Annotated in this window: 97 protein-coding genes and 4 tRNA genes (1 of these 101 only partly in view); 51 read left to right on the top strand and 50 right to left on the bottom strand. The window is 72.6% G+C overall.

Going from position 1 to position 114,780, the window contains the following annotated elements:
- The 3 genes from AB0C87_RS12325 to AB0C87_RS12315 all read right to left on the bottom strand — a co-directional run.
- Nucleotides 1-135: the start of a S1 family peptidase gene (locus tag AB0C87_RS12325; protein ID WP_345180971.1), read on the bottom strand. It extends 1,134 nt beyond the left edge of the window; only the first 135 of its 1,269 coding nucleotides appear in the window; it begins with the start codon at nt 133-135; the stop codon falls past the left edge of the window.
- Between the two features lie 181 nt (nt 136-316).
- A complete protein-coding gene (locus AB0C87_RS12320) occupies nt 317-985 on the bottom strand; it encodes a GntR family transcriptional regulator (protein ID WP_345180969.1) in 669 nt (222 codons plus the stop codon).
- A gap of 106 nt (nt 986-1,091) precedes the next feature.
- Nucleotides 1,092-2,021: a LysR substrate-binding domain-containing protein gene (locus tag AB0C87_RS12315; RefSeq protein ID WP_353835358.1), complete on the bottom strand. Its 930-nt coding sequence runs from the start codon at nt 2,019-2,021 to the stop codon at nt 1,092-1,094.
- A gap of 274 nt (nt 2,022-2,295) precedes the next feature.
- On the opposite strand from AB0C87_RS12315, the gene AB0C87_RS12310 reads away from it, so the two are divergent.
- On the top strand, nt 2,296-3,102 hold the full coding sequence (locus tag AB0C87_RS12310) for an ATP-binding protein (protein ID WP_345180964.1): 807 nt from the start codon (nt 2,296-2,298) through the stop codon (nt 3,100-3,102).
- Between the two features lie 31 nt (nt 3,103-3,133).
- On the opposite strand, the gene AB0C87_RS12305 is transcribed toward AB0C87_RS12310, so the two are convergent.
- The 6 genes from AB0C87_RS12305 to gcvPA are packed head-to-tail and all read right to left on the bottom strand — an operon-like array spanning nt 3,134 to nt 9,323.
- Nucleotides 3,134-3,802, bottom strand: a complete 669-nt coding sequence (locus AB0C87_RS12305) for a GntR family transcriptional regulator (protein ID WP_345180962.1) — start codon at nt 3,800-3,802, stop codon at nt 3,134-3,136.
- Nucleotides 3,799-4,443, bottom strand: coding sequence for a GntR family transcriptional regulator (locus AB0C87_RS12300; RefSeq protein WP_345180960.1), 645 nt, complete (start codon nt 4,441-4,443; stop codon nt 3,799-3,801). The genes AB0C87_RS12305 and AB0C87_RS12300 overlap by 4 nt, the downstream gene beginning before the upstream one ends.
- Nucleotides 4,444-4,494: 51 nt before the next feature.
- Nucleotides 4,495-5,253, bottom strand: a complete 759-nt coding sequence (locus AB0C87_RS12295) for an SDR family oxidoreductase (RefSeq protein ID WP_360355037.1) — start codon at nt 5,251-5,253, stop codon at nt 4,495-4,497.
- A 14-nt stretch (nt 5,254-5,267) separates the two neighbouring features.
- Nucleotides 5,268-6,374: an NAD(+)/NADH kinase gene (locus AB0C87_RS12290; RefSeq protein WP_360577406.1), complete on the bottom strand. Its 1,107-nt coding sequence runs from the start codon at nt 6,372-6,374 to the stop codon at nt 5,268-5,270.
- A 7-nt stretch (nt 6,375-6,381) separates the two neighbouring features.
- Complete coding sequence (gcvPB, locus tag AB0C87_RS12285; protein WP_345180953.1) at nt 6,382-7,962, bottom strand: aminomethyl-transferring glycine dehydrogenase subunit GcvPB; 1,581 nt, start codon at nt 7,960-7,962, stop codon at nt 6,382-6,384.
- Entirely contained in the window at nt 7,959-9,323 is a 1,365-nt protein-coding gene (gene gcvPA, locus AB0C87_RS12280) for an aminomethyl-transferring glycine dehydrogenase subunit GcvPA (RefSeq protein ID WP_345180952.1), read from the bottom strand. Before gcvPA ends, gcvPB begins: the two co-directional genes overlap by 4 nt.
- 98 nt (nt 9,324-9,421) lie before the next feature.
- On the opposite strand from gcvPA, the gene AB0C87_RS12275 reads away from it, so the two are divergent.
- The 5 genes from AB0C87_RS12275 to AB0C87_RS12255 are packed head-to-tail and all read left to right on the top strand — an operon-like array spanning nt 9,422 to nt 16,724.
- On the top strand, nt 9,422-10,771 hold the full coding sequence (locus tag AB0C87_RS12275) for a sugar ABC transporter substrate-binding protein (protein WP_345180949.1): 1,350 nt from the start codon (nt 9,422-9,424) through the stop codon (nt 10,769-10,771).
- Between the two features lie 16 nt (nt 10,772-10,787).
- A complete protein-coding gene (locus tag AB0C87_RS12270) occupies nt 10,788-11,726 on the top strand; it encodes a sugar ABC transporter permease (RefSeq protein ID WP_345180947.1) in 939 nt (312 codons plus the stop codon).
- Nucleotides 11,723-12,568, top strand: a complete 846-nt coding sequence (locus AB0C87_RS12265; RefSeq protein ID WP_360577403.1) for a carbohydrate ABC transporter permease — start codon at nt 11,723-11,725, stop codon at nt 12,566-12,568. Before AB0C87_RS12270 ends, AB0C87_RS12265 begins: the two co-directional genes overlap by 4 nt.
- Nucleotides 12,565-14,568: a beta-galactosidase gene (locus AB0C87_RS12260; protein ID WP_345180944.1), complete on the top strand. Its 2,004-nt coding sequence runs from the start codon at nt 12,565-12,567 to the stop codon at nt 14,566-14,568. The genes AB0C87_RS12265 and AB0C87_RS12260 overlap by 4 nt, the downstream gene beginning before the upstream one ends.
- A gap of 2 nt (nt 14,569-14,570) precedes the next feature.
- Entirely contained in the window at nt 14,571-16,724 is a 2,154-nt protein-coding gene (locus AB0C87_RS12255) for a trehalase family glycosidase (protein ID WP_360577401.1), read from the top strand.
- Nucleotides 16,725-16,772: 48 nt separating this feature from the next.
- Here the strand turns inward: AB0C87_RS12255 and AB0C87_RS12250 are convergent, their stop codons facing one another.
- The 10 genes from AB0C87_RS12250 to AB0C87_RS12205 form a co-directional block, all read right to left on the bottom strand.
- A complete protein-coding gene (locus tag AB0C87_RS12250; protein WP_360577400.1) occupies nt 16,773-17,561 on the bottom strand; it encodes a formylglycine-generating enzyme family protein in 789 nt (262 codons plus the stop codon).
- Nucleotides 17,562-17,768: 207 nt separating this feature from the next.
- Nucleotides 17,769-19,772, bottom strand: coding sequence for a family 20 glycosylhydrolase (locus tag AB0C87_RS12245; protein ID WP_360577398.1), 2,004 nt, complete (start codon nt 19,770-19,772; stop codon nt 17,769-17,771).
- Between the two features lie 57 nt (nt 19,773-19,829).
- Entirely contained in the window at nt 19,830-20,810 is a 981-nt protein-coding gene (locus AB0C87_RS12240; RefSeq protein WP_360577396.1) for an aliphatic sulfonate ABC transporter substrate-binding protein, read from the bottom strand.
- Nucleotides 20,807-21,583: an ABC transporter ATP-binding protein gene (locus AB0C87_RS12235; RefSeq protein ID WP_345180935.1), complete on the bottom strand. Its 777-nt coding sequence runs from the start codon at nt 21,581-21,583 to the stop codon at nt 20,807-20,809. Before AB0C87_RS12235 ends, AB0C87_RS12240 begins: the two co-directional genes overlap by 4 nt.
- Entirely contained in the window at nt 21,580-22,350 is a 771-nt protein-coding gene (locus AB0C87_RS12230; protein WP_360577394.1) for an ABC transporter permease, read from the bottom strand. Before AB0C87_RS12230 ends, AB0C87_RS12235 begins: the two co-directional genes overlap by 4 nt.
- Nucleotides 22,350-23,819: a sulfatase-like hydrolase/transferase gene (locus AB0C87_RS12225; protein ID WP_360577392.1), complete on the bottom strand. Its 1,470-nt coding sequence runs from the start codon at nt 23,817-23,819 to the stop codon at nt 22,350-22,352. The genes AB0C87_RS12230 and AB0C87_RS12225 overlap by 1 nt, the downstream gene beginning before the upstream one ends.
- 74 nt (nt 23,820-23,893) lie before the next feature.
- The gene (locus AB0C87_RS12220) at nt 23,894-25,060 is read right to left on the bottom strand and encodes an ROK family protein (protein ID WP_353832524.1); all 1,167 of its coding nucleotides are present in this window, start codon (nt 25,058-25,060) and stop codon (nt 23,894-23,896) included.
- Between the two features lie 112 nt (nt 25,061-25,172).
- On the bottom strand, nt 25,173-25,976 hold the full coding sequence (locus AB0C87_RS12215) for a class I SAM-dependent methyltransferase (protein ID WP_360577391.1): 804 nt from the start codon (nt 25,974-25,976) through the stop codon (nt 25,173-25,175).
- A gap of 34 nt (nt 25,977-26,010) precedes the next feature.
- Entirely contained in the window at nt 26,011-26,748 is a 738-nt protein-coding gene (locus AB0C87_RS12210; protein ID WP_360577389.1) for a glucose 1-dehydrogenase, read from the bottom strand.
- A gap of 11 nt (nt 26,749-26,759) precedes the next feature.
- Complete coding sequence (locus AB0C87_RS12205; protein WP_345180924.1) at nt 26,760-27,860, bottom strand: dihydrodipicolinate reductase; 1,101 nt, start codon at nt 27,858-27,860, stop codon at nt 26,760-26,762.
- A gap of 323 nt (nt 27,861-28,183) precedes the next feature.
- Here AB0C87_RS12205 and AB0C87_RS12200 point away from each other — a divergent pair, with 323 nt between their 5' ends.
- Nucleotides 28,184-29,446, top strand: coding sequence for a hypothetical protein (locus tag AB0C87_RS12200; RefSeq protein WP_345180921.1), 1,263 nt, complete (start codon nt 28,184-28,186; stop codon nt 29,444-29,446).
- Here AB0C87_RS12200 and AB0C87_RS12195 read toward each other — a convergent pair.
- The 3 genes from AB0C87_RS12195 to AB0C87_RS12185 are packed head-to-tail and all read right to left on the bottom strand — an operon-like array spanning nt 29,433 to nt 32,678.
- Nucleotides 29,433-30,047: a TetR/AcrR family transcriptional regulator gene (locus tag AB0C87_RS12195; RefSeq protein WP_345180920.1), complete on the bottom strand. Its 615-nt coding sequence runs from the start codon at nt 30,045-30,047 to the stop codon at nt 29,433-29,435. The genes AB0C87_RS12200 and AB0C87_RS12195 overlap by 14 nt on opposite strands.
- 5 nt (nt 30,048-30,052) lie before the next feature.
- Nucleotides 30,053-31,177, bottom strand: coding sequence for a hypothetical protein (locus AB0C87_RS12190; RefSeq protein ID WP_360577386.1), 1,125 nt, complete (start codon nt 31,175-31,177; stop codon nt 30,053-30,055).
- Nucleotides 31,178-31,193: 16 nt separating this feature from the next.
- On the bottom strand, nt 31,194-32,678 hold the full coding sequence (locus AB0C87_RS12185; RefSeq protein ID WP_360577384.1) for a hypothetical protein: 1,485 nt from the start codon (nt 32,676-32,678) through the stop codon (nt 31,194-31,196).
- A gap of 299 nt (nt 32,679-32,977) precedes the next feature.
- Between AB0C87_RS12185 and AB0C87_RS12180 the strand changes: the two genes are divergently transcribed.
- On the top strand, nt 32,978-33,406 hold the full coding sequence (locus tag AB0C87_RS12180) for a hypothetical protein (protein WP_353832517.1): 429 nt from the start codon (nt 32,978-32,980) through the stop codon (nt 33,404-33,406).
- A 60-nt stretch (nt 33,407-33,466) separates the two neighbouring features.
- Here AB0C87_RS12180 and AB0C87_RS12175 read toward each other — a convergent pair whose 3' ends face one another.
- Nucleotides 33,467-33,847, bottom strand: a complete 381-nt coding sequence (locus tag AB0C87_RS12175) for a hypothetical protein (protein ID WP_353832516.1) — start codon at nt 33,845-33,847, stop codon at nt 33,467-33,469.
- A 181-nt stretch (nt 33,848-34,028) separates the two neighbouring features.
- Here AB0C87_RS12175 and AB0C87_RS12170 point away from each other — a divergent pair, with 181 nt between their 5' ends.
- Entirely contained in the window at nt 34,029-35,960 is a 1,932-nt protein-coding gene (locus tag AB0C87_RS12170) for an amino acid transporter (protein WP_345180910.1), read from the top strand.
- Nucleotides 35,961-35,976: 16 nt separating this feature from the next.
- Here AB0C87_RS12170 and AB0C87_RS12165 read toward each other — a convergent pair whose 3' ends face one another.
- Nucleotides 35,977-36,321 (bottom strand): hypothetical protein, encoded by a 345-nt coding sequence (locus AB0C87_RS12165; protein ID WP_360577382.1) that lies wholly within the window; start codon nt 36,319-36,321, stop codon nt 35,977-35,979.
- 45 nt (nt 36,322-36,366) lie between these two features.
- Here AB0C87_RS12165 and AB0C87_RS12160 point away from each other — a divergent pair, with 45 nt between their 5' ends.
- Nucleotides 36,367-36,867 (top strand): NUDIX hydrolase, encoded by a 501-nt coding sequence (locus AB0C87_RS12160; RefSeq protein ID WP_360577380.1) that lies wholly within the window; start codon nt 36,367-36,369, stop codon nt 36,865-36,867.
- A gap of 50 nt (nt 36,868-36,917) precedes the next feature.
- Here AB0C87_RS12160 and AB0C87_RS12155 read toward each other — a convergent pair whose 3' ends face one another.
- From AB0C87_RS12155 to AB0C87_RS12145, 3 genes are all read right to left on the bottom strand, one after another.
- A complete protein-coding gene (locus tag AB0C87_RS12155; protein ID WP_360577378.1) occupies nt 36,918-39,086 on the bottom strand; it encodes a serine/threonine-protein kinase in 2,169 nt (722 codons plus the stop codon).
- Nucleotides 39,083-41,164, bottom strand: a complete 2,082-nt coding sequence (locus AB0C87_RS12150) for a PQQ-binding-like beta-propeller repeat protein (protein WP_360577377.1) — start codon at nt 41,162-41,164, stop codon at nt 39,083-39,085. Before AB0C87_RS12150 ends, AB0C87_RS12155 begins: the two co-directional genes overlap by 4 nt.
- A 531-nt stretch (nt 41,165-41,695) precedes the next feature.
- Nucleotides 41,696-41,769: transfer RNA gene (locus tag AB0C87_RS12145), tRNA-Pro, on the bottom strand.
- Nucleotides 41,770-41,909: 140 nt separating this feature from the next.
- Between AB0C87_RS12145 and AB0C87_RS12140 the strand changes: the two genes are divergently transcribed.
- A tRNA-Gly gene (locus tag AB0C87_RS12140) sits at nt 41,910-41,983 on the top strand.
- A gap of 350 nt (nt 41,984-42,333) precedes the next feature.
- Here the strand turns inward: AB0C87_RS12140 and AB0C87_RS12135 are convergent.
- A complete protein-coding gene (locus AB0C87_RS12135; RefSeq protein ID WP_360577375.1) occupies nt 42,334-42,819 on the bottom strand; it encodes a MerR family transcriptional regulator in 486 nt (161 codons plus the stop codon).
- A gap of 9 nt (nt 42,820-42,828) precedes the next feature.
- A complete protein-coding gene (locus AB0C87_RS12130; protein WP_353832495.1) occupies nt 42,829-43,704 on the bottom strand; it encodes an SDR family NAD(P)-dependent oxidoreductase in 876 nt (291 codons plus the stop codon).
- Nucleotides 43,705-44,960: 1,256 nt separating this feature from the next.
- Here AB0C87_RS12130 and AB0C87_RS12125 point away from each other — a divergent pair.
- Nucleotides 44,961-45,386 (top strand): VOC family protein, encoded by a 426-nt coding sequence (locus AB0C87_RS12125; RefSeq protein WP_353832494.1) that lies wholly within the window; start codon nt 44,961-44,963, stop codon nt 45,384-45,386.
- Between the two features lie 96 nt (nt 45,387-45,482).
- Here the strand turns inward: AB0C87_RS12125 and alaS are convergent, their stop codons facing one another.
- Together alaS and AB0C87_RS12115 are read right to left on the bottom strand one after the other, a co-directional pair.
- Complete coding sequence (alaS, locus tag AB0C87_RS12120; protein ID WP_360577372.1) at nt 45,483-48,110, bottom strand: alanine--tRNA ligase; 2,628 nt, start codon at nt 48,108-48,110, stop codon at nt 45,483-45,485.
- Nucleotides 48,111-48,239: 129 nt separating this feature from the next.
- Complete coding sequence (locus AB0C87_RS12115) at nt 48,240-48,620, bottom strand: helix-turn-helix domain-containing protein (RefSeq protein WP_345180896.1); 381 nt, start codon at nt 48,618-48,620, stop codon at nt 48,240-48,242.
- 123 nt (nt 48,621-48,743) lie between these two features.
- Between AB0C87_RS12115 and AB0C87_RS12110 the strand changes: the two genes are divergently transcribed.
- On the top strand, nt 48,744-49,322 hold the full coding sequence (locus tag AB0C87_RS12110; RefSeq protein WP_360577370.1) for a YceI family protein: 579 nt from the start codon (nt 48,744-48,746) through the stop codon (nt 49,320-49,322).
- A 26-nt stretch (nt 49,323-49,348) separates the two neighbouring features.
- Here the strand turns inward: AB0C87_RS12110 and AB0C87_RS12105 are convergent, their stop codons facing one another.
- Entirely contained in the window at nt 49,349-50,032 is a 684-nt protein-coding gene (locus AB0C87_RS12105) for an HAD-IA family hydrolase (RefSeq protein ID WP_353832492.1), read from the bottom strand.
- A 92-nt stretch (nt 50,033-50,124) separates the two neighbouring features.
- Entirely contained in the window at nt 50,125-50,718 is a 594-nt protein-coding gene (locus AB0C87_RS12100) for a TetR family transcriptional regulator (protein ID WP_360577368.1), read from the bottom strand.
- Between the two features lie 82 nt (nt 50,719-50,800).
- Here AB0C87_RS12100 and AB0C87_RS12095 point away from each other — a divergent pair, with 82 nt between their 5' ends.
- The gene (locus AB0C87_RS12095; RefSeq protein ID WP_360577366.1) at nt 50,801-51,598 is read left to right on the top strand and encodes an SDR family oxidoreductase; all 798 of its coding nucleotides are present in this window, start codon (nt 50,801-50,803) and stop codon (nt 51,596-51,598) included.
- 94 nt (nt 51,599-51,692) lie between these two features.
- Here the strand turns inward: AB0C87_RS12095 and AB0C87_RS12090 are convergent, their stop codons facing one another.
- Nucleotides 51,693-53,528 carry a glycosyl hydrolase family 18 protein gene (locus AB0C87_RS12090; RefSeq protein ID WP_360577364.1) on the bottom strand — a complete coding sequence of 612 codons (1,836 nt, stop codon included), beginning with the start codon at nt 53,526-53,528 and terminating at the stop codon, nt 51,693-51,695.
- A gap of 192 nt (nt 53,529-53,720) precedes the next feature.
- Nucleotides 53,721-54,206, bottom strand: a complete 486-nt coding sequence (locus AB0C87_RS12085; RefSeq protein WP_345180884.1) for a MarR family winged helix-turn-helix transcriptional regulator — start codon at nt 54,204-54,206, stop codon at nt 53,721-53,723.
- Nucleotides 54,207-54,267: 61 nt separating this feature from the next.
- Here AB0C87_RS12085 and AB0C87_RS12080 point away from each other — a divergent pair, with 61 nt between their 5' ends.
- Complete coding sequence (locus tag AB0C87_RS12080) at nt 54,268-54,684, top strand: cupin domain-containing protein (protein ID WP_353832488.1); 417 nt, start codon at nt 54,268-54,270, stop codon at nt 54,682-54,684.
- 16 nt (nt 54,685-54,700) lie between these two features.
- Here AB0C87_RS12080 and AB0C87_RS12075 read toward each other — a convergent pair whose 3' ends face one another.
- Both AB0C87_RS12075 and AB0C87_RS12070 read right to left on the bottom strand, forming a co-directional pair.
- Entirely contained in the window at nt 54,701-55,345 is a 645-nt protein-coding gene (locus tag AB0C87_RS12075; protein ID WP_345180881.1) for a response regulator transcription factor, read from the bottom strand.
- The gene (locus AB0C87_RS12070; protein WP_345180879.1) at nt 55,297-56,583 is read right to left on the bottom strand and encodes a sensor domain-containing protein; all 1,287 of its coding nucleotides are present in this window, start codon (nt 56,581-56,583) and stop codon (nt 55,297-55,299) included. Before AB0C87_RS12070 ends, AB0C87_RS12075 begins: the two co-directional genes overlap by 49 nt.
- A gap of 195 nt (nt 56,584-56,778) precedes the next feature.
- Here AB0C87_RS12070 and AB0C87_RS12065 point away from each other — a divergent pair, with 195 nt between their 5' ends.
- Nucleotides 56,779-59,364, top strand: coding sequence for a Tex-like N-terminal domain-containing protein (locus AB0C87_RS12065; RefSeq protein ID WP_360577362.1), 2,586 nt, complete (start codon nt 56,779-56,781; stop codon nt 59,362-59,364).
- A 51-nt stretch (nt 59,365-59,415) separates the two neighbouring features.
- Here the strand turns inward: AB0C87_RS12065 and AB0C87_RS12060 are convergent, their stop codons facing one another.
- Entirely contained in the window at nt 59,416-60,567 is a 1,152-nt protein-coding gene (locus tag AB0C87_RS12060; protein ID WP_345180875.1) for an EamA family transporter, read from the bottom strand.
- Between the two features lie 294 nt (nt 60,568-60,861).
- Between AB0C87_RS12060 and tig the strand changes: the two genes are divergently transcribed.
- The 4 genes from tig (at nt 60,862) to clpX (ending at nt 65,404) form a co-directional block, all read left to right on the top strand.
- Complete coding sequence (gene tig / locus AB0C87_RS12055) at nt 60,862-62,349, top strand: trigger factor (RefSeq protein ID WP_353832485.1); 1,488 nt, start codon at nt 60,862-60,864, stop codon at nt 62,347-62,349.
- 250 nt (nt 62,350-62,599) lie between these two features.
- Nucleotides 62,600-63,232, top strand: coding sequence for an ATP-dependent Clp protease proteolytic subunit (locus AB0C87_RS12050; RefSeq protein WP_345181000.1), 633 nt, complete (start codon nt 62,600-62,602; stop codon nt 63,230-63,232).
- A gap of 61 nt (nt 63,233-63,293) precedes the next feature.
- Nucleotides 63,294-63,956, top strand: coding sequence for an ATP-dependent Clp protease proteolytic subunit (locus tag AB0C87_RS12045; RefSeq protein WP_360577578.1), 663 nt, complete (start codon nt 63,294-63,296; stop codon nt 63,954-63,956).
- A 173-nt stretch (nt 63,957-64,129) separates the two neighbouring features.
- Nucleotides 64,130-65,404, top strand: coding sequence for an ATP-dependent Clp protease ATP-binding subunit ClpX (clpX, locus tag AB0C87_RS12040; protein ID WP_149261596.1), 1,275 nt, complete (start codon nt 64,130-64,132; stop codon nt 65,402-65,404).
- A 71-nt stretch (nt 65,405-65,475) separates the two neighbouring features.
- On the opposite strand, the gene AB0C87_RS12035 is transcribed toward clpX, so the two are convergent.
- Together AB0C87_RS12035 and AB0C87_RS12030 are read right to left on the bottom strand one after the other, a co-directional pair.
- The gene (locus AB0C87_RS12035) at nt 65,476-66,069 is read right to left on the bottom strand and encodes a WHG domain-containing protein (RefSeq protein ID WP_360577359.1); all 594 of its coding nucleotides are present in this window, start codon (nt 66,067-66,069) and stop codon (nt 65,476-65,478) included.
- Nucleotides 66,070-66,112: 43 nt separating this feature from the next.
- Nucleotides 66,113-66,637 (bottom strand): MFS transporter, encoded by a 525-nt coding sequence (locus tag AB0C87_RS12030; RefSeq protein ID WP_360577358.1) that lies wholly within the window; start codon nt 66,635-66,637, stop codon nt 66,113-66,115.
- Between the two features lie 433 nt (nt 66,638-67,070).
- Between AB0C87_RS12030 and AB0C87_RS12025 the strand changes: the two genes are divergently transcribed.
- A complete protein-coding gene (locus tag AB0C87_RS12025) occupies nt 67,071-68,234 on the top strand; it encodes a GDSL-type esterase/lipase family protein (protein ID WP_360577356.1) in 1,164 nt (387 codons plus the stop codon).
- A gap of 36 nt (nt 68,235-68,270) precedes the next feature.
- Here AB0C87_RS12025 and AB0C87_RS12020 read toward each other — a convergent pair whose 3' ends face one another.
- Nucleotides 68,271-69,395: a class II histone deacetylase gene (locus AB0C87_RS12020; protein WP_360577354.1), complete on the bottom strand. Its 1,125-nt coding sequence runs from the start codon at nt 69,393-69,395 to the stop codon at nt 68,271-68,273.
- 289 nt (nt 69,396-69,684) lie between these two features.
- Here AB0C87_RS12020 and AB0C87_RS12015 point away from each other — a divergent pair, with 289 nt between their 5' ends.
- Nucleotides 69,685-70,713, top strand: a complete 1,029-nt coding sequence (locus AB0C87_RS12015; RefSeq protein WP_360577352.1) for a LuxR C-terminal-related transcriptional regulator — start codon at nt 69,685-69,687, stop codon at nt 70,711-70,713.
- A gap of 26 nt (nt 70,714-70,739) precedes the next feature.
- On the opposite strand, the gene AB0C87_RS12010 is transcribed toward AB0C87_RS12015, so the two are convergent.
- Both AB0C87_RS12010 and AB0C87_RS12005 read right to left on the bottom strand, forming a co-directional pair.
- Complete coding sequence (locus AB0C87_RS12010) at nt 70,740-71,393, bottom strand: response regulator transcription factor (protein WP_179836648.1); 654 nt, start codon at nt 71,391-71,393, stop codon at nt 70,740-70,742.
- The gene (locus tag AB0C87_RS12005; protein ID WP_345180858.1) at nt 71,390-72,190 is read right to left on the bottom strand and encodes a sensor histidine kinase; all 801 of its coding nucleotides are present in this window, start codon (nt 72,188-72,190) and stop codon (nt 71,390-71,392) included. The genes AB0C87_RS12010 and AB0C87_RS12005 overlap by 4 nt, the downstream gene beginning before the upstream one ends.
- A 384-nt stretch (nt 72,191-72,574) precedes the next feature.
- Between AB0C87_RS12005 and AB0C87_RS12000 the strand changes: the two genes are divergently transcribed.
- Nucleotides 72,575-75,196, top strand: coding sequence for a valine--tRNA ligase (locus AB0C87_RS12000; RefSeq protein WP_360577350.1), 2,622 nt, complete (start codon nt 72,575-72,577; stop codon nt 75,194-75,196).
- A gap of 135 nt (nt 75,197-75,331) precedes the next feature.
- Nucleotides 75,332-76,276: a hypothetical protein gene (locus tag AB0C87_RS11995; protein ID WP_360577348.1), complete on the top strand. Its 945-nt coding sequence runs from the start codon at nt 75,332-75,334 to the stop codon at nt 76,274-76,276.
- On the opposite strand, the gene AB0C87_RS11990 is transcribed toward AB0C87_RS11995, so the two are convergent.
- Nucleotides 76,248-77,450, bottom strand: coding sequence for a hypothetical protein (locus AB0C87_RS11990; RefSeq protein ID WP_360577346.1), 1,203 nt, complete (start codon nt 77,448-77,450; stop codon nt 76,248-76,250). The genes AB0C87_RS11995 and AB0C87_RS11990 overlap by 29 nt on opposite strands.
- Nucleotides 77,451-77,557: 107 nt before the next feature.
- Between AB0C87_RS11990 and AB0C87_RS11985 the strand changes: the two genes are divergently transcribed.
- From AB0C87_RS11985 to AB0C87_RS11900, 18 genes are all read left to right on the top strand, one after another.
- On the top strand, nt 77,558-78,928 hold the full coding sequence (locus AB0C87_RS11985; RefSeq protein ID WP_360577576.1) for a folylpolyglutamate synthase/dihydrofolate synthase family protein: 1,371 nt from the start codon (nt 77,558-77,560) through the stop codon (nt 78,926-78,928).
- Between the two features lie 5 nt (nt 78,929-78,933).
- Entirely contained in the window at nt 78,934-79,278 is a 345-nt protein-coding gene (locus AB0C87_RS11980; protein ID WP_345180850.1) for a DUF4233 domain-containing protein, read from the top strand.
- A 124-nt stretch (nt 79,279-79,402) separates the two neighbouring features.
- Nucleotides 79,403-80,905 (top strand): hypothetical protein, encoded by a 1,503-nt coding sequence (locus AB0C87_RS11975; RefSeq protein ID WP_360577344.1) that lies wholly within the window; start codon nt 79,403-79,405, stop codon nt 80,903-80,905.
- Between the two features lie 45 nt (nt 80,906-80,950).
- Nucleotides 80,951-81,358 (top strand): nucleoside-diphosphate kinase, encoded by a 408-nt coding sequence (gene ndk, locus AB0C87_RS11970; protein ID WP_345180845.1) that lies wholly within the window; start codon nt 80,951-80,953, stop codon nt 81,356-81,358.
- A gap of 820 nt (nt 81,359-82,178) precedes the next feature.
- Nucleotides 82,179-83,213 carry a rod shape-determining protein gene (locus tag AB0C87_RS11965; RefSeq protein WP_185026548.1) on the top strand — a complete coding sequence of 345 codons (1,035 nt, stop codon included), beginning with the start codon at nt 82,179-82,181 and terminating at the stop codon, nt 83,211-83,213.
- A gap of 142 nt (nt 83,214-83,355) precedes the next feature.
- A complete protein-coding gene (gene mreC / locus AB0C87_RS11960) occupies nt 83,356-84,345 on the top strand; it encodes a rod shape-determining protein MreC (RefSeq protein WP_345180843.1) in 990 nt (329 codons plus the stop codon).
- Nucleotide 84,346: 1 nt separating this feature from the next.
- Nucleotides 84,347-84,946 (top strand): rod shape-determining protein MreD, encoded by a 600-nt coding sequence (mreD, locus tag AB0C87_RS11955; RefSeq protein WP_345180841.1) that lies wholly within the window; start codon nt 84,347-84,349, stop codon nt 84,944-84,946.
- The gene (gene mrdA, locus AB0C87_RS11950; RefSeq protein ID WP_345180839.1) at nt 84,943-87,015 is read left to right on the top strand and encodes a penicillin-binding protein 2; all 2,073 of its coding nucleotides are present in this window, start codon (nt 84,943-84,945) and stop codon (nt 87,013-87,015) included. Before mreD ends, mrdA begins: the two co-directional genes overlap by 4 nt.
- Nucleotides 87,012-88,196: a rod shape-determining protein RodA gene (gene rodA, locus AB0C87_RS11945; protein ID WP_345180836.1), complete on the top strand. Its 1,185-nt coding sequence runs from the start codon at nt 87,012-87,014 to the stop codon at nt 88,194-88,196. Before mrdA ends, rodA begins: the two co-directional genes overlap by 4 nt.
- 60 nt (nt 88,197-88,256) lie before the next feature.
- Nucleotides 88,257-90,179 carry a TIGR03960 family B12-binding radical SAM protein gene (locus tag AB0C87_RS11940; protein ID WP_345180834.1) on the top strand — a complete coding sequence of 641 codons (1,923 nt, stop codon included), beginning with the start codon at nt 88,257-88,259 and terminating at the stop codon, nt 90,177-90,179.
- A 149-nt stretch (nt 90,180-90,328) separates the two neighbouring features.
- Nucleotides 90,329-91,186 (top strand): TIGR03936 family radical SAM-associated protein, encoded by an 858-nt coding sequence (locus AB0C87_RS11935; RefSeq protein WP_360577342.1) that lies wholly within the window; start codon nt 90,329-90,331, stop codon nt 91,184-91,186.
- Nucleotides 91,187-91,389: 203 nt separating this feature from the next.
- Nucleotides 91,390-94,494 carry an Rne/Rng family ribonuclease gene (locus AB0C87_RS11930; RefSeq protein ID WP_360577340.1) on the top strand — a complete coding sequence of 1,035 codons (3,105 nt, stop codon included), beginning with the start codon at nt 91,390-91,392 and terminating at the stop codon, nt 94,492-94,494.
- Between the two features lie 289 nt (nt 94,495-94,783).
- Nucleotides 94,784-95,101: a 50S ribosomal protein L21 gene (rplU, locus tag AB0C87_RS11925; RefSeq protein ID WP_179836635.1), complete on the top strand. Its 318-nt coding sequence runs from the start codon at nt 94,784-94,786 to the stop codon at nt 95,099-95,101.
- A gap of 14 nt (nt 95,102-95,115) precedes the next feature.
- Nucleotides 95,116-95,373 carry a 50S ribosomal protein L27 gene (gene rpmA / locus AB0C87_RS11920; protein WP_067640985.1) on the top strand — a complete coding sequence of 86 codons (258 nt, stop codon included), beginning with the start codon at nt 95,116-95,118 and terminating at the stop codon, nt 95,371-95,373.
- Between the two features lie 95 nt (nt 95,374-95,468).
- Nucleotides 95,469-96,866: a GTPase ObgE gene (gene obgE, locus AB0C87_RS11915; RefSeq protein WP_345180825.1), complete on the top strand. Its 1,398-nt coding sequence runs from the start codon at nt 95,469-95,471 to the stop codon at nt 96,864-96,866.
- Nucleotides 96,867-96,929: 63 nt separating this feature from the next.
- A complete protein-coding gene (gene proB, locus AB0C87_RS11910) occupies nt 96,930-98,036 on the top strand; it encodes a glutamate 5-kinase (RefSeq protein ID WP_345180823.1) in 1,107 nt (368 codons plus the stop codon).
- 13 nt (nt 98,037-98,049) lie between these two features.
- Nucleotides 98,050-99,309 carry a glutamate-5-semialdehyde dehydrogenase gene (locus AB0C87_RS11905; RefSeq protein WP_345180821.1) on the top strand — a complete coding sequence of 420 codons (1,260 nt, stop codon included), beginning with the start codon at nt 98,050-98,052 and terminating at the stop codon, nt 99,307-99,309.
- Nucleotides 99,310-99,373: 64 nt separating this feature from the next.
- Nucleotides 99,374-101,128: a TIGR03767 family metallophosphoesterase gene (locus AB0C87_RS11900; RefSeq protein ID WP_360577339.1), complete on the top strand. Its 1,755-nt coding sequence runs from the start codon at nt 99,374-99,376 to the stop codon at nt 101,126-101,128.
- 52 nt (nt 101,129-101,180) lie between these two features.
- Here the strand turns inward: AB0C87_RS11900 and AB0C87_RS11895 are convergent, their stop codons facing one another.
- A complete protein-coding gene (locus tag AB0C87_RS11895) occupies nt 101,181-102,215 on the bottom strand; it encodes a M48 family metalloprotease (RefSeq protein ID WP_353835076.1) in 1,035 nt (344 codons plus the stop codon).
- A gap of 91 nt (nt 102,216-102,306) precedes the next feature.
- Between AB0C87_RS11895 and AB0C87_RS11890 the strand changes: the two genes are divergently transcribed.
- From AB0C87_RS11890 to AB0C87_RS11855, 8 genes are all read left to right on the top strand, one after another.
- On the top strand, nt 102,307-103,593 hold the full coding sequence (locus AB0C87_RS11890) for a phenylacetate--CoA ligase (RefSeq protein ID WP_345180814.1): 1,287 nt from the start codon (nt 102,307-102,309) through the stop codon (nt 103,591-103,593).
- Between the two features lie 52 nt (nt 103,594-103,645).
- Nucleotides 103,646-104,245, top strand: coding sequence for a nicotinate-nucleotide adenylyltransferase (gene nadD, locus AB0C87_RS11885; protein WP_345180812.1), 600 nt, complete (start codon nt 103,646-103,648; stop codon nt 104,243-104,245).
- 144 nt (nt 104,246-104,389) lie between these two features.
- Complete coding sequence (gene rsfS, locus AB0C87_RS11880; RefSeq protein WP_345180809.1) at nt 104,390-104,803, top strand: ribosome silencing factor; 414 nt, start codon at nt 104,390-104,392, stop codon at nt 104,801-104,803.
- Nucleotides 104,796-105,458 carry a histidine phosphatase family protein gene (locus tag AB0C87_RS11875; protein WP_345180807.1) on the top strand — a complete coding sequence of 221 codons (663 nt, stop codon included), beginning with the start codon at nt 104,796-104,798 and terminating at the stop codon, nt 105,456-105,458. The genes rsfS and AB0C87_RS11875 overlap by 8 nt, the downstream gene beginning before the upstream one ends.
- Before the next feature lie 75 nt (nt 105,459-105,533).
- Nucleotides 105,534-105,606: transfer RNA gene (locus AB0C87_RS11870), tRNA-Ala, on the top strand.
- Between the two features lie 474 nt (nt 105,607-106,080).
- Nucleotides 106,081-106,272: a hypothetical protein gene (locus tag AB0C87_RS11865; protein WP_345180804.1), complete on the top strand. Its 192-nt coding sequence runs from the start codon at nt 106,081-106,083 to the stop codon at nt 106,270-106,272.
- 113 nt (nt 106,273-106,385) lie between these two features.
- Complete coding sequence (locus tag AB0C87_RS11860) at nt 106,386-106,781, top strand: hypothetical protein (protein ID WP_345180802.1); 396 nt, start codon at nt 106,386-106,388, stop codon at nt 106,779-106,781.
- 84 nt (nt 106,782-106,865) lie between these two features.
- Nucleotides 106,866-106,938, top strand: a tRNA-Ala gene (locus AB0C87_RS11855).
- Between the two features lie 47 nt (nt 106,939-106,985).
- Here AB0C87_RS11855 and AB0C87_RS11850 read toward each other — a convergent pair.
- The 3 genes from AB0C87_RS11850 to AB0C87_RS11840 are packed head-to-tail and all read right to left on the bottom strand — an operon-like array spanning nt 106,986 to nt 108,960.
- A complete protein-coding gene (locus AB0C87_RS11850) occupies nt 106,986-108,086 on the bottom strand; it encodes a Vms1/Ankzf1 family peptidyl-tRNA hydrolase (protein ID WP_360577336.1) in 1,101 nt (366 codons plus the stop codon).
- A 48-nt stretch (nt 108,087-108,134) separates the two neighbouring features.
- On the bottom strand, nt 108,135-108,644 hold the full coding sequence (locus AB0C87_RS11845) for a DUF1360 domain-containing protein (protein WP_345180798.1): 510 nt from the start codon (nt 108,642-108,644) through the stop codon (nt 108,135-108,137).
- A 58-nt stretch (nt 108,645-108,702) separates the two neighbouring features.
- Nucleotides 108,703-108,960 carry a Rho termination factor gene (locus AB0C87_RS11840; protein WP_360577335.1) on the bottom strand — a complete coding sequence of 86 codons (258 nt, stop codon included), beginning with the start codon at nt 108,958-108,960 and terminating at the stop codon, nt 108,703-108,705.
- Between the two features lie 67 nt (nt 108,961-109,027).
- On the opposite strand from AB0C87_RS11840, the gene AB0C87_RS11835 reads away from it, so the two are divergent.
- On the top strand, nt 109,028-112,246 hold the full coding sequence (locus AB0C87_RS11835) for a BTAD domain-containing putative transcriptional regulator (protein ID WP_360577333.1): 3,219 nt from the start codon (nt 109,028-109,030) through the stop codon (nt 112,244-112,246).
- A 100-nt stretch (nt 112,247-112,346) separates the two neighbouring features.
- Here AB0C87_RS11835 and AB0C87_RS11830 read toward each other — a convergent pair whose 3' ends face one another.
- On the bottom strand, nt 112,347-113,168 hold the full coding sequence (locus AB0C87_RS11830) for an ABC transporter permease (protein WP_345180789.1): 822 nt from the start codon (nt 113,166-113,168) through the stop codon (nt 112,347-112,349).
- A 1-nt stretch (nt 113,169) separates the two neighbouring features.
- Nucleotides 113,170-114,141 carry an ATP-binding cassette domain-containing protein gene (locus tag AB0C87_RS11825; protein ID WP_360577331.1) on the bottom strand — a complete coding sequence of 324 codons (972 nt, stop codon included), beginning with the start codon at nt 114,139-114,141 and terminating at the stop codon, nt 113,170-113,172.
- Nucleotides 114,142-114,780: the final 639 nt, after the last annotated feature.

Below are 114,780 nucleotides of genomic sequence, written 5' to 3'. Positions count from 1 at the left end.
GTGGGGGGAGGTGGCGGGGGGCGCGCCACGGCCACCGGGGGCGTCGGCGTGTGCCGGCGCCGCCGGTGATGCCGCGGTCAGGGCGGCGGCCACGGCGACGGCCGCGGCGGCCCTTCTGCGATTCGGGCGGACCATACGGGAGCCTCCTTCGCGGACGGGGGTGCCGCGGCGTCCGGCCGCGGCGTCCGCAATGCAATGTGAAATTGCACTGTAAAATGTGAAACAGCACTTGCCAAGGGCCGTGTCTCCGGCGTCAGCCCAGCTCCGAGCGGTTATGGCCGGATCCGGTCAGAGGGAGTGCGGGCGGAGGCCGCCCTCAGCGGTGGTCGCCCCGCACGTGGTCGAGGTGGCGCGTCATGAGCTCCCGCGCCTTCTCGGCGTCGCCGGCGACGAGCGCGTCCAGCAGCCCGAGGTGCTCCTCCGCCGACGCCACCAGCGTCTCGGCCGGGGCGGGACGGGCGAGGCCGTGCATCTGCGAGCGGCCCCGGAGGTCGAGGACCGTCCGGACGAGCGTCCGGTTGCCGGTGAGTTCGAGCAGCTCGGCGTGGAAGCGGTGGTCGGCGTCGAGGAAGCCGACCGGGTCGCCTTCCCGGGCCGCCGCGAGCGCCTCCTCGGCGAGGGCCCGCAGGCGCGGACGGGTCGCCTCGGGAACGGCGCCGGCCAGCCGCGCGACGGCGGGGACCTCGACCAGCTCCCTGAGCTCGGTGAGTTCGGCGAGGTCGCGGGCCGACGGCCGCACGACCCGGAAGCCCCGGTTGCGCACGGCCTCGAACAGGCCGTCCCGCACCAGGTCGATCATGGCTTCGCGGACCGGCGTGGGGGAGATCCCGAACTCGTCCGCGAGGGTGGGGGCGGAGTACACGACGCCCGACCGCAGCGTGCCCGTCGCCAGCGCCTTGCGCAGCGCCTCGGCCACCTGGCCGCGCAGGCTGCTCTGGCCGCCGAGGTCAGGCAGCCCGACCAGGGCATCGGCCACCGGATCCATTGGCCCTCCTCACCCACGATCAGAATACCGCCACGTGGGCGGCCCGGAGGCCCGGCGAGACAAGATCACGAAGGCGGGCCGCGCGGGCACGGTCACGGGAGCGCGGTCACAGCAGCGGGTGCACCTGGGGGTGGGCGCGCCACCACGCCTCGAAGGTCGGATGGCTGGCGGTGTGCTCCAGGTAGGCGGCCGCCAGCCCCCGGTAGAGGGCCGCGGCCTCCTCCTCTCCCAGGCGGTCCCGCCGCCAGGCGACGATGAGCCTGGCGACCTGCGGTTCCCCGGCGAGGGGCCGCACGACCGTCCCGGGGTGCGGCGGCCAGGACGGGTCCACCATCCGGACGCCGTGCCCCGCCGCGACCAGCGGGCACGCCGCCCCGCTCGGCGCCTCGTAGCGCACGATGGGCTCGAAGCCGGCGGCACGGCAGGAGGCCCGCAGGGAGGACAGCGAGCCGTCGTCGGCGCCCGGCGGGGCGATCCACGCCTCGTCCCGCAGGTCGGACAGGTCGATCTCGTCCCTGCCGGCGAGCGGATGGTCCGCGGAGAGGGTGACGAAGATCGGGTAGCGGGGCACCAGGGTGCGGCTGACCACGGGAGCCGCGATCGGGACGTCGAAGCCCTCCATGAGCCCGATCAGCGCGGCGTCCAGATGGCCGCGCGCGAGGGCGTCGCCCAGCAGGGCGGAGGAGGGCTCGATGCGCAGCGAGACCTCGCGGCCGGGAAGGGCCTCGCCCACCCGCGCGACGATGCTCCCGACGCAGGCGAGGTGGACGCATCCGAGGCCGAGGGTCTCCTGCGGGCTCCGCGGTCCGCGCAGGTCGCCGAACAGCGTGTCCATCTCGGACAGGATCGTCCGCGCCCGGCTGATGACCTGGCCGCCGAGCGGCGTCGGCTCCAGACCGGACCGGCTGCGGGTGAACAGCGCTCCGCCGACGATCTCCTCGACCCGGCGGAGCTGGTTCGACATTGCGGGCTGGGACATTCCCATCCGGGCCGCCGCCCGGGTGACGCTCCCTGTCTCCGCCATCGCGCACACCATGCGAAGGTGACTGATGTCGAGATCCATAGCTGGAAATTATGCATCAGCCGATGACCCGCGACTCGGACCGACCGCAATAATTCCGGTACTCCTCCACACAGGTGGGCGATCACGGCGCCGGCGGCACCTCACCCTCGGTCTCCCGGCCGTGATCGCGCGTATGGAAGAAGGGAGATCCCGTCTCGCCGGCCCCCAGGTTGAGAGCCCTTCTCACCCTTTTTCTCTCCTGGGGGCCGGACGCGCCGCCGACAACTCTCGTGGAAAGCGATCGCTCATGCCGGATAATCCGCAGACGGTGGAGATGGCGGGGTCGAAACTGGCCGACGGCGCGTTTCCGGCCTGGTCCTTACCGCCCGGGCCGGCGGCGGCGGCGTTCGCGCGCTCCCTCGCCCGGTCGGTGTTCGCGGAGCTCGGCATGCCCGCGGACGACGCGCAGACGATCATCTCGGAGCTCGCCACCAACGCCGTCGTGCACGGCGATCGGGACCGCGCCGAGGTGTGGGCGTATCTCAGCCGCCGCCCCTCTCCCCATCTCACCCTCAAGGTGTTCGACGCCGCGCCCTGGCGGGGCGCCGGCGCTGCCGGCCCGGCGGACGCCGCCGCGCCGACCGCCGGGGAGCCCGCCGCCGACGCCTGCGGCGGCCGCGGGCTGATGCTGGTGAACGCGCTGACCGAGGAGGCCGGGGGCTGCTGGGGCGTCCATCCCACCCGCCGCAGGCTCGGCCCGGACCCGGTGTCGGGCAAGGCCGTCTACTTCACGGTCCCGCTGCCGGAGGCGTCCGCGGCCGCCCTGCCCCCTCCGGCGCCGGGCCCGGTGCCCGAAAGGCTGCGCGAGCTCGCCGCCGCGCGCGGGCTGCCGGCCCGCGTCTCGCTCGGTGCCGAGGCCACGGTGGTGCACTTCGGGGCGGGGCTGTGGGTCTGGGTGAAGGACGGGGCGCTGCTGTTCGAGCTGCCGGGACGGGGCGTCGTCCGGCACCCGCCGTCGGACGCGGTCGAGGTCGTCGAGCAGATGGTCCGGCTGAGCGAGGAGGGCGCGGCCCGCGCCCCCGCCCCGCGCGCGCCGTCGTGGGACCTGTGCTGACCGGCGGTCCGGTGCCGGGCGGCGCCCCGCCTCACCGGCCCTCGGGCCGGTCCGCCCAGATCCCCCGGACGTGCCGGAGGTGGTGGCGCATCAGCGCCTCGGCGCCCCGCGCGTCGCCGTTCGCCACCGCCTCGATCAGGTCCTCGTGCTCGCGGGCGGACGGTTCGAGCTCGCCCCGCTCCGCCAGCCGCGGCACCCCGTAGAGGCGGGACTTGTAGCGCAGCTCGCTCACCAGCCGGACGAGCTGGGCGTTGCCGCCGAGCCCGAGCAGCGCGAGGTGGAAGCGGTGGTCGGCGTCGATGTAGGCGACGACGTCCCGCCGCCCGGCCGCCGTGACGATCTCCTCGGCCAGCGGCTTCAGCGCGCGGACCTGCGCGGCCATGCCGGCCCGCGCGAGCCGCACGGCGGCGGGGATCTCGATCAAGGAGCGGACGTCGGTGATCTCGTCCAGCTCGTCGTCGGACAGCTCGGGGACCCGGAAGCCCTTGTTGCGGACGACCTCGACCAGCCCCTCCCGGGCCAGGTCGATCATGGCCTCCCGGACGGGGGTCGGGGACACGCCGAACCGCTCGGCGATGGCCGGCGCGGAGTACACGACGCCCGAGCGCATCCCACCGCTGACGATCGACGCGCGCAGCGCGTGCGCGATCTGGACCCGCACGCTCTTGCGCGGGCCGAGCGAGGGCAGGTTCGGCATCATCGCTCCGTGAGGCGCGAGAGGATCCGGGCCTTCCCGCTCTGCCAGTTGGCCTTCAGGGCCTCGACGGCCCCCTCGACGTCCGCGTCGACCAGGCGTTCGGCGATCCGCTCGTGCTCCTCGGCCGAGCGCTCCAGCACCTCCCAGTCGCCGACCACGACGCGCTCGTAGCGGTGCATGGTGAGCTTCAGCGAGGTGATGAGGTCCATCAGCCGCTCGTTGGGGCAGCCGGACAGCAGGAGATCGTGCCAGGCGTCGTCGTAGCGCTCTATCACGGCGTGCTCCGCCTCGGGGACGGAGAACGCGCGGGCCTCCTCCAGGAGGCGCGGGGCGACCGCGCGCAGGAACTCGGGGTCGGTCGACTCCAGCGCCAGGGACTCCAGCGCGGCGACGATCGTGGTGAGGTCGTCGAACTCCTTCGCGCTCATCGGGGCGAACCGGAACCCCTTGCCGCGCTCGCTGACGATGATGCCCTCGCGCTCCAGCCCGATGAGCGCCTCGCGGAGCGGGGTGCGGCTGACGCCGAGGTCCGCGGCCAGCACCATCTCGTTGATCGCCTGTTCGGGGTCGAACTCCCCCTTGCCCAGCCGGTCGAGGATCTCGTCCTTGATCTGTTCGCGCAGGGGGCGGCGGTCGATCGGCATGCTGTGGTCTTCCTCTCCTGGTGGATCGGACGGTCGGGCCGTGACCGGCGGTCAGGCCGTCCCGGCGCCGTCGACCGGGATGACGGCCCCGCTGACGAACGCGGCCGCGTCGCCGGCGAGGAACGCCACCATCGCCGCGATGTCGGCGGGCCGGCCGATCCGGCCGAGGGGGCGGTCCGCCGCGTCGGCGTAGAACGCCTCCGCCGATTCGCCGAGCTGGCGGGCCTCCTCGGCGAGCATGCCGGTGTCGGTGTCGCCGGGGCACACGCAGTTGACCCGGATGTTCTGCGGCCCGTGGTCGATCGCCATGGCCCGGGTCATGTTCACCACGGCGCCCTTCGAAGCGCAGTAGGACACGGCCCGCGCGCCGCCCTGGATGCCCCAGCCCGAGCCGGTGTTGATGATACTGCCGCCCCCGGCGGCGGCCATCAACGGTATCGCCGCCCGGCTCATCAACAGGATCGATTTGACGTTGACGGCCATCACCAGGTCCCAGTCGTCCTCGGCGATCTCCAGGACGGTGGAGCGGCGGATGACGCCGGCGTTGTTGAACAGGACGTCCACGCCGCCGAAGGCGTCCCGCGCGGCGGCGACGATCCGCGCGCAGTCGGCCGCGGAGGAGACGTCCCCGCGCACGAAGGCGGCCCGGCCGCCCGCGGCCTCGATCGCCTTCGCGGCCTCCGCTCCGGCCTCGTCGACGTCGGCCAGGACGACCGCGGCGCCGAGCTCCGCCATCAGCTCGGCGGAGGCCCGCCCGATGCCGCCCGCGGCCCCGGTGACCACGGCGGTCTTGCCTTCGAGTGAGTTCACGTTCGGTCTCCCTTTCATCGGACGGGGTACATGGCGAACCGGCCGTGCCCGGTCAGCACGGGCAGGTGGCCTCGCAGGGAGGCGTCGAGGTCCTCGTCGCCGGTGTCGACCAGCAGCGGGCGGCCGCCGAGCGAGGCGAGCTTGGCCTCGGTCGCCGCCGCGGCGAGCCGGTCGCGGCCGGCGGCGCGCAGCACGGCGGGGGAGATCTGCTGGTTGCCCCTGCCGAAGAGGAAACCCTGCCCGCCGATCGGAGTCACGGCTATCCACGCGGGCGTCGCGCCCGCCAGCGCCTCCAGTTCGGCGGCGGCGGCGTCAGCCGCGACGACCGTCCCGTCGCCCGCCAGCACGTTGACGCCCATGAGGGGGACGTCGGCGCCGAGGGCGGCCGCGACGGCGCGCATCGTCGTGCCGGGCCCGAGCACCAGCAGGCCGGACGGCCCGGCGCGCTCCGCGAGCCCGGCGGCGATGCCGGCGACCGACGACGGATCCGCGACCGTGCCGCCCACCTTCCGCTGCTGCACGCGCACCGGGATGTCGGGCACCCGCACGTGGCCGTACAGGCGGGCGGAGACGCGGCCGTCCCGGACGGCGTCCTCGTCCAGGTCCATCACCTCGGCGTCCCGGATCCGCACGCCGCCGGCGGCCATCAGGGCGGCCGCCTCCCCGGCGGCGCGGGGCGTGGCCCCGAACACCGCCGAGTGCATCTTCACGCCGGTGGGCACGCCGAGCACGGGGACCGAGGACCCGACCGCGTCCAGCACGTCGCGGGCCGTCCCGTCGCCGCCGGCGAACAGCAGCAGGTCGACGTGCGGCGCGAGCGCGGCCGCGGCGCGCACGGTGTCGGCCGCCGTGGTGGGCTCGCCGGGCCGGTACCGGACGTCGGGGACCAGCCCGGCGCGCAGGACGGCGCCCTCGCCCATGGACCCGCCCGCGGTCGCCACCGCGAACGGGACGCCGAGCCGGGAGCGCAGTTCCGCCAGCGCGGTCGCGGCGCGCTCCGGCGCGCGCGGCGTCGCGCCCAGCGCCCGCGCCCTCTCCTGGACGCCGGCGCCGTCGCTGCCCTTGAGCCCGACCCGGCCGCCGAGCCCGGCGACGGGGTTCACCACGAGCCCGATCCTCATCGCGGCCTCATTCCCCGAGGATCTTCCGGCGGTACGCGCGCCAGGTGACGGCCCAGGTGGCCGGGTCGTCCAGGACGTCCTGGCGGGCGCGGTGCACGGTGGAGCGGTGCGGCGCGGTCCGGACGGTCTCCGGGTCGTCGTAGGCCTCGCGGGCCACCTCGGCGAGGATGGCGGCGTACTCGTCCAGCTCGGCCCTGGAGTAGGACTCGGTCGGCTCCAGCGTCATCGGCTCGGGGACGACGTAGGGGTGGTGGCTCGTCCAGTAGTGGGTGCCGAAGTCGGCCGCGCGGATGCCGATGTCCTCGCTGTGCACGCCGGTCTCCTCGGCGAGCCGCTCCCAGCTGTAGCGGACCTGCTCGACCCGGGGCCGTCCCGGCGCGTACGGCACCGACGCCCCGCGGATCTGGAGCACCTTCGCCATCAGGTAGTTGTTGTTGAGGACGGCCACCTCCGCGGCCTCGCGCAGCCCCGCGCCGCCCAGTGACATGATCCAGGCGTAGGCGCGCACCAGGTTCGGCACGACGCCGTAGAACGGACGGATCTTCCCGATCGACTCGGGCCGGTCGTCGTCCAGGCGGTAGCGGGTGCCGTCGAACTCGACCGTCGGCGTCGGCAGGTAGGGGGCGAGCTCCGCGGTCACGCCGCAGGCGCCCGCGGCGGGCCCGCCGCAGGCGTGCGGCGTGGAGAACGTCTTGTGCAGGTTGAAGTGGCACAGGTCGAACCCGGTGTCGCGGGCGCGGGTGATGCCGAGGATGCCGTTGGCGTTCGCCTGGTCGTAGGCGCACAGTCCGCCGGCCTCGTGCACGATCCGGACGAACTCCTCGATCCGCGGGTTGAACAGCCCGGTGTCCTCGGGGTTGGTGATGAGCAGGGCCGCGGTGCGGGGACCGACGGCCTGCCGGAGCGCCTCGATGTCGGGGTAGCCGTCGGCGTCCGGGTACAGGGTGATGACCTTGAACCCGGCCGTCTTCGCGCACGCCGCGTTGGACGGGTGCGAGAAGATCGTGGTGATGACCTCGTCGCGGGTCTCGGCCTCCCCGCGCGCCGCGAAGTAGGCGCGGATCATCGCGACGTTGGTGTAGATCGCGGCGGAGCCGGCGCCCGGCTGGAGGGTGAACCGGTCCATGCCGGAGACCTCCCGCAGCAGCCCCTCCAGCCGGTACATGATCTCCAGCACGCCCTGCACCGTCCGCTCGTCCTGCAGCGGGTGCAGCCCGGCCACCTTCGGGTCGCGGACGAACCGGTCGTTGACCTTGGGGCTGTACTTCATGGTGCAGGTGCCCTGGCCGACGTCGACGTTGAAGTCGGCGCCGAGGTTCTCCTGGGACAGCCGCAGGTAGTGCCGCAGCACCTGCGGCTGCGACAGCTCCGGAAGCGCGGGCGGCGCGGCGCGGCGCAGCCCGTCCGGGAGGACGACGTCCGCGGGCGCCTCCGGGAGCGGGGGCAGCACGCCGCGCTCGCCGGGGGAGCCCAGCTCGAACAGCAGCGGCTCGTCCCACCGGGCCTGGTGGAACCGGCGCAGCGGGGGCTTCGGGCCGATCTTCGCGTCGGCGGGGGAGAGGGGGGAGGGGGTCGGGCCCGTCTTCACTTGGCGATCTCCTGGAGGGTCTCGGCCAGCCGGTCGATGTCGTCCTTGGTGTGGATCTCGGTGACGCAGTACAGGGCGTCGGTCCCGGACAGGACCCTGCCGCCGAAGATCCCGTGCTCCAGCAGCGCCTCGCCGATCTCGGCGGCGGTCCGCGAGCCGGTGAAGCGGAGCGTGAAGTCGGCGAAGTGGGGGGCGTCCGCGTAGGGGGTCTCCACGCCGGGCACCCCGGCCAGCCGGTCCAGCGCGTACCGGGTGTTCGCCAGGATCGTCTCGGCGACCTCGCGCATGCCCTGCGGTCCCATCAGGGCCAGGTAGACCCCGGCGGCGATGCCGTTCAGCGCGGCGGCCGTGCCCACCCACTCCTTGCCCTCCTCGCGGAGGGCGAAGGAGGTGCGCTCGTAGGCGACGTCACCGAAGCCGTACTCGCCCTCGACGCTGGTGGGCGCGAGGCCGAACAGCCGGGAGGGGAACTCGCCCACGTAGAGTTCCTCGTCCCGCGTCGCGACGAAGCCGCCGTTCATCCCGCCGTAGCTCATGGGCAGGCCGAGCGGCTGGATGTCGCCGCAGACGATGTCGGCGCCGTACGCGGCGGGCGGGGTCACCGCTCCCAGCGAGATCGGGTTGCAGCCCACGACGTACTGGGCCCCGGCCTCGTGCGCGATCTCGGCCAGCGACGGGAGGGCGGGGTCGAGGATCCCGGACGCCGAGGGCGCCTCGGCGAACACCGCCGCGACGTCCCCCGCCGCCAGCTCCGCCCGCACCGCGGCCGGGTCGGCCAGGCCGGTGGCGGGGTCCACCGGCACGAGGACCACGTCGTGGTCGGGACGGACATAGTCCTCGATCTTCGACAGCTTGTCGGGGGCGACGGCCGTCACCAGCAGCAGCCGGCGGCGGCCGGTGATCCGTCCCGCCATGCGCAGCGCGGTGGACGCGGCCTGGAAGCCGTCGTACACCGGCACGCTCACGACGTCCATCTCCAGCAGTTCGCCCATCAGCGACTGGTACTCCCAGAGCGCCTGGAAGCGGCCGTGGTCCTCGTACGGCTCGCCCGCGTAGGCGGTGAGGAACTCGCTCCGGTTGACCACCTCGTCGACGACCGCGGGCACGTGGTGGTGGTAGCAGCCGGCGCCGAGGAAGCTGAGCGCCTCCTGGGCGCTGGTGTTGCGCGCCAGCAGCCCGCCGACGTGCCGGACCAGCTCGGCCTCGGAGCGCATCGGCGGGGGCAGGTCCAGCGGCCGGTCCAGCCGGATGCGGCCGGGCACGTCCGCGTAGAAGTCCTCGACGCTCCGCGCGCCGATCGCCGCCAGCATCTCCCGTTTCACCTCGGGCACCGAGTTCGGGATGTAGGGGTGCGCGTTCATCTCGCTCTCCTTCACATTCCTTGCCTCACCCTCTTGACGAGAACACAGGATGCAGTGTGCTGTATACAGCATTATCCCGAATCCCTTGGGGAGGCAAGATGGCGACCAACCCCGGACGGGCGGCCATCGGACGCCGGACCGTCCTGACCGCCGGAGTCGCCGGAGCCGTCTCGGCGCTGCTCGGAACGAGCGGGTGCGCCACCGGAGGCGGCGCCGGGAAGGCGGGGCCGGCGCTCAGCGCCGGCGCCCAGGCCAAGATCGAAGGAAAGATCTCCGTCTGGTCGTGGGACGTCGCGGCGAAGGCGCTCAAGCGGCTCGCCCCGGCCTTCGAGCAGCGCCATCCCGGGACGAGCGTCGACGTCGTCGACATCGGCTACGACAACGCCTACGACAAGATCACCGTGGGGATGAAGGCGGGGAAGGGCCTGCCCGACGTCCTCACCGTCGAGGGCACCCGGCTCCCCGGCTACATCGGCGCCTTCCCCGGCGGGCTGTACGACCTGACCCCGCTCGCCGGCGCGCACCGGGCCGAGTTCGCCCGCGCCGCCTGGAAGGACGTCACCGACGAGCGCGGCAAGGTCTTCGCCCTGCCCTGGGACGGCGGGCCCTGCGCCCTCTACTACCGCGCCGACATGTTCGAGAAGGCCGGCGTCGACCCGGCGGGCATCGCCACGTGGGACGACTACGTCCGCGCCGGGGAGCGGATCAAGGCGGCGACCGGCAAGAAGCTCCTCGTCATGGACCCGCAGGAGGACAGCATGTTCCCGATGCTGCTCCAGCAGCAGGGGCAGGGCTACGTGCGCGGCGGCAGGATCGCCGTCTCGGACCCGCGGGCCGTCCGCGCCGCGGCGCTGCTCAAGACGCTCGCCGACAAGGACCTCGTCGCCTTCGAGAAGGGCTGGGACGGCCTCGTCTCGGCGACCAAGGCGGGCAAGGTCGCCACCACCCCGTACGCCGTGTGGTGGTCGGGAACCCTCACCGACGAGATGCCCGAGCTCAAGGGGAAGTTCGGCGTCGTCCCCCTCCCGGCGTTCGACCAGGGCGGGGTGCGGACGTCCAACGACGGAGGGTCCACCCTCGCCGTCAGCGGCCACAGCGCGAACGCGCGGGCGGCGTGGGCGTTCATCGAGTTCGCCCTCGCGGACGGCGCCAACCAGGTGTCCATGCTGAAGAACGAGGGCCTGTTCCCCGCCTACCTGCCCGCGCTCAAGGACCCGTTCGTGACCGCGCCGCAGCCCTACTACGGCGGCCGGCCCGTCTTCGCGACCTTCGCCGACCTCGCGGACAAGGTGCCCCCGATCGAGATCTCCAAGGACGGACCGAAGGCGAGGGACGTCGTCAACCGCACCGTCTCCGGCATCGTGCTGCACGGCGACGACCCGGCGAAGGCCCTGGACTCGGCGGCCAAGCAGATCGCCGCCGCGACCGGCCGGTCGATCGCCGAGTGACGCCGTGGTCGTCGACGTGACGAAACGGAAACCCGCGCAGAGCGGACCCGCCCGCGCGGCCCGGCCGGACGCGCCGCCCCGGTGGCGGGAGCGCTGGCGCCGCCGGACCACGCCGTGGACGTTCGCGGGCCCGGCGGCGGCGCTGCTGGCGCTCTTCTTCGCCTATCCGCTGCTGGCCGGCCTCTACCAGAGCTTCACCGCCGACCGCGACGGCGTGACGACCTGGGTCGGGCTGGCCCAGTACCGCCGGATGGCGGCGGACCCCGTGTTCTGGGCCGCGCTGCGCAACACCGGGCTGATCCTCGCCGTCCAGGTCCCGGTCATGATCGGGCTGGCGCTGCTGCTGGCGTTCGGGCTGAACCAGTCCTGGCTGCGGCTGCGCTCGGGCTTCCGCATCGCCTACTTCCTGCCCGCCGTCACGATGCTGGTCGCCTACTCGGTGGTGTTCCGCGTCCTGCTCAAGACCGACGGCGGCCTGGTGAACCAGATGCTCGGCGCGGTGGGCCTGCCCGCGGTCGACTGGCTGAACGGCCCCGGCTGGGCGCGGCTGGCGCTGATCGGCTCGATCACCTGGCGGTGGACGGGCTACAACGCGGTCATCCTGCTGGCCGGGCTCCAGTCGATCGCCCGGGAGCAGTACGAGGCGGCGGCCATCGACGGCGCCGGGCCCCTCACCACGTTCGTCCGGGTGGTCATGCCGCAGCTGCGTCCCGTCATCCTGTTCTGCTCGGTGACCTCGACGATCGGAACGCTCCAGCTCTTCGACGAGAACTACGTCCTGACCGGCGGCGGACCGGGCAACGCCACGACCACGCCCGTCCTCTACCTCTACAAGGTGGGCTTCGAGCAGCTCGACTTCGGCTACGCGGCCGCCCTGTCCTGGGTCGTCGTCGCGGTCATCGGGCTGATCTCCTACGCCCAGTTCCGCTTCTTCGGGAAGGAGAGGTCGCGGTGATCCCGGCCGCCGAGGGAAGGGGCCGCCCCCGCGCGGGCCGCGCGCTCGCCCTGCTGCTGCTCCTGGCGGGCGCGCTGATCAGCGCGGCGCCGTTCTACTGGATGGTGGTCGCCTCCACCCGCGACGACTCCGAGCTGTTCGCGTCCCCGCCGCCGTTCCTCCCGGGCGGGCGGTTCCTGCACAACCTGGTGGAACTGGAGCACACGATCGGCTTCGGCCGCGTCATGCTCAACAGCGCGGGCGTCGCCGTCGTCTACACGGTGCTCAGCTCGCTGATCTCCGCCATGTGCGGGTACGCGCTGGCCAAGTACCGGTTCCGGGGACGGCGGCTGCTGCTCGGCGCCGTCCTGGCGACCATGATGATCCCGTTCCAGGTGCTGCTCGTCCCGCTGTTCCAGATGATGGCGAGCCTCGGATGGGTCGACACCTACCAGGCGGTCATCCTGCCGTTCCTGGCCAACTCGTTCGGCATCTTCCTCATGCGCCAGGCGTTCCTCGCCTTCCCGGACGAGCTGATCGAGTCGGCCCGCATGGACGGCGCGGGCGACCTGCGCATCTTCTACCGGATCGTCCTCCCGGTGGTCCGGCCCCAGTTCGGCGCGCTGGTCATCTTCACCTTCATGACGCAGTGGAACGCCTTCCTGTGGCCGCTGCTGATGCTGAACACCGAGGACAAGTACACCGCGCCGGTCGCGCTGTACACGCTCATCGGGCAGAGCCACGTCGACTACTCCGGGCTGATCCTCGGCTCCTTCCTGGCGACGCTCCCCCTGATGTTGATCTTCTTTCTGTTCCAGAAGCAGTTCGTGTCCGGTCTGTTGGGAGGGGCGGTCAAGGGATGATTCGGGTGCCGGGGCTGCTCTACGGCGGGGACTACAACCCCGAGCAGTGGCCCGAGGAGGTCTGGGCGGAGGACGCCCGGCTGATGAACGAGGCCGGGGTCAACCTGGTGACGGTCGGCGTGTTCTCGTGGGCGCGGCTGCAACCGGGCCCGGACTCCTGGGACTTCGGGTGGCTCGACCGGCTGCTCGACCTGCTCGCCGGGCACGGGATCGCCGCCGACCTCGCCACCGCCACCGCGTCGCCGCCCGCCTGGCTGGTGCGCCGCCACCCGGAGATCCTGCCCGTCACGGCGGACGGCGTCCGGCTGGAGTTCGGTTCCCGCCAGCACTACTGCCCGTCCTCCCCGGTCTACCGGGAATCGGCGACGCGGCTGGCCCGCATGATCGCCCAGCGCTACCGGGCCCATCCGGCGGTCGTGCTGTGGCACGTCCACAACGAGTACGGCGACCACGTGACCGAGTGCTTCTGCGCCGCGTCGGCGGCGGACTTCCGGTCCTGGCTGCGGGAGAGGTACGGCGACGTCGCGGAGCTGAACCGCGCCTGGGCGACGGACTTCTGGTCGCAGCGCTACGGCCGGTGGGAGGAGATCGAGCCGCCGCGCACCGCGCCCGGACCGGTGAACCCGACCCAGACGCTCGACTGGCGCCGGTTCTGCTCCGACGCCCTGCTCGGCTGCTACCTGGCGGAGAAGGCCGTCCTGGACGAGGACGGCGGGGGCCTCCCGGTGACGACGAACTTCATGTCGATGTTCAAGCCGCTGGACTACTGGAAGTGGGCGGCGCACGAGGACGTCGTGTCCGACGACGCCTACCCCGACCCGGCCGACCCGGCGGCGCACGTCAACGCCGCGATGAACTTCGACCTGATGCGCTCGCTCAAGGGCGGCCGGCCGTGGCTGCTCATGGAGCAGGCGCCGTCGGCGGTGAGCTGGCGCCCGGTCAACGTGCCGAAGCCGCCCGCGCTGGGACGGCTGTGGTCCTTCCAGGCGGTGGCGCGCGGCGCGGACGGCGTGCTGCACTTCCAGTGGCGGGCGTCGCGCGCGGGGGCGGAGAAGTTCCACAGCGCGCTCCTCCCGCATCGCGGCACCGGCTCGCCGCAGTGGGACCGGACGGTGCGCATCGGGCGCGAGCTCGCCCGGCTCGCCGAGGTCGCCGGCACCCGCACCACGGCCGATGTCGCGATCGTCCTGGACTGGGACTCCTGGTGGGCGCTGGAACTCGACGACCACCCCTCGTCCCGGCTCCGGCTCCAGGAGCTCGTGCTGTCCTGGTACGGCGCGGCGCACGCCCGCAACGCGGCCGTCGACTTCGTCCCCCGCGGCGCGGACCTGGCGCCGTACCGGCTCGTGCTGCTGCCCAACCTCTACATGGCGAGCGATGAGACGGCCGCCTGGCTCGGCTCGTACGTCGCGGACGGCGGCCGGCTGGTCTGCGGCTTCTTCAGCGGCATCGTCGACGAGCACGACCACGTGCATCTCGGCGGCTATCCGGCGCCGCTGCGGGACGTGCTCGGAGTCGTCGTCGACGAGTTCTGGCCCGTCCCGGACGACGCGTCCGTCGAGGTGGCGTTCGGCGACCGCACGGTCCCGGCGACGCTGTGGAGCGAATGGCTGGAGACCGCCGGGGCCGAGACCGCGGCCGCGTACGGGTCCGGGGCGCTCGCCGGCCGCCCGGCCGTCACCCGCAACGCGCACGGCGCCGGGCGGGCCTGGTACGTGAGCTGCCACCTGGGCGACGGCATCGGGATCGTGCTGGACGAGGCGTTCGCCGACGCGGGCGTCCGCCCGGTGCACGCCGTCCCGGACGGGGTCGAGGCCACCCGCCGCGACGGGCCCGCCGCGTCCTACCTCTTCCTGCTCAACCATCGCGACGCCGAGACGGACGTGCCCGTCCCGGACGGCGTCGACCTCCTGTCCGGCGCCGCCGTGCGGGACACGCTGCGGCTGCCCCCGCTCGGGGCGGCGGTGCTCAGGACGACCCACCCCCACCCCGAAAGGTGATCATGCGACGACCGCTCCACGCCCTGGCCGGGCTGACGCTCGGCTCCGCCCTCCTCGTCACCGTCGTGCCGGCGTCCTCCGCGGCCGAGCGGAGGACGGGGCCGGAGGGCTACGCCGACGTGCTCGACCTGCACGGCGTCCCGTCCAACGCGCTGCCCGCCGAGGTCAACGAGGTCAACGTCTTCAGCGACCGCGGCGCGTGGCACGCCTACGCCCTGCCGCGGCCGGGGGACAAGGACGCGTACGGCGGGTTCTCCGGGCCGCTCTACATCGCCCAGGAGTACCCGTGGTGGCTGAGCAAGGCGTTCAGCCGGATCCGGCTGCGCGCGGACGGCCGGGACCTCGACCTCGGCGCCGCCGGCGCGCCCCGGCTCACCGCCCTCCCCGGGATGCTGCGCCAGGTCTACGACCTGCCGGGACTGCGGCTCACCCTCGAACTGCGCTTCGCCTCCGGGCACAGCGCGCTCGTCCGCGCCTCCATCGCCAACACCGGAAACGGCCCCCGGACGGTGGAGGTCGGCTGGAGCGGTTCGCTCCTGCGCCCGGACGACGAGCCGATGAGAAGCGCGCCGTCCCTGCACGCCACGGCGCGCGGCGTCGCGGTCGGCTTCGCCCGCGTCCGCGAGCAGTGGGACTACCTCACCGACGGGACCGAACGGTTCGAGGTGACCCACGCCGACCCCGTCCGCACCACCGTCGCCGGCGACTCCTACCGGACCGACCTGGCGCGCCCGCTGACCCTCGCGCCGCGCGGCTCGTCCGCGCTGACCTGGACCGAGACCTACACCTTCACCGCCGCCGAACGCGAGCGGGAGGCCGCGGCCGTCCGCGACCTGCTGCGCCGCCCCGGCAAGGCGATCGGCGACACCGACGCCCGCTGGCGCCGGTACGTCGCCGCCGTCACCGCCGACGTGCCCGCGGGACGGCGGCGGCTCGCGGTCAAGGCGCTCGAAACCCTCGTCACGAACTGGCGCGGCCCGGCCGGGAGGCTCGACCACGGCGGCATCACGCCGTCCATCTCCTACAAGTGGTTCACCGGCGGCTTCTGGGCCTGGGACACCTGGAAGCAGGCGGTCGGCGTGGCGGGCTTCGACCCGGCGCTCGCCCAGTCGCAGATCAGGTCGATGTTCGACCACCAGATCACCGCGGGTTCGCGTGACCGGCCGCAGGACGCCGGGATGATCCCCGACTGCCTCTTCTACAACGACCCCGCCCGCGGCGGCGGCAACTGGAACGAGCGCAACACCAAGCCGCCGCTGGCCGCCTGGGCGGTCTGGGAGACCTACCGGCGCAGCGGCGACGTCCGGTTCCTGCGCGAGATGTACCCGAAGCTGGTCGCCTACCACGACTGGTGGTACCGCACCCGGGACCACGACCACGACGGCCTCGCCGAGTACGGCGCGACCGTCGACCCGGCCAACGACACCCCGGAGGCCCGGCGGCAGGCCGCCGCCTGGGAGAGCGGCATGGACAACGCCCCGCGCTTCGACGCCGCGCTCGGCACCACCGCCGTCGAGAACCGGGACGCCGCCGGACGGGTCGTGGGCTACTCGCTGAACCAGGAGTCCGTCGACCTCAACTCCTACCTCGCCGCCGAGAAGGGCTACCTCGCGGCGATCGCGGAGCGCCTCGGCGACCGGGCGGCGTCCCGCCGCCTGACCGCCCAGGCGCGGACGCTCACCGCCGCGATCCGCACGGCGATGTACGACCCGGCGACCGGCTACTTCTACGACACCGACCTCGCGACGGGGCGGCGCCTCACCGACCGGGGCCGCGGCATCGAGGGGGCGATCCCGCTCTGGGCGGGCGTGGCGACCGGGCCCCAGGCGGCCGCCGTCCGCGGCAGGCTGACCGACCCGGAGGAGTTCGCCACCCCGATGCCGTTCGCGACGGTGGCGAAGAGCTCGCCGTACTTCGCCCCGGAGAAGTACTGGCGCGGCCCCGTCTGGCTCGACCAGGCGTACTTCTCCCTGGAGGGCCTGCGGAGGTACGGCTACCGCGCCGACGCGTCCGCCCTCGCCGACCGCCTGCGCGGCTCGGCGTCCGGCCTGCTCGGAGACGCGCCGATCATGGAGAACTACAACCCCCTGACGGGCGCCCCGCTGAACTCGACCAACTTCAGCTGGTCCGCCGCGTTGCTGCTGGCCCTGGACTGACGCCCGAGCGTCGCCGGCGCCCGGACGGCCCGGGTCGCGCGGGGCCGTTCAGGCGTCGGCGGCGCAGCGGAAACCGGTGTTGCCGGTGGTGGAGTCGGGTGTGTTGGAGGTGCGGGCGGCGACGCGGTAGCGGTTGCAGTAGGAGTCGTGGCAGAGGTACGAGCCGCCGCGCATGGCGCGGGTGTCGCCGTCCCGGGTGAAGGCGTCGGCGCACCATTCCCAGACGTTGCCGACGGTGTTGTAGAGCCCGTAGGCGTTGGGACGGTAGGCGTCGGCGGCGACGGTCCCGGGACGCCCCTCGTGCTGGTCGGGGAACCGGCCGCGCCAGATGTTGCACCGGTCCTGGCCGCGCGGGCGCAGTTCGTCGCCCCACGGGTAGGTGGCCTGATCGAGGCCGCCGCGCGCGGCGTACTCCCATTCGGCTTCGGTGGGGAGGCGCTTGCCCGCCCACGCGGCGTAGGCGGCGGCGTCGTTCCAGGAGACGTGGACGACAGGGTGTTTCCGGCGCTGCCGGACGTGGCTGCCCGGGCCTTCGGGGCGGTTCCAGGCGGCGCCCTCGATGCCGCGCCACCAGGGCGTCCCGGCCGGTGACGGAGCCGTGCGCGCCACGGCCGGGGGCAGAAGGCCCTGGAAGACGTAGGACCACCCGAAGCCCTCGGCCTCGGTCCGGTACCCGGTCTCCTTGACGAACTGGGAGAACTCGGCGTTGGTGACCGCGTGCGGGTCGATGCGGAACGGCTCCACGCGGACGTCGCGGACCGGCCCTTCGCCGTCCCGGGGGTTGGCGTGGACGTCCTCGTTGCCCATGCGGAAGGTGCCGCCGGGCAGCACGATCATGCGGTTGAGGCGCGGAGCGGCGCGAGGGGGCACGGCGGGCCGGGGGAGCCGCGCGGGCTGGGAGAGCCGCGCGGGCTGAGAGAGCTGTGCCGGCTGAGAGAGCTGTGCCGCCCGGCGTGAGGCGGCGCAGCAGGCGGGCATGTCGGCTGAGGTCATGGCTTCCGATGGAGGTGTGCGGGGGACGGGTCCGTCCCCCGCACACCCGGTTCAGGAGACGGTCAGGGTCAGCGGCGCTTCTACGGGCGCCTGGCCGGTCGGCCGGAGGGTGAGGGTGGCCGTGTAGGTGCCGGGGGCTGAGAACGTCCGGTTCGAGACGGCGGTGAACGCGGCGTTGCCGCGCATGTCCGGAATGCTGGCCGCACGGGACGTGGTGAGCGTGACGTCCTCCTGGACGCCGTCGCTCCAGGTGACGGTGCCGGTGAGGGCGCCGGCGGCGGGAGCGGTGACCGTCCAGGCGGCACCGGCGGGCGAGCCCGCCGGGACGGTCCTGTCGGAGCCGAGGGCGGCCGTCCGCCAGGGGACGCCCGCGGTCGGGAAGAAGTTGACGCCCTGGAGCGTCAGGCGTCCGCCGACCATGGCGAGGCGTCCGGTGAAGCCGGTGTAGTCACGCTGGGACTGCGGCGTCCAGCCGACCTCGGCGGTGGCGACCAGGCGCGGGTAGCTGTAGTACTGCGCCTGCGGGAGGCGCCGGATGAACTCGCCCCACAGGGCCGACTCCACTCCGAGGACGTCGCTCTCGGACGTGCCGGGGATGAAGGTTCCGGGGTCCCACCCGTAGTGCCGGTCCAGGCCGCACGGTCCGCCGCAGGCCCACGTGCCGCCCAGGGGCTGCCGGGAGTCCTGCTTCTGCGGGACGTAGGTGTTGGAGGCAGGGGAGAGGATCAGTTTGGCGCCCCTGCCCGTGACGGCGCCGGCCACGGCGGCCTTGTCGCCCGCCCAGTACTGGACGACCGCGTTGCCTCGCGGGAGCGCGGTCCGGGCGGTCTCGTTCCAGCCGACGACCGTCTTGCCCAGCCCGTCGACCTGGCCGGTGAAGGCGTCGACCATCGCCCGGTAGTCGGCGCCGCTCGTGCTGTGCGACTCGTCCCCGCCGATGTGCAGGTAGGGGCCGGGCGTCATGGCCGCGAGCTGGGTGAGGACCTGCTTGGTGAACTCGTAGGTGACCGGGTTGGCGGCGTCGAACGACGAGTACCCGACGTCGGGGGTGCCGTTGGCGGGGACGGTCGTCTCTCCCGGCTTCAGGGCCGGCTTGGATCCGGCGCTGTTGAGCTGCGGGATCGCGTGCAGGGCGGCGTTGGTGTGGCCCGGCATGTCGATCTCCGGGACGACGGTCATCCCGCTCGCCCCCGCGTACCGGACGATCTCGGCGTAGTCGGCCTTGGTGTAGAAGCCGGTGACGCCGGGTTCGGTGCCCATCTGCTGGCCGCTGGAGTTGCGGGTCATCGCGGTCGAACCCGAAACCGAGGTCAGCCTGCCGTAGTCGATCCCGGAGGGGTTCACCGCGGGGGCGTCCATCGCGATCCGCCAGCCCTGGTCGTCGCTCAGGTGCAGGTGCAGGCGGTTGATCTTGAACTGCGCGGCGGCGTCGATGTACTTCCTGACCTCGTCCACCGGGTAGAAGCTGCGGGCGACGTCGAGCATCATGCCGCGGTGCGCGAACCGCGGATAGTCGGTGATCTCGACGTGCGGCACCGTCCAGGCGGCGCGGGCCTTCGCGGGCGACTCGACCCACTGGGGGAAGAGCTGCCGGAGGGTCTGCACGCCGTTGAGGGCTCCGTTGGCGGTGGACGCCTCGATGACGACCTGCGCCGGGTTCGCGGTGAGGTCGTAGCCCTCCGGGCGGCCCGCGGGGCCGAGCCCGGGGCCGACCTTGACGACGATCGGGTTCCGGCCGGACCTCGCGGGCACGACCGGCAGCCGGTAACCGGTGGACGGCCGCAGCACCTTCGCCAGGTAGGCGGCGGGCGCCGCGGCCCCGCCGCCGACCGCCGCGATGGAGGTCGCCGGATCGAGCCGGTAGCCGGGGCCGTCGCTCGCTTCGACGGACACCGGCTTCGGCACCAGCCCGAGCGGGCCGGCGGCGGGACGGTCCCCGGCCGCGCCGGCCCGCGCGGGCGCGGCGGCGAGCGGGGACAGGGCGGCGGTGAGGACGGCCGCGAGCGAGGCGGCGACCGTGCGGCGGCGGGACAGGGGGACGCGTTGACGGGGCATGGGGGTGTGCCTCCTCAGGGGCGGCCCGGCCGGCCGGACGCCGGCCGGGTCCGGGGGTTACTTGCTGCCGGCGTTCGTGTAGAGGCTCGCGGTGTAGTAGGCGGCCGGGTCGGGGGAGGAGGGCAGCTTGCCCATTGCGACGAAGATGTCGGACAGGCCCTTGTACCAGCCGTTCACCGTCCCGTCCCCGGTCAGCCGGGTCAGCTCCGCCGAGCTGAAGGTCCTGGTGACGGCGGACGCGCCCTTGAACTGCGCGGGCGGCACCTTGACGAACGCGGCCGCCGTCGTCTCGGCCTCGGCCGTGTGGCCGTCCACCCAGTCGTTGGCCTGCTGGAGCACCTTGATGACCTTGCGGACGGTCGCCGGATCGTCCTTCACGACCTGGTTGCGGGCGACGAAGGAGCTCGGGAACGACATCGCCGGGAAGAAGTCGGCGTTCTTGGACAGCTCGACCAGCCCGGGAGTGCGCTTCTTGATGGTGTCGATGAGCGGGTACCAGATCGCGGCGGCGTCCACCTTGCCGGAGGAGAAGGCGGTGACCACCGTGCTCGGGTCCATCGGCACGCGCTTCACGTCCTTCGGGGTCATCCCCGCCTTCTTCAGCGCGAGCTGGAGGAGCATGTCGCCCGACGTCCCCTCGGGCACGGCGACCTTCTTGCCCCGGAGCCCGGCGACGCTCGTGATCCCCGACTCCGGGGTGGCGATGATCCGGTCGGCCTGGCCGAGCATGTTCACCGCGATGATCTTGGCCTTGCCGGACGCGGGCATCCAGGTGGCGCCCGGCCCGATGTAGCCGTAGTCGAGGTCGCCGGCGCCGAGCGCCTGAATCTGGAGCGGGCCGTTGGTGAAGACCTTCAGCCGGGGCTTGAGCCCGGCCTTCTCCCACAGGCCGAGCTTGTCGGCCGCGGCGAGGGTGGCCGCGCCCGAGAAGTCGGCGATGTAGCCGAACTTCACGGTCGTCTCGCCGTCGTGCTCGCCGCCGCAGGCGGCCGGCGGCAGCAGGAGGAGCGACGCGGCCAGCAGGCGCAGAGATCTCATGGTGCTGTCCCTTCGGGGGTCGGGGCGGGGGGCTGGTGGTAGACGGCCGTCCAGACCTCGCGGCGGAGCTCGTCGAACTCCGGCGACAGGCGGATCTCCTCGGTGCGGGGATAGGGCAGCCCGACGTCGACGACCTTGTGGATCCGGCCGGGGCGCGCGGCCATGACGACCACCCGCCCGGCCAGGTACACGGCCTCGTCCACGTCGTGGGTGATGAACATGACGGTGCGGCGCTCGCGGGTCCAGGTGTCGAGGAGCCCGTCCTGGAGCTGGACGCGGGTCAGCGCGTCCAGCGCGCCGAACGGCTCGTCCATCAGCAGCACCGACGGGTCGACGGCGTAGGCGCGGGCGATGGCGCACCGCTGCTTCATCCCGCCGGACAGGGTCTTCGGGAGCGCGTCGGCGAAGTCGGCCAGGCCGACCAGGTCGAGGTAGTGCTCGGCGGTCGCGCGGCGCTCCTTCTTCGACACTCCGGCGATCTTCAGCCCGAACTCGACGTTCTTGCGCGCGCTCATCCAGGGGAACAGCGCGTACTGCTGGAAGATGACGCCGCGCTCGGGGCCGGGGCCCGCGACCCGGGCGCCGTCCACCTCGACGGTCCCGGCGTCCGGTGCGAGCAGCCCGGCGGCGAGGTTCAGCAGGGTGCTCTTGCCGCAGCCGGACGGCCCGACGACGGTGACGAACTCGCCGTCGGCGATGTCCAGCGAGACGCGGTCCAGGGCGGTGAACGAGGCGAACCGGTGGGTGACGTCCCGGAAAGAGATCTTGGTCATCGGCGCTCCTGCCATCCGGTGAGCCGCCGCTCGGCGAGCAGCAGCAGGCGGTCCATCGCGAGCCCGGTGAGCCCGATCACGATCAGCGACACGAAGATGGTCGGGAGCTCGTAGTAGAGCTGCGCCTGCTGCATCCGGTAGCCGAGCCCGCCCTGCGAGGCGATCAGCTCGGCCGCCACGACCGTGGCCCAGGACGCCCCGAGCCCGATCCGCATGCCGACCAGGATGAACGGGGTCGAGGCCGGCACCACCACGTCGGTGAACAGGGTCCGGTCGCCGGCGCCGAGCACCCGCGCCGCGTTGATCAGCGTCCGGTCGACCGAGACCACGCCCTGGTAGGTCGACACGACGCAGGACAGGAACGCGGCCAGGAAGATCACGAAGACCTTCGGGGTCTCGTCGATGCCCATCAGCACCACCGCCAGCGGGATGATCGCCAGCGGCGGGATCATGCGGAAGAACTGGAGCCACGGCTCGAACAGCCCGCGCACCACCGGGTACCAGCCCATCGCGAACCCGACCGGGACCGAGAGCACGACGCCGAGGACGAAGCCGAGCAGCACCCGGCGCAGGCTGGCGAGCAGGTCGTCGAACAGCGTGCCGTCCCCGACCAGCTCCCCGGCGCGGCGCGCCACCGGGAGCGGGCCGGGGAACCCGTCGATCCCGCTCCTGGACAGCCCGACCCAGACCGCGAGGCCCAGCGCGGCCGAGGCGAGGGTCAGCGAGGCGGAGCGCAGGCGCCCCCGCCCCCGGCCGGCGGCGGCCATCACGCGACCTCGTCCGCGACGCCGTCGACGTCGGGCGCCCGACCGGCGCCGATGTCGGCCATGTAGCTCATCCAGGTGTAGGCGGGGTCGCCCCGGCGCAGCAGTTCCCTGTAGAGCCGGCCGGTCATGTCCCGCCGCACGTCCGCGTAGGCGGGCGCCGGGTACACGTTCCGCAGCTCGTGGGGGTCGTCCTCCAGGTCGTACAGCTCGTGGACGCTCTCGGGGTTGAACACGAGCTTGTGGCGGCGGTCGCGGATCATCCGCTGCGAGTAGGGGAAGTGGTGGCCGTGGAACTCGGCGACCACCTCGGGGCGCGGGTCGTCCTCCCCGCGGATGAGCGGCAGCAGGCTCCGGCCGTCGCAGGGGTCGCCTGGCGGCAGCCCGGCCAGGTCCAGGATCGTCGGGTGCAGGTCGATCAGCGTGGCGAACTCGTCGACCGCGCGGACGGGCGCGCCCGGCACCCGGATGATCCCGGGGATGCGGTAGATGTCCTCGTACATCGCCGGGCCCTTGTCGTTGAGCCGGTGCGCGCCGGTGAACTCGCCGTGGTCGGCGGTGAACACGACCGCCGTGTCGTCCCACAGGCCGCGCTCGCGGAGCCGGTCGAGGATCCGCCCGGCCTGCTCGTCGATCATCGTGACGTAGCCCCAGTAGACGGCGATCAGCTTGCGCCAGGCGTCGGCGTCGAAGTGGTCGGCCGACCAGTACTCGGCGTAGCGGCGCTGGACGTCGGGCTTGCCGGCGAACGTCTCGGCCATGGACGCGGGCAGCGGCACGTCCGCCGGGTCGTACAGGTCGTAGTAGGCGTCCGGGAGCAGATAGGGCAGGTGGGGGCCGTACCAGCTGCACGTCAGCGCGAACGGCCGCCCGTCGTCGGCGTACCGGTCGATCAGCTCGATCGTCCGGTCGGCGAGGAACCGCTCGACGGTCGCCTCGGCGGGCTGCTCCAGCCGCCCGGCGATCAGGTGGCCGCGCCCGGAGTCGTTGGGGGCCTTGCCGAAGACCGCGTCGCGCACCTTGAACGGCGGGTGCCCGTTGCCCTTGAGCCAGGCCTGGTAGGACGGGTGGTGGAACGGGTTCAGCGCCCCGGGCAGGTGCTCGCCGTCCATGCCGTAGTACTCGGGGCCGCGCTCGCGGCCGATGTGCCACTTGCCGACGTGGCCCACGTTGTAGCCCGCGCCCAGCAGCGGCCGGACGAGGGTGGGGAAGTCGTCGTCCACCTCGTCCTTGGCGCCGCCGTTGCGCTCGGGATTGACGAGCAGGCCGTGGCGGAACGGATGGGTGCCGGTGAACAGGGAGGCGCGGGCGGGGGTGCAGATCGCGGTCGGCGTGTAGAACCGGTCGAACCTGGTGCCCTCGGCCGCCAGCCCGTCCAGCGCGGGGGTGCGCACGACCGGGTTGCCGTAGCAGCCCAGCGTGTCGACCCGGTGCTGGTCGGTCATGAGGATCAGGACGTTGCGAGGGGGCACGGGACTCCGTTCATTAATTCCTGAGGGTTGACAGAAATAGGCGCTTTGTTGCGGGAGCGCAGGTCGGGCCGGGTCTACGGGTCCGCGGGCAGCGGGCCGGGCGGGAGGGGGTCCTGCTCCTTGAGGACCAGGGCGATCGCGCCCATCGCCGAAGCGGCGGGCCCGAGGTCGGCCGGGACGACGTCGAGCGCGCGCGGCTTGCCCGGCAGGGCGAGCTCGCCGATCGCCGACCTGATCGGATCGAGCACCAGGCCGCCGAGCGTGGCGAGGTCCCCGCCGACGACGACGCGCCGGGGGTCGAGCTGGGCCACGGTGCCCGCCAGGACCGTCCCCAGCGTGCGGGCCGCCTCGACGACCACCGCGGTCACCGCGGGCGTCCGGGACCGCGCGGCCTCCAGCAGGTCGTCGGTGCCCGTCAGCCGGACGCCCCGCGACGCGGCGGCCTCCAGCAGCGCCGGCACGCCGATCCGCCCCTCCAGGCAGCCGCGTCCGCCGCAGTGGCACCGCGGTCCCGCAGGATCGACCGAGACGTGGCCGACCTCGCCGGACGCCCCGTGCCCCCCGCGCAGCAGGCGCCCGCCGGAGATGAAGCCGCCCCCGACGCCGAACGCCCACCGCACGTAGACCACGTCGTCGGCCGAGCGCGCGGCGCCCCACGTCTGCTCGGCCAGTGCGGCGAGGCGAGCGTTGTTGTCCACCTCGACGCGGGTGCCGAAGGCGGCCTCCAGCCGTTCGGCGGCCCGCCGCCGGCGGGCGGGGCCGTCCATCGCCCCGACCAGGCCGATCCCGATGGCCTCCAGCGCGCGCAGCCCGATGCCGCGGTCGTCGCAGACCTTGCGGACCAGCGCGATGGCGAGGTCTGCCTGCTCGCTCTCGTCCGCGTCCGGCGCCGAGTCGTCCACCGCGGTGGCGACGACCTGCCGGGCGATGTTGGCGATCGCGACCCGGATCCGCCGCCGGCCGAGATCCACGCCGATCAGCAGCCCGGCGTCGGGGTTGAGGGAGACGCGGGTCGCCGGCCGCCCCCGGCCGCGGGGCCGGCCGTCGTCCTCGGCCCCCGACTCGATCACCGCGCCGCGCTCCATGAGCTCGGAGATGATGGCGAACAGCGTCGTGCGTGACAGGCCGGTGCGCTCGGTGAGCCGCGTCCGGCTCATCGGCCCCTCGCCGCGCAGCGCCGCCAGAACGGCGCCCTCATGGGCCTGCCGGAGCCGTTGCAGCGCGTCAGCCCGCTTCTCCATGCCGGGAAGCATGAACGATGCACCCGATTAATGTCAATGCTCCGGACGAAAACCTCCGTGTCGACGGCACCCGCATCCGGGCGGGCGTCGCCGGCCCCGGCCGGCCGCCCGTTCAGGGCCGGCGCGCGGTGATGATCCAGGCGCGCGAATCGAACCGGACACCGTCGCCGTCGAGGTGAGCTGAGAGCGTCTCGCGCAGGCGGGCGACCGCACGCGCCGAGGCGTCGGGGCCCAGCCGCCGGAGCGCCTCGCTCGTGGAGGTGAAACCGCGGACCCAGCCGAGGGCGGCGTCCACGTCCGGCCCGTAGTAGACGGGTTCGTGGACGTCGGTGAAGGCGATGTCGGCGAAGCCCGCAGCGCTGAGAATCCGCTCGGCGGTCTCCGGGTCGCCGAGAGAGAACGCGTCCGGTCCGGAGGGAGCGGCGGCCTCCGCTTGCCCGGCCCCGGCGAGGGCCTGGCGGATGGCGACCTCCCATTCGTTGCGTTCGGCGGGCTGCCACACCATCATCACCAGGCGCCCGGCCGGCCGCAGCCCCCGCCCGACGTTGGCGAACGCCGCGACCGGGTCGTCGAAGAACATCGTGCCGAACCTGCTGATCGCCAGGTCGAAGCGCTCGGGCGGGAAGGGGTGGACCTGCGCGTCGGCGCGCTCGAAGGAGACGTTGCCGACGCCCTCGGCCCGCGCCAGCTCCCGGGCGCGCTCGATGGCGGGCGCGGAGACGTCGACCCCGAACGCGCTGCCCGCCCGGGCCGCGCGCGCGGCCTGCCGGGTCGTGTGCCCGGAACCGCATCCGATGTCGAGGACGTGGTCGTCGTGCCGGACGGCGGCCGCCCGGCGCAGGATCCGGTCGTGCAGCCGCAGTTCGGCGTCGTAGTCGGTGGGGCCCGTCCCGTGGTCCTTCGCGGAGTTTCGCACGGCAGTCTCCTTACCACGGCCGGACCGGCCGCGGTCAGCCCTTGTGGGGGATCTGCTGCACGGTCCCTCCGTCGATGACGAACTCGGCTCCGGTGGCGAAGGACGACTCGTCGCTGGCGAGGAAGACGACGAAGGAGGCGACGTCCTCCGGCAGGCCGGGGCGTCCGAGGGGGATCGGGACCATGTCGTCCGGGATGCCTTCGGTGAGCGGCGTCCGGATCAGGCCGGGGTGCAGCGAGTTGACCCGGACGCCGTGCGGGGCGAGCTCCACGGCGACCGACTTGGTCAGGCCCCGCAGCCCCCACTTCGAGGCCACGTAGCCGTGCGCCCAGGAGGTGCCGCGCAGGCCCTCGATGGAGGAGTTGTTGATGATCGACCCGCCTCCGGCGGCGATCAGCGCGTCGGCGGCCGCGCGGATGCCGAGGAACGGGCCGGTGAGGTTGACGTCGATGATCTGCCGCCACTTCTCCGGCCTGAACCGGTTGACGGCCGCGCCGTTGGCGATCCCCGCGTTGTTGAACAGCACGTTCAGCGCGCCGAACTCGGCGACGGTGGTCGCGACGGCCGCCGCCCAGTCGTCCTCGCTGGTCACGTCGAGGTGCACGTAGCGTCCCGCGTCGCCCAGCTCGTCCGCGACCGCCCTGCCCTCGTCGTCGAGGACGTCGCCGATGACGACCCTGGCGCCCTCGGCGGCCAGGGCCCAGGCGCTCGCCGCGCCGATGCCGCGGGCCCCGCCGCTGATCAGAGCGGTCTTCCCGTCCACACGTCCCATGGTCGCCGTCCCTATCTGCCGGTGCCCCGGTCGGTCAGCGCCGCGGCGAAGACGCCGCGGGCGGTGGTGAAAGGCAGGTCGAGCGGCGTCCGCAGCCCCGGCGGCGCCGCGACGACGTCGGGGATCGCGTTGACGATCCGCCCGGCGCCCGCGGCGATCGCGGCGTAGTTGTGGTCCCCCCTGGCGCTGGTCGGGCAGACGTCGACGCGGTAGGAGGGCTCCCCGACGATCTCGACCCGGTAGGAGCCGCCGTCCTGCGCCGGCTGCGGCCAGTCCGGCCGCAGGTCGCCGCGCAGCCGGGTCGTGTGGTCGATGACGAGGACCTCCCTGCCGCCGGCGACGCCGCTGATCTGGAACCGGACGGCCGCCATCCCGCCGGCCGGGATGTGCCCGGCGGCCACGTCGAACGCCTCCGGCGCCGGCTCCTGCTCGAACCACTCGGTGATCTCGTCGAGCTCGAAGCCGAACCCCCGGGCCAGCATCCGGAGGCTGACGCCCCACGACGCGGCCAGCATCCCCGGGCGCAGGATCTTCGGCAGGTCCCCGACGGGTCGTCCGAAGCCCATGAAGTCGAACATGACCGGACCGCCGTCGTAGGTCGCGTAGTCGGCGATCTCCGAGCAGCGCACCTGCTCCACCCGCTGGCAGGTGCTCGCGATCGCGAAGGGCAGCAGGTCGTTCACCCAGCCGGGGTCCACTCCGGTGGTGAAGAGGCTCGTCCCGCCCGCCCGGCAGGCGTCCTCGACGGGACGGATCATGCGTTCCGGCAGCAGCCCCCAGGGGTAGATCAGCGGCACCGGAGAGGAGGCGACCACGTTGCTGCCCGCGGCGAGGATCGTCCCGATGTCGGCGAGGGCGCCGGGCAGCCGGGTCTCGCCGATCGCGCAGTAGACGGTGCAGTCGGGCCGCGCGGCGAGCGCCGCCTCCAGGTCCGCGGTGGCCGCGACCCCGGTGACCACGTCGAGCCCGGCGAGCTCGCCGGCGTCGCGCCCGACCTTCGCGGGGTTCGAGACGACCAGTCCGGCCAGCTCGAAGCGGGGGTCCTCGATCAGCTGCCCCAGGGCGATGCGGCCGACGTTGCCGGTGGCCACGTGCAGGACGCGGAGGGCCATGGTGCTCCTCGACGGGAGGGGACGGTCGATAGAACGCGTTACCGGGCGCCGTGGGGACGGACGCTTCCGGCGTTCACCGCGCCGCGCCGGTCAGCTGCTGGACACATGTCCAGCATAGGTCGAGGCTCGATCTCGTCGCAATGCCCGGCGGATGCAGCGGGCATCCGGACAGGTGTCCGGACAGGCTTCCAGTTTCATTGGAACACGTTCTACTATGGTGCCGGGCGCTCCGGAGCCGCGCCCGGCGTGGGACCGCGGCGCCGGCACCTCCCCGCCGCCTCGGTCGCAGGTGGACGGGACCGCCGAGGCAAGGAGAACCGCAGATGGCCGACCCGCCGGCGACGCCTCCGAGCCGGTACGCGGGCCTGACCCGCGGAGAGCTCGCGGTCGTCGTGCCGGAGCTGCTCCTGATCGGGCAGCTCATCGACCGCTCCGGGATGGCGTGGTGCATCTCCGCGTTCGGCAGGGAGGAGATGGCGCGGATCGCGATCGAGGAGTGGGCGGCGTCGAGCCCGATCTACACCAGGCGGATGCAGCGAGCCCTGGGCTACGCCCCCGAGGTGCCGGGCGAGGGCGACGTCCCGACCATCTTCAAGGGCCTCCAGCTCGACATCGGCGCCCCGCCGCAGTTCATGGACTTCCGCTACACCGTCCACGACCGGTGGCACGGCGAGTTCCACCTCGACCACTGCGGCGCCCTGATGGACGTGGAGCCGATGGGCGACGACTACGTCCGCTCCATGTGCCACGACATCGAGGACCCCACCTTCGACGCCACCGCGGTCGCGACCAACCCCAAGGCCCAGGTGCGGCCGATCCACCGGCCGCCGCGCCGTCCCGCCGACCGGCACCCCCACTGCGCGTGGACGGTGGTCATCGACGAGTCCCACCCCGACGCCGAGGGCATCCCCCTGCTCGCCGACAACGAGCGCTCCCGCGCCGCGACCCTCGAACTCGCACCGATCGACCCGTCCGACGACGGGCTCGCCGACTACTCCGGGCCCCTGCTCTCCGACCTCGACTTCGCCGCCTTCTCCCGCTCCGCGCTGGCACGGATCGCCGACGAGGTCTGCCTCCAGATGCACCTGCTCAACCGGGCCTTCACCCTCTCCGTGGCCCGGCGGGCCGCCGACGCCGGCGAACTGCTCCGCATCCGCCGCAAGCAGCTCGTCGGCATCGCCGGCGTCGCCGCCGAGCGGCTCGCCCGCGCCCTGGACCCGCCGCGCGACGCGGAGGGAGCGGCCCGCCTTCTCGCGGTGCACCCCCTCCTCAACCCCTCGGCCTACGTCGACGCCGGCATCGAGGGCGCGAACATCGTCGTCCGCCCGTCTCCCGCGCATGAGGACGGCGCCTGGATCTCCCTCTGCGGACCCGGATGGACGACCGCGCTCCAGGCCGTCGTCCGCGCCGTGGACCCCCGCCTCGACGTCGAGGCGCACGGTTCCGGCGACGGGGAATGGCGGCTGACCGTCGTCCGCCGCGACGACCCGGCCCCGGAGCCCGACGAGGTGGCCGTCGTCCGCTTCAGCACCGGCGCCGCCTTCGCCTTCCGACCGCGGCGCTCCCTGCCGATCACCCCTGTGTGACGGCGCCGGCGCGCAGGGCGGGGGCCAGCCACCGGTGCAGGACGGCGCGGACCTGCGCCTCGTCCCTCGGCGGCTCGCTCGGGTGCTGCAGCAGCGAGGTCAGCAGGCGCATGACGATCTCGGCGAGGCCGTCGAGCTCGTCCTCGCCGACACCGGCGGCCGCCCAGTCGACGGGGAAGCGCTGCAGCATCTCGGCGCCGTAGGCGATGGCGTCGGCGGTGGTGGCCCCGCGGCCGAAGGCGGCGGAGTCGTCGAGCTGGAGCAGCAGGCTCAGCCGCGGCTCGTTCGGGATGGTCCGCACACAGAAGATCATGCCCTCGACCACGGCCTCGGCCGGGTCGCCGATGCCCTGGAGGTGGGCGATCATCCGGTCGACGAACGACTCGGCGCCCTGGGCCGCGACCTCGCCGATGATGTCGCTGATGCGGCCGAAGTGGCGGTAGACGGTCTGGCGGGTCACCCCGAGCTCGTTCGCGACGTCGGACAGCGTCGTCTTCGCGACGCCGTGCCTGTCGATGCAGCGGACGGTCGCGTCGACGATGCGCTGCCGGGCCTCGGCCTCCGACGCGGGAGGCCGGCCTCCCCAGCCGTGGTGCCCCATGGGCCTCAGGATCGCACAGGTCCCGCCGCCCCCCGTGCCACGCTCGCGCGGAGCGCGGCCGCGATGATCCCGGCGGCGGCGACCGAGCACAGCGCGGCGTACCAGAGGCTGCCGATCGGCGTGCCCTGTTCGGTGACGCCGCCGGACGAGGCGAGGTACGCGGGCAGCGCGATGAGCCAGAAGACGACGTGGACGCCGAGGTACAGCACCGGATAGGTCCTCGCGAACAGCGGCGACACCGCCGGGACGGCCGTCCCGGCGCGCCGCGCCCGCCAGGCGTCGGCGAGCAGGAGGAGGCCGGCGACCCAGACCGCGGCGAGCTCGGCGCCGAGGATCGCCCGCTGGACCCCGAGGCGGCCCTCGAAGGCGCCGCTGGGGGCGCTCACGACGATCATCGCCAGGGGCGTCACGGCCCCGGCGACCAGCGTGCGCCGACCGATCCGCGGGCCGGTGAGGGCGCCGCGGCCGTCCCGTCCACCGGTCAGGCGGACGACGAGGTAGGTCATGGCCCCGAAGGAGACCGAGGCGAAGAGCAGCATGCTGTTCATCGGCACCGAGGCGAGCGCCGGCTGGTTGATCTTCTCGTTCGCCTCGTTCCACGCCCACCACCTCAGCTGCGGGCCGAGCTGGTCGAAGACCTCGTAGAAGACCTGGCACGCGAACGCGACCGCCACCGAGCCGGCCAGCGGCCCGCGCCGTGCGAAGACGCCGAGCACCCGGACGAGCTCGTAGGCGAGCTGCGAGATCGCGGGATAGAACGCCACGATGTACAGCGGCAGCCGGTCGTACATGAACTGCACGGTGAACACGTTGTGGGAGAAGATGAACCCGACGTGGTCCTGCAGACCGAACCAGCCGGGAAAGTACAGCGGCGGCTCGATCACGGCCAGGTAGACGACCGAGGCGAACCACAGCGAGATGTTGACCGGATCGCCGTCGCGCCGCCACCGCCGCCACGCGTGCACCAGGGCGAACACCGCGCCGCCGACGATGAGCAGTTCGAGCACGGCCATGGTGCCGTCGGCCAGGTCGAACGGGTTGCGGAAGCTCACCACGGCATCGGCGCCGTGGCAGGAGAAACCGAGTTCCCCGGCGACGCGCTCGGCCGCCGGATCGCAGGTGGGACCCATGAGCCGCCTCCCGGCGTCAGGTGCCGACAAGGTCGTCGCCGCGGGCCGGGGAGGCGCCGCGGGGGCCGGTGTAACCGGTGAAGTCGATGCCGGGCGGATCCCTCCGGTCGTCGAACCCGTGGGGCACGACGGTGCGGCCGAGCCGTTTCCGCAGCTCGTAGCGCACGACGCCGAACCAGAACCGCGGATCGGCGGCCATCTGCCGGAGCGACCTGTCGAGGTTGAACACCTGCGCGAACGTCCGCTCGACGTAGGCGTCCTCGCGGCTCGCGGCGGTGATGGCGTTGAAGACGGGCCAGCTCAGGCGCGCGGTGAGCCTGCGGCGCCAGGCGGCGGCGACCTCGGTCCCGGTCGCGAAGTCGTACGCCTGGTCACGGGCCATCGCCAGCATCCAGGGCACCTGGAGCGACCTCCTCTGCCCGCGCAGGAACTCGCGCATGAACGCGAGGTCGACGGCGTCGCGCCTGCGCAGCACCTCGTCGAGGATGAGAGCGGAACGGGCGGCGGAGCTCATCCCCTGGGCGTAGAAGGGGTTGAAGGCGCAGATCGAGTCACCGACGCACACCAGCCCGATCGGGGGCGTCCTGAGCAGGTCGTACCGGCGCCACTTGTTACCGGTCGAACGGGTCAGATGCACCCCGGAGGTCGGAGTGCAGGCACGGGCCGCCTGCGCGAACACCGGTGTCCGCACACGGTCCAGCGCGTCCTCGAACGCCTCCACCCTGCGCGGCATCTCGATGCCCCACGACCCCATGCACACGATGGCGCGCTCGCCCTCGATGGGGAAGAAGTTGCTGAGGAACTCGTGCTCGGCAGGGTGGTCGCCGCCGTCCTGGGTCGGGGTGATGACCAGGTGCTTCCACCACCACGTCTCCGGACGCCGCCCCGCCGGGGGCAGGTCGTACCAGCGCGAGGTGTAGGTGACCTTGGCGTCGAGCGTCTTCTCCGGAGGCGCGGGCCACCCGGCGGCGCCGAGCCAGTCCACGACCGAGGAGCCGCGACCGAGCGCGTCGACGACCAGGTCGGCGGCCAGATGACCGTCGCCGTACTCGACCCCCACGACGCGACCGCCCGCGGAGCGGAGCCCGGTGACGGTCACGCCCTCGCGGATCTCGATGGCCGGCAGCTCGCGGACCTTGTCGCGCAGGACCCGCTCGATCAGCACACGGGAGCTGTACACCATCGTCATCGAGCCGGACTTGCGCGGCGCCCAGCCGTCGTTCTCGCAGTAGGCCGCGTCCATCGACGGCATGAGGTGCATCCCGCCCGCCGCGATGAGCGCCTCCTCGAACCCGGGGAAGATCTCTCCGATCGCCCGCCGGCCGGAGTTGAGAAGGAAGTGCGGGTGCTTGCTCTGCGGGACGCCCCGCCGGTGCTCGGCCTCCGGCGGCAGCCGGTCCCGCTCCAGCACGACCACCCTCGCGAAGTGCCGGGCGAGCACCCCCGCGGCGCACAGCCCCGCCACACTCCCGCCGAGCACCACGGCCGTCCCGCGCGGCATCCCGCCACCACCCATCCATTCATACACACAACGAGTGAATGTATGATTAACCCAGGCCGAGCCGCCGCGCAAGGGCGAGGCCCTGACGAACCAGCCCCCGCCAGCCGCTGCTACCCCCTCCGGCGCCGCACTGCCCCCGAGGCGTGCAGGTAGCCATAAAAATGGAAATCTGCACCCTAAGGCTGATAAAAACACCATTCGGCGGCCGAGAGAGAATCTACTGGTTCGTAATGTCCGGCCTACTGAAATGATCTCCTCTGGCGGGTGAAACTGGTGCTCGCAAACAGAAGGAGGGGTGTATGCGAAAAACCGCTTGTCTCGTCATGGCGGTCGTCGCGTCAGGGGTGCTGACGGCGGCTCCGTCCGCCGAGGCCGCCCGCCGCGAGAACGTCACCAAGACCTTCGACGTCACCTTCGCGAAGCAGTGGGACTCCAAGAGGTTCTCCCAGAACGCGGGCACTGACACCTTCAAGTGGCAGTGCCTCGGCGTCCCCGGCGAGCCCTACTACTTCGAGATCTACAAGTACGACACCATCGTCAGCCCGCCGAGAAGGGTCCTCGACAAGGACTACAAGTGCAAGATAAAGGACGACGAGGGGAAACCGCTCATCATCACCGAGAGCGTGCAACTCGAATACGGCGTCTACACGCTCCGGTTCAGTAAGCCGCCGGGCCCCGACGGCATCCATGTCAAGGGCACGGGCACCTACCCGAAGCAGACCGACTGATCACCGCATTCCGGCGGTACGCCGCGTCCCGGCGTGCCGCCGGGACGCGGCGGCGTTCCCTCAGGCCGGTGCGCCGGCGCTGAAGGGCGGCTCGGGAGGGTCGGCGCCTTCGCCGCCGCCCGCGACCCTCACCTCCCAGGAGGGCTCCGCCGCATCGTCGAGGTGGAGCCACACGTACACGGCGGGGTAGGGCTTGCCCACCGGATCGAGAGGCGGGTCGGTGGCGGCGGAGGCGAGGCGCTGGGCCAAGATGCCGGCGTATCTCGTGGCGAACTGCTGACGGAGGCCGACCTGCACCACGGTCGTCGCCCGGTCGCCCTGCCAGACGGTGAGTTGGTCGCCGGTCACCCCGATGCTGGTGATGGTGTCCGAACGGATGAGGTGGATGTCTTCGGTCACCAGCCAGACCACTGGAGAACTCGTGAACGCGTCAGGCTCCATAGCAGCGGAGCCTAGAGGCGCTCCACGCATCCGAAAAGGTGTGCGGCGCTCCGATACGCGTGCGGACACGTGGCTCCCGGCCCCGTGACGAGCGGTGTGGCCGCTCTCCTGTGCGGCACTAGCGCGGATGTCCCCTTTCGCCAGTATTGTGTGCGGGCTCGCGACTCGACCTGGGGGCCGGATGGGAACGTCAGCAGAGCCGGAGGCGGACTCGGGGGTGCGGCGCTGGCTGCTCCAGGGGCTGCACCGCCCGGGGCACAAGCCGGGGCCGCACAAGAAGCAGCCGCACCACGAGGACGCGCCGCACAAGCAGCACGCCTGGTGGCAGGTCATGTGCCTGACCGGCGTCGACTATTTCTCCACGCTGGGCTACCAGCCGGGCATCGCCGCCCTGGCGGCCGGGGCGCTGAGCCCGATCGCCACCCTGCTGCTGGTGGCGCTGACCCTGTTCGGGGCGCTGCCCGTCTACCGGTCGGTGGCGGGGCAGAGCCCGCACGGGCTGGGGTCGCTGTCGATGCTGGAGCGGCTGCTGCCCGGCTGGCGCGGCAAGCTCCTGGTGCTGTTCCTGCTCGGCTTCGTCGCCACCGCGTTCATCGTGACGATCACGCTGTCGGCCGCCGACGCCACCGCCCACCTCCTGCACAACCCGTTCGCCCCGGACGCGGTCGCGGGCTGGCAGATCCCGGTCACGCTGGTGCTGATCGCGGCGCTGGGCGCGGTCTTCATGGTCGGGTTCAGCGAGGCGATCTCGATCGCGGTCGTCCTGGTCGCGGTGTACCTGGTGCTGAACGTCGTGGTGGTGGGGACGGCCCTGGTCGAGGTGGCGTCCGACCCGGGGCTGGTCACCGACTGGAGGCACGCGCTGACCGCCGACCACTCCAACCCGATGGTGATGGTCGCCGTCGCGCTGTTCGTGATGCCCAAGCTCGCCCTCGGGCTGTCCGGGTTCGAGACCGGCGTGGCCGTGATGCCACTGGTCAAGGGCGACCTGGACCGGCGGATCCAGGGCGCGCGCAAGCTGCTGACCACGGCCGCGGTCATCATGAGCGTCTTCCTGATCACCTCCAGCTTCGCCACCAGCGTGCTGATCCCCGAGAAGGAGTTCGAGGAGGGCGGGAAGGCCAACGGCCGGGCGCTGGCCTACCTCGCGCACGAGCACCTCGGGGAGTGGTTCGGCAGCGCCTACGACCTCAGCACGGTCGCGATCCTGTGGTTCGCCGGCGCCTCCGCCATGGCCGGGCTGATCAACATCGTCCCCCGCTACCTGCCGCGCTACGGGATGGCCCCCGACTGGACCCGCGCCACCCGCCCGATGGTCCTGATCTTCACTCTCGTCTCGTTCGCCATCACCCTGCTGTTCGGAGCGCAGGTCGAGGCGCAGGGCGGCGCCTACGCCACCGGCGTCCTCGCGCTGATCCTGTCCGCCGCGGTCGCCGCGACGCTGGCGTCCTGGAAGCGCGGACGCCGCCGCGCCTCCGCCGCCTTCGGCGCCGTCACCCTGGTCTTCACCTACGCCACCGTCGCCAACATCATCGAACGCCCCGACGGCCTGGTGATCGCCGTCGTGTTCTGCGTCGCGATCGTCGTCACCTCGCTGATCTCCCGCGCCACACGCTCCACCGAACTGCGCATCACCGACGTCGAGTTCGACGAGAAGGCCCGCGAGCTGCTCGACCGGTCAGGCGAACTGCGGATCATCGCCAACGAGCCCGACGAACGCGACCGCCAGGAGTACCTGGACAAGGCGCGGGAAGCCTGGGAACTGCACCGGCTCCGCGCCGAGGAGGGGCTGCTGTTCCTCGAACTCACCGTCTCGGACGCGTCGGAGTTCGAGTCCACCGTGCGCGTCACCGGCGAGGAGCGGCACGGCTACCGCGTCCTGAGCACCGAGGGCCCGAGCATCCCCAACGCGATCGCGGCGATCCTGCTCCACATCCAGCACGAGACGGGCAAGCAGCCGCACGTCTACTTCCACTGGGCCGAGGGCAACCCGATCGGCGCCCTGCTCCGCTACCTGGTGTTCGGCGGCGGCGACGTCCCACCCATGACCCGCGAGATCCTCCGCCAGGCCGAACCCGACATCGAACGCCGCCCCATCGTCCACGTCGGCTGACGTCTGGGCCCCGTGGCTATCGCCAGAGGTAGTCATAGCGGGCCGGCGCCGGAGCGACCTGGACTCGCCCGTCCCTGACCTGCCATTCGATCTGGTGCCCCTCCTCGTGGAAGACGAGGAAGAGCCCGCAGACCCGGTCGCCGTCCGCGTCGGCGGCGGGGAGGGCCGCGATCTGCCGGACCTGGTCGAGAACATCGTCGGAACCGGAGGAGCGAACCGCGCGGGCGTAGCACGCCGCGTCGAGCCAGCCGCCTTCCGGAAACACCCACCCCGCAGGGTCCCCGTGGCGGATGATGCGCTCGGCCTCAGTCCTCTGCCCGTGAAACTCCAGCCACCCGCGTATATAGACCCAAGCGCTCATACCGCCATGATGCCGAGGACACCTCCATGAGCAGATCGGAGTCCCGTGAGCTGGTTGCCTCCCGAGGAGTACGTCCGGACGCTTCCGAACGCCACCATGTACGCCGCCCTGTACTTCACCGACGTCGACGGTGATCCCCTCCTCCTGCGCTCAGCGCTGGGCGTGGAGACCTGGCAGTTCCCCGGCGGCAACGTCGAGCACGGCGACCCCACTCCGTTCGCCACGGCCGTCCGGGAGTGCAGGGAGGAAACCGGCATCGAGTTCGACGGACCGCCCGTCCTCCTTCTGACGCACTTCCTCCCACCCCACCCGGGATGGCCCTGCGCGAAGATCGGGTTCGTCTTCGACGGCGGAACGCTCACGGACGCCGAACTCGGCCAGATCGTCCTGGACCCGTCCGAGCACACCGAGTGTCTCGTGCAACCGCTCGGCGCATGGAAGGCGACGATGAGCCCGCGCTCGTTCGCCCGCGTCGCCGCCGTCCACGAGGCCAGAAGCAGTAGATCCGCGAAGCTCCTCTGCGAACCCCACCCGACGGCCCCGTAACTCCGCTCGAACGATCTGGCCACTCGGCCTGGTGTTGGCTCCGCTTCGTCTCAAGGAAGGCGGAAGGCCAGGAGGGTTTTGTCCTGGGCGGCCACCAGGGTGCGGTCGCGGGTGGCGAGCGCCCATTGCCTGGTCGGGGAGGGGGTGGAGACGGGGTGGTTCCAGACGAGTTCGCCCGTCTCGGCGTCCCAGCCGTAGAGCCCCGCGCCCGTGGCTCCGGCCACCCCGGTGCAGATCATTCCGCCGGCGGCGACCAGCGGGGCGGTGCGGGCCGCGGGCGTGTCGACGGACCAGACCCGGCGGCCCGTGCGGGCGTCGAGCGCGATGAGCCGCGGGTTGTCGAGGATATAGGCGTGCTTCCCGCTGACCAGGAGGCTTCGTTCCTGCCCGCCGGGTGAGGTCGGTGTGTAGGTCCACAGCTCCCGGCCGGTGGACGCGTCCAGGGCGTACAAGGTCGGGCTGCCGGTGTAGACCGTCCCGGCCGCGACGGTGAAGTCCTGCGAGAGCTGCCTTTCGTCGTGGGGCTCCGCCGCGGCCTTGGGAAGCTCGACGGCCCAGAGACCGCGGCCCGTGTCGGCGGCCCGCGCCTCGAGCCTGACCCCCGACGGGTTGCGGAAGATCAGGTTCCCGCCGCCCTCGGGGACGGAGGTCAGGCCGCCCTCCGGATCGGCCCAGCGGACCGCGCCCGTCGCGGTGTCGAGCCCGACGAGCAGGCTGTCGGCCCCGCGGGGGGTGCCGATCGCGACGAGGGTGTGGTTCGTGATGCCGTAGAGGAGGCTGAAGAAGGTCTCGGAGGGCCACTCGTAGGCCCAGAGCCGGCTGCCGGTGGCGGCGTCCACGCCGAAGACCGTCCGGTCCCGGCCGGTGATGACGAGTTTCCCGTCGTCCGGCCCCAGCAGCTCGGGGTAGTCGTTGCCGGCGGCCACGTCGCTGCTCCACCTGACCCGGTGAGACTCGTCCATGGCGATCAGCCGGTCCTCCTCGTCCGGGATCCCATAGATCATGCTGGGTCCGGTGACGGCGACGGAGAACCTGCTGGACCACAGCTGTCGCCCGGTGTCGAGCGAGTGCCAGCGGTACACCGGCCCCTCGTCGTGGGGGACGACCGTCCGGGAGAGGACCTCGACGGCGAAGCGCCGGTCGCTGAGGTCGCCGATCGTCGTCCGCCACAGCGGCTTCGGCGGGGCGGGCCTCCGCCCGGCCCCGCCGTCGGCCGCGGCCAGTGCCGCGGCCGTCCCCCCGCCGACGACGGCGAGTCCCGCGGCGGCGGCGCCTCCGAGCAGCAGCCGCCGGCGGGTGCGGGCCTTGGCGATCTCGCGCAGATCCAGGAGGAGCGTGTCCTCCCGCTGCCGCAGCTCCTCGCCGAGGGAGCCAGGAAGCCAGCCGGGGGCCACCGGCTCGGCCGCCAGAAGCGACGGCAGCAGTTCGGTGGGCGGGCGCTCACCGGGGTCGCGGCTCAGGCAGGCGGCCACCATCCGCTCCAGGGACGCCGGGACGCCGTTCAGATCGGGCGCCTCGTGCAAGGTCCGGTGGATGATCGCGGGCAGCTCGTCCCTGCCGAAAGGGGGACGGCCGGTGGCGGCGAAGGCCAGCACGGCCCCGAAGGCGAACACGTCGGCGGCCGCGGTGAGCGTCCCGCCGCGGATCTGCTCGGGGGACATGTACCCGGGGGAGCCGATGATCTGCCCCTCGGAGGTGAGCGCCCGCGTGGACCCGCGGGACGCGTCATGGTCGGCGGCCCTGCTGATGCCGAAGTCGATGACCCGGGGCCCGTCCTTGGCCAGCAGGATGTTGGCCGGTTTGAGGTCGCGGTGCAGCAGCCCCGCCGCGTGGATCGCGATCAGCGCCTCGCCCAGCCCGGCGCCGAGCGTGCGCAGCAGCGGCTCGGGCATCGGCCCGTACCGGTCGACCGTCTCCTTCAGGCTGAGGCCGTTGACGTACGCGGTCGCCAGCCATGGGACGGCCCCGTCCGGCTCGGCCTCGACCACCGGGCTGGTGAACGCGCCGCTGACCCGCTGGGCTGCCGCGACCTCCGCCCGGAACCTCGCCCGGAACGCCGGATCCCCGGCGAGCTCCGGCCGCACCACCTTGATCGCCACCGCCCGTCCGGCCGGGGACGCGGCCAGGTACACCCGTCCCATGCCGCCCTCGCCCAGCCGCCGCAGCACCCGGTACCCGCCGATGCGGGCGGGGTCTTCGGGCCCTGGCCGGGCCGTCACGAGGCCGCCCGGAAGCAGAGCAGCCGCTCATGATCGGTCGCGAGGACCGACGAGCCGGACACGGCGACGTCCCATTTCCCGGCGCGGGGGACGTCGCCCCAGTGCGCCCACAGCCCCCGGCCGGAGGCCGTGGCGGCGAAGACGCCGCCTTCGAACGCGACCGCGAGGACGTCGCCCGACGCCGCGTCGTGCCCCGACTCGGCGACGAACTTCTCAGGACCGGCCAGGGACCACGCGGGGGCCCCCGTCGCGCGGTCGTGAGCGTGCAGGTCGTCACCCCGGAAGATCACCTTGCCGGCCGCGGGCAGGACGGAGGGGAACTCCGCGCCGGCGGTCCGCGACCACACGCTCTTCCCACCGGCCGTGTCGACCGCCTGGAGCGTATCGGCGAAGTTTCCGAACACCCTGCCGCCGGATACGGCGATGCCCTGGGTCAGCCACTCACCCTCGTCTTTGGACCAGTCGACGGTCCAGCGCCTGCGGCCGGTGGCGAGGTCGACGGCGAAGAGCGTGTGCTTCACATTGAGGTACAGGCCGTTCCGGTCGGCCGCGCCGGAGGCGTCCGAGTCGGCGAGAGGGAACCGCCAGCGGGCCTTGCCGCCGGCGAGGTCGACGGCCCACACGACAGGGACGCCCTCGTCCGAGTACGTCCCCGACTGCAGCAGGGCCGCGCCGTCGACCACGCCGAAGACGGAGCGGGGAAACGCGCCCTCGGGCATCGGCAGATGCGTCGCCTCACCCGATGCCGCGTCGACCAGGCTGATCGTCGACTTCCCGTCGAGACCGCCGCCGTTCGGAAGGACGAACGTCGACCCGTGGACCGCGCAGCCGGCGAACATGCTGACGTCCGCCGTCCACAGCCGCCGCCCGGACGCGGCGTCCACCCCGTATGCCGCGTCTTCGCCGCCCCACAGCACGACACCGCCCGCGACCAGCACGTGCGATTTGTCTGACCCGACGGGCGCGGGCGGGACGAAGGTCCACGCCGGCGCGGGCGCCGAGGCGATGGCGGTCCCGCGAGGCGCGGGCTTCGCGGGCTTGGACTTCCCGCCCGCCAGCGCCCAGCCCGCCGTCCCCGCGCCGATGCCGGTCACGGCGACCGCCGCCCCGGCGGCCAGCCCCAGCACGCGCCGCCGCCGCAGGCCGTCGGGGACCGTCTCCTCGATCCTCGGCAGCGGCGGCGGCAGCGTCACGGGCCCGGACGCGACCCGGTTCGCCTCGGCCTCCCTGGCCGCCAGTTCCCGTCGCAGGGCGGGGGAGAGGAGCGCAGAAGGATCGGCGGGGGTCAGCGCCGCGAGGACGTCCGCGAGTGGAGGCCGCCGGGCCGGTTCCTTGGCCAGGCAGGCGGCCACGGTGCTCCGCAGCGACGCGGGCAGCCCGTCCAGACGGGGCTCGCCGTACAGGATCTCGTAGAGCAGCGCGCCCGGGTCGCCCTCCCCGAACGGCCGGGCTCCCGTGGCCGCGTAGACCAGCACGCCCCCCAGCGCGAACACGTCCGCCGCGGCCCCCGCGTCCTTGGCGCCGGCGACTTGCTCGGGCGCCAGGTACGCCAGCGTGCCGATCATGCCGCCGGTACGGGTGATCTGCGTGGCGTCGACGACCTTGGCGATCCCGAAGTCGATGATCCTGGGCCCGTCCTCGGCCAGCAGGATGTTGCCGGGCTTGAGATCGCGGTGCACCAGCCCCGCCCTGTGAACGGCCCGCAGCGCCTCGGCGAGCCCCGCGCCCAGCGCGCGGACGGCCGACTCGGGCAGCGCCCCGCCGTCCTCGACGGCCTCCTTCAGCGTGGGCGCGGGGACGAAGGCGGCGGCGAACCACGGCTGCGGCGCGTCGGCGTCGGCGTCCAGCACGGGAGCCGTGTACAGCCCGCTGACCTTGCCCGCCGCGCCGATCTCACGCCGGAACCGCTCCCGGAACCCCGGGTCGTCGGCGGCGTCCGGCCGGATGAGCTTGAGGGCCGCCAGCCGCCCACCCGGCGACCGGGCAAGATAGACGACCCCCATCCCACCGGCACCGAGCCGGGCGAGAACCCGGTACCCGCCGACCCCAACGGGATCCCCCGCCTGGAGTGGCCCCATCCCGCCCCCACCTCGACAGAACAAACGTGTCTGTAAGAATATCGGATCGGCCTAACCCCAGGGCGTGCCCCAGCCCCCGGTCGAGGTCCCTCTAACGGGAGCGCCCGCTGTCGGCCGGATCGACTTCGAGCTGTGTGCGGACGTCGAGTTCATCGCAGAACGCATGATCGCTGCATCACCCGACGATGCTCACGGCGTCTGGGGCAGTGACCTGGAAGCGCAGATAGACCCGCGTGTGGCTGGCACTGACCAACCTCTGGTCGACTGTTGCGTGGGCCGAGACGTCCGTCTTCAACACCACCACAGACGCACTCAAAGCCGGGTGACCCTGACGGCACCACCCCCGTGGCAGCCGGTTGGACTGACACCAGCAAACACGTCACCCCACACGGCCCAGACGCGCGCCGCCCCAGACCCCGAACGGGACCGTTGCTCGGGTGGTGGGCCCACTGGGGCCTGCTCCTGCGCTCGGGCTTCCAGCGCATCCGGAACAAGACGAAGGTGGACGTCGACCTTCCTACCTGATCTCGGTCGGGCTGGCGGGATTTGAACCCACGACCCCTGGCACCCAAAGCCAGTGCGCTACCAAACTGCGCTACAGCCCGCACACCACCGCCGAACGCGATGACGCGAGAAGTGTAGTCCCGATCGGCCCCCGCCCGCTCCGCCCCCGGCACGTCCACCCCGAAGACCCTGTACGCTACGGGATGGCGATCGAGGCCCACCCGGGCCCGGAGATCGCCTAGCGGGCGTAGCTCAATGGTAGAGCCCCAGTCTTCCAAACTGGCTACGCGGGTTCGATTCCCGTCGCCCGCTCCACCATTTCCGCAGGTCAGAGCCCTATAGGGTGATCTTGACCGCCCTTCCGAAGATCATTTGTCACCCATTTGTCACTGGGATCTGGCACCGTCCCTGACGGAGATCAGCACGGTGACGGATCTTGCGTCCTCGACGTGGAAGGTCCGGCTCCCGGACGTGTCTCCAACCCTCCAGGCGTAGCTGGGCCTTCGGTACGTCCGGGTCGATGATTTGCCGGGTCCGCGAGTGGGGCCGTTGGCGTCGATCGTGGCGGCTGGGTCGAGCTGATGTTTTCGCCTGAGTGATGAGGACGAGGTGACCGTGCTGACTGGGCGCGGTGGTCCCGTTCGGCGTGGTTCTGTGCCGAGGGGTCAGGTCTTCTCCATGGACGTGGGGCTGGTGTGGCCGCCGTAGGTGGCGATCTTGTATTCGGTCGCCGCCAGGGAAAGGGTGAGCTCCTTGAGTTGGCGGCGGATCGTGTCGCGGTGTTCGAGGAGCAGGTCGAGGCGCTCGGGGACGGTGTCGTCGCCCTCGTCGGCCAGCCGCATGTAGTGCTGGAGGTCGCGCATGGCCATCCCGGACAGGCGCATGCGGGTCAGGAACACCAGTCTCCGGACCGCCGCCGCGTCGTAGCTGCGGTGGCCGCTGGCGTCGCGGGCCACCTCGACCAGCCCGATCCGCTCGTAGTAGCGCAGCGTGTGCGGCGACATGTCGAGCAGGTCGGCGACCTCCGTGATGGTCATGGGGTCGGTGGCGGCGCCGACGTCGACGAGGCGGTGGATCACCTCGACCGACATCGGGCCGTCGACCTCGTCGAGGGCGGCGAGCGCCCTCGACATCAGATCGTCCGTGGCCATGGCCACACTCTAGATCGGCCGGGCGGATGCGGCGGCGCCGGGGAAGTCGGCGGCACGCGCGGTAGGGGCCCAGCGTTCGAGCTCCTCCAGGTTCTGCCGGTAGGACCTTCCGATGCGCTCGACCGCCTCACGCCCGAGCGGAAGGCGCAGCGGCAACTCGTCACCGGCGACCAGGTCCACGATGATCTCCGCCGCCCGTACCGGATCGCCCTCCTGAACCCCGTCGGCGCCCGCCATGTCGTTGCGGACGGCCCCCAGGAGCCCGGTGTACGCGGCGCTGGCGTCGGCGACCCCGAGCACGTCGGGCGCGTTGAACGAGGTGCGGAACCGGCTCGGCTCGACGATCATCACCCGGACCCCGAACGGCGCGACCTCTCCGGCCAGCGCCTCCGACCAGCCTTCGAGCGCGAACTTGCCGGCCGAGTACGCGCCGACGCCAGGGAAGGAGATGCGCCCGCCCTGGCTGCTCATCTGCACGATCGTGCCCGACCCCTGCTCGCGGAAGTGCGGCAGGACGGCCCGCACGAGCGCCGCCGGCCCCAGAAGGTGCAGTTCCAAAGACGCGCGGAGCTCCTCGTCGCCGACCTCCTCGGCCGCGCCGACGACCCCGCGGCCGGCGTTGTTCACCAGCACGTCCACCCGCCCGAACCGGTCGACCGCCGCCCGTACGACGTCCCCGGCGCGCCCGGTGTCACGCACGTCGAGCTCGGCGACCAGCACCTGGTCGCGGTGGGCGTCCGCGAGGTCGGCCACCGACCCGGGCCGCCGCACGGCCAGCACCACGTTGTCGCCCCGCCCGATCGCGCACTCGGCGATGGCACGGCCGAAGCCCGCCGACGCGCCGGTGATGATCCATGTCCGCTGAGTGCCTGGTTGAGATGTCATGCCGGTGACGCTAGGAGTTCGAGCGCGCTCGAACGCAAGCACGGCGTCCGCGTCCCGTTCTGCGCACCGTCGGGATGTTCGCTCGGTGGCGGTGCATCGTGCGAGGTCGGAGCCGTGCTGGTGCGGGGCTCAGCCGCCTAGGGGGCAACGTCGCGAGCCTTTGCGCTGCACGCTGTTGCGGCTCGACTGCGCGCTGAAAGTCAGTCGACCGGATCCCAAGGCGCTGATGCGAGGGCTGCGGTCGGTAGCCGTAGTCACCTCGTTGGGGCAACCGGAGGGGGGAACAATGCGTCTGACTGTCGAGACCGCGGCTCGCGCCATGAGGCGAGATCCGCCACGACGGTTGGAGCCACGATGACCGCACCTAAGAAGCGCATTCCTGGACAGACCAACGCCGAGTATGAACGACGCCAGGATCCCAACGCGAAATTCATCGGAGCGCAGTCGCTGCAGGGTGGCGGAGACCCTTCTTTTTCGATCAGGGCCTCTCAGGCTTTCCTCGCTTGGCTTGACCGTCGCAGGGGCCGCAAGTCCCGTTAGGTGCGCTGCGGCCCGCAGCTCCGGCCTCATGCCGACAAAGGCGGGGGCGGGGGCGGAGCGGGGGTCGTCACCTACGCCTCGTACCTCGGCTGCGGGGGCGGCGGACCGGGCCGACCGCGCATCGCCGCTGCCTCTTGGCTGGGGAGGTCGGGACATTTCGGCTCATGCATGCGGCGAGGCGAAACAGGGATCGTGACAAGAGCTGCGGGCGAAGACGCGCATCTTGCTCAGTGAGTTGAAGACGGCCAAGTCGCGACGACGCGCTCGTGCTCACAACGCAGATCATGGGCCTTCGTTTCCCCGAAGTACGGCGTGACATGGGCGGCGAGCGCGTAGGCGTTGTCCGGGCGCCTGCCTTGCCTTCGGCGATGCGGGTCTCGGCTCGGGCGGAATGAACTCGAATCTTTTCCCCGGCTCGTCGAAGAAGGCGATCACCGGAACTTCGTAAGTGGTCTTCGCTCCCCGCCTTTCGACGTGGCGGACCACTATGGCCGAGTGTGTATCCCTGTGCGCCGGAGGCGTCTCCTTTTCATGAAGTTGTAGATCAGGGCGGGAAGGATCAACAGATAGATGATGATCACGATTTCCATGTTTCCATTGAACGCCGTCCGCGCATCGCTGTCCCGCCGGTCGTGTAGGCGATGCGACGCGAACGGCGCCGCAAGGCATGGGGGACCATCGGTTCATAATTCGGGACGCGGTGTACCGTTATGGGCATGGCCACGGAGACGCAAGCATGGCCGGACGGGCTTGGGGTGGTCCAGGTTCGGATTGCGCGGCCTACAGACAGGCTGGACGAGGTGGTCACGTTTTATAGGGACCACTTGGGCCTGCCCGAGCTCTCCCGGTTCACCGGCCACGCCGGTTATGACGGCGTGATGCTCGGTCTGCCCGGCACCGACTACCACCTGGAGTTCACCTCGCACGCCGACGGGAGCCCGTGCCCGGCGCCCACCGGCGACAATCTGCTCGTGCTGTACTTCGCGGGCGAGGTGCAGATGCGCGATGTGGTCGAACGGCTCGCGGCGGCCGGGCACGAACCGGTGCCGGCGGAGAACCCCTATTGGACCGAGAACGGCGCTCTGACTTACGCGGACCCGGACGGCTGGCGCGTCGTCCTGGTGCCCAAGCCCGTCTTCTGACGGCTGGACGTGCCCGCGATTCGCGCATCGACAGCGCCGTGCCGGCCGCCACCGTTGGACGCGGCGCCCGCACTGGGTGTGCGGACGCCGCGGGGGTCACGTCTGGGTCGCCAGAAGGGTGCGGGCCTCCGTTGCCGCGGTGGTGATCGCCTTGGGGAGGTTCTCGGGGCGGCGGCCGCCCGCGTTCGCCAGCGGGCCCTTGCCGCCCGCGCCGCCGCCGACCTCGCGGGCCGCTCCGGTCAGCAGGTCGCGCGCCTGGACTCCGGTGGACGCCCCGGCCGCCGCGACGAGGACCGCCTTGCCGTCCGACTCGGTGCCGAGGACGACGAGGCCGCGCTGGTCGCGGCGGGTGAGGACGCCGGTCGCGATGGTGCGCAGGTCCGCGCCGGTCAGGCCGGGGACGGTGTGCGCCACCAGCCAGCCGCCGGGGACGGGCTCGGCGAGGGACGCCAGGCGGTCGGTGTGCCGGTCGAGTTCGGCGCGGTGCAGCTCCTCCAGGCGGCGCTGGGTCTCCGCGAGTGTTTCCAGGCGTTGCCGGAGGCGGTCCGGGGCCTGGTCGGGACGGACGTTCAGCAGCGCCGCGAGCTCCTTCAGCAGCAGCGCGGTGCGGTCGTGGTGGCGGAGGGCGTCGGCGCCGGTGAGGGCCTCGATGCGGCGTAGGCCCGTGCCGATGGAGGACTCGCCGACGATGTGGACGGGGCCCGCCTGCGAGCCGTGGCCGACGTGGGTGCCGCCGCAGAGTTCGCGGGAGGCGTCCCCGATGTCCACGATGCGGACGTCGTCGCCGTACCGCTCGCCGAACAGGGCGATCGCGCCCGCGCGCTCCGCCTCCGCCCGGGTCGCCTCCCAGACGCGCACCTCGGGGTCGTCCAGGAGGTAGTCGTTGACGAGGGTCTGAACGCGGTCCGTGTCGACGGGGGAGAAGTGCGCGAAGTCGAAGCGCAGGCGTCCGGGCTCCACGCGGGAGCCCTGCTGCGCCGCGTGGTCGCCGAGGGTGCGGCGCAGCATCGCGTGCAGGACGTGGGTCGCGCTGTGCGAGCGGGCGGTGGCCGCGCGGCGGTCCGCGTCCACGATCGCCTCGGCGTCGTCGCCGGGACGGATTTCGCCGTCCACGATGCGGACGGTGTGGACGTGCAGACCGTCCAGTCCCGGGCGGGTGTCGACGACCTCCAGGGTCGCGCCGGACGTGCGGATCGTGCCCGTGTCGCCGACCTGGCCGCCCGACTCCGCGTAGAACGGGCTGTGGGTCAGGATCACCTCCAGCTCGTCGCCCCTGGTCGCGGTGGGCACCTCGCCGTCCGGGCCGAGGAGGGCGCCGATCTGTGTTTCCGCTGTTTCGGACGTGTGGCCGACGAAGTCGGTGAGGCCGTGCGCCGCGGCGACGCGGCGGTAGAGGTCCTGCCGCGCGACCGCGCCGCCCTTGCGGCCCTGCCCGGCGCGGTGCGCCTGGCGGCGCTGCTCGTCGAGGAGTTCGGCGAACGCGTCCTCGTCGACCGTGAGGCCGGCCGAGCGCGCCGCGTCGACCGTGAGGTCGATCGGGAAGCCGTAGGTGTCGTGCAGTTCGAAGGCCGTCCGCCCGGAGATGGCGGTGGTGGCGCGGCCGATCGCCGCGTCGAGGAGCTGGGAGCCCTGGCGCAGCGTCCGCTCGAACGCCTCCTCTTCGGCCCGGACGACCTGCTCGATGAGCTCGGAGCGCCGGGAGAGCTCCGGCCAGGCGTCGCCGAGGTTGCCGACGACGCTGGAGGTCAGCGCGGGCAGGGTGGGGCCGTCGATGCCGAGCCTGCGCGCGTGCCGGATCGCGCGGCGCATCAGGCGGCGCAGGACGTAGCCGCGGCCGTCGCGGGCGGGCATGACGCCGTCCGCGATGAGGAACGCGACCGAGCGGGAGTGTTCCGCGACGACTCGGAAGGACATGGAGTCCTCGCCGTCGCGGCCCGGGTAGGCGCGGCCCGCCATGTCCTGGACGAGCCGGAACGTCGGCGCAAGCAGATCCGTCTCGCAGACGGTGTCCACGTCTTGCAGCACCGCCGCGAGCCGGTCGAGACCGAGCCCCGTGTCGATGTTCCGTGCAGGGAGCTCGCCGAGAATCGGGTAATCGTCTTTGCCGGAGCCCTCGCCACGGAGGTTCTGCATGAAGACGAGGTTCCAGAGCTCCTGGTACCGCTCGCCGTCCACCGCGGGTCCGCCTTCGCGGCCGAAGGACGGCCCCCTGTCGTAGTGCAGTTCGGAGGACGGCCCGCAGGGGCCGGGGATGCCCATCGACCAGTAGTTGTCCTCCATGCCGAGCCGCTGGATCCGCTCGGAGGGGACACCCACGCGCCGCCAGAGCCGGACGGCTTCGTCGTCGTCCAGGTACACGGTGACCCAGAGGCGTCGCGGGTCGAGGTTGTAGTGGCGGGTGAGCAGTTCCCACGCCCAGGCGATCGCCTCCGCCTTGAAGTAGTCGCCGAAGGAGAAGTTGCCGAGCATCTCGAAGAACGTCGCGTGCCGCGTGGTGCGGCCCACGTTCTCGATGTCGGACGTGCGCGCGCACTTCTGCACGGACACGGCGCGCGGGTGCTCGGGCGTGGTCTCGCCGAGGAAGTACGGCTTGAACTGGTTCATGCCCGCGTTCGCCAGCAGCAGCGTGGGATCGGACGGGATCAGCGGGCTGGACGGCACGACGCGGTGGTCGCGCTCCTGGAAGAAGCCCAGGAAGGTCGAACGGATGTCAGTCGAGCGCATGGGACGGCCTCACGAGGTCGATGGGATGACGGCGCACACCGCCGAGCCGGGCCGGGCACGTCTGCACGTTCCCCAGCTCGGCGCGGCTAGCTCGCCGTCCCACCTCGTGAATGACCATCGCCATCCACGTTACCGCCGGGCGTCCTCCGCCTGCACGTCCATTTGGCGGGCGTCGTACTCGGCGCGGGCGGCGTCGATCTGGCCGAGGTGGTCCTCGGCCCAGGCGACGAAGGTGCCGGCCGCGTCCATCAGCGTCGCGCCCAGCGGGGTGAGCGAGTACTCCACGCGGGGCGGGACCACGGGGTAGACGGTCCGGGTGACGATGCCGTCGCGCTCCAGCCCGCGCAGCGTGACGGTGAGCATCCGCTGGCTGATGCCGTCGATCTCGCGCCGCAGCTCGGTGAACCGCTTGGTGTGCTCGCCGAGCACCGCGATGACCTGCAGCGACCACTTGTCGCCGATGCGGTCGAGGATCTCGCGGGCGCGGCAGCCGACGGCGGTGTGCTCCATTGGTTCCCTCCAGGTGACCGGGGCAGAAAAAAGTGCCTTCTTGTGCCGGATAACGGGTTGTCCGCACCATGGAAGCGGTTCCCGAAAGGAACTGCCTTACCTTCCATAACCGTAGGAGACACCATGACGGCCCAGCTTGTCGAGATCCCCGGCTACGTCGCCGGGACCTGGACCATCGACCCCCTCCACTCCGGGGTCGGCTTCACCGTCCGGCACCTGATGGTCAGCCGGGTCCGCGGCCGTTTCGGGACGTTCGAGGGGACGATCGTGACCGGCGCCGACCCCCTCGACTCGTCGGTGACCGCGACGATCGACCTGGCGTCGGTCGACACCGGCAACGCGCAGCGCGACGAGCACGTCAGGTCGGCCGACTTCCTGGACGTCGCCGAGCACCCCGCCATGACCTACCGCTCGACCGGCGTGCGCCGCGACGGCCAGGACTTCGTGCTGGACGGCGAGCTGTCGCTGCGCGGCGTCACCCGGCAGGTCCCGCTCCGGCTGGAGATCGGCGGCTTCGGTCCCGACCCGTTCCGGCAGGACGACCCGTCCAAAGGCGCCCGCTCCGGGTTCACCGCGACGGGCGAGCTCAGCCGCCTGGAGTTCGGCGTGGGCGAGGCGACGACCCTGGCGGGCGGCGGGCTCGCGCTGAGCGACAAGATCCAGATCGTCCTGGAGATCGAGGCGGTCCTGCAGGACGGCTGACCCGGCTCCGCGGAGACGACGCCGCATCAGCCCCGGAGCAGGGACGGGAGCGCGTCCAGCGTCGTGATGCGCGCGACGTCCAGGGGGCCGGGAGACGGGCCGCCGGACCGGTCGAGCCACACGCCGGTGAGGCCCGCGGCGGCGGCGCCCTGCGCGTCGACGACGAGCCGGTCCCCGACGTAGGCGGCCGCGTGCGGTTCGGCGCCGAGGGCCGCGCAGGCCGTCAGGAAGATCCCGGCGGCGGGCTTGGCGGCGCCCGCCTCGCTGGAGGCGACGACGACGGGGAGCCGGGCGGCGAACCCGATCCGCTCGACCTTCAGGCGCTGCTGGGCGGCGTCCCCGTTGGTGATCACCCCGAGCCGCAGGCCGCGCGCCGCGAGGGCGTCGAGCGCCGGCCCGGCGTCCGGGAACGGGCGCCAGGCCGCCTGGTAGCGGGCCACGTACCCGGTGAGCCACGCGTCGGCGCGGGCGTCGTCCCAGTCACCGAGGCCGAGCTCCCGGGCGAGGGTGACGATCCGGAGGCGGCGCTGCTCGGCGAAGCTCAGCTCGCCCGCCAGGTACCGGTCGACCGCCTGGTCGGTGAGCTCCGCCCAGCGCGCGGCGAGGGGCGCCGGGTCCTCGTCCGGGAACATCCCGACGACGGCCCGGCGCGCGGCGTCCTCGTGGTCGAGGAGCGTCCCGTCCAGGTCGAACAGCACCGCCGTGATCATGAGAGGAGGCCGAGGAGCGCGGCGGTCGGCTCGGCCTGGACCTGACGCGGCGTCCAGTTCTGCAAGGAAGCTCCCAATGTCGTCGAACCCGCTCAGCCGAACCCGTGTGATTGGGCGAGTACCCGCGCCGCCTCCATGACCGACGCGCGGCGGCGCGCGAAGGTGGCGGCGTCGTCCTCCTCGTCCAGGATCACCCGGCGCAACTGCGGGACGGCGAAGTTCCACGCGATGAGGCCGAACACGGTGAACATCAGGTCCTGGACGGCCCGCGTGCGGTCCGGGTCCGCGGGTCCGCCGCCGCGCTCCGTGAAGCGCGCGGCCTTGCGCCGGAACTCCTCGCGGCGCTCCGCCTCGCCCTGCACCTGGCCCGAGGTCTCCAGAGCCTCCCACAGAAGCAGCCTGACCAGCTCCGGGTGCTCCCTGTACCAGTCGAACAGCCGGCCCACGGAGTCCGCCAGGCCGTCCGGATCGATGTCGGACGCGTTGCCGATCTCCGCCATCTTCGCGCGCACCACGGCGCCGAACAGCTTCTCCTTGCCGCCGAAGTACAGGTAGATGGCCTGCTTGTTGGCCCGTGCCTCGGTGGCGATGCGATCGATCCGGGCGCCCGCGAGCCCGCGCGCGGCGAACTCGGCGGTGGCGGCCTGGAAGATCCGCCGGCGGGTCGCCTCCGCGTCGTAGCCCATACGCGGATTAAACCACCCGGTTGACTTCGGCCGGTCCGGGGAGCATTCTAAAACAACCAGATGGTTTATTTGTGGAGGACGCATGACCACGACCGAAGCGCCCGTCCCGGCCCGCTCACCGCTCCCGGCGAGCCTCGCCGGCCGCACGGCGGTGATCCTCGGGGGCAGCTCCGGCATCGGCCTGGCCGCGGGGGAGCTGCTCGCCTCGGCCGGTGCGCGGATCGTGCTCGCGAGCCGCGACAGGACCCGGCTGGACGCCGCCGTGGCGCGCGTGGCCGCGGCCGGGACCGCGGCCCAGGTGCTGGGAGCGGCCGCCGACGTCACGGACGAGAACGCGGTGGAGGAGGTCTTCGAGCGCGCCGGCACCGTCGACCACGTGCTGGTGACGGCCGGGCGCCCTGTCGGCATGGGGCCGCTCACCGGGCTCACCCGGGACGTCGTGCGGGACGCCGTCGAGGGACCGGCGTGGGCGGTGCTCGTCGTCGCGCGCGCCGCCGCCCGCCGGATGCCCCCGGGCGGGTCGATCACGCTGACCTCGGGCATCCTCGTGCCGCGTCCCCGTCCGGGGATGTCCGCGCCGGTGGCGGCGGGCGGCGCCGTCGAGACGCTCACCCGTGCGCTCGCCGTCGAGTACGCGCCCGCGCGCCTGCGGGTCAACGCGATCCGGTTCGGGGCCTTCGACACCCCTCTGCTGCGGACGGCCTACGGAGCCGCCTCCGGCGCGGAGGGCGACGCGGCGATGGCCGAGGCGGGCGGGTCCATGCCGCTCGGACGGTTCGGGACGGCCGAGGAGGCCGCCTCCGCCGCCCTGTTCCTCATGGCCAACACCTACATGAACGGCGAGATCCTCACGGTGGACGGAGGCCAGTCCCTGCTCTGAGCAAGGGGCGGGCCCCTGACCGGCGTCCGGTTGGTCAGGGGCCCGAAGTCTCGGCTGTCTGAGGGGGCTGGGAGTACCCCTTTCTGCGAACAGCTCAGCCGAGACCGCTCTTGATCGCGGTGATCAGCTCACCGCCCGTCGTGTCGCCGCTGAGTTCCCAGAAGAAGGCGCCGCCGAGACCCTGGTCGCCGGCGAAGCCCATCTTCCCGCGGATGGTGGACGGGGTGTCGTAGCTCCACCACTCGCTGCCGCACTTGCCGTACGCGGTTCCGGCGACCGTGCTCGTCGCGGGGCACTTGCCCTTCAGGACCTTGTAGTCCTCGATGCCGGCCTCGTAGGTGCCGGGCGCGGCCCCGGTCGCGGCGCCGCCCGGCTCGGACTGGGTGACGCCCGTCCAGCCGCGGCCGTAGAAGCCGATGCCGAGCAGCAGCTTGCTCGCCGGCACGCCCTTGGCCCTGAGCTTGGAGATCGTGTCGGTGCTGTTGAAGCCCTCGTGCGGGATGCCCGGGTAGGACGTGAGCGGCGAGTGCGGCGCGGTCGGCCCCTTGGCGTCCCAGGCGCCGAAGTAGTCGTAGGTCATGGGGTTGTACCAGTCGACGTACTGGGCGGCGCCGCCGTAGTCGGTGACGTCCATCTTGCCGCCGGCGCTCGCGTCCGCGGTGATCGCGGCGGTCACGAGATTGCCGGACCCGAACTTGGCGCGGACCGCGGCCATCAGCTTCCTGAACGCGTCCGGCCCGCTGGTGTCGCAGGTCAGCCCGCAGGCGTTCGGGTACTCCCAGTCGATGTCGATGCCGTCGAACACGTCGGCCCAACGCGGGTCCTCGACCAGGTTGTAGCAGGACTCGGCGAACGCGGCGGGGTTCTGGGCGGCCTGGCCGAAGCCGCCGGACCAGGTCCAGCCGCCGAACGACCACAGCACCTTCAGGTCCGGGTGCAGCTTCTTCAGCTTGCGCAGCTGGTTGAAGTTGCCGCGCAGCGGCTGGTCCCAGTTGTCGGCGACGCCGTCGACGCTCTGGTCGGCGGTGTAGGCCTTGTCGTAGTCGGCGTAGGAGTCGCCGATCGCGCACCGGCCGCCCGTCACGTTGCCGAACGCGTAGTTGATGTGCGTCAGCTTGGCGGCCGAGCCGCTCGTCTCGACGTTCTTGACGTGGTAGTTGCGCTGGTAGACGCCCCAGTCGGTGAAGTAGCCGACGACCTTGTTCCCGCCGCCTCCGGGGTTGCCGCCGCCGCCCTCGTCGGTGGTGACGGACACCGGCGCCGACGCGGGGGAGGTGTTCCCGGCGGCGTCCTTGGCCTTGACGGTGAAGGTGTAGGCGGTCTTGGCCGAGAGCCCGCCGACGGTCGTGCTGGTGCCGATCACCGATGCCGCCTTGGCGGAGCCGTTGTAGACGTCGTAGCCGGTGACGCCGACGTTGTCGGTCGACGCGGTCCACGCCAGCGACACGCTGGTGGCGGTCTTGCCGGTGGAGCGGAGGCCGGACGGGGCCGAGGGGGCCTCGGTGTCCTTCTCGGGGGGCGTGGAGCCGTCGCAGGTCGCGCCGTTGATCGTGCAGCTGGTGAACCAGCCGGAACCGGTGCCGCCGAACCCGAAGCTGGTGCTCGCGCCCGCGGCGATCGTGCCGTTCCAGCCGGTGTTGGCGAACGTGTAGTGGTTCCCGGAGACGGTCTTGGTCGCGTTCCAGACGTTGCCGACGGACGTCCCGGACGGCAGGTCCGCCTCCAGCTTCCAGCTGCTGATCGCCGAGCCGGTGCCGTTGGTGATGGTGCAGTTGCCGTCGAAGCCGGTGCCCCAGTCGGAGGTCTTCTTGCAGGTGGCGGTGACCGCCTGCGCCGACGACGCCGGGGGCGCCGTGAGCAGGGCCGCGGCCGCCGCGAGTGTCGCTGCGCCGGCGAGCGCGATGGCCCGCCGTCCGCCCGGTCGTGACATGGTTCTCCGTTCGGTTCGGCCCCCGAAGCAAACAGGAATCCCCGCCAATTCTTAGGAAAGTTTCCTAAGAATTGGCCCGATCGTAACCGCGCCGAACGGCGCCGACAAGGGCTCGCGGGAGACCCGCGGACGCCGGAACGAGTGGTCTAAGCGACTGCCTGGACTCATACGGTCACCGGGCGCGCAGAAAAATCAGGACGCGCCGAACCATCCCGGCATGTCGAGCCGCCACAGGTCCGCGGACGTCATCCGGCGGAGATCGTCCTCCAGGGCCCGCATGCGGTCGGCGCCCAGCGTCCGGACCCAGTCGCCCCGGATCCGCTCGAAGATCCGCTCGGACCGGACGAGGGAGTCGACCCCCCGCGCGGTCAGCCGGACGATCTTGCGGCGCGCGTCCCGGGGGTCGGCGCCGCGCTCCAGGTAGCCCGCCCGCTCCAGTGACTCCACCATCTTGCCCGCGGCCTGCTTGGACACCCCGAGCCGGCGGCCGAGCTCGACCGCCGTCGTGCCGTCCGGTCCGATGGCCTGGAAGACGAAGCCGTGCATCGGGCGCAGGTCCGGATGCCCCTGCCGGGCCAGCTCGGCGTGCAGCTCGTCGATGATCACGCGGAACGCCAGGAAGAGCCGCAGCGGCAGCTCGAACCCGGGCGCGTCCCGCGGCCCGCCGTCACTTGACATGAAAGACAACCTCGTTGACTATATGGACAACCACATTGTCTAACTTAGGGGACGGGGAACCATGACGCTCATCCGCAACGCCGAGAGCCGCCGGACCGAGACGCCGAACGGCGTGATGACCACGGCCGCCACGCCGACCCAGGGCGGCACCGAGGGGATCGCGGTCTGGCGCGTGAAGGGGACGCCGGGCAAGACCGGTCCGCTGCACGCGTTCGACACCGAGCAGGTGTGGACGTTCCTCGACGGCGACGCCACCGTCGACCTGGACGGCCGCAAGCTGGAGGCGGGCGCCGGCGACACCGTCGTCCTGCCCGCCGACGCGCCCCGCCAGATCACGGCCGGGGACACCGGCTTCACCGCCGTCGTCGCCGCCCACGCGGGCTGCCTCGCCTACGACCCCGAAGCCCTGGTGGACGAGACCCGGTGCGCCATCGCGCCCCAGGGGGACGAGCGGATCGTCCCGCCCTGGGCCGCGTGAGCCGAGGCGGCGGGGATCAGGCGCCCAGGTAGGCCAGGACGGCGAGGACGCGGCGGTTGTCGTCCTCGGACTGCGGCAGCCCGAGCTTGCCGAAGATGCTGTTGGTGTGCTTGCTGATCGCCTTCTCGGTCACGAACAGCTTCGCGGCGATCGCGGCGTTCGAGCGGCCCTCCGCCATCAGCCCGAGCACCTCGCGCTCGCGGGGAGTGAGCTGCTGCAGCGGCTCCTCGCGGGCGTGCCGGGTGAGCAGCTGGGCCACCACGTCGGGGTCGAGCGCGGTGCCGCCGCCCGCGACCCGGCGCACCGCCTCCACGAAGACCTTGACGTCCGACACGCGGTCCTTCAGCAGGTAGCCGATGCCGCCCGTGCTGTCGGACAGCAGCTCCCGCGCGTACAGCTGCTCCACGTGCTGCGACAGCACGAGGACCGGCAGGCCCGGGATCTCCTTGCGCGCGTCCAGCGCGGCCCTGAGCCCCTCGTCGGTGAACGTCGGCGGGAGCCGGACGTCCACGACCGCCACGTCCGGGCGGTGCGTGGTCAGCGCCCTCAGCAGGGACGGCCCGTTGTCGACCGCCTCGACGACCTCGAACCCGAACGCCTCCAGCAGGCGGATCAGCCCGTCCCGGAGGAGGGCGAGGTCCTCGGCGATGACAACGCGCACGGCAGCTCCATGGTCACGATGGTCGGCCCGCCGACCGGGCTCGTCACCGCCATCGTCCCATCGAACGCCGCCAGCCTGCGCTCGATACCGCGCATTCCGCTCCCGGCCCCCGGGTCGGCGCCGCCGGTCCCGTCGTCACCGATGATCATGATCAGCCGGTCCCCGGGGTGCTCGATCTGCACCCAGGCGCGCCGCGCGGCCGAGTGCTTGACCACGTTGGCGAGCATCTCCGCGACCGCGAAGTACGCCGCCGACTCCACCGGGGCGTCGCCGCGCCCCGGCAGGTCGATCCGGACGTCGACGGGCAGCGGCAGGGTGAGGGCGAGGGCGCGCACCGCGCCGTCGAGGCCCCGCTCGGCCAGGACCGGCGGATGGATGCCCCGGACCAGGTCGCGCAGCTCCGTCAGCGCCGTCCCGCTCGCCTCGCGGGCCTCGGCCAGGAGCTTCTGCGCCGTCTCGGGGTCGTGCTTCATCATCTCCTCGGCGAGGCCGATGTTCATGCTCAGCGCGACCAGCCGGGCCTGCGCGCCGTCGTGCAGGTCGCGCTCGATGCGGCGCAGCTCGGCCGCCGAGGCGTCCACCGCCTCCGAGCGCGTCTCGGTGAGCCGCTCGACGCGCTCGGCCAGCGCGTCCCGCGTCGGCGCTAGCAGGGACTGGCAGAACCGGGCGTGCGCCTTCAGGAACAGCGGCCCCAGCGGGACGGACACCGCCGTCAGCGCCGCGCCCAGCACGATGGTGCCGACGAAGCCGATGACGCCCCAGTCGCTCAGCGGCCAGAAGGGACCCCAGCCGTAGTCGGTGAGCAGCGACACCCACGGCGCCACGAACACGCCCTCCAGCCCGTAGAGCGTCAGGCCGCCCGCGAGGACGCCGAGGACGAGCGCGACCGGCACGTTCAGGAGCGTCCACAGCAGGTCGCGCCACGAGGCCGGATCGGCGAGGACCCACTTCAGCCGGCCGAACACGCCCGCCCCGGCCGGCTCCGCCCGGTACGGGACGGGGATCCGCACCCCCGACCACCCGGCCGCCCACGCGCGCTGCTGGTTGGCGACCGTCCGGATCGCCTGGAACATCACCGGAGCCAGGACGACCCCGAACCCCAGCGGGATGAACGCGATCGACAGCACGGTCACGATGAACAAGGGCAGGTTCACCGCGTACGCCAGCACGATCTGGACGACCGCCCGCCCGAAACAGGCGAGGGCGCGCCGCCCGTACCCGCGCAGTAGCTCACTCACCGTTCCTCCAAGGGTTCGCCGTGGGACCTCCACCATTGTCATCGTTCGCCCCTCGCGGCTCGGTGGTGCTAGACCCCCTCTTCGTGACCGATGCGGTGGGGTTAGGCCTACCGTCATTCGAGCGTGACAAGACAACCGGCCCCGTTCCCTGGACAATGCACAGGCGACACTCAGGGGAGAAAGCGAATTCAAGCTGTGACAGCGACCATCAGCCAGACGTCCGACGGCCAGGGCCCCGGGCCCGCCCTGCGGCCCATCACCGAGCGCATCGCCGAGGAGATCGGCGTCCGCGAGGGGCAGGTGCGGGTCGCGGTGGACCTGCTCGACGGCGGGGCGACCGTCCCGTTCATCGCCCGCTACCGCAAGGAGGCCACCGGCGCGCTCGACGACGCCCAGCTCCGCGCGCTGGAGGAGCGGCTGCGCTACCTGCGCGAGCTGGACGAGCGCCGCGCCGCGATCCTGGAATCGGTCGAGTCGCAGGGCAAGCTCACCGACGAGCTGCGAGCGCAGATCATCACGGCCGACTCCAAGGCGCGGCTGGAGGACATCTACCTCCCGTACAAGCCGAAGCGGCGGACGAAGGCCCAGATCGCCCGCGAGGCCGGGCTCGAACCGCTCGCCGAGATGCTGCTCGGCGACCCGTCCCGCGACCCGCAGGCCGAGGCCGCGGCGTTCGTGGACGAAGAGAAGGGCGTCGCCGACGCGGCCGCCGCACTGGAGGGCGCCCGCGCCATCCTGGTCGAGCGCTTCGCCGAGGACGCCGACCTCATCGGCGCCCTGCGCGAGCGGATGTGGAACCGGGGGCGCATGGTCTCGCGCGTGCGGGACGGCAAGCAGGAGTCGGGCGCCAAGTTCTCCGACTACTTCGACTTCGCCGAGCCGTTCGCGAAGCTGCCCTCGCACCGCGTCCTCGCGCTGTTCCGGGGGGAGAAGGAGGAGGTCCTCGACCTCGACCTGGAACCCGAGGAGGCGGGGGAGGACCCGGCCGCGCGCAGCTCCTACGAGGTGGAGATCGCCCGCCGGTTCGAGATCGCCGACCAGGGGCGTCCCGCCGACAAGTGGCTGTCGGACGCGGTCCGGTGGGCCTGGCGCACCCGGATCCTCGTCCACCTCGGCATCGACCTGCGCACCCGGCTGCGGCAGGAGGCCGAGGACGAGGCGGTCCGCGTGTTCGCCGCCAACCTGCGCGACCTCCTGCTCGCCGCGCCCGCCGGCACCCGCACGACCATGGGCCTCGACCCGGGCCTGCGCACCGGCGTCAAGGTCGCCGTCGTGGACGCGACCGGCAAGGTCGTCGCGACCGACACGATCTTCCCGCACGAGCCGCGCCGCAGGTGGGACGAGTCGATCGAGACGCTCGCCCGGCTGGCCCGCGAGCACCGGGTCGACCTGGTCTCGATCGGCAACGGCACCGCCTCACGCGAGACCGACAAGCTCGCCGCCGACCTGATCGCCCGGCATCCCGACCTCAAGCTGACCAAGGTCATGGTGTCGGAGGCGGGCGCGTCGGTGTACTCGGCGTCGGAGTACGCGGGCCGCGAGCTGCCCGGCATGGACGTCTCGCTGCGCGGCGCGGTGTCCATCGCCCGCCGCCTGCAGGACCCGCTCGCCGAGCTGGTCAAGATCGACCCCAAGTCGATCGGCGTCGGCCAGTACCAGCACGACGTGTCCGAGGTGAAGCTGTCGCGCTCCCTCGACGCCGTCGTCGAGGACTGCGTGAACGCCGTCGGCGTCGACGTCAACACCGCGTCCGCGCCGCTGCTCACCCGCGTGTCGGGCATCGGCGAGGGCCTCGCCGACAACATCGTCGCGCACCGCGACGCCAACGGCCCCTTCCGCAGCCGCGCCGGGCTGAAGGGCGTCCCGCGGCTCGGCCCGAAGGCGTTCGAGCAGTGCGCGGGCTTCCTGCGCATCCCCGGCGGGGACGACCCGCTCGACGCCTCCAGCGTGCACCCCGAGTCCTATCCCGTCGTCCGCCGGATCCTGGACTCCGCGGGCACGGACATCAAGTCCCTCGTCGGCAACACCGCCGTCCTGCGCTCGCTCAGGCCGGCGGAGTTCGTCGACGACACCTTCGGGCTGCCGACCGTCACCGACATCCTCGCCGAGCTGGAGAAGCCCGGCCGCGACCCGCGCCCGGCGTTCCGGACCGCCACGTTCAAGGAGGGCGTCGACAAGCTCGCCGACCTCGAACCCGGCATGCTCCTGGAGGGCGTCGTCACCAACGTCGCCGCGTTCGGCGCGTTCGTGGACGTCGGCGTCCACCAGGACGGGCTCGTGCACATCTCCGCGATGTCGGACAAGTTCGTCTCCGATCCCCGCGAGGTCGTCAAGCCCGGCGACATCGTCCGCGTGAAGGTCCTGGACGTCGACCTGCAGCGCAAGCGCATCTCGCTCACGCTGCGCCTGGACGACGAGCCGGGCCGCGACCAGCAGGGCGGCGGCGGTCGGCGCGGCGAGCAGCGCGAGCAGCGCGAGCAGCGCGAGGGCGGCGCGCGTCCGGGACGCGGCGGTCAGGACCGGCGCGGCCAGGGCCAGCGGGGCCCGGGGCAGCGCGGTCAGGACCAGCGGGGTCAGGAGCAGCGGGGTCAGGAGCAGCGGGGGCAGGGCCAGCGGGGTCAGGACCAGCGCGGCCGGAACCAGCGCGGCGGGCAGCGCCGCGGCGGCCAGGGAGGCGGCGACTTCTCCGGGGGCGGCGCCATGGCCGACGCGCTCCGGCGCGCCGGCCTGGACAAGGGCCTCCCCAGCAAGGACAAGGGCCGCTCCGGCAAGAAGCGCTGACACCCGGCGACAGCGTTGAACGGCGTCCCCCGCTCGGCGGCGGGGCGCCGTTCAGTCGTCGCCGAAGCCGCGCCAGCGACCGTCCGAGCCCGTCTCGGTCGGGCGCCGCGGGCGGACGGGACGCCGCGGCTGCGGCGCCGCCTCGGGGGGAGAGGCCTCGGGCCGGGCGTGGGAACCCTCGCCGAGCGGGTCCTGCGCGTACGGGGAACGCTGCCGCGGCACCTGCGGAGCGTGCCGGTACGCCTGGCCGAGCCTCGGGCCGCCCAGCGCCGGCCCGCCGACCGCCGTGCCGAACGGGTCCACCGCGTCGGCGCCCTCCGCGGAGGAGCCGTCGGGCTCGTCCGGAATCGGCCGGTGCCGGGGGAACTGCAGGACGGCGACCGCGCCCAGCGCCAGCGCGCCCAGCCGCATCGCCGAGTGCGCCGCGTCCTGCGGCCACGGCTCCGCGTACAGGAACGTGCCCATGACCAGCAGGTAGGTCTTGGCGCTCACGGTCATCACGGTGGCCACGATCGAGACCCGGCAGCGCTGGAACGCCATGACCATGATCCCGAACCCGATGGCCGCGGCCAGCACCGTCAGGTACGGCCACGGCGTCGCGGCGATGCGCGGGCTCGTGGCGTGCGCGTCGTCGCTCCACCCTTTGATCGCCAGCTCGGCGGTGCCGACCGGGAAGCCCGAGCTCAGACCGTAGGCGATGCCGGTCACCGGGCGGGCGTGCCGGCCGTCGGGCCGGTGGTCGCCGAGGACCAGGATCAGCACCGGCACCAGCACCGCGGGGGCGACCACCGCGGCGATCTTCCACAGCGGCGCGTCGGCCGAGCCGATCGGCTCGTCTCCCCGCAGCGACGCGGTCAGCAGCAGGATCGCCCCGCCGATCAGCACCAGGCTGAGCCACTCGCGCGGGGTGAGCCGCTCGCCGAAGAAGACCAGCGCGATCAGCAGCAGCGGCACGATGCCCGACATGAAGATCGGTACGGCGGTGGACAGCGGCAGGTTGCGCAGCGCGAGGATCTGCAGGCCGAGGCCGCCGAGCACGATCCCGAGCGCGATCAGGAAGACCCAGTTGCTCACGATCGTCCACACCATGTGCGGGATGCGGTTGCCCCGGACGGGGGGCATCCGGTCCGCCGCGAGCTTGAACACGGCGAACCCGAGGTAGTAGAGACCGGTCGCACTGGAGGCCGCGGCTATCCCGTTCATCCCGGACGAGTATGGGGGTCCCGGTGCTCCATGTCACTGCCCGTACGGTGGCGCTGACTCGGATTCCCCGGGCTTGCGGGCCTCCGATGTCCGCAGCCGGGGCCGCGACCCCATAGACTTGGCCGCGCGAAGGCGCGGAGCCGTATTTCGGCGTGCCCGCGCCGCCGAGAGACTGACCGGCCGAGCACCACGGCGCAGCCCGCTGCGTGGAGGCCGAGGGCTCGCACGTAAAGAGGAAGAGAACGCGTCGAACGCCGCGGCCGAGACAGCGCCCGATCAAGGAGACCGACCCCAGTGAAGACCGATGTCGAGGAGCTGACCCCCACGCGGGTCAAGCTCACCGTCGAGGTTCCGTTCGACGAGCTCAAGCCGAACCTCGACAAGGCGTACAAGGAGATCTCGCAGCAGGTGCGGATCAAGGGCTTCCGGCCCGGCAAGGTTCCCGCCCCGCTGATCGACAAGTACGTCGGCCGGGGAGCGGTCCTCCAGGAGGCGGTCAACGACGCGCTTCCCGAGCTGTACGGCCGCGCCGTCGAGGAGTCCGAGATCTTCGTGCTCGGACAGCCCGACGTCGAGGTGACCGAACTGGAGGACGGCACCCAGTTCGCGTTCACCGCCGAGGTCGACATCCGGCCGAAGTTCGAGGTGCCCGACTACGACGGCCTGGAGGTCGTCGTCGAGGACGCCGAGGTCACCGACGAGCAGGTCGGCGAGACCATCGACAACCTCCGCGAGCGCTTCGCCTCCCTCACCGGCGCCGAGCGCGCGGCCGAGGAGGGCGACTTCGCCACCATCGACCTCGTCGCGCGGATCGACGGCGAGGAGATCGAGGACGCCTCCACCGCGGGCTACTCCTACGAGGTCGGCAGCAACTCCGCGATCGAGGGGCTGGACGAGGCCATTGTCGGCCTCGCCGCGGGCGAGGACAAGACCTTCACCGGCACCCTGGTCGGCGGCGAGCACGCCGGCGAGGAGGCCGAGATCACCGTCACCGTGCAGAGCGTCAAGGTCAAGAACCTGCCCGACCTGGACGACGAGTTCGCCCAGCTCGCCAGCGAGTTCGACACGATCGAGGAGCTGCGCGAGGACGTGCGCGTCCGGCTCGGGCGGCAGGTGAAGCTGCAGCAGCTGTCCGAGGCGCGCGACAAGGCCCTCGAGGCGCTCCTGGAGAAGGTCGACATCCCGCTTCCCGAGAAGGTCGTGGAAGAGGAGATCGGCCGCCGCAACCAGCAGCTGGAGCAGCAGCTCCAGATGGCCGGCATGACCAAGGACGACTACCTCAAGGAAGAGGAGAAGACCGCCGAGGAGTTCGACACCGAGGTCGCCGACGCGGCCCGCCTCGCGGTCAAGGGCGGCTTCGTGCTCGACCAGCTCGCCGTCCAGGAGGAGCTGAACGTCGAGAACGAGGAGCTCAGCGAGTACGTCGTCTCGCAGGCGATGCAGATGGGCGTGCAGCCCCAGCAGCTCGCCGAGTACCTGACGCAGAACAACCAGCTCCCGGCGATCGTCTCCGAGGTCCTGCGCAGCAAGGCGCTGAACCTCGTGGTCGAGCACGTCACGGTCAAGGACGAGTCGGGCAACGAGATCGACGTCGACGCCGTGCAGCGCGAGCTGAACGGCGAGACCGTCCAGGCCGAGGACGCCGGCGAGGACGGAGCCGACGTGCAGGCCGAGGGCGGCGCTCCGGAGGAGGCCCCCGAGGAGACGGCTGAGGCCGCCGCTGAGGAGACCCCGGCCGCCGACGCTGCCGACGAGCAGGACGGCAAGACCAAGGACGCCTAGAGCTTTTCCTGGACGTCCACGAGGCACCGGGCACGCCCCGCATCCGTACGACGGGTGCGGGGCGTGCGCGTGAGCGGGGTCCGCCGGGCCGGATGCGAGGCGAAGATCGTCCGGAACGCGCGCGTCGCCCGGGCCGCGCCGGGTACGCCCCTGGCGAAAAGCCGGGCCCCCGGGCGTGAGTGGGCCCGTGAGCGCGTTAATGTCCAATCATCCGAACCGATTAAAAGGACCGGAGGAACACCCGGTGAGCATGCCTCCGACTTTCGACGAGTCGTCGCGGATCCAGGCGCGGGTCGCCGAGGCGCCCCTGTTGCCTCTGGGCGACCAGCTGTTCCAGCGGCTGCTGCGCGAGCGCATCGTCTTCCTCGGCCAGCAGGTCGACGACGACATCGCCAACCGCATCTGCGCCGAACTCCTGCTGCTGTCGGCCGAGGACGGCCGGCGCGACATCACGCTCTACATCAACTCGCCAGGCGGCTCCGTCACCGCCGGCATGGCGATCTACGACATCATGCAGTACGTCCCGAACGACATCGTCACGGTCGGCATGGGCCTGGCCGCCTCGATGGGGCAGTTCCTGCTGTGCGCGGGCGCCCGGGGCAAGCGCTACGCCCTGCCGCACGCGCGGATCATGATGCACCAGCCGTCCGGCGGCATCGGCGGCACCGCCTCCGACATCAAGATCCAGGCCGAGCAGATGCTGTACGTCAAGAAGACGCTCGCCGAGAAGATCGCCGAGCACACCGGCCAGGAGCTCGACCAGATCGAGCGCGACTCCGACCGGGACCGCTGGTTCACCGCCGACGAGGCCAAGGACTACGGGTTCGTCGACCACGTCGTGCTCAGCGCCAACCAGGTGCCCTCCGAGGGCCCCGTCTCCTGACGACCTCACAACGATTCGGAGGCACACAGTGAGCGACCTCATCCGACCCGGTTTCAGCGATATGGTCCGGCCCGCCGCGTACGCGGGCGGCTCTCCGAAGCCGGTCGACGACCGCTACATCATTCCGTCGTTCGTCGAGCGCACCACGTACGGGGTCAAGGAGATGAACCCGTACAACAAGCTCTTCGAAGAGCGGATCATCTTCCTCGGCGTGCAGATCGACGACGCGTCCGCCAACGACGTGATGGCCCAGCTGATCACGCTGGAGTCGATCGACCCCGACCGCGACATCAGCATCTACATCAACTCGCCGGGCGGCTCGTTCACCGCCATGACGGCGATCTACGACACGATGCAGTTCGTCAAGCCCGAGATCCAGACCGTGTGCATCGGCCAGGCGGCGTCCGCCGCGGCGGTGCTGCTCGCGGCCGGGACGCCGGGCAAGCGGGCGGCGCTGCCCAACTCGCGGATCCTGATCCACCAGCCCGCGACCGAGGGCAGCTACGGCCAGTCCAGCGACATCGAGATCCAGGCCCGCGAGATCATGCGGATCCGCGATCTGCTGGAGTCGATCCTGGCCGAGCACAGCGGCAAGGGCATCGACGAGGTCCGCCGCGACATCGAGCGCGACAAGATCCTCACGGCGGCCGAGGCCAAGGACTACGGCCTCATCGACGACGTCTTCGCCAGCAGGAAGCGGAAGGCCGAGGTAGTGTCGTCCTGAGACGGCACGAGGACGAGGGAGTCCCCCAGCCCGGTCGTCACACTTCCGGGCGAGGGGCTTTCCAAGTCCGCTGGAGGCGGTAACGTCGAACCCGACGTCGTGAGCCTCCGGGACGCAGACCAGCTGCGCCGCATCCTCCAAGGCTGGCGGCCCCACGAAAAGGAGACGGTTGGGTGGCACGCATCGGCGACGGTGGTGACCTGCTCAAGTGCTCGTTCTGCGGGAAGAGCCAGAAGCAGGTCAAGAAGCTCATCGCGGGTCCGGGCGTGTACATCTGCGACGAGTGCATCGATCTCTGCAACGAGATCATCGAGGAGGAGCTCTCCGAGACCTCCGACCTCAAGTGGGACAACCTGCCCAAACCACGGGAGATCTACGAGTTCCTCGACTCCTATGTGATCGGGCAGGAGACGGCGAAGAAGGCGCTCTCCGTCGCCGTCTACAACCACTACAAGCGGATCCAGTCGGGTGACACCGGCCGTGACGACCTGGTCGAGCTGGGCAAGTCCAACATCCTGCTCCTCGGTCCCACCGGATCCGGCAAGACGCTGCTCGCGCAGACGCTCGCCAAGCTGCTCAACGTCCCGTTCGCCATCGCGGACGCCACGGCGCTGACGGAGGCGGGCTACGTCGGGGAGGACGTCGAGAACATCCTCCTCAAGCTGATCCAGGCGGCCGACTACGACGTCAAGAAGGCCGAGACCGGGATCATCTACATCGACGAGGTCGACAAGATCGCCCGCAAGAGCGAGAACCCGTCGATCACCCGGGACGTGTCGGGGGAGGGCGTCCAGCAGGCCCTGCTGAAGATCCTGGAGGGCACCACCGCCAGCGTGCCGCCGCAGGGCGGCCGCAAGCACCCCCACCAGGAGTTCATCCAGATCGACACCACGAACGTGCTGTTCATCTGCGGCGGCGCGTTCGCCGGCCTGGAGAAGATCGTCGAGTCCCGGGTCGGCAAGCAGGGCATGGGCTTCGGCGCGCAGATCCGCTCCAAGTCCGACTTCGAGGAGTCGTCGGCGGTGCTCGGCGACGTGATGCCCGAGGACCTGCTGAAGTTCGGCATGATCCCCGAGTTCATCGGCCGGCTCCCGGTGATCACCTCGGTGCACAACCTCGACCGCGAGGCGCTGATCAACATCCTCACCGAGCCGAAGAACGCGCTGGTGCGCCAGTACCACCGCCTCTTCGAGCTCGACGGGGTCGACCTGGAGTTCACCGACGACGCCCTGGAGGCGATCGCCGACCAGGCCATCCTGCGCGGCACCGGCGCCCGCGGCCTCCGCGCGATCATGGAGGAGGTGCTCCTGTCGGTGATGTACGAGGTGCCGAGCCGGCAGGACGTCGCCCGCGTCGTCATCACCCGCGAGGCCGTGCTGGAGCACGTCAACCCGACCCTCGTCCCGCGCGACCGTCCCAAGCGCGAGCCGCGGGAGAAGTCGGCCTGACACCGCACGAGATCTGAACCGCACGAGAGCAGCGGGCGCCCACGCGGCACCGCTGCTCTCGGCGTTTCCGGCTAGGGGCGCGTCCGTCCTGCGGCCGCGCGGGACGGGTGGTTCCTGAGGGCGTAGTCGACGGTGTCCAGCGCCCACGCCCAGGACGTGTCGGCCGCGCGGGCCGTGTGGCCGAAGGCGCCCGCCAGCTCCAGGCTCACGTAGCCGTGGAACACGCTGCCGAGGAAGCGCACCGCGTCGGTCTGGTCGGGTTCGGGAAGGTCGTACCCGCGCAGGATCGCCCTCGTCATCTCCGCGTGCCGGGGCCCGGCGCTCGCCGCCGCCGTCTCCGGGTCGAGTTCGAGGCGGGCCGCGGCGTACCGTCCGGGGTGCTCGGCGGCGTAGGCGCGGTAGGCGCCGGCGCACGCCACGAGAGCGTCCTTGCCCGCGCGTCCCGCCACCGCGCCCGCGACCCTGTCGGCCAGTTCCTCCAGGGCCAGCAGGGCGACCCGCACTTTCAGCTCCCGCGCGTTCTCGATGTGCGCGTACAGGCTCGGGTCCTTGACGCCGAGCCTGCGCGCCACCGCCGAGACGGTGAGCCGGTCGAAGCCGATCTCGTCGGCCAGCTCCGCCGCCGTCCGGGCGAGGCGTTCGGCGGTGATGCCCGCGCGTGCCATGGAACCTCCGGACCTAGAGCATCTTGGTGACTGCCTATTCATGTTAGGGAACGCGCGGACATGGCGAAGCGGCCCGCCCCGGCCGCCCCCACCGCCCGAGTTCGCCGTCCATGCTTTCGAGCGCAGCAGCCATCACGTGGCCCTCACCCCGCTCGGCGGGGACCGCGTCGAGCAGCGACGCCGTCAGTGCGGGCACCGCGAGCGCTCCGCCGAGGCCGACCGGAACCATCAGCGCCGCCACCGTCTCCACCCGGGTATGCGTGCCGACCGTGGTCAGCGCCGCCAGGCCGGCGGTCCCGAGCAGTTGTCCCGCCGCGATCGGCACGCGCGGGCCGAACCGCCCGGCCAGCCGCGCCGAGGCCAGGTTCACCACGGCGACCAGTGCCGTCATCGGCACGAACAGCAGACCCGTGTGGAGGGCCGACTGCCCGCGCTCCTGCTGGAAGTACAGGCTGAAGGTGAACACCCCGCCGCCGAGGCCGCGGCCGATGTCCGGCAGCGCGACGGTGACGATCAGCGCGTCCAGCGAGATGAGGACGAAGCCCAGCAGGGCGGTGCCGAGCGCCACGGGGGATCCGCCCCGGGTCGCCTCCGGCACCGCGGCGCGCTCGTCGTTGGAAGTGGGGGACGGGGGGCGTCATGAGGGCTCTCCAGGTCTCGATGATCTCGATACTGGTCTCGGCCGGGCAGGGCGCGGCGCGGCCGACCGTCGCGCGACAGGCAACTGGGCGAGCCCTTGAACGGGACGCGTCGCATTGCGCCCCATCGACCGTGCCCCGTTGACGGCGGACGGCGCCGGCGCTCACACGCTGGCATCTGGCGCTCCGGCCCGGCAACGCCCGAATTCTCAAGGCGCCTTTAGCGCGGCTAACAGCCCTTGGCCGGCTGCCGCCGTCGCCCGGCCGAGGCGTGCGCCGGTGAGGCCGCGCGTGCCAGGGAACCTCGTCCCTAGGGTAACTTGGTGATTGCCTAATACTATTAGGAAATATGAGGGGGCAGGCATGACCGAGTGGATCACCACTCCCATCGACATGCGCATCGTGCGCGGCGCGCTCGAACTGGAGCGGACGGCACGCGGTGTGCTGCCGCACCGGCTGCCCCTCGCCGCCCGCGTCCAGTTCCACGACGAGTACATGGCGAGGACGGAGGAGCAGCCGTCGGGAGTGCGGCTGGCGTTCCGCACCCGGGCCACCGCCGTGGAACTGGACGTCCTGCCCACGAAGCGGGCCTACGAGGGCGCCCCTCCGCAGCCGGACGGCCTCTACGAGTTCGTGGTGGACGGGCGTCCGGAGGGCCGGGCCAGCGTGCCCGGCGGGAACCTGGCCGTCATCGACATGGCGACCCAGAAGGCGGTCACCAGGCCGGGCGAGCCGGGCACCCTCAGGTTCGCGGGCCTGGCCGCCGGGGCCAAGGACGTGGAGATCTGGCTGCCGCAGGTCGAGTCCGCCGAGCTGATCGCCCTGCGCGCCGACGCCCCCGTCGAACCCGTCCCGGACACCGGACGCCCCGTGTGGCTCCACCACGGCAGCTCGATCAGCCACGGCTCCACCGCCGCCGGCCCCACCTCCACCTGGCCCGCGGTGGCCGCCGCCCGGGGCGGGGCGGATCTGGTCAACCTCGGCTTCGGCGGCAACGCGATGCTCGACCCGTTCACCGCGCGCGCCATCCGCGACACCCCCGCCGACCTGATCAGCCTCAAGATCGGCATCAACGTCGCGAACGCCGACGCGATGCGGCTGCGCGCGTTCGGGCCCGCCGTGCACGGCTTCCTCGACACCGTCCGCGAGGGGCATCCCGACACGCCGCTGCTGCTCGTCTCGCCGATCCTGTGCCCCGTCCAGGAGCACACGCCGGGCCCCCTGGCCCTCGATCCCGAGGGCCCGGGGCTGCGGTTCCGGGCCACCGGCGACCCGGCGGAGGTCGCGAGCGGGCGCCTGACGCTGACCGTCATCAGGGACGCGCTGGCCGGCATCGCCGCCCGGCGCGCCCAGGACGACCCTCACCTGCACTACCTCGACGGCCGGGCACTCTACGGCGAGGCCGACTACGCGGAGCTGCCCCTGCCGGACGGGGTCCACCCCGCCCCCGAGACCCACCGCCTCATCGGAGAACGCTTCGCGGCACTCGTCTTCGAGAGCGAGCACGGAGCCTTCGCGGCCCGCTGAGCCAGGGGAGGGGCCCGGGCGCCCGCCCGGGTGCCGCTAGGCGGCCGGGCCGCCGGAGATGTCGCCGACCAGCGCCGCGACCTCGTCGACGAGGGCCTTCTGGTGCGGCTGGAGGTCCTGGCCCGCCATCCCGGAGACGACCGGCAGGAACGGGTCGTCGAAGGGCTCGGCGCCGGCCAGGGTCTCGATGACCGCCAGACCGCAGAACGGCACGTACACCGGGTTGTAGCCGCCCTCGTGCGACATCGCGATCCGGCCGGAGCACACGTCCTCGGCGACGTCCATGAGCCGCCGCGTCATGCTCCGGTAGCCCACGGAGGTGAGCAGCTGCCGGGCCAGCGGGTCCATCGCGCTGCCGTCGAAGCCCGAGGCGACGAGGATGAGATCCGGCTGGAACCGCCGCAGGGCCGGCGCCACCACCTGGTCCATGGCGTACAGGTAGCCTCCGTCGCCGGTTCCCGGCGGCAGCGGGACGTTCAGCGCGTACCCGAAGCCGGCGCCGTCGCCGCGTTCGGTGAGCGCGCCGCTGTTCGGCGGGAAGCAGTTGTCCTGGTGCAACGAGATCGTGAGCACGTCCGGGTCGCCGTAGAAGAACGACTGCGTCCCGTTGCCGTGGTGGACGTCCCAGTCGACGACCGCGATGCGCCGCACGCCGAGGACGTCGCGGGCGTGCCGGGCGGCGATGGCGAGGTTGCCGAAGACGCAGAACCCCATGCCGCTGCCCGCGACGGCGTGGTGGCCGGGCGGGCGGACCAGGGCGTACCCGTTGGCGACGTCGCCGTTGACGACCGCCTCGACCATCGCGAGGACGCCGCCGGCCGCCAGGGTCGCGATCTCGTGGCCTCCCTTTCCGAAGGGGCTGAAGCCGTCGCCGGCGTCGCCGCCCTTCGGCCACCCGCTCTCCGTCTTGATCCGCTCCAGATGGTCCCGGGTGTGGACCTTCAGGATCTCCTCCTCCGTGGCGTGCCGCGGCCGCACCCGCTCCAGCCGGTCGATGAGCCCGGACACGACGATCAGTTCGTGGATGCGCCGCTTGGTCTCGGCGTTCTCCATGTGCATGAACGGTTGCAGCCCGGCCGCCGGGTCCGCCCCGAACAGGCCGGCGTTCGATCCGGTGTCATGCCAGCCGAAGATCTCGTGGTACAGGTAGCCCGTGGTCATCGCTTGTTCCTCTTCCGGTGACGAGAGCGCTTTGCCCAGTGGAGGTGCCGGTCGCCGCAGGTCCGCCTGCGGGCCCGGTCGCGTTATGGGACCGCGGGCCGGGCGTCCGGGACATCCGTAGAACTGCGGAGTCGCCCGGTCGGCACGGGGGCGGGCCCCGCCCGGGCCGGGGGGCGTGAGCGGCTTCGGATCGTGACGCCGGAAGATCTTGTCCGGGCGCCCGTCCGCGCCATAGATTCGGGGCTCTCGTCGTGGTTCGCTGCCCGACCGCGCGCGGCCAGGAGGTGCCATGCCCACATATCGGCATGTCGCGCTCGCGGCCGAGATCGGGATGCTGGTCCACGAGCCCGACGCGGCCCGGGCGCGCGGGGAGATGCTGCGCCTGCTGAACGAGGTCCTGGACGGCGACGCCGCGTCCCTGATAGCGGTCGACCCGTTCGACGAGAAGCACCGCCAGGTCGCCGGGGTCGGCTACACGGCCGAGACGGCGCGCTCGCTGGCCGTCGACTTCGCCCGCACCCCCTGGTTCGACGACGTGCTCAACGCCGAGCTGCCCCCGTCCATCTCCGAGGAGCCGAGCCAGAGCTTCCGCCGCGGCTGGTTCTACGAGGAGTACGTGGAGCCCGCGGGATTCCGGGACGGCATGACGGGGGCCCTGCGGCACCAGGGGCGGTACGTGGGCCTCGTGCACCTCTCCAGCGGACGGCAGGGGGCGTTCGACACCCGGGGACGCCGGCTGCTCGCATCCGTCATGCCCGCGCTGGCTGCGGCGGCGGATGTGGCAGGGCGCGCCGTCCACGCCGGCGGGGTGCGGCCCTCGGATCGCGTCGCCCTCGTGTCCGGCGACCGGATCGTGCCGGTGCCGGAGCGGGAGCGGCCGCAGGTGCTGGAGGATCGCGCCTTCCGGGAGGTCGTCGCGGAGTTCCGGGAGTCGGGCGGCCGGCGGCTCCGCGCCCTCTGGCCCCTCGACCGGACGTGGCACCGCGTCGGGCTGCTCTCACCCGAGCTTCCCGTCCGCCTGCCGGGGGCGGTGCTCGTCCACGCGCGGCCCGCCGTGGTGCCGTACGGACTGACCGGCCGCGAGGTGGAGGTCCTGACGCGCCTGGCGATGGGGATGTCCAACGACGTCATCGCCCAGCAGTTCTTCCTGTCGCCGCGCACGATCCACAAGCACGTCGAGCACGTCCTGCAGAAGACCCGGACGTCGAGCCGGACCGAGGCCGCGGCGCTCGCCGTGCGCGAGGGCATCCTGCGCCCCGTGCCCGGACTGCCCCGGCGCGCCGGGGTGCGGGCCTTCCTGACCCGTGCGGGCGGTTGACCCGCGCCGCCCCCCGCGGGGGGACGTCAGCCGCGGGACTCGCCGAGGCCGGCCTCGCGGGCCAGGACGATGGCCTGGGCGCGGTCGGCGACGTGCAGCTTCATGAAGATGTTCGAGACGTGGTTGCGGACGGTCTTCTGGCTGAGGTAGAGCGTCCCGGCGATCTCGGTGTTGCTGCGGCCCTGCGCGATCAGTTCGAGGACCTCCCGCTCCCGCTCGGTGAGCTGCGGGAACGCGGCCTGCCGCGGGTCGGGCATGTCGGTGAAGTAGGTGAGCACGCGGCGAGCGATCTCCGGGCCGTAGATGGCCTCGCCCGCCGCGACCGCCTTGACGGCGCGGGCGATCTCCTCCGCGCCCGACTCCTTCAGCAGGTAGCCGCGGGCGCCGGCGCGCATCGCCGCGAAGACCGAGTCGTCATCGCGGAACATCGTCAGCACCAGCACGCCGATGCGCGGGCTGGTGCGGGTGATGGTGCGGGTAGCCTCGATGCCGTTGCCGCCGGGCATGTGCAGGTCCATGATGACCACGTCCGGCTGCAGCTCGGCCGCGAGCCGCACCGCGCCCGGGCCGTTCTCGGCCTCGCCGACGACCTCCACTCCGAGCGCCTGCAGCAGGCCCTTCAGCCCCTGCCGGAACACCGGGTGGTCGTCGGTGATGAGCACCCGGATGGTCTCGGTCATCGCCGCTCGTCTCTTCCGATGGAGGGACGATGGTACCCGGCGGCGATCCGCGCGGCGGCGAGCGGCAGGCGGACGGTGACGACGGTCCCGCCGCCGTTCCGGGACGCGATCGCGCAGCTGCCGCCGACCTCGGCGGCCCACTCCTTCATCGCGGCCAGGCCGCGGCGCGGCCTCGGCTGGCCCCCGTTGCGGAGGGCGTCCGGCAGGCCGGGCCCGGTGTCGGCGACCATCAGGTGAAGGTCGGCGTCCCGGGTCAGCCTGACCGTCACGGTGCTCTCCGGGGCGTGCAGCCGGACGTTCGTCAGCGCCTCCTGCGCGATCCGGTACGCCGCGACCTCCACCGCGGCCGGCAGCCCCGCGGGCTCGCCGTCGAACCGGACGTCCACCCGCTCGCAGCAGCCGGCGGCGAACGACTCGATCGCGGCGACGAGGCCGAGGTCGTCCAGCGCGGGGGGCCGCAGCCCGTGCGCGAGGTCGCGGATCTCCCCGACGGCGTTCGCGAGCCGGTCCCGGACCTCGGCGAGCAGCGGGTCCATCCGCTCCGGCTCGCCGGCGAGGGTGATGCGGGCGGCGTCCAGCGACATCGCGAGGCTGGCGAGCGTCGGCCCGAGCCCGTCGTGCAGGTCGTGGCGCAGCCGGCGGCGCTCCTCCTCGCGGCTGGCGAGGATGCGCTCGCGGGAGCGCTGCAGGTCGGCGGTGAGACGGTGGAGGTAGGGGATGGTCGCGGCACGTGCCGCCACGGCCCCCGCTGTGAACGCGCCGGCCAGCACGGCGGCGCGTGCCAGTCCCGCTCGCATCCCGTCCCTCTCCCTCCGCCCCGCCATCGCGGGACTTCGCCGCCACCCTTTCCGGCGAGGCGACCCGGTGTCAGGTGACCAGTGTCCCGACCGCGGCGGGAAAACGCTCTCTGACCCCTCCCGCCGCGTGTCGCGGGCGCCGCGCACGACGCTGGCCAGGCCGATGCCCGCGGGCGGCGCGCCCCTCCACGCGGCGCTCGCGGACGCGGTGCGAGGCGGCCCGGCCGCCGGGACGGGCGCCCCGAAGGCCGTTCCGGTCGACCGGATCAAGGTGATCTGCGTGGACGCGAGGGGGTGCGGCAGGGGCCGCCGGAGCGGATCTCCCCGGGCGCGACCGGCCGTCCTGGGCCGTCCACCCCGCGCGTCCCCGTAGAATCGTCAGCCGTGACACAGCCCAGCAATGAGCGCGGCCAGGGCGCCGCCGCGGACGTCGACCTTCCCACCCAGTACCGGCCGGCCGATGTAGAGGGCCGGCTCTACGAGCGGTGGGTATCGGCGGGGCTGTTCACCGCCGATCCGGAGCGCGCGCCCGAGCGGCCGGCCTTCTCCATCGTGATCCCGCCGCCGAACGTGACCGGTTCGCTGCACATGGGCCACGCCCTCGACCACTCCATCCAGGACACCCTCGTCCGGCGCCGCCGGATGCAGGGCCACGAGGTGGCGTGGGTGCCGGGCATGGACCACGCGGGCATCGCCACGCAGAACGTGGTGGAGCGCGAGCTGGCCAAGGAGGGCCTGTCGCGGCACGACCTCGGGCGCGCCGACTTCGTCGAGCGGGTCTGGCAGTGGAAGGCCGAGTCCGGTGGCCGCATCCTCGGCCAGATGCGCCGCCTCGGCGACAGCGTCGACTGGACGCGCGAGGCGTTCACGATGGACGACGACCGCGCCCGCGCCGTCCGGACGATCTTCAAGCGGCTGTTCGACGACGGCCTGATCTACCGCGCCGAGCGCATCATCAACTGGTGCCCGCGCTGCCTGACGGCGCTGTCGGACATCGAGGTCGAGCACGAGGAGGTCGACGGCGAGCTGGTGTCGATCCGGTACGGGTCGGGCGACGACGAGATCGTCGTCGCGACCACCCGGGCGGAGACGATGCTCGGCGACACCGCCGTGGCCGTCCACCCGGAGGACGCCCGGTACGCGCACATGGTCGGGCGGGAGATCGAGCTCCCGCTGACCGGCCGCCGGATCCCCGTCGTCGCCGACGAGCACGTCGACCCCGCGTTCGGCACCGGCGCCGTCAAGGTGACCCCCGCGCACGACCCGAACGACTTCGAGATCGGCCGGCGGCATTCCCTGCCGTCCCTGTCGGTCATGGACGAGCGGGGCGTCGTCACCGTGCACGGCCCGTTCGCGGGGCTGGACCGGTTCGAGGCGCGCCCGGCGGTCGTGGCCGCGCTGCGCGAGCAGGGCCGGATCGTCAAGGAGGTCCGCCCCTACAAGCACTCGGTCGGGCACTGCCAGCGCTGCTCCACGGTCGTCGAGCCGCGCGTGTCGCTGCAGTGGTTCGTCAAGGTCGAGTCGCTGGCGCGGGCCGCGGGCGACGCCGTCCGCGACGGCCGCGTCAAGATCCACCCGCCGGAGATGGCGTCCCGCTACTTCGAGTGGGTCGACAACATGCACGACTGGTGCATCAGCCGCCAGCTGTGGTGGGGGCACCGGATCCCGGTCTGGTACGGGCCGGACGGCGAGGTCGTCTGCCCGGGGCCCGACGAGGAGCCGCCCGCCGGCTGGACGCAGGACTCCGACGTCCTCGACACGTGGTTCTCGTCCGCGCTGTGGCCGTTCTCCACGCTCGGCTGGCCGGACGAGACGCCCGACCTGAAGCGCTTCTACCCCACGTCCGTCCTGGTCACGGGCTACGACATCCTGTTCTTCTGGGTCGCCCGCATGATGATGTTCGGGCTGTACGCGATGGACGGCGTCCAGCCGTTCGACACCATCGCCCTGCACGGGATGGTCCGCGACCAGTTCGGCAAGAAGATGTCCAAGTCGTTCGGGAACGTCATCGACCCGCTCGACTGGATCGACGCCTACGGCGCCGACGCCACCCGCTTCACGCTGCTGCGCGGCGCGAACCCGGGCGGCGACGTCCCGGTGGCCGAGGAGTGGGTGCAGGGCTCGCGCAACTTCTGCAACAAGCTGTGGAACGCGACCCGGTTCGCGCTCATCAACGGCGCGCACACCCGCGGCGACATGCCCGCCGAGCTCTCCACGGTCGACGCCTGGGTGCTGTCCCGGCTGCACGCGGTGATCGCCGAGGTCGACGCGCACCTGGAGGCGTTCGACTTCGCGAAGGCGTGCGAGGCGCTCTACCACTTCGCGTGGGACGAGGTCTGCGACTGGTACGTGGAGCTGGCCAAGGTGCAGCTCGCCGACGAGCGCGCCGAGGCGACGCGCCGCGTGCTCGGCGAGGTCTTCGACAACCTGCTGCGGCTGCTGCACCCGGTCGTCCCGTTCGTCACCGAGGAGCTGTGGACGTCCCTGACGGGCGCGGAGACGGTCGTCACCGCGCCGTGGCCGGCCGCCGACCCGGCGCGGCGCGACGGCGGCGCCGAGGAGCTCGTCGGCTCCCTCCAGCGGATGGTGACCGAGGTGCGGCGGTTCCGCGCCGACCAGGGCCTCAAGCCCGGTCAGCGGGTCGCCGCGCGGATCGAGTGGAACGGCTCCGCCCTGCAGGGCCACGAGGACGGCATCCGTGCGCTGCTGCGCCTCACCGAGCCGGAGGACGGCTTCTCCTCGACGGCGTCCCTGCCGGTCGAGGACGTGAAGGTGCACCTCGACACCGCCGGGGTGATCGACGTCGCCGCCGAGCGCAAGCGGCTGGAGAAGGACCTGGCCGCCGCCCGCAAGGAGGTCGACCAGGCGCGGCGCAAGCTCGGCAACGAGGCGTTCATGGCGAAGGCGCCCGAGGCGGTCGTGGCGAAGAACCGCGACCGGCTCGCCCAGGCGGAGTCCGACATCGGCAGGCTGGAGTCGCAGCTGGCCGCGCTCCCGGCGGGCTGACCTCCGCGGGGGGCCGGCCCGGCCGCTCTTGACACGGGTGCTGACACGGCGATCCTTCGGCGCCGCGGCGCCTGCCGCAGTTACGATCCGGTAGGGCCCGTGGGCCTTTGCGGTAGTTGAACCATCAGGAGTGCAATGGCCGATTCACCACCTCGGTCCGGCACGCCGGACTCCCCGTCCGGCGACGACCTGGACGCGGCGCAGGTCATCGAGGACGGTCCCGGACCGGAGTCCGCCCCGGCGCCCTTCGGCGGCGCGCGCCCCTGGTGGTCGGTCGACATCGGCGACGGGACCGGCCCGCACGCGATGGTGAACGGCACCGGCCCGCACGCCATGCCGAGGAACGGCACCGGCCCGCACGCGATGCCCGTCTCGGCGAACGGGTCGGGAGCGATGCCGGTCGTGGGCACGGGCCCGCACGGCGTCCTGCGGGACGGCACCGGCCCGCTGCCGCCGGTGCCGGGCCCCCCGGCCGGGCCCGGCGGGCGCCTGCCGAAGCCGCTGCTGGTCGCGGGCGCCGTGGCGGGCGCCGGGGTGCTGCTCGTCGCGGGCGTGCTGGCGCTGCGGGCCGGCGGCGGCGCCGACGACACCGGGGCGACGGCCGGTCCCGGGCCGTCCAAGAAGGTGGTCAAGGCGGGGCCGACGGCCGGGGGCCTGCACAAGGATCCGCTGACCTCGCCGCAGGCGAGCGTCGCGTACCCGTTCGTCGCGGGCGCGGTCGAGGCGGGCGGCGTCCCGGTGGCCGGGAGCGGCCTCGCCGTCTACACCGAGGAGCCGGTGCGCAAGGTCAACGTGCTGTTCGTGGGCGGGACGGGCCGGATCGGCGATCCCGCGGACTTCCTCCAGGAGACGCAGCCCACCACGTTCATCGCCGGGCAGGACGCCGACCCTGGGCGCAGGGGCGGCAAGGCGGTGTGCGGCACGTTCGCCGTCCTCGCCGAGACCCACACCTACTGCGCGTGGGCCACCAAGGACTCCTTCGGCGTCGTCGCGTCCAACAAGCCCACGGCGAACCCGCAGTTCCCCCTGATGGCCGACTTGATGCACCGCATCAGGAAGGACGTCGAGAAGCCGAAGTGACGTAGAGGCGTTCGGTGTCGGCGCCCACCGCGTCCAGGACGAGGCCGGTGAAGTAGACCGTGCCGAGGGCGACCACGCGGTGCCCGAGCGTCGCGAGCGACTCGGGCGTGATCGCGGCGGGCCCGACCACGTCCCACCGCGGCGGCAGGGCGCGGGTGAACCGCAGGTGCGGCAGCGCGAGCCGGACGAACGTCACGGGCAGCGCGCCCAGTGCGGCGACGGCGCCGTCCAGGTCCTTGTGGTCGGGGAGGCAGACCACGGCGTGGTCGACCGTCCCCCACGCCTCCCGGGCGGCGGCGAGGGCGGCGGCGACCCCGGTCCGGTCGATCGCCGAGTCGACCAGCACCCGGGTGGCCGACCCGGGCACGTCGTGCCACGACAGGCGGCCGGGCAGGACGATCGAGGACAGCACGTCCCGCACCGTCCCGGCGGGGGGCTCGGCCACGCCGGGGAGGCGGCGGGCGGCGACCACGCCGAGTTCGGCGGCCGCGCGTCCGAGACCGGCGGGGAGCAGGTCCCGGGGGAGTCCGCTGCCGCCGGGTCCGACGAACTCCACGGCGCCGAGGACGCCCGCGACCTCGGCCGACTGCGGCGCCGACAGGACACGCGTCCGCGGTCCGGCGACGCCGAGCTTCTCCTCGGCGATCTCGGCCGGCGTGTCGCCGAGCACCCCGGCGTGCTCCCGGAAGACGGGCGTGATCGCGGCCACGTCCGGGGGGAACAGCGCGACCTCGTCCGACCGTCCGCCCATGCCCGCCTCCAGGACGAGCGCGTCCGCCCCGGCGCGGCGCGCGTGCAGGACGCCCGCGACCGTGAAGAGCCCCGACGGCGACAGGTAGCCGCCGGACGGCGGGGGGAGCGCGGCCACGGCCTCCCCGAGGACGTCCGCCAGGCGGGCGAGTTCCCCGGCGGAGACGGCGCGCCCGTCCACCCTGATGCGGTCGCGCTCGCTGCGCAGCCCGGGACTCGTGACCGTGCACACGCGCAGCCCGGCGGCCCCGAGGAACGCCGACGCGTAGGTCGCCGCCGTCCCCTTCCCTTTGGAACCGACGACGGTCAGGACGGGAACGCCCGGCGCGAGGAGGCCCAGCGCGTCCGCCAGCGCGCGGGCCCGCCCGACGTCGCGGGACTCGCCCGGGGCCCGCCGCTCCCACTCGCGGAAGAACACCTCCATCCCTCCAGTGTGGGCCCGGACGGAGGCGCGCCCGCCGCCGAGTAGGCTCTGTGACCGTGAGTCAGGTATCCGAGCCGTCCGATTACAGGGCCACCGTCGGCGCGATCATGGGGCGTGGGGTCGAGTGGGAGATCGACCCGACCCTCGACCGGATCGCCGACCTGGTCGACGTTCTGGGGGCGCCGCACCGCGCGTACCCGGTGATCCACATCGCCGGGACGAACGGCAAGTCCACCACGGCCCGGCTCGTCGAGGCGCTGCTGCGCGAGCGCGGTCTGCGCACCGGGCTCTACACCAGCCCCGAGCTGACGACGCTGCGCGAGCGCATCGCGATCGACGGGGAGCCGATCAGCGAGGAGCGGTTCGTCGAGGCGTTCAACGACGTGCTGCCCTACCTGCAGCTGGTCGACGACAAGCACGAGACCCGGCTGTCGTTCTTCGAGGTGCTCACCGCGATGGCCTTCGCGGCGTTCGCGGACGCGCCGGTCGACGTGGCGGTGGTGGAGGCCGGCATGGGCGGCGCCTGGGACGCCACGAACGTCGCCGACGGCGCCGTCGCGGTGATCACGCCGATCGGCCTGGACCACACCCGCTACCTGGGCGACACGCTGGAGCAGATCGCCGGGGAGAAGGCGGGCATCATCAAGCCGGGCGCGATCGCGGTGCTGGCGCAGCAGCCGGTCGAGGCCGCCGAGGTCCTGCTGCGGCGGGTCGTGGAGACCGGCGCGACGGCGGCGCGCGAGGGCGTCGAGTACGGCGTGCTCGGCCGGGACGTCGCCGTCGGAGGCCAGCAGATCTCGCTGCGCGGCCTGCACGGCGTCTACGACGAGATCTTCCTGCCGCTCTTCGGCGAGCACCAGGCGAGCAACGCCGCGACGGCCCTGGCCGCCGTGGAGGCGTTCGCCGGAGGAGCCCCCACCCGGGGCGAGCCGAACCTGGAGGCCGCGACCCGGATCGCGCCCGGCGAGTCCTTCCTCGGCGGCGAGGAGGGGCAGCTCGATCCTGCCCTGGTCCGCAGCGGCTTCGCCAAGTCGGCCTCGCCGGGCCGGCTGGAGGTCGCCCGGACGGGCCCGACCGTCCTGCTGGACTCGGCGCACAACCCCGCCGGGATGGCCGCGACCGTCGCCACGGTCACCGAGTCGTTCGGCTTCACCCGGCTCGCCGGGGTCCTCGCCATCGCCGCCGACAAGGACGTCGCCGGGGTCCTCGACCAGCTCGAACCCGTTCTGGCCGAGCTGGTGGTGACCCGCAACTCCTCGGCGCGCTCGATGCCGCCCGAGGAGCTGGCCGAGATCGCCGAGGGAATCTTCGGCGCCGACCGCGTCCATGTCGTCCAGCGGCTGGACGACGCCATCGACCGGGCGATCGGCCTCGCCGAGGAGACCGGCGAGTACCGGGGCGCCGGCGTGCTGATCACCGGCTCGGTGGTCACGGCGGGCGAGGCCCGCACCCTGCTGCGCGTCGGTGAAGGCCGGTGACGGGCATGAGCGCGCGGACCGCCCCCAACCCGGCGCGGAGGCTGTTCGCCACCGTGCTGGCGTGCGAGGCCATCGTGATCGCGCTCGCGATCCCGGTGGCGGTGACGGTGCTGGACGTGGACGGGGCGACCGCCGGCGGCGTGTGCGGCGGGCTGGCCGTCGCGTGCGTCGCGCTGGCCGGTCTGCTGCGCTTCCCGTGGGCGGTGCCCGTCGGCACCGTCCTGCAGGTGCTGATCTTCGCGACCGGGTTCATGGTCCCGGCCATGTTCTTCCTCGGTGTCGTTTTCGGGGCCCTTTGGGGCACGGCCATTTGGCTGGGACGCAAGGTGGGGAGCGCTCCGCCGCGCTAGGTTCGCGGGGACGGCACCATTGCGTCCGCCGATTCCCGTGTAATTCCCTTATCGCATTATTTGGACAAACTTCCCTTCCGGGAAATGCGCGTGCGGCGGACGACGACGTCCTAAGGAGCACGCCGTGTCCTCCCACGCACGCGAACATCCGCCCGGCGACCTCGCCAGGACGCGTCCCGCCGGGGCTCCGGCGCGCCTCGCCGAAGGGGACGCCCGGCGGAGGCTCGCGACGCTCGGCGCGCTGCTGCTGACGTTCACCGCGCTGCCCGCGGCGGTACTGGTGGTGCCCGACGCGTCCGGCGACGTCGTCCCCGCGGCCGCGAGCGCCCTCGCGCTCGGCGACGCCGAGATCCCCGGGCTGCTGCGCGCCACCGGGCTGTCCCTGCCCGCCCTGCTGGTCACGGTGCCGCCCGCCGCCGTCGCCGCCCGCCGGCTCCCCGCGTGGGGCGTGCTCGCGGCAGGGCTCGCGGTGCTGCTCGCCGGGATCGGCGCCGCCGGCCTCGCCCGCTCGCTGCCCGACATCGGGACCGTCCGGGCCGTCCAGGGCGTCGGGGCGGGCCTCGTCCTGCCCGCGAGCCTCGTCCTGGTCTGGGAACGCCGGAACCGCGCCCTGACGGCCGCCTGGGCCGGAGCCCTCGCGGGCACGCTCATCCTCGCGATGCCGCTGGCGCTGAAGGCCGTCCCCGTGCCCGCCGACGGCGCCGCCGTCCCCGACTGGCGCGTCGCGCTCGCACCCTGCCCGCTGCTCGCCGTCGCCGCCGCCGGAGCCGCGCTCGCCCACCCCCTCCTGCGCGGACGCCGCCGCCGGAGATCGCCCGCGCTCCGGCGCGCCGAGCGCGGCCGGCTGCTCCTCGTGCTGGTCCCGGCGGGAGGCTTCGCCTTCCTCTCCGTCGTCGCCGCGCACGCCTGGTCGCCCGGCGCGCGGCTCCTCCTCGCCGGGCTCACGCTGCTCGCCCTGGCCGGCCTCGCCCTCACCGGCGGCCGGGACGCGGCCGCCGGCGGCCCGCCCGGCGGCGCGGTCGTCATGATCGCCGTAGGCCTGCTCCTCCAGCCCGTCGCGGGCCCGCTCGCCGGACTGGCCGCCGCCGGGACGGGGGCCGGGGCCCCGCCGCTGCTCCCGTTCGCCGTGGCCGCCGCCGCCGCCCTCGCGGCGGCGCTCGCGGCCACCCGCGCCGGAACGCGCGGCGCCCTCCGCACCGGCCACCTCCTCATGATCGCCGCCGCGCCGCTCGGCCTCGCGGGCGGCGCCCTCGGTCGCTGGGCGCTGCTCGCCCCCCTCGTCCCCCTGGGCGCCGGCGCGGGGCTCGCCCTCGCCGCCTCGCTCCGCGACGCGAAGATCGGTGCCGCGCTGTTCGGGCTGTCGCTGTGCTTCCCCGCGGTGCTGGCCGGGCAACTGCTCGTCCTGTCGCTGCAGGCCGGGCGGCTGGAGCGGATCCGTCCGCTCACCGGCGCCCAGCATGTGCACGCGCTCCTGGAGGGCTACCGCATCTGGCTGGTCGTCGCCGGGGTGGCCGCCGTCCTGCTCGCCGGAGCCACCGCCCGCCTGTGCGCCCGACACGCCGCGGCACCGCGTCCCCGCGCCGCACGGCCCCCCGGGAATGCCGCCGCGGACCCCGGGGCCGGGTAGGATTCGCGCGCTTACCGAATCCGAAATCCTCTAGGAGAAACTGTCGTGTCCGAGCGCACTCTTGTCCTGGTCAAGCCCGACGGCGTTCGCCGCGGCGTCGTCGGCGAGGTCATCTCCCGGATCGAGCGCAAGGGCCTGAAGCTCGTCGCGCTGGAACTGCGCACCCTCGCCCGCGAGACCGCCGAGGCGCACTACGAGGAGCACAGCAGCAAGCCGTTCTTCGGCGAACTGGTCGACTTCATCACCGGCGGCCCCCTCGTCGCCATGGTCGTGGAGGGCCCGCGCGCCATCGAGGCGTTCCGCTCACTCGCCGGCGCCACCGACCCGGTCAGCGCCACCCCCGGCACCATCCGCGGCGACTTCGCCCTGGAGATCGGCGAGAACATCGTCCACGGCTCCGACTCTCCCGACTCCGCCGCGCGCGAGATCAAGCTCTTCTTCCCCGAGGTGTAGTGGTGCGCTAGCTGTACTGCCCAGGGGGGCGACCCCCTGGAACCCCCGTTGCGAGCCGGGCTGTGTTCGCCCAGGGGGGCGACCCCCTGGAACCCCCGTTGCGAGCCGGGCGATCCTCACGCCACGGTGCTGGTTTCCGTGCCCGTGCGGGTTGTCGTCGTGGCGCTCCGGTCGCCCGGCTCGGCGGGTCGGGCGACCTCCAGGCGCCCAGAGCGCCTTCCGGCCGCCCGACCCGCGCCCCGGCTCAGGTCGACTCCGAGAGCGTCACGACGTGCACGTCCAAGAGCGCTGGGCGCGGAGGGTTCGTTCCAGGTTGGAGTACGAGCTACGGCCCTGCCCTCTGCTGAGGGTGGGTTGAAGCGGGCTTGGATGTTCCTCATCCGAAAAGCGGTCGGAGGGGGCCGGTCGTCGCTCGTCCCAGAATCGGCTTGTGGGCGAGTAAGGGCTGGCCCCGCGGCATCTCGGGCGCCTTCATGCGCCGGTAGATCCACGGCCCGGGGTTCGGCTTTTCTGCCGCCGCGCGAGCGGTGCTTCCGGACGAATCGAACCGTGTTGCGGCGTGGGGCTGTGTCGGGCCGGGGAAGACCCCCTAAGATCCTCGGATACCCGGTGGCGCCGGGTCTGCCGTGGGCGCCGCGCGTCTTTGGCCGACCGGCCGCCGGGTCAGTCCGCCGGGTTCTCTTTATGGAAAACCGGGCTGGTCAGGACGCGTTTTTTTCGCGACGCGCGGCGCGGGGGTGACTGCCCGCGGAGGTACGCGCACGTTACGATGGACGCGCCGCTATACACGCCCGTCAATCATGAAGGGCTCCCTTTCTTCATGGGTAACAAGCTGTCGTTTCTTGGCCGTGACATGGCGGTCGATCTCGGTACCGCCAACACCCTGGTGTACGTGCGCGGGCGTGGCATCGTCCTGAACGAACCCTCCGTGGTCGCGATCAATACCAATACCGGGAAGATCGTCGCGGTGGGCATCGAGGCGAAGCGGATGATCGGCCGCACACCGGGCAACATCGTCGCGGTCCGTCCGCTGAAGGACGGCGTCATCGCCGACTTCGACGTCACCGAACGGATGCTGCGCTACTTCATCCAGAAGGTGCACAAGCGCCGGCACTTCGCCAAGCCGCGGATCGTCGTGGCCGTGCCGAGCGGGATCACCGGGGTGGAGCAGCGCGCGGTGAAGGAGGCCGGCTACCAGGCCGGCGCCCGCCGCGTCTACATCATCGAGGAGCCGATGGCCGCCGCGATCGGCGCCGGGCTCCCCGTCTACGAGCCGACCGGCAACATGGTCGTCGACATCGGCGGCGGCACCACCGAGGTCGCGATCATCTCGCTCGGCGGGATCGTCACCAGCCAGTCGGTGCGCGTCGGCGGTGACGAGCTCGACCAGGCCGTGATCTCTTTCTCCAAGAAGGAGTACTCCCTGATGCTCGGGGAACGCACCGCGGAGGAGATCAAGATGGCGATCGGGTCGGCCTATCCCGGCGGCGACGACGAGCCGCACGCCGAGATCCGGGGCCGCGACCTCGTCAGCGGGCTGCCGAAGACCGTCGTGATCTCCGCCGAGGAGGTCAGGCGGGCGATCGAGGAACCGGTCAACGCCGTGGTGGACGCGGTGAAGACCACCCTCGACAAGTGCCCGCCCGAGCTCTCCGGCGACATCATGGACCGCGGCATCGCGCTCACCGGCGGCGGCGCTCTTCTGAAGAACCTCGACGAACGGCTCCGCGAGGAGACCGGGATGCCCATCCATCTGGTGGACAACCCGCTCGACTCGGTGGTGCTCGGCACGGGCAAGTGCGTCGAGGACTTCGAGTCGCTCAGGCAGGTGCTCGTGCCGGAGCCGCGGCACTGATTCGGACATGGCCGGCCAGGGGACGCCAGGGGGCGTTCCCCGGGCGAGCCGATTCGGACATAGTCCGCCGAGGGGGACGCGGGGGCGTCCCCCCTCGTGAGGCACTGGGCTCCCGGCGGACCAGGGAACGGGAGGTCGGTGCGTGAAGGACACCCGGCGCACCCGCGTGGTCCTCGGCGCGTTGCTGGTCGTGGCGCTCGCGATGATCACCATTGACTACCGCGGCGGGCAGGACTCGCCGCTGAGCGGCCTGCGCGGCCTCGGCGCGACGGTGTTCGGCCCCGTGGAGCGGGCGTCGGCGTCCGTCGTCCGGCCGGTCGGCAACACCTTCGACGCCATCACCGACGCGCCCGGCGAGCGGCGCCGGGCCGACCGGCTCGTGCGGCAGAACCAGCGGCTGCGCGAGCAGCTGCGCTCCAGCCGCCTCGACCAGGACCGGTCCGCGCAGCTGCGCAGGCTGCTCGGCACCGCGGGAATGGGCGGCTACAAGATCCACGCCGCGCAGGTGATCTCGGCGGGGCAGGGTTTCGAGGACACCGTCACCATCGACGTCGGCAGCAGCAGCGGCATCCGGCCCGACATGACCGTGATGAGCGCCGACGGCCTCGTCGGCCGCGTCACCCGCGTCGGGCCCGCGACCGCCACCGTCCTGCTCGCCACCGACCAGACGTCCTCCATCGGCTCCCGGCTGGAGGAGTCCAAGGAGATCGGCATCACCCAGGGCCGGGGCCGCCGCGGGCTCGGCCGGGGCGGCGCGACGCCGCTGCGGTTCCAGCTGCTCGACGCCGCCGCCCCGATCCGGGTCGGCCAGCGGATCGTCACGCTCGGGTCGCAGGGGCAGAAGCCGTACGTCCCGGGCGTCCCGATCGGCGTGGTCGAGCGGATCGAGCGCTCCACCAGCGGGCTGACCCGCACCGCCTACGTCCGGCCGTTCGTGCGGTTCACCAGCCTGGACGTCGTCGCCGTCGTGGTCGCCCCGCCGAAGACCGACCCGCGGGACGCGGTGCTGCCGCCCAAGCCCCCGCCGCCCCCGACCCCGACGCCGACCGCGACGCCGTCGGCGAGCAAGAGCCCGAAGGCGAAGCCGCGCCACTCCAAGAGCCCGTCCACGAATCCGACCCGGGGGGACTGACGTGCTGAACCCGCCCGAGGCGTCGCCGGCCGGCCGCGCCGCGGTGACCGCCGTGGTGATCGTCGTGACGCTGATCCTGCAGGTGTCGGTGGCGAACCGGCTGCCGCTGCCCGGCGGCGTCCAGCCCGACCTGGTGCTGCTCGCCGTCGTCGCGCTCGCGCTCGTCGCGGGCTCCATGACCGGGATGGTGGCCGGGTTCCTCGCGGGCCTCGCCGCCGACATCATCCCGCCCGCCGACCACACCCTCGGCCGGTACGCGCTCGTCTACTGCCTCATCGGGTACCTGTGCGGCGTCGCGTCCGCCGAGATGGACCGCCAGTCCGCGGTGCCGTTCCTCGCCGTCGCCGCCGGCGCGCTCGCCGGGACCGTGGTGTACGCGGGCACCGGCATGATCCTCGGCGACCCGCGCGCCGAGTGGGCGACCGTGTCCAGCATGGTGCCGCTGCAGGTGCTGTACGACGTCATCGCGAGCCCGTTCGTGGTGTGGGCGGTGCTGCGCGTCACCCGCCGCTACGAACGCGGGGAGCGCGCCCGCGGCGACCGCCTGGCCGTGCCCGCCGCCCGCTACCGCGCGATGTCGGGGCGGAGCGGGACCCTGTGAACCCGAGGACCCACTTCCGCCTCGTCGTCCTGTACGTGCTCGTCGCCGCGCTGCTGCTCGTCCTGATCGGGCGGATGTGGGCGCTCCAGGTCCTGGAGGGCGCGCACTACCGGGCGGTCGCCGCGGAGAACCGCACCCGCGACATCGTCGTCCCCGCCACCCGCGGCATGATCCTGGACGACCGCGGCAGGCCGCTCGTGCGCAACCGCAGCGCCCTCGTCGTGTCGGTCGACCGCACCACGCTGTCGCGGCAGAAGGACGGCGGCCAGACCATCCTGAAGCGGCTCGCCGCCGTGCTCGGGACGTCCCAGGAGGAGATGACCAAGCGGATCCGGCTGTGCGGGCCCGGCATCAAGCGGCCGTGCTGGCCGGGCTCCCCCTACCAGCCGATCCCCGTCGAGGACCACGTCGACCCCAAGCGCGCCCTGCAGATCATGGAGCGGCAGGAGGACTTCCCCGGCATCACCGCGCAGGTCCAGGCCGTCCGCGACTACCCGCAGCCGGAGGGCGCGCGCCCCGCTCAGCTGCTCGGCTACCTCCAGCCCGTCACGCAGGAGGAGCTCGACAAGCGCAAGGGCCTCAAGGTCACCGGTTACAGCGGCGTCGACCTCGTCGGGCGCGACGGCCTCGAAGCGCAGTACGACTCGGCGCTCAGCGGCGAGCCCGGGTTCCGCAAGGTCCTGGTCGACAGCCAGGGCCGCGTCACCGGCACCGCGCAGGAGCAGCCCCCGACGGCCGGCGGCAACCTCGTCACCAGCATCGACGCCGGCGTGCAGGGCGCGGCGGAGAAGGCGCTCAAGAACGCGATCGACGGCGCCCGCAAGCAGGGCCGCCCCGCCGACGCCGGCGCCGCGGTCGTGATGGACGTGCGCACCGGCCGGATGATCGCGATGGCGAGCTACCCGACCTACGACCCCGGCATCTGGACCGGCGGCATCTCCCAGGACGAGTACGACGCGCTCCTCGGCAAGAAGCAGGGCGAGCCGCTGATCTCCCGGGTCACCCAGGGGCAGTTCGCGCCCGGCTCCACCTTCAAGATCTCCTCGGTGGCCGCCGCGGTGAAGGACGGCAACAGCCTGACCGGCACCTACGACTGCCCCGGCTCCTACAACGTCGGCAACCGCGCGTTCCGCAACTTCGAGGGCGAGGAGCTCGGGGCGATGTCGCTGCACACGGCGCTCGTCAAGTCCTGCGACACGATCTTCTACCGGTTCGCCTACCAGGAGTGGCAGCGCGACGGCGGGATGAAGCCGAAGAAGAACCCGTCGGACCCGATGGTGAAGATGGCCCGCGACTACGGGTTCGGGTCGCGCACCGGCGTCGACCTGCCCAGCGAGAGCGAGGGCCGCATCCCGGACCGCGGGTGGAAGAAGTCCTTCTGGGACGCCACCAAGGCCGCCAACTGCAAGGGCGCCAAGACGGGCTACCCGGAGGTCGCCAAGACCGACCCGGCCCGCGCCGCCTACCTGAAGGCCGTCGCTACGGAGAACTGCACCGAGGGCTACGTCTGGCGGCCCGGTGACGCGGCGAACTTCTCGGTCGGGCAGGGCGACGTCCTGGTGACGCCGCTGCAGCTCGTCCGCGCGTACGCGGCCATGGCGAACGGCGGCAAGCTGCTGACCCCGCGCCTCGGGGTCGCGGTCGTGCGCCCCGACGGCTCGATCGTCCGCCGGATCGACGCGCCGCCGCCGCGCCGGCTGCCCGTCGACGGCAAGGTGCTCAAGTACATCCGCGAGTCGCTCGCGGAGGTGACGAAGAGCGGCACGGCGTCCGGGGCGTTCACCGGCTTCGACTTCAAGCGCGTCGACGTCGGCGGCAAGACCGGTACCGCGGAGGTCTACGGCAAGCAGGACACGTCCTGGTTCGCCTCGTTCGGCCCGGTGGACAAGCCGCGCTTCGCGGTGGTCGCGATGGTCTCCCAGGGCGGGCAGGGCGCGCAGACGTCCGCGCCGGCCGTCCGGGAGATCTGGGAGGCCATGTACGGGACGAAGGACCGCAAGGCCATCCTCCAGGACGGGAGGCTCCCGTCCGAGCTGCCGCGGATGCCCGTCGAGGGGACCGCGCCATGATCACCGACTCCGGGGTCGGCAGCGTCGACGCCTACGCCGCGCACCGGTCGTGGACCAGCCGGCTCGCCGGTCTGCGCCGGCTCGACCTGCCGATGCTGCTGGCCGTGCTGGCGCTGTCGGCGGTGGGCGCGCTGCTGGTGCGCTCGGCCACCTTCCACCTGCTGACCGAGCAGGGCAAGGACCCCGAGGGCTTCCTCAAGCGGCACATCCTGAACCTGATCATCGGCTTCCTGCTTGGCGGCCTGGTCACCGTGCTCGACTACCGTCTCCTGCGCGCCTACGTCCCCATCCTGTACGGGCTGGCGTGCGTGGGGCTGCTGGCCGTGCTGACCCCGCTCGGCTCGACGATCAACGGCTCGCACTCGTGGATCGTGGTCGGCGGCGGGTTCCAGGTGCAGCCGTCGGAGTTCGCCAAGGTCGGGCTCGTGGTGCTGCTGGCGATGATCCTCGGAGAGCCGCGCGACGGGGAGATCGGCCCCGGCCGGCGGGACGTGCTGCTCGCGCTCGTGCTCGCCGGGGTGCCCGGCGTGCTGATCATGCTGCAGCCCGACCTCGGCACCACGCTGGTGTTCATCGCGGTCGTGCTCGGCATGCTGGCGATCTCCGGGGCCCAGAAGCGCTGGCTCGTCGGGCTGGTCGGCGGGGGCGTCGCCGCGGGCGCCGCCGTGTACTTCTTCGGGCTGCTGAAGGCCTACCAGATCGCCCGGTTCACCGCGTTCCTGAACCCCGAGGCCGACCCGCGCGGCGCCGGCTACAACGCCCAGCAGGCCCGCATCGCGATCGGGTCGGGCGGGGCGTTCGGCAAGGGCCTGTTCCACGGCGAGCAGACGGGCGGCCACTTCGTCCCGGAGCAGCAGACCGACTTCATCTTCACGGTGGCGGGGGAGGAGCTCGGCTTCGTCGGCGCGGCCGTGATCATCGCCCTGCTCGGCGTGGTGCTGTGGCGCGGGCTGCGCATCGCCACCCAGGCCGCCGACCTGTTCGGGACGCTCGTCGCCACCGGGGTCGTGTGCTGGCTGGGGTTCCAGACGTTCGAGAACGTCGGCATGACGATCGGGATCATGCCGATCACCGGGCTGCCGCTGCCGTTCGTGTCCTACGGCGGGTCGGCGACCTTCGCGAACATGATCGCCTTCGGCCTGCTGCAGGCCGTCCACGTGCGCCGCCGCCCGTTCGATTAGCGACCGGCGACCGCGTAGGCTGGACGTTCATCCCACGTCCCCTGCACGGAGGGTTCCGTCATGCCGGTCGAGTCGCTCTTCCCGCGCCTGGAGCCGCTGCTCCCGAGCGTGCAGAAGCCGATTCAGTACGTTGGCGGCGAGCTGAACTCCCAGCTCAAGGACTGGGACGAGGCCACCGTCCGATGGGCGCTGATGTACCCGGACGCCTACGAGGTGGGGCTCCCCAACCAGGGCGTCCAGATCCTCTACGAGATCCTCAACGAGCGCGACGGCGTGCTCGCCGAGCGGACGTACTCGGTGTGGCCCGACATGGAGGCCGTCATGCGGGAGCACGGCATCCCGCAGTTCACCGTCGACGCGCACCGGCCGGTCGCCGCCTTCGACGTGTTCGGCGTGTCGTTCTCCACCGAACTCGGCTACACCAACCTGCTGACGGCGCTCGACCTCGCGGGCATCCCGCTGGAGGCCGCCGACCGCACCGGCGACCACCCGATCGTGATCGCCGGCGGGCACGCCGCGTTCAACCCCGAGCCGATCGCCGACTTCGTCGACGCCGCCGTCCTCGGCGACGGCGAGGAGATCGCGCTCGCCATCACCGAGGTCGTCCGCGAGTGGAAGGCCGAGGGCGAGCCCGGCGGACGGGACGGGCTGCTGCTGCGCCTCGCCGCGTCCGGCGGCGTGTACGTCCCGCGCTTCTACGACGTGACCTACCTGCCCGACGGCCGCATCCAGCGGGTCGCGCCGAACCGTCCGGGCGTGCCGTGGCGGATCGAGAAGCACACCGTCATGGACCTCGACCAGTGGCCGTACCCGAAGAAGCCGCTGGTACCGCTCGCCGAGACCGTGCACGAGCGGTTCAGCGTGGAGATCTTCCGCGGCTGCACCCGCGGCTGCCGGTTCTGCCAGGCCGGAATGATCACCCGCCCGGTGCGGGAGCGGTCGATCACCACGATCGGCGACATGGTGGAGCAGGGGCTCAAGGAGTCCGGCTTCCAGGAGGTCGGGCTGCTCAGCCTGTCCAGCGCCGACCACAGCGAGATCGGCGACGTCGCCAAGGGCCTCGCCGACCGCTACGAGGGCACCAACACCTCGCTGTCGCTGCCGTCCACGCGGGTCGACGCCTTCAACATCACGCTCGCCAACGAGTTCTCCCGCGGCGGCCGGCGCTCCGGCCTGACGTTCGCGCCGGAGGGCGGCTCCGAGCGGATGCGCAAGGTGATCAACAAGATGGTCAGCGAGGACGACCTGATCCGCACCGTCACCACCGCCTACGAGAACGGCTGGCGGCAGGTCAAGCTGTACTTCATGTGCGGCCTGCCCACCGAGGAGGACGAGGACGTCCTCGCCATCGCCGACATGGCCAGGCGGGTCATCCAGGCCGGCCGCGACGCGACGGGCCGCAGGGACATCCGCTGCACCGTGTCCATCGGCGGGTTCGTGCCGAAGCCGCACACCCCGTTCCAGTGGGCGGCGCAGTGCGACCACGAGACCGTCGACCGCCGCCTGCGCGCCCTCAAGGACGCCCTGCGCGGCGACAAGGAGTACGGGCGCGCCATCGGCCTGCGCTACCACGACGGCCAGCCGTCGATCGTCGAGGGCCTGCTGTCGCGGGGCGACCGGCGCGTCGGCAAGGTCATCCGCGCCGTCTGGGAGGACGGCGGCCGCTTCGACGGGTGGAGCGAGCACTTCTCCTACGAGCGCTGGACGGCCTGCGCCGAGAAGGCCCTGGCCGGGGAGCCCGTCGACCTCGCCTGGTACACCGTCCGGGAGCGCGACGAGGTCGAGGTGCTGCCCTGGGACCACCTCGACGCGGGGCTCGACCGCGAGTGGCTCTGGCAGGACTGGCAGGACGCCGTCGACGAGACCGAGGTCGAGGACTGCCGCTGGACGCCGTGCTACGACTGCGGCGTCTGCCCCACGATGGGCACCGAGATCCAGATCGGCCCGACCGGCCGGAAGTTGCTCCCGCTGAACGTGGTCTGACGGGATTCGACCGCGTCGTCCCTTGAGCTGCAAGGGTTCCGGGCTTACGGGGGCGGTGCCTGGCCGAACCGGGTCGCGGGCCCCGTACTCTATAGAGAGACCTGTATTTCGACTCGACACGAGTAGGAAGGACCAGAACCCTGGCACCCATGCCGGAGGGTCCGGCGCCGGCCCCCGTGACCCAGCGCCTGCGCGTCCGCTACGCCAAGCGGGGCAGGCTGCGGTTCACGAGCCACCGCGACATTTCCCGGGCCGTGGAACGCGCCGTGCGGCGCGCCGGGATCCCCGTCGCGTTCAGCGCCGGATTCACCCCCCACCCGAAGATCTCGTATGCGGGTGCGGCGGCGACAGGGGTGGCCAGTGAGGCCGAATACCTCGAACTCGGGCTCACCGAGACCCGCGACCCTGCGCGGGTGCGAGCCGATCTCGACGCGGCCCTGCCTCCCGGACTCGACGTCCTGGACGTCGTGCCGGTAAGGGCGGGCCACGGCGACGCCCCGGTGAAGCCGGGCGCGTTCACCGATCGGCTTGAGGCGTCCGAGTGGCGGATCCGGCTGGACGGTGTCGCCGAAGGCGACGCCGCCGCGGCCGTGGCCGCCTTCATGGCCGCCGAGAACATCGAGGTGGAACGCCTCACGAAGAAGGGACGGCGCCGTTTCGACGTGCGCGCCGCCGTGTCCGCCTGCGAGCTGGACCGGCGTGCCGCCGAGACGGCGAATGCCCCTTGTGCGATACTTCGAATGGTTGTTCGGCATTCCACACCCGCCGTTCGACCCGACGACATCCTCACCGGACTGCGCCAGGTCGCCGACCTCGCGCCGCCGTCACCGCCGCTGGTGACCAGGCTGGCGCAGGGGCCCCTCGACGCGGAAACCGGTGGCCTCGCGGATCCCCTGGATCCCGACCGGGAGACCGGCCTACCGCCCGGCGACGACGCCGGGACGGCCCGCGGCCTTGAGCGGCCGCGGTCCGGGGACGCCGCGAGCGTGGATGCCGTCAGCGCCTGACCGTGGGACCGAAGCCGTGGAGGCACGGAACCGGCCCCGCAGGGTACGGAAGGCGCACCCCCGACGACTTCGTCGTCATGGCCGGACCACCGTCCGGCGGTGACGGCACCGACTGACGAGGTGCTCTCGTGCGGCGCACCGCATCGTTCCGCCTCCGGCGGGACGGGCGGACGCGCCCGGGAGCCTGACGGGAGATTGCCCGGATGCTTGAGAACGAAGCCGATGCGGCCGCGGCCGAAGGCGCCGACGGGACCGTTGACGACGAGTCCGCGCGGACCGAGGGGACCGAGGGGGCGCAGAGCGCGAGCCCCAAGAAGGGGCGCACGGGCGTGACGTCGCGTCCGCGCCGCGCGAGCCGGCCCGCGGGCCCGCCGCCCGACGTGGAGGAGACCCCTGCCGCGACCCCCGCCGCGCAGCCGGAGGCGGCCTCCGCCGAGAAGCCCGCGCCCGCCGAGGAGGCCGCGGCGCCCGCCGAGACGCAGGAGCCGGCCGAGCCGCCGAAGCGGACCCGGACCCGCGCGCGAAAGACCACGAAGGCCGCCGCCGAGACGGCCGAGCCCGTCCCGATGACCGGCGCCGAGACCTCGCCCGAGGCCCCCGCCGAGCCGGCCGCCGAAGAGCCCGCAGAGCAGCCCGCCGAAGAGGCGCCGGCGCCCCGCACCAGGACCCGCCGCCGCCCCGCCAAGGCCGCCGCCGAGGTCCCGTCCGTGCCGCAGGTCCCGGCCGTCCCGGTCGCCGGGGAGGTGCCGACCCCCGAGCAGGTGTCGGAGACCGAGCCCGCGAGCGGCGTCGGCGTCCCCGGCGTGACGTTCCAGCCGCCGATGGTCGTCTTCCAGCCGCCGCAGCCCAAGGCCGAGGCGCCCGCCCGGCCGAAGGCCGCCGAGGCCGAGCCCGCCGTGCAGGACGCCGGCGAGGAGGACGAGGACCAGGACCACGGGCCCGCCGACGAGGACGACTCCGAGGACCGCCCGTCCCGCCGTCGCCGCCGCCGCGGCGGCCGCGGCCGCGGCCGGGGCGGCAAGGAGGGCGCCGAGGACGAGGGCGAGGAGACCGAGGGCGAGGCCGAGGCCGAGGAGCCCAGGGAAGAGCAGCCCGCCAAGCCCGCCAGGGCCGCCAAGGGCAAGGCGGCGAAGGGCGGCAAGGCTTCCAGGGCCAAGGACAAGGAGCAGGCCAAGGAGCCCAAGGCCGAGGAGCCCGAGCAGGGCGCCGCCGAGGGCGAGGAGGACGACGGGGAGGGCGGCACCAGCCGCCGCCGTCGCCGCCGCAGGCGCCGGTCCGGGGTTGACGGCGAGTCCGGCGGCTCCGACGACCCGCCGAACACCGTCGTGCACGTCCGCACGGCCCGCGAGGAGCGCGCCGCCGCCGAGGACGAGGTCCAGTCCGTGCGGGGCTCGACCCGCCTGGAGGCCAAGAAGCAGCGCCGCCGCGAGGGCCGCGAGCAGGGCCGCCGCCGCCCGCCGGTGATCACCGAGGCGGAGTTCCTGGCCCGCCGCGAGGCCGTCGAGCGGGTCATGGTGGTCCGGCAGGAGGGCGAGCGCACCCAGATCGCCGTCCTGGAGGACGACGTGCTCGTCGAGCACTACGTCAACCGCGCGACGCACCAGTCGTACGTCGGCAACGTCTACCTCGGCAAGGTCCAGAACGTCCTGCCGTCGATGGAGGCGGCGTTCGTCGACATCGGCAAGGGCCGCAACGCCGTGCTGTACGCGGGCGAGGTCAACTGGGACGCCTCCGGGCTGGAGGGCCAGCCCCGCCGCATCGAGTCGGCGCTGAAGTCGGGCCAGTCGGTGCTCGTCCAGGTCACCAAGGACCCGCTCGGCCACAAGGGCGCCCGGCTGACCAGCCAGGTCTCCCTCCCCGGCCGGTACCTGGTCTACGTGCCGGACGGCTCGATGACCGGCATCAGCCGCAAGCTGCCCGACAAGGAGCGCACCCGCCTCAAGTCGATCCTCAAGAAGGTCATGCCGGAGCAGGCGGGCGTGATCGTGCGGACCGCGGCGGAGGGGGCGACCGAGGAGGAGCTCGCCCGCGACGTCTCGCGCCTGGCCGCCCAGTGGGAGAGCATCCAGAAGAAGGTCAAGACGGCCTCCGCGCCGTCCCTGCTCTACGGCGAGCCCGACCTGACGATCCGGGTCGTCCGCGACATCTTCAACGAGGACTTCACCAAGCTGGTGGTGTCCGGGGCCGAGGCCTGGGACACCGTCTCCGACTACGTCCAGTACGTCGCCCCCCATCTCGCCGACCGCGTCGAGCGCTGGACCGGCGACCAGGACGCCCTGTCGGCGTTCCGCATCGACGAGCAGATCGCCAAGGCCATGGACCGCAAGGTCTGGTTGCCGTCCGGCGGCTCCCTGGTGATCGACCGCACCGAGGCGATGACGGTCATCGACGTCAACACCGGCAAGTTCACCGGGCAGGGCGGCAACCTGGAGGAGACCGTCACCCGCAACAACCTGGAGGCGGCCGAGGAGATCGTCCGCCAGCTCCGGCTCCGTGACATCGGCGGCATCATCGTCGTCGACTTCATCGACATGGTGCTGGAGAGCAACCGCGACCTGGTGCTGCGCCGCCTCGTGGAGTGCCTGTCGCGGGACCGTACCAAGCACCAGGTCGCCGAGGTCACCTCGCTCGGACTGGTGCAGATGACCCGCAAGCGGGTCGGCCAGGGGCTGCTGGAGGCGTTCTCGGAGACCTGCGAGTCCTGCAACGGCCGCGGCATCCACGTCCACCTGACGCCGGTCGAGCCGAAGGCGGAGAAGGCGGCCGGCAAGGAGTCCGGACGCCGCCGCAAGCGCAAGGGCGAGGTCGAGAAGGCCGTCGAGGAGAAGCTGTCCCGGCACGAGGCCAAGCCCAAGGAGCCCGCGGAGGAGCCCGCCGCCGAGCCCGTGAGCCCGGCCGCCGAGACGGCGCCGGTCGTGGAGGCCGCGCCCGAGCCGGTCCGTTCGCGGCCGAAGAGGTCCCGGCCCGCCAAGCGCCCGGCCGGCCCGCCGCCCGAGATCGACGAGGCCCCGGCGCAGGCCGCCGTGGAGGCCGCCGAGGCCGCCGAGGAGACCGCCGGCACCGCGCCGGGCACGCTGGACTCCGCCGAGCCGGTGCCGGTCGACGCGAACGGCGCCGAGCCGGCCTCCGGCGCGCCCTCCGGCGAGCCCGCGGGCGAGCTGAACGGCGCCGTGGAGGCCGCCGGCGAGTCCAACGGGTCCGCGCCCGCGGGCGACCAGGACGGCGCCGAGCCCGCCCGTCGGCGCCGTGCCCGGCGCCCCCGCGCGACCGCGGCCCAGGCCGCCGACGGCGGCGAGTCCTCGGACTGACGCGGTAGCGGGGCCCTGGCCGGACGCGTTCGCGTTCCGGCCAGGGCATCCGGTACCCTTGACCTTCGGCGCGTCATCGGCGCGTCGCCCGAATCCGCACCGCGAGCCCCGTCCGGGGATCGTTCGGTGCTCACCTCATCGATCCGGTGGGGCACAGCAGAGAGCGCCAGGGTCCTCCTGGTGTGCCGCCCTCGGCCCGGTGCCGGGGGTAGGCCCCCGTCCGGGGGCTGGTAAGCCACGCGTGGGACCGGTTCACTCCGGAAGCGCGCGCAGACGAAGGGTTTCCGCGGTGTACGCGATTGTCCGCGCAGGCGGCAGGCAGGAAAAGGTCGCCGTCGACGACGTGCTGACCGTCGACAAGCTGGCCGGTGACGTCGGGTCGACCATCACGCTCCAGCCCCTGCTGGTCGTGGACGGCGACGACGTCGTGAGCCGCACGGCCGACCTCGCCCGCTACGAGGTGACCGCCGAGATCCTCGGCGCGGTCAAGGGCCCCAAGATCAACATCATGCACTACCGGAACAAGACCGGGTACAAGCGGCGGATGGGTCACCGTCAGCCGTACACCGAGGTCAAGATCACCGGTATCAAGGCCGGCAAGAAGTAAGGGAGAGCGGTCTCATGGCACACAAGAAGGGCGCATCGTCCAGCCGCAACGGTCGCGACTCCAACGCCCAGCGCCTCGGTGTGAAGCGCTTCGGCGGCCAGGTCGTCAACGCCGGCGAGATCATCGTCCGCCAGCGCGGCACCCACTTCCACCCCGGTCCGGGCGTCGGCCGCGGCGGTGACGACACGCTGTTCGCGCTGGTCGCGGGCGCGGTGCAGTTCCGCCGCTACCGCGGTCGCAACGCGGTGAGCGTCGTCCCGCCGGCGGAATAGTCCGCCGGGGGCAGCGACTTTTTGTTCGAAGGGGCGGACCGTTTCCGGTCCGCCCCTTCGCCGTTCTTACCAAGGTTTTCCTGAGGAGAGTCACCGTGGCCGCTGGAGCGGGATCGGGCGCGCAGTTCGTCGACCGGGTGGTGCTGCACGTCGCGGCGGGCAACGGCGGCAACGGCTGCGCCTCGATCCACCGGGAGAAGTTCAAGCCGCTCGGCGGCCCTGACGGCGCCAACGGCGGGCGCGGCGGCGACGTCGTCCTCGTCGTCGACTCGAACGCCGCGAGCCTCCTCGAATACCACCGGCGCCCGCACCGCAAGGCGGGCAACGGCAGGCCCGGCCAGGGCAGCCTGCGGACGGGCGCGGACGGCGACGACGTGATCCTGTCCGTCCCCGACGGCACCGTGGTGAAGTCGGGCGACACCGTCCTCGCGGACCTGGTCGGCGAGGGCACCCGGTTCGTGATCGCCAAGGGCGGCAGCGGCGGTCTCGGGAACGCGGCGCTGGCGACGGCGAAGCGCAAGGCGCCCGGGTTCGCGCTGCTCGGCGAGCCGGGCGAGGAGCGCGACGTCGTCCTGGAACTGAAGAGCGTCGCCGACGTCGCGCTCGTCGGGTTCCCGAGCGCGGGCAAGTCGTCGCTGATCGCCGCGCTGTCGGCCGCCAAGCCGAAGATCGCCGACTACCCGTTCACGACGCTGATCCCGAACCTCGGCGTGGTGAGCGCGGGCGACACGACGTTCACGGTCGCGGACGTGCCGGGCCTCATCGAGGGCGCCAGCGAGGGCCGCGGCCTCGGTCTCGACTTCCTCCGCCACATCGAGCGCTCCTCCACCCTCGCGCACGTCCTCGACTGCGCGACGATGGAGCCGGGCCGCGACCCGGTCAGCGACTTCGAGGTCATCGAGCGCGAGCTCCAGGCCTACGACCGGGTGCTGGGCGACCGCCCGCTGTCGGACCGCCCCCGCATCGTCGTCCTGAACAAGGTGGACGTGCCCGACGGCCGCGACCTCGCCGAGATGGTGCGGCCGGAGTTCGAGGCCCGGGGCCTGCGGGTGTTCGAGGTGTCGGCGGCGTCGCACGAGGGGCTGCGGGAGCTGTCGTTCGCGATGGCGGCGATGGTATCGGAGTACCGCGCCTCGCTGCCGGCGGCGGAGCCCACCCGCATCGTCATCCGGCCGGAGCCGGTCGGCGGGGACACCGACTTCGAGGTCAGGACCCTCGGCGACAACACCTACCTGATCACCGGCACGAAGCCGGTCCGGTGGCTGCGCCAGACCGACTTCGCCAACGAGGAGGCCGTGGGCTACCTCGGCGACCGCCTCGCCCGGCTCGGGGTGGAGGACGCGCTCGCCCAGGCGGGCGCCAGCGCCGGCGCCACGGTCCTGATCGGCACCATGGACGACTCGATCGTCTTCGACTGGGAGCCGGAGGTCGCGGCGGGCGAGGGCACGACGGGCCCGCGCGGCACCGACCGCCGCCTGAGCGGCTGGTCCTGAGCGAATAGCCCGGGGACGTGGGGACGTTCCCGTAGAGAGCAGTGGCGTGAGCGGAGCTGAGTCATGAGTGGGCGTGAGGCGGTCGCGAAGGCGCGGCGGATCGTGGTGAAGGCGGGCTCGTCCTCGCTGACCACGCCGCAGGGCACGATCGACGTGAACCGCGTCGACGCGCTGGTCGACGTCCTCGCCGCGCGCCGCGGCGAGGGCACCGAGATCGTGTTCGTGTCGTCGGGCGCGATCGCGGCGGGGCTCGGCCCGCTCGGGCTGACCCGCCGCCCGCCCGACCTCGCGACGCAGCAGGCGGCGGCGAGCGTCGGGCAGGGCCTGCTGTTCGCCCGCTACACCTCCTCGTTCGCCCGTTACGCGCTGACGGTGGGGCAGGTACTGCTCACCGCCGACGACATGATGCGCCGCTCGCACCACCGCAACGCCCAGCGGACCCTCGCGCAGCTGCTCGCCATGGGCGTCCTGCCGATCGTGAACGAGAACGACACCGTCGCGACCGACGAGATCCGGTTCGGCGACAACGACCGGCTGGCCGCGCTGGTCGCGCACCTGATCCGCGCGGACGCGCTGGTCCTGCTCTCCGACGTGGACGCCCTCTACACCGGCGACCCGCGCCGTCCCGGGAGCCGCCGCGTCGACGACGTGCGCGGCCCGGACGACCTCCGGGACGTCGAGCTCGGGGGCTCCGGGCGGGTCGGCACCGGCGGCATGGTCACCAAGGTCGAGGCGGCGAGGATCGCGGGCATCCCCGTCGTGCTGACCAACGCCGCGTCGGCGGCGCGCGCGCTTTCCGGCGACCAGGTCGGGACGCTGTTCCACCCGGCCGAGGGCCGCCGGATGTCGACCCGCAACCTGTGGCTGGCGCACGCGACGACGGGCCAGGGCCGCGTCATGCTGGACCCGGGCGCGATCGAGGCGGTCGTGCGGCGCCGCAAGTCCCTGCTCCCGGCGGGGGTGACGGGCGTCGAGGGCGACTTCGCCGCGGGCGACCCGGTCGACCTGTGCGACACGGCCGGCACGGTCGTCGCGCGCGGCCTGGTGAACTACGACGCGTCCGAGATCCCCGAGCTGATGGGGCGCTCGACGCGCTGGCTGGCCCGTGAGCTGGGCGCCGAGTACGAACGCGAGATAATCCACCGCGACCATCTGGTGATACTTCGATGACGGGAGCCTGCTGATGAGCGACGAGCGCGAGGAGTTCCTGCGGGTGGCGCGGCGCGCCAGGGAGGCCGCCGCCGGGCTGGCTCCGCTGCCGCGGTCGGCGAAGGACGCGGCGCTGAACCGCATCGCGGACGCCCTGGTCACCGCCGCCCCGGAGATCGTCAAGGCGAACGAGGCCGACGTCGCGCGGGCCCGCGGCAACGGCACCTCCGAGTACATGATCGACCGGCTGAGCCTGTCGGAGGAGCGGATCGCCGCGATCGCCGACGCCGTCCGGAAGGTCGCCGCGCTGCCGGACCCGGTGGGGGAGACGGTCCGCGGGAACGTCCTGCCGAACGGGCTGGAGCTGCGCCAGGTGCGGGTGCCGCTCGGCGTCGTCGGGATCATCTACGAGGGCCGCCCGAACGTGACCGTGGACGCCGCCGCGCTGTGCCTCAAGAGCGGGAACGTGGCGATGCTGCGCGGCTCGTCGTCGGCGTACGACTCCAACACGGTGCTGGTCGAGGTGATGCAGGGCGCGCTCACCGGCACCGAGGTCCCGCCGGACGCGGTGCAGCTCGTCCCGGGCACGTCCCGCGAGTCGGTGAAGCACCTGATGCGGGCGCGCGGCCTGGTGGACGTGCTGATCCCGCGCGGCGGCGCGTCGCTGATCAACTCGGTGGTGGAGGAGTCGACCGTCCCGGTGATCGAGACGGGCGTCGGGAACTGCGCGGTGTACGTGGACGCCGCCGCCGACGCCGACACGGCCCTGGACATCCTCCTGAACGCCAAGACGCAGCGTCCTTCGGTGTGCAACGCCGCCGAGACGTTCCTCGTGCACGCCGACATAGCCGACACGTTCGTCCCGCGCGCGCTGGAGGCGCTGGAGAGCGCCGGTGTCACGGTGCACGGCGACGAGCGGATCCGCTCCTTCGGCGCCAACGTCGTGGAGGCGACCGAGGACGACTGGTACGCCGAGTACCTCTCGCTCGACATCGCCGCCCGCGTGGTCGACTCCCTCGACGACGCCGTCGCGCACATCCGCCGGTACGGCTCGGGGCACACCGAGGCGATCGTCACGACGTCCCAGCCGGCCGCGAAGCGGTTCGTCGCGCTGGTCGACTCGGCGGCCGTGATGGTGAACGCCTCGACGCGCTTCACCGACGGCGAGGAGTTCGGGTTCGGCGCGGAGATCGGCATCTCGACGCAGAAGCTGCACGCCCGCGGCCCGATGGGGCTGCCGGAGCTGACGTCCACCAAGTACGTGGTGACCGGGGAAGGGCACGTGCGCGGCTGAGCTCCGGATTTGTGACATTTTTGCCATTGATGTCACGTGTGCGGGTGTGGTCTGATTCACGATTGTGACTCGTCAGTACAGCCGCCGCCGCGTCCTGCGGGACGCCGCCCTCGGCGCGGGGATCGCCACCACCGGACTGGCGGCCTTCCCCGCCCGTCCCGCCGCCGCGGCGCCCGCGCTGCGCGGTCCCACCGCCGGCACCACCCTCGACCGGACCTACCTGCTCGGCGCCGCGGGCGCCGGCGGGTACCGCAAGGTGACCACCGGTCCGGGTGAGCCGCACCTGCTGCGCCGCGACCTCGGCGGCGCCGCCTCCGCGCGGCGGGCCGCCACCCGCCGCGGCGTCCTGGCGTTCGGCCACCTCACCGACGTCCACATCGTCGACGCGCAGTCCCCGGCCCGCGTCGAGTTCGTCGACCGGCTCAAGGACGGCCTGGACGTCCTGCCGGTCGAGGGCGCCTACCGGCCGCAGGAGATCCTGTCCACGCAGGTCGCCGAGGCCATGGTGCGGGCGGTGAACCGGGTCGGGCGCGGACCGGCGACCGGGCTCGGCCTCGCCTTCACCATCAACACCGGCGACGCCGCCGACAACGTCCAGTACAACGAGCTCCGCTGGATCATCGACCTGCTGGACGGCGGGCGCATCCGCCCCGACTCCGGCGACCCGAACCGCTACGAGGGCGTCATGGACTGGGCGTCCTACGACCGCTCGTTCTGGCACCCCGAGGGTCCGCCGCCCGGCGCCCAGGCGGACCTGCCGACCACCAGGTACGGCTTCCCGCGCGTGCACGGCCTGATCGACGCCGCGCGCCGCCCGTTCCAGGCGACCGGGCTCGACGCGCCGTGGCTGGCCGCGTTCGGCAACCACGACGGGCTCGTCCAGGGCAACCTGCCGGTCAACCCGCTGGTCTCCGGCCTCGCCACCGGCGGCATCAAGATCGGCGCTCCGGCGGACCCCGGCCAGGCCGAGCGCCTCGCCCGCATGATGAGCCGGGGCGACGCCGCCGAACTCGTCCGCCTCAGCCGCGAGCAGGGCGGCGCGGGCGGCCTGTTCCGCCCGGTGACCCCCGACCCGGACCGCCGCATGCTGTCGCGCGCCGAGGTCGTCGCCGAGCACTTCAGGACCACCGCGTCCCTGCGCGGCCACGGCTTCACCCTCGCCAACCTCCGCGACGGAACGGCCTACTACGCCTTCGACAAGGGCGTCGTGCGCGGCCTCGTCCTCGACACCGTCAACCCCAACGGCTACTCCGAGGGCTCGCTCGACCGGAAGCAGCTCGCGTGGCTGGAGGCGCAGCTGAAGGCGGGCAGCAGCCGCTCCATCGCCCCGGACGGCACGGTCGTGAAGCGCGCGGTGAAGGACCGGCTGTTCGTCCTGTTCAGCCACCACCCCATCGGCTCGCTGGAGAACCCCCTCGGCGGCGACCGCGTCCTCGGCGACGAGGTCGAGGCGCTCCTGCTGCGCTACCCGAACGTCGTCCTGTGGGTGAACGGGCACACGCACCGCAACCAGGTCATCCCGCACGCGCGCAAGGGCGGCGGGGGCTTCTGGGAGGTCAACACGGCCGCGCACATCGACTTCCCGCAGCAGAGCCGCATCGTCGAGCTGGCCGACAACGGCGACGGCACCCTCTCGGTGTTCGCGACGGTCCTCGACTCCGCCGGGCCCGCCTCCTACGGCGGCCGCCTCACCGACCCGGCCGGGCTGGCGTCGCTGTCCCGCGAACTGTCGGGCAACGACTGGCAGGACCGCGACGAGAACCGCCGCGGCGAGGCCGCCGACCGCAACGTCGAACTCCTCGTCCCCGCCCCCTTCTGAGAACGGCGAAGGGCCGCCGCGTCCGTGTCGCGGCGGCCCTGGCCCGGCCCGGTCAGTTGCCGGACGTGGGCCCGTTGTCGCGCCGGGTGAACCGGTCGAACAGCCCGCCGGCGGCTCCCGCCGCGGCGTCGGCCATGTCGCGGACCTTGCCCACGAACGGGTCGGCCGTCCGCTCCCACGACTCGCGGTACGACTGCGCGGCCTCCTTGATCCCGTCGCGGACCGACGCGTTGCCGTCGTCCTCCCGGCGGGCGTAGTCCCCGGCCAGGATGCGGTCGTACTCGCCGCTGCGCGCCCACTGCTCGATCTCGGCGAACCGGATCACCGCGAACGGGTGCGACTGCCCGAGCAGGTTCATGAACTTCAGCAGCCCGTCCCGCACGTCGCCGGCCGCGTCGTACTCGCGCGCCTGCTGCAGGAACGCCTCGCTGCTCATCTCGCCGAGCCGCGTACCGCCCGCGAGCTTCATGTTCACCCGCTTGGCCGCGTCGAGGTCCTGCCCGGCGAGCAGCCCGGCCCGGTCCGAGGACAGCTCCGCCTTCCGGAACCACTCCCGCAGCCCGATGATGATCGCCGCGATGCCGACGTTGCCGAGCGGCAGCCACGCCAGCCGCGCCCCGAGCTGCAGCAGGATCTGCATCATCGTCTGGTACACCGCGTGCCCGGACAGGATGTGCCCGACCTCGTGCCCGACGACGAAGCGCAGCTCCTCCTCGTCCAGCAGGTCGATCAGGCCGGTGTTCAGCACGATGAACGGGTGGTCGGACCCGAGCGCCATCGCGTTCGGCGTCGGGTCCTGCCGCACGTAGAGCTCGGGGACCTCCGGCATGTCCAGGATGTAGGAGGCGTCCCGGACCATGTCGTAGATGTGGCGGAACTGGTCCTCCCCGACGCGCACCGTCCCGCCGAGGAACATCAGCCGCAGCGACCGCTCGTTGACCAGCCCCGACAGCTTGCGCAGCACGACGTCGAACCCGGAGAGCGAGCGCAGCGCGACGAGCGCCGAACGGTCCGCCGGGTGTTCGTAGGCCCGGGAACTGATCCCCGGGAACCGCGTACGTGCTCGATCCGGTGTGTTCTCCGTCATGTCTGGCATGGTAGTTCCGACGATCCACTTTGCCGCAGGGTTCCCCGCCGCGGGAGCCGCGTCCGGCTCCGGCCGCGCCCGGGAGGCAGCCATGTTCGACCCGAAGGCCGAGGCGATGTCCCTCGACGAGCGCGCCGCGCTGCAGCGGCACCGGGTGTGGGGGCTGGTCGACCGGCTCCTGGCCGCCGGCGGCGTGCAGGGCCGGCGGCTCAGGGAGGCCGGGGTCGGGCGCGGGGCCGACGTGACGCTCGCGGGGCTGCGGGACCTTCCGTTCACCACCAAGCAGGACCTCTGGGACCACTACCCGTTCGGGATGCTCGCCGTGCCGCGCGACCAGGTCGCCGCCGTGCACGGGTCCAGCGGGACGCGGGGGCGCCCCACGCTCGTCGCCTACACCAGGGCCGACCTCGACCTGTGGGCGGCGATGTGCGCGCGCTCCCTGTCGTGCGCGGGGGCGTCGCCGGGCAGCATCGTCCACAACGCCTACGGGTACGGGCTGTTCACCGGCGGGATCGGCATCCACCAGGGCGCGGTGGCGCTCGGCGCGACCGTGGTGCCGATGTCGGGCGGCATGACCGACCGGCAGGTGCGCATGCTCGCCGACCTCCGTCCCGACATCCTCACCTGCACCCCCGCGTACGCGCTGCGGCTGGGGGAGGCCGTCGCCGAGGCCGGGGTCGAGCCGACGTCGCTCAAGGCCGGGCTCTTCGGCGCCGAGCCGTGGTCGGAGGAGCTGCGCACGGCCATCGAGGACGTCCTGCCGATCAAGGCGATGGACGTCTACGGGCTCTCGGAGATCATCGGGCCCGGGGTGGCCACCGAGTGCCTGGAGCAGGACGGCCTGCACGTCAACGAGGACCACTTCGTCGTGGAAGCCGTCGACCCCGCCACCGGCGTCCCCGTCGAGGACGGCGTTCCGGGCGAGCTCGTGTTCACCACCCCGACCAAGCAGGCGCTGCCGCTGCTGCGGTACCGGACGGGCGACATCGCGTCCCTCACCCGCGGCGAGTGCGCCTGCGGACGGACCCTGGTGCGGATGAGCAAGATCCTCGGCCGCGCCGACGACATGATCGTCGTCCGGGGCGTGAACGTGTACCCGAGCGAGGTCGAGCGGGTCCTGCTCGGCTCCGGGCTCGTCCGGCCGCACTACCAGCTCGTCGTGGACCGGCGCAGCCCCACCGCGCGGCTCATCGTCGCCTGCGAGGCCCTCTCCGGCGATCCGCGGGCCGCGCTCGTCCACGCCCTGTACGAGACGCTCGGCCTCACCGCCGAGGTCGCGGTCCTGCCCGAGGGGACCGTGCCGAGGGTGGAAGTGGGCAAGGCCGTCCGCGTCGTGACCTGGGAGGACGGCGGGCCGCCGCTGCCCGGCCTGGCCTGAGCCGCCGGGGGCGGAGGTTCCGGACGCGGACCGGCTGGCTATTGTCGTCGCTATGACGCAAAAGCGGCGCATGGGGATCATGGGCGGCACGTTCGACCCGATCCACCACGGGCACCTGGTGGCCGCCAGCGAGGTCGCGCACTTCTTCTCCCTGGACGAGGTCGTGTTCGTGCCCACCGGCCTGTCGGCCCACAAGGAGGGGAGCAAGGTCGCCGCCGCGGAGGACCGCTACCTCATGGCCGTGATCGCCACCGCGTCCAACCCGCGCTTCTCCGTCAGCCGCGTCGACATCGACCGGCCCGGCGCCACCTACACCGTCGACACGCTCCGCGACATGCGCGAGATCCAGGGCCCGGACGCCGACCTGTTCTTCATCACCGGTGCGGACGCGCTGGAGAAGATGCTCACCTGGCACGACACCGACGAGCTCTTCGAACTCGCCCATTTCGTCGGCGTCACCCGCCCCGGCCACCGGCTCGCCGACCCCGGGCTGCCCGACGGGCGCGTCTCCCTCATGGAGGTGCCCGCCCTGTCGATCTCCTCCACCGAGTGCCGCGAACGCGTCGGCAGCGGCGAACCCATCTGGTACCTCGTCCCGGACGGGATCGTCCAGTACATCAACAAGCGGGGGCTCTACCGCGCCGCCGCCTGACGGGCGCCGCGGCCACATATTCTGGACGGGGAACGGGGCCGCATCTGCCATTGCGGTCGAACAACAACAAAGAGGTCGATCGTCCGCCGCCCATGAGAAGGTGGGAGCGGAGACGACCCCTACAGGGAGGATCGCGAGCGCATCGTGACCGCATCCGAGAGGGCGGCGCAGCTCGTCCGGATCGCCGCCGAGGCGGCGGGCGACAAGCTGGCCGACGACATTCTTGCCTACGACGTGAGCGAGCAGCTCGTCATCACCGACGCGTTCCTGCTCTGCTCGGCCCCCAACGACCGCCAGGTCCGCGCCATCGTGGACGAGGTCGAGAAGCGCCTGCGCGAGGAGGCCGAGGCCAAGCCCGTCCGCCGCGAGGGCGAACGCGAGGGCCGCTGGGTCCTGCTGGACTACGCCGACATCATCGTGCACATCCAGCACGAAGAAGACCGCATGTTCTACGCCCTCGAACGGCTCTGGAAAGACTGCCCTCTCATCGCCCTGCCGGAGAGCGTCACCGCCCACCAGGCCCAGCGCGCCCGCGCCGTCGGGAGCCCGAGTGAGTGACGCCCGCCCCGCCCGCGAACCGGGCAGACGCCGCCTCGTCCTCTGGAGACACGGCCAGACCGCCTGGAACGTCGAACGCCGCTTCCAGGGCAAGACCGACATCCCTCTCGACGAGACGGGCGTCGCCCAGGCCCAGCGCGCCGCCCGGCTCCTCGCCGGCCTCCGCCCCACCGCGCTGCTCTCCTCGCCGCTGCGCCGCGCCGCCGACACCGCCCAGGCCCTCGCCGAGGTCACCGGACTGCCCGTCGGCTACGACCGCGACCTCATCGAACGCGACGGCGGCGCCTGGGAGGGCCTCACCTCCCGCGAGATCCGCGAACGCTACCCCGCCGAGCACGCCGCCTGGCAGCCGCCCGGCGGCGAGACCAGCGCCCAGGTCGCCAAACGGGTCGGCTCCGCGCTCGAACGCGCCCTCGACGAACTGGAGCCCACCGGCCAGCTCGTCGTCGCCTCCCACGGCGCCGCCCTCCGGCTCGGCATGTCCCACCTCCTCGGCCTCCCCGAAGAGACCTGGGAACGCCTCGGCGGCCTGTCCAACTGCTGCTGGTCCGTCATCACCGAGATGCGCAACGGCGGCTGGCGCCTCGCCGAACACAACGCCGGCACCCTCCCCGAACCCGTCCTCAGCGACGACCGCCCCGACGCCGGCACCTGACCAAACGATTCGAGACCAGCCCCGGCCGTCCTATACACTGGCTGGGCGCCGCGGGATGAACGTCCACGCGGCGGCGGGGCTATGGCGCAGTTGGTAGCGCGCCTCCATGGCATGGAGGAGGTCTGGGGTTCGAATCCCCATAGCTCCACGAACGGAGTTGGGAGGACCGTGCCCACGGAAAGCGTGGGCCGGGACTCCCTTCTTCATGTCTGCCTGGGGGGCGACCCCCAGACCCCCGATGTGGGGGCTCCGCCCCCACGCCCCCTCCCGGCTCAGGTTCCTGGGCATCTGCGGGTCGGTGCGGCTTGCTCCTGGCGATTTGGGGCTTCGCCCCTCGCCCCCTCCCGGCTGAGGTTCTTGGGCATCTGCGGGTTGGTGCGGCTTGCTGTTGGTGTTTGGGGCTTCGCCCCTTGCCCCCTCCCGGCTGAGGTTCTTGGCGTTTGCGGGTTGGTGTGGCTTGCTGTTGGTGTTTGGGGCTTCGCCCCTCGCCCCCCTTGTGGTTGAGGTTCTTGGGCGTCTGCGGGATGGTGTGGATTTGCTGTGGGCGGTCTGGGCGGGGGCGGGGGATGGTTTCATGCGGGGTATGGGAAGACACCGCAGGGGGGCTCCGCGGGAGGTCACCGTGGCCGACCTCATCGATGAGCTGCGCCGGTTCGATCCGGGCGCCGAGGTGCGGCTGGCCATCCAGCCGCGGATGCCGCAGGAGCACGCCGTCGGGGCCGTTGCGCAGGCGGACGGGATCGTCTGGATCGGCGACGGGGGGCAGCGGGGCTACGCGCCCGACGAGGTCGGCGAACGCCTCGGGTGGGGCTGACGCAAAGCCTTCACCATGGCGGCGGCTACCTTTCCTCCGCCCGCGCTTCACCTTGTCGATCATGCGGGAAGGCCCTCACGTGGCGATGCATGATCGAGATGAGGGTTGACCCCATGAGAAGCCGGTTCACCGGGAAGAGGATGCTGCTGGCCGCAGCGGTCGCCGGAGCGTCCGTCGCGGCGGCGGCCGCTCCCGTGCAGGCCGCTCCGCCGCCCGACTCGGAGGCCAACCAGGTCGACGACTGCGCCGAGGCGCTCAACGTGCTGTCCTCGTTCAAGCTGCTCCCGAACCAGCCCGACCTCGGCCGGACCCTGTGCTCCATCGCGAAGCAGCAGAGGGATCAGAAGGACAAGTACACGAACGAGGTCCACACCGAGTACACCGACGACAACGGCAAGAAGGTCGAGAGCGACACGTCCCTCGGCTCGGTCGAGTGGCTCAAGAGCTTGACCGTCCACGTCCCGACGGTCAACGACCACTGGTACGTCTACACCTCGAAGAGGCCCTGACCCGCGCGCCGGCCGCGGAGGGTCGCCCCTCCGCGGCCCGCGCGTCCCAACCGCTCCCAACGTGCACTAAGCTTTTCCTCGCGAGGGGCTATGGCGCAGTTGGTAGCGCGCCTCCATGGCATGGAGGAGGTCTGGGGTTCGAATCCCCATAGCTCCACGAACGACTCAGGAGTGGTCGCCAAAGGCGCCACTCCTTTTCGTTTCTCAGGCCGTGAAACGCAGGACGGCGCCCACGTGCAGAGTGGGGGCCTGGCCGTTCGTGGGCAGGACGACGAGTTCGCCGTCCGTCGCGGCGGCCGCTCGCACCAGGGCGGCGTCGGCGCGGACCTCGCGGGGGTCGGCGACGCCGAACTCCTCACGCAGCTCCTCGGCGGTGGTGGCGACCTGGGACGGATCGGGGCCCACCCACAAGCGGGCCTGCGAATCCGGTTCGTCCGCCAGCAGGAGCGTCTCCACCCGGGCCTGCCGCACGGCCTCCGTCGTCGCGTCCAGTCCGGAGACGGCGCGCTGCCCGTTGGCGAGTTCCCTGTCGAAGCGCGCCGCCACGGTCATGATGCGCTCGGTCGACTTCAGCTGCAGGAGGCGGCGCAGTTCGGCGTCGAGGTCCGGGTCGTCGACCGTGGTGTTCTTGTCGGCCTCGACGGTGTGCTCCAGGACGTGGTCCGAGACCTCCTCCAGGACGGCCGTCCGGGCGCGGGTGTCGCCGGCGATCACGACGGCCTGGGCGCCGCAGCGCTCCGCGGCCCGGTCGATCTCGTGGGCGACCTTCTTGGCGTTGAGCTTCCAGACGTTCTCCGAGGAGCGCTGGAACCGGGACTGGTTCCAGTCGCCCGCCTTGACCTTGCGGATGGGGTAGTCCTCGTCCCCGTCCACGTCGATGCGCTCGTGCTTCCCGTCGGCGGTGACGCAGTCGATCACGCCGCCGCGCCGGTCGACCACCGCGAGCAGGTGCGGGAACCGCTCGCCGCGCTCGACGAGGTAGGGCAGGACGTCGGGGAGCGGGGCGAGGGTGGCGCGCGTGCCGCGGGGCGGGCCCGGGAGGCGGTCGCTGTGCACGACCTCACCGTCCGCCGCGAAGATCACGATGCCTTCGGAGCGGCGCCGCGCCATGTCGTCCTGGACGGTCTGCTCGATCGCCCGGAGCGTGGCGTCCGGCGTGTGCTGGGCCTCCAGTTCCGAGCGCAGCGCCCGCCACCGCAGCTCCGCGGCCTTGGACGCGTCCTCGGTGGTCCGGGTGAGGTCGGCGTACACCGACGCGTACGGTCCCGGCCGTTGGTAGAGCGTTTTGAGGAATGCCAGATCCATGGGTTGGCCGTACCCCCCGTATCTGTGACAAACGTTTCGGTTGGGACGTCAGCCCTCGGCGGACTTCTGGAGCCGCGCGTAGGCGAGCTGCAGCCAGTCCGACCCGGCGACCGCGGTCATCGTGGCCCCGGCGAGCCGGGTCGCGTCCGGGGCGAACACCAGCCCCGCCGCGTACGCCGTCGCCACCCACTGGGCGGTGCAGAACGGGCACGTGATCAGCTCGCCCACGGCGTGCCGGACCCCCTTGCCCCGCACCTCCTCGGACAGCTCGGCCGGGCCGGCCGTCCCCGAGTAGCGGGTGAACGGGGCGCGCAGCGGGCTCGTCACCGGGTCCTTGGTGATCAGCCGGGACGCCTTGTGCGTCGTGACCGTCATCAGCGCCAGGTCGGCGAGGCCGATCGCCGGGGTGCGGTCGCGGAGGCGGCGCCCGAGCAGCGCCAGCGTCGCCGTGGTGAGGCCGTAGACGGCGAGCGTGCCGAGGTACGAGCCGAGCGGCCGGTCCTCCCCGGCCGCGTACTCCTCCTTCTGCTTGCGCGCGGTGTCGACGACCGCGTTCATGGGCTCTCCTTCGTTCGGGGGGACGAGTGCGCGGCTCGCCGTCCTCGGCGGGGCGTCTCTAGTGGTCGCGCAGCGCCTTGACCAGCTCCGACTTGGTCATCGAGGAGCGGCCCTCGACGCCGATCTCGCGGGCGCGCTTGAGGAGGTCGTCCTTCGTCCAGTCGTCGTAGGAGGGGCTCTTGCCGCCCTTGCGGCCGATCGTCTTCTCGCCCTGTTTCGCGGACGCGTTGGCGATCCGCGCCGCCTTCTCCTTGCTCTCGCCCTTGTCGCGGAGCTCCTGGTACTTCTTCTCGTCCTTGATCTGTGCTCTGGGCATAGGGAATCCGTACCCGGCTCGCGGGATCCACACATCGGGGACAATGGCTCCCGGGAAGGGGGCCATCGTGCGCATCGGCATCCTGGGACCGCTCGACGTGCGGGACGGGGCGGCGCGGCCCGTCGAGGTCGCCGGCCGCAGGCTGCGGGCCCTCCTCGTGCGGCTGGCGGCCGAGGCGGGCCGTCCCGTGTCGGCCGAGCGGCTGCTCGACGACCTGTGGGAGGGCGCCCCGCCCGGCGGGAACGCGCTCCAGGCGCTCGTTTCCCGGCTGCGCGGCGTCGCCGGGCGCGACATCGTCGAGCACGGCCCGGCCGGCTACCGGCTCGGGATCGACCCCGCCGAGATCGACGCGGTCGCGTTCGAGCGCGGCGTCTCCGCCGCCCGCGCGGAGCAGGACCCCTGCGCGCGGGCCGAGGGCCTGCGCACGGCGCTCGCCCTCTGGCGCGGACCCGCCCTCGCCGACGTCGCCGACAGCGATTTCGCCTTCCCGACCATCGCGCGGCTGGAGGAACTGCGGCTCGCCGCCGTGGAGGACCGCGTCGACGCCGAGATCGCCGCCGGGCTCCCCGTCCCGCCCGTCGCCGAACTGGAGCCCCTCGCCGCCGCGCACCCGCTGCGCGAGCGGCTGCGCGGCCAGTTGATGCGCGCCCTCTACGCGGCGGGACGCCAGGCCGACGCCCTGGAGGTGTACGAGGAGACGCGGCGCGCCCTCGCCGACCGGCTCGGCGTCGACCCGTCCCCGGAGCTGGCCGCCGTCCACCTGTCGATCCTCCGGCGCGAGGCGGCGGCCCCGCCGACCGAGCCCGCCGCCCCGCGGCCCGCGCGCACCAACCTGCCCGCTCAGCTCACCAGCTTCGTCGGCCGGGAGGAGGAGTCGCAGCGGGTCGGCAAGCTGCTCCGCGAGACCCGCCTGGTCACCCTCACCGGCCCCGGCGGCGCCGGCAAGACGCGGCTGGCGGGGGAGAGCGCCGCCGCGCTCGTCGACGAGATGCCGGACGGCGTGTGGTTCGTCCCGCTCGCCCCGGTCAGCGACCCGGGCGACGTCGTGCACGCGGTGCTGTCGGCGCTCGCGGTCCCCGAGACCGTCCGCCCCGCCGAGACCCGCGTGGCGGTGCGGCCCCTCGAACGGCTCACCGACTTCCTCGCCGCCAAGCGGACCGTGCTCGTCCTCGACAACTGCGAGCACCTCATCGACGCCGTCGCGCGGCTCGTCGACCACGTCGTCGCGCACGCCGACGGCGTCCGCGTCCTCGCGACCAGCCGCGAACCGCTCGGCATCACCGGCGAGTCGCTGTGCCCGGTGCCGTCCCTCCCGCTGCCGGCCGAGGACGCCGCCGACCCGGCCGACGCCCTCGGCTACGCCTCGGTCCGCCTGTTCGCCGACCGCGCCGCCGCCGTCCGTCCCGGCTTCGCCGTCGACGCGGGCAGCGTCGCCGACGTGGTCGCGATCTGCCGCGAGCTCGACGGGATCCCGCTCGCGATCGAGCTGGCCGCCGCCCGGCTGCGCTCCCTCACCCCCGGACAGGTCGCGGCCCGCCTCGGCGACCGGTTCCGGCTGCTGACCGGCGGCAGCCGCACCGCCCTGCCCCGGCACCGGACCCTGCGCGCCGTCGTCGACTGGAGCTGGGATCTGCTGGACGAGGAGGAGCGCACCGTCCTGCGCCGCCTCTCGGTGTTCGCCGGCGGCGCCACGCCGGACGCCGCCGTCCGCGTGTGCGGCCTCGACGCTCCGGACGCCCCCGACCCGCGGGACGTCATCGACGTGATCGCCGCGCTCATCGACAAGTCACTGGTGATCGCCGACGGCGACGCCGAGGTCCGCTACCGGCTGCTGGAGACCGTCCGCGTCTACGCGGGGGAGCGGCTGGAGGAGGCCGGCGAGACCCGCCGCGTCCGCGACGCGCACGCCGCCTACATGGTCGAGTTCGCCGAGCGGGCCGAGCCGGAGCTGCGCCGCCACGACCAGCTGGTCTGGTCCGCCCGCCTGGCCGCCGAGCGCGAGAACTTCAGCGTCGTGTTCCGGCACGTCACCGAGACCGGCGACGTCGAGTCGGCCCTGCGGCTCGTGGCCGGGCTGGTGTGGTTCTGGATCCTGCGCGACATGGAGCGGGAGTCGGGCGGGTGGACGGTCGTCGTCCGCGACATGGCGGGCGGCGCCGCGCCTCCCGGCCTGGAGGAGGCGTACGCGCTGTGCGTCGTCTTCGCCACCCTCGTGACCGAGCTGACCGATGTGGCCGGGCCGACGAGGGAGTCGATGCAGGCGGCGGTGAAGAGGACCCTGAGCGTCGTCCCCGGGTCGCCCGCGCATCCCGTGCTCGCGCTCGCCGAGACCGGGGCCGCCATGTTCGGCGGCGACGTCGAGGGGATCCGGCGCAGCCTCCACCGCATCCGGGAGCACGCCGACCCGTGGGTGCGGGCCGTCGTCCGCGTCATCCTCGGGCACATGGGCATCAACACCGGCCAGATCGACGACGCCGCCGAGCAGGCCGCCGACGGCTACGCGCGGTTCCGCGAGCTGGGCGACCGGTTCGGAATGATCGTCGCGCTGAGCGGCATGATGCAGGCCGCCGTGGCGCGCGGCGACCTGACGGAGGCGCTCCGCCTCGGCGAGGAGGCGTACGGCTACGTCACGGGCGGAGTCAGTCCCGAGCAGGGCGCCACGCTGCTCGCCCACCTCGCACGGGTGCGCGCCCGGCGGGGCGATATCGCGCGCGCCCACAGCGACCTCGAACAGGCCATGGCGCAGGCCGAGCGGGTCGGCGAGTTCGCCGAAGCCGCGACCTCGTCTCTTCTGCTGTGCGAGCTCGCCTTGCAGGAGGGTGACCGCGGGGCCGCGCGCCTTCATGCCGATCGCGCGTGCGCGTGGGTCCAGTCGCGCGGGCATCGTCCTGACTTCGCGCAGGCCGTCCGCAAGACCCACAGCCGCCTCGGCTGCCTCGCGGAGGAGGACGGCGACCTGGAGGCCGCGAAGCGCTGGCACGTCCAGGCGCTGAACGATCTGCAGAACGACGTGCTGCTGGGAAACCCGACCGTGGCGGACGTCGTCGAGGGCGTCGCCGCCTACGCCGCCGCGCGTGGGAAGCACGCGCGCGCCGCCGAGCTGCTGGGCACGGCGCACAACCTGCGCGGCTACAGCGACACGGGGAGCTACGACGTCGGCCGGACTCTGTCGCTCGTCCGCGGCGTCCTCGGCGAGGAGGCGTTCACCGCCGCGTACGAGCGCGGGCGGCGGGTCACCCGGGACGACGTCTTCGACCAGGCGGACGGGCTGGTCACCTTGCTCTGAGCGCATGCGCTCTCCGGGCGGCCGTTCGGCGCCGGAAAGGCGCGTCGCCCCGGAGACCGACTCTCCCGGGGCGACGCGCGTTCGGAGGCGAGGCCGGACGTCAGGCCCTCCGCGAGTACATGCGCATGGCCAGCGGGAACGTGACGACGACGATCCCCGCCGCCCAGGCGAGCGTGTACCAGACGTGGTTGCCGACGGGGCCGCCGACGGTGAGCGCGCGCACCGACTCCGCCAGGTGCGTGATCGGGTTGACCTTCGTCCACGCCTCCAGCCAGCCCGGCATCGTGGACGTGTCCGGCACGAGGATGCTGCTGCCGAACGTCAGGGGCATCACCCAGATGAACGCGAGCCCCTGCACCGTCTCCGGCGTCGGCGCGACCAGCCCCACGAGCACGGAGATCCAGCAGACGGCCAGATAGAAGACGTAGGCCAGCGCGAACGCCGCGATCACCGACAGCGGATCGGTGTGGAACCGGAAACCGAGGACCGACCCGAAGGCCACGAGCACCGTCATCACGGTGATGAACCGGACCGTGTCGCCGAGCACGGTCCCGAGCAGCGGCGCCGAACGAGCGATCGGCAGGCTCCGGAACCGGTCGAACACGCCCTTGTGGATGTCCTCGTTCAGCGCCGTCCCGAGCCCCATCGTGGCGAACATCGCCATCTGCGCGACGAGCCCCGGAAGCAGCTGCTGCAGGTACGAATGCGTGTCGCCGGCCACCGCGCCACCGAACACGTACAGGAACAGCAGCAGGAACACGATCGGCATCAGCGTCGTGTCCAGCAGCTTCTCGGGCGAGTGCTTCAACTGGGAGACGTTGCGCCACGCCAGCGTCAGGCCGTGCCGCAACGTCCTTCTCATGCTGATGCGCGCGGGCGGTTCTGCGGCGGACGGACGGCTGTCAACGGTGATGGCGGTCATGTCAGGCTCCCTCGGGAACGAGTTCGGGCGTGGGTTCTTCGGCGTGGTGGCCCGTCAGTGTGAGGAACACCTCGTCGAGGCTCGGCATCCGCAACGCCAGCTCGGACGCCACGATGGACGCCTCGTCCAGCCGCCGCACCAGAACCGACAGCAGGCGCGGATCGTGCACGGGCGCCGTGACCAGACCCGCGGCCTCCTGGACCTCCGGACGCTCCCCGGTCAGCTCCGCCACGATCGCGGCGAGCTGCGCCGCGCGGAACGGCTCGGCCGCCCGGACCACCAGCGTCCGCCGCCCGATCCGCCCCTTCAGATCGTCGGAGGTGCCCTCCGCGATGACCCGCCCCTGGTCGAACACCGCGATCCGGTCGGCGAGCGCGTCGGCCTCCTCCAGGTACTGCGTGGTCAGCAGCACCGTCGCCCCCTCGGCGACGACCTCCCGGACCGTGTCCCAGACCTCGTTGCGCGCCCGCGGGTCCAGGCCGGTCGTCGGCTCGTCCAGGAAGATGATTTCCGGGTGGTTGATCAGGCTCGCCGCCAGGTCCAGCCGCCGGCGCATCCCGCCGGAGTACGTCTTCACGGCGCGGCCGCCCGCGTCGGTGAGCCGGAACCGGTCGAGCAGCCGCCGCGCCCGCGCCTTCGCCTCCGCGCGGCCGAAGTCCAGCAGCCGGGCGATCATCACGAGGTTCTCGAAGCCGGTCAGCTCCTCGTCCACCGACGCGTACTGCCCGGTCAGCCCGATCTTCGCCCGGACGCGCACCGCGTCCCTGACCACGTCGAACCCGCCCACCTCAGCGCGTCCGGCGTCCGGCTTCAGCAACGTCGCCAGCACGCGCACCGCGGTGGTCTTGCCCGCACCGTTCGGTCCGAGGACCCCGAGCACCGTCCCCCGGCGGGCCGCGATGTCCACTCCGTCCAAGGCCTTCGTGTCCCCGAACCGTTTCCGCAGCCCCTCCGCGCGGATCACATCGTCCATCTGAGTGCCTCCCGTAGTTCTTTCGCTGTGACGGTCACCACCGTGGGCCACGTCGCTGACGCCACGCGGACACCGGTGCGCGGACGCTGACGTGACGCTGACGGGCCGGTGACGCCGGTGACTTGAACCGCGCGTGACCTGGGAGTTTCGGTGAAGGGACGAACAGGTGGCCGGTCCCGATTTGACGGGCCCTCCGAGGCTGCCTAATCTCTGTGGTGCCCCAAGGGGATGCGGGACGCCGACAGGCGGACGGCCCCGGGGGACACTGACAGAGGAAAACGGTTCGCAGCGTTCTGCGCACCGGGGTACTCTTGAAGGACAAGCCCGGACGGGATGCAGGACGCCGCAAGGTGGCCGGCCCGCAGGGCGCCTCCCACGGAACGATCTCTCCGAGTCTCTGGCTTGGTGTCGTGTCGTCGCGTGGGGGACGGGCACACCTTCGACGGTCAAAAAGATCTTCGCAGATCGACTTGACAGCGAGGATGGGTCTGGTAAGTTAGCAGGGTTGCCCCGGAGCCGGGGTCCGCGAGAGCGGGGTTCGGCGCGGTGGGTGTCCGTTTCTTGAGAACTCAACAGCGTGTTAAAAGCCAGTGCCTTTATCGGCCCGGTCTGTATTTGGCCGGGTCGCCCCGTGCCATC

The organism is Actinomadura sp. NPDC048021 (assembly GCF_040653135.1).
GTDB classification, from domain to species: Bacteria; Actinomycetota; Actinomycetes; order Streptosporangiales; family Streptosporangiaceae; genus Spirillospora; species Spirillospora verrucosospora.
Note: the sequence above shows the minus strand (reverse complement) of the source record. Positions and strands in the feature narration are given on the sequence as shown.

Bases quoted from the DNA above. Each gene is read 5' to 3' on its own strand.
- AB0C87_RS12025 (WP_360577356.1), top strand. From the start codon at position 67,071: ATGACCGAGTGGATCACCACTCCCATCGACATGCGCATCGTGCGCGGC.
- AB0C87_RS11980 (WP_345180850.1), top strand. From the start codon at position 78,934: ATGAGCGCGCGGACCGCCCCCAACCCGGCGCGGAGGCTGTTCGCCACC.
- AB0C87_RS11825 (WP_360577331.1), bottom strand. From the start codon at position 114,141: ATGGACGATGTGATCCGCGCGGAGGGGCTGCGGAAACGGTTCGGGGAC.
- AB0C87_RS12045 (WP_360577578.1), top strand. From the start codon at position 63,294: ATGGTCCGGCCCGCCGCGTACGCGGGCGGCTCTCCGAAGCCGGTCGAC.
- AB0C87_RS11905 (WP_345180821.1), top strand. From the start codon at position 98,050: ATGAGCGACGAGCGCGAGGAGTTCCTGCGGGTGGCGCGGCGCGCCAGG.
- AB0C87_RS12090 (WP_360577364.1), bottom strand. From the start codon at position 53,528: ATGTCACGACCGGGCGGACGGCGGGCCATCGCGCTCGCCGGCGCAGCG.
- AB0C87_RS12170 (WP_345180910.1), top strand. From the start codon at position 34,029: ATGGGAACGTCAGCAGAGCCGGAGGCGGACTCGGGGGTGCGGCGCTGG.
- AB0C87_RS12240 (WP_360577396.1), bottom strand. From the start codon at position 20,810: ATGAGATCTCTGCGCCTGCTGGCCGCGTCGCTCCTCCTGCTGCCGCCG.
- AB0C87_RS11840 (WP_360577335.1), bottom strand. From the start codon at position 108,960: ATGCCCAGAGCACAGATCAAGGACGAGAAGAAGTACCAGGAGCTCCGC.
- AB0C87_RS12190 (WP_360577386.1), bottom strand. From the start codon at position 31,177: ATGGGTCCCACCTGCGATCCGGCGGCCGAGCGCGTCGCCGGGGAACTC.
- AB0C87_RS12125 (WP_353832494.1), top strand. From the start codon at position 44,961: ATGGCCACGGAGACGCAAGCATGGCCGGACGGGCTTGGGGTGGTCCAG.
- AB0C87_RS11990 (WP_360577346.1), bottom strand. From the start codon at position 77,450: ATGGAGGTGTTCTTCCGCGAGTGGGAGCGGCGGGCCCCGGGCGAGTCC.
- AB0C87_RS12205 (WP_345180924.1), bottom strand. From the start codon at position 27,860: ATGGCCCTCCGCGTCCTGCACGTGGCCACCGGCAACGTCGGCCGCATC.
- AB0C87_RS11930 (WP_360577340.1), top strand. From the start codon at position 91,390: ATGCTTGAGAACGAAGCCGATGCGGCCGCGGCCGAAGGCGCCGACGGG.
- AB0C87_RS11890 (WP_345180814.1), top strand. From the start codon at position 102,307: ATGTTCGACCCGAAGGCCGAGGCGATGTCCCTCGACGAGCGCGCCGCG.
- AB0C87_RS12305 (WP_345180962.1), bottom strand. From the start codon at position 3,802: ATGATGCCGAACCTGCCCTCGCTCGGCCCGCGCAAGAGCGTGCGGGTC.
- AB0C87_RS11895 (WP_353835076.1), bottom strand. From the start codon at position 102,215: ATGACGGAGAACACACCGGATCGAGCACGTACGCGGTTCCCGGGGATC.
- AB0C87_RS12185 (WP_360577384.1), bottom strand. From the start codon at position 32,678: ATGCCGCGCGGGACGGCCGTGGTGCTCGGCGGGAGTGTGGCGGGGCTG.
- AB0C87_RS12005 (WP_345180858.1), bottom strand. From the start codon at position 72,190: ATGCGAGCGGGACTGGCACGCGCCGCCGTGCTGGCCGGCGCGTTCACA.
- AB0C87_RS12310 (WP_345180964.1), top strand. From the start codon at position 2,296: ATGCCGGATAATCCGCAGACGGTGGAGATGGCGGGGTCGAAACTGGCC.
- AB0C87_RS12180 (WP_353832517.1), top strand. From the start codon at position 32,978: ATGCGAAAAACCGCTTGTCTCGTCATGGCGGTCGTCGCGTCAGGGGTG.
- AB0C87_RS12130 (WP_353832495.1), bottom strand. From the start codon at position 43,704: ATGACATCTCAACCAGGCACTCAGCGGACATGGATCATCACCGGCGCG.
- AB0C87_RS11985 (WP_360577576.1), top strand. From the start codon at position 77,558: ATGGGGCGTGGGGTCGAGTGGGAGATCGACCCGACCCTCGACCGGATC.
- AB0C87_RS11860 (WP_345180802.1), top strand. From the start codon at position 106,386: ATGAGAAGCCGGTTCACCGGGAAGAGGATGCTGCTGGCCGCAGCGGTC.
- AB0C87_RS12320 (WP_345180969.1), bottom strand. From the start codon at position 985: ATGGATCCGGTGGCCGATGCCCTGGTCGGGCTGCCTGACCTCGGCGGC.
- AB0C87_RS12235 (WP_345180935.1), bottom strand. From the start codon at position 21,583: ATGACCAAGATCTCTTTCCGGGACGTCACCCACCGGTTCGCCTCGTTC.
- AB0C87_RS12010 (WP_179836648.1), bottom strand. From the start codon at position 71,393: ATGACCGAGACCATCCGGGTGCTCATCACCGACGACCACCCGGTGTTC.
- gcvPA (WP_345180952.1), bottom strand. From the start codon at position 9,323: ATGAACGCGCACCCCTACATCCCGAACTCGGTGCCCGAGGTGAAACGG.
- AB0C87_RS12150 (WP_360577377.1), bottom strand. From the start codon at position 41,164: ATGGGGCCACTCCAGGCGGGGGATCCCGTTGGGGTCGGCGGGTACCGG.
- AB0C87_RS12260 (WP_345180944.1), top strand. From the start codon at position 12,565: ATGATTCGGGTGCCGGGGCTGCTCTACGGCGGGGACTACAACCCCGAG.
- AB0C87_RS12100 (WP_360577368.1), bottom strand. From the start codon at position 50,718: ATGGGCTACGACGCGGAGGCGACCCGCCGGCGGATCTTCCAGGCCGCC.
- AB0C87_RS12175 (WP_353832516.1), bottom strand. From the start codon at position 33,847: ATGGAGCCTGACGCGTTCACGAGTTCTCCAGTGGTCTGGCTGGTGACC.
- AB0C87_RS12105 (WP_353832492.1), bottom strand. From the start codon at position 50,032: ATGATCACGGCGGTGCTGTTCGACCTGGACGGGACGCTCCTCGACCAC.
- AB0C87_RS12085 (WP_345180884.1), bottom strand. From the start codon at position 54,206: ATGTCAAGTGACGGCGGGCCGCGGGACGCGCCCGGGTTCGAGCTGCCG.
- AB0C87_RS11940 (WP_345180834.1), top strand. From the start codon at position 88,257: ATGCCGGTCGAGTCGCTCTTCCCGCGCCTGGAGCCGCTGCTCCCGAGC.
- alaS (WP_360577372.1), bottom strand. From the start codon at position 48,110: ATGCGCTCGACTGACATCCGTTCGACCTTCCTGGGCTTCTTCCAGGAG.
- AB0C87_RS12115 (WP_345180896.1), bottom strand. From the start codon at position 48,620: ATGGAGCACACCGCCGTCGGCTGCCGCGCCCGCGAGATCCTCGACCGC.
- AB0C87_RS11935 (WP_360577342.1), top strand. From the start codon at position 90,329: ATGCCGGAGGGTCCGGCGCCGGCCCCCGTGACCCAGCGCCTGCGCGTC.
- AB0C87_RS12020 (WP_360577354.1), bottom strand. From the start codon at position 69,395: ATGACCACGGGCTACCTGTACCACGAGATCTTCGGCTGGCATGACACC.
- AB0C87_RS11850 (WP_360577336.1), bottom strand. From the start codon at position 108,086: ATGGATCTGGCATTCCTCAAAACGCTCTACCAACGGCCGGGACCGTAC.
- AB0C87_RS12230 (WP_360577394.1), bottom strand. From the start codon at position 22,350: ATGGCCGCCGCCGGCCGGGGGCGGGGGCGCCTGCGCTCCGCCTCGCTG.
- nadD (WP_345180812.1), top strand. From the start codon at position 103,646: ATGACGCAAAAGCGGCGCATGGGGATCATGGGCGGCACGTTCGACCCG.
- AB0C87_RS12250 (WP_360577400.1), bottom strand. From the start codon at position 17,561: ATGATCGTGCTGCCCGGCGGCACCTTCCGCATGGGCAACGAGGACGTC.
- AB0C87_RS12135 (WP_360577375.1), bottom strand. From the start codon at position 42,819: ATGGCCACGGACGATCTGATGTCGAGGGCGCTCGCCGCCCTCGACGAG.
- AB0C87_RS12095 (WP_360577366.1), top strand. From the start codon at position 50,801: ATGACCACGACCGAAGCGCCCGTCCCGGCCCGCTCACCGCTCCCGGCG.
- rpmA (WP_067640985.1), top strand. From the start codon at position 95,116: ATGGCACACAAGAAGGGCGCATCGTCCAGCCGCAACGGTCGCGACTCC.
- AB0C87_RS12050 (WP_345181000.1), top strand. From the start codon at position 62,600: ATGCCTCCGACTTTCGACGAGTCGTCGCGGATCCAGGCGCGGGTCGCC.
- AB0C87_RS12060 (WP_345180875.1), bottom strand. From the start codon at position 60,567: ATGAACGGGATAGCCGCGGCCTCCAGTGCGACCGGTCTCTACTACCTC.
- AB0C87_RS12080 (WP_353832488.1), top strand. From the start codon at position 54,268: ATGACGCTCATCCGCAACGCCGAGAGCCGCCGGACCGAGACGCCGAAC.
- AB0C87_RS12245 (WP_360577398.1), bottom strand. From the start codon at position 19,772: ATGCCCCGTCAACGCGTCCCCCTGTCCCGCCGCCGCACGGTCGCCGCC.
- AB0C87_RS12195 (WP_345180920.1), bottom strand. From the start codon at position 30,047: ATGGGGCACCACGGCTGGGGAGGCCGGCCTCCCGCGTCGGAGGCCGAG.
- AB0C87_RS12200 (WP_345180921.1), top strand. From the start codon at position 28,184: ATGGCCGACCCGCCGGCGACGCCTCCGAGCCGGTACGCGGGCCTGACC.
- AB0C87_RS12300 (WP_345180960.1), bottom strand. From the start codon at position 4,443: ATGCCGATCGACCGCCGCCCCCTGCGCGAACAGATCAAGGACGAGATC.
- AB0C87_RS12275 (WP_345180949.1), top strand. From the start codon at position 9,422: ATGGCGACCAACCCCGGACGGGCGGCCATCGGACGCCGGACCGTCCTG.
- AB0C87_RS12255 (WP_360577401.1), top strand. From the start codon at position 14,571: ATGCGACGACCGCTCCACGCCCTGGCCGGGCTGACGCTCGGCTCCGCC.
- rodA (WP_345180836.1), top strand. From the start codon at position 87,012: ATGATCACCGACTCCGGGGTCGGCAGCGTCGACGCCTACGCCGCGCAC.
- AB0C87_RS12165 (WP_360577382.1), bottom strand. From the start codon at position 36,321: ATGAGCGCTTGGGTCTATATACGCGGGTGGCTGGAGTTTCACGGGCAG.
- AB0C87_RS12220 (WP_353832524.1), bottom strand. From the start codon at position 25,060: ATGGAGAAGCGGGCTGACGCGCTGCAACGGCTCCGGCAGGCCCATGAG.
- AB0C87_RS12210 (WP_360577389.1), bottom strand. From the start codon at position 26,748: ATGGGACGTGTGGACGGGAAGACCGCTCTGATCAGCGGCGGGGCCCGC.
- AB0C87_RS12315 (WP_353835358.1), bottom strand. From the start codon at position 2,021: ATGGTGTGCGCGATGGCGGAGACAGGGAGCGTCACCCGGGCGGCGGCC.
- AB0C87_RS11995 (WP_360577348.1), top strand. From the start codon at position 75,332: ATGGCCGATTCACCACCTCGGTCCGGCACGCCGGACTCCCCGTCCGGC.
- AB0C87_RS12110 (WP_360577370.1), top strand. From the start codon at position 48,744: ATGACGGCCCAGCTTGTCGAGATCCCCGGCTACGTCGCCGGGACCTGG.
- AB0C87_RS12290 (WP_360577406.1), bottom strand. From the start codon at position 6,374: ATGAGGATCGGGCTCGTGGTGAACCCCGTCGCCGGGCTCGGCGGCCGG.
- AB0C87_RS11830 (WP_345180789.1), bottom strand. From the start codon at position 113,168: ATGACCGCCATCACCGTTGACAGCCGTCCGTCCGCCGCAGAACCGCCC.
- proB (WP_345180823.1), top strand. From the start codon at position 96,930: ATGAGTGGGCGTGAGGCGGTCGCGAAGGCGCGGCGGATCGTGGTGAAG.
- AB0C87_RS12035 (WP_360577359.1), bottom strand. From the start codon at position 66,069: ATGGCACGCGCGGGCATCACCGCCGAACGCCTCGCCCGGACGGCGGCG.
- AB0C87_RS11965 (WP_185026548.1), top strand. From the start codon at position 82,179: ATGGGTAACAAGCTGTCGTTTCTTGGCCGTGACATGGCGGTCGATCTC.
- AB0C87_RS12015 (WP_360577352.1), top strand. From the start codon at position 69,685: ATGCCCACATATCGGCATGTCGCGCTCGCGGCCGAGATCGGGATGCTG.
- AB0C87_RS11845 (WP_345180798.1), bottom strand. From the start codon at position 108,644: ATGAACGCGGTCGTCGACACCGCGCGCAAGCAGAAGGAGGAGTACGCG.